The organism is Parerythrobacter jejuensis (genome assembly GCF_039536765.1).
In the GTDB taxonomy this organism is placed as follows: domain Bacteria; phylum Pseudomonadota; class Alphaproteobacteria; order Sphingomonadales; family Sphingomonadaceae; genus Parerythrobacter; species Parerythrobacter jejuensis.
In genome coordinates, this window is record NZ_BAAAZF010000001.1 from 1 (window position 1) to 113196 (window position 113196).

Here is a 113196-nt window from a genome sequence, read left to right on the forward strand (position 1 = left end):
CTCATTCACCGTTTCTCACAATTCTGAAACCGACGTCTTGTGGTAGGTTCACGAACCGCTTCGAGGCGAATGCCATGAACCCATCTTCAGCAACGAGATCGAAGACGCCGCCGCCGAGAATGACAGCCACCTGGCATTCCTGGCTACTGGCTACGCGAAGACAAGTCGGGGGCCCAGGCTCCCAAGTGCTCGTATATTCTGCCACGTTACCGACAATATCGTAGAGACCGCGCTCACTAGGAGCGAAACTTCCTACGGGGAGTAGGAAACTGTGAATCGATGGTGTGCGCCCTCCAACCCAAGAATGAGCTACGTTAAATTTGCGCAGCGGAGCCGGGTCGAAGTGCTCAAAGACCACGGCATTATCCCATCCTAGCTCTTCCCCCCACGGGAACTTGCGTTGCGCGGCCGGCTTGGCGAAAGCGCGCCACTCTTCCGCCGTGGGAAGACGATACCCGCCTTGCGTTCTGCCATTTAGCCAGTCCAGATAGCAGTTGAACTCGATTGGGGAGATATGCGTCACCGGCAGATCGCTGGAGGGAACGCTGGCAACTTGACTAGGCAAAGGGCACTGCGATTGCTCGACACTAAAATTGTACTCGCGCCATGTTAGCTCATGTGTTGCTACGAGAATGGAGTCGCCGTTTTCTAGCGTCACTCGCCTCATTTCTGGACACTCATCGCAGTCCTTTTCGACCAAGCCGAGCACGCTGGATGCTGCTGGTGCCTCTCCGCGCGCTATTGGGCTGGGTTGCTCTGCATCGCGTAACTCCTGAGCCTGAGGCGCGTCGAATGAAAGCGTTGAGAGAATTGTGAACAAGAGAAGATAGAGGCGCATACGATGTCGGCTAACAGGCTGCTCTTACACTGTCATTAATGTCCGAAATTGCCTCCAAGCTGACCTTCTCCTATCCACCCAGCACCTGTCTTGGCCCTGGTCCTTGGGCCGCCAGTTTGTCGGCCGGGTTGTAAATCCCGCAGGTCTTCAGGCTGAGGCAGCCGCAGCCGATGCAGCCGTCGAGCCGTTTGCGAGCGCGCTCGAGCTCGGCAATGCGCGCATCCAGGTCGGCCCGGATGGCGGTGCTGATCTGTTTCCAGTCGCGTGCGGTCGGGTTGCGGCCCTGCGGCAAGCGCGCAAGCTGATCCTCGATCTGGCCCAGTGACAATCCCAGACGCTGTGCAATCAGGATAAAGCTGAACCGCCTGATCTCACCGCGCAAGAATCGCCGTTGGTTGCCGTTTGTGCGCAAGGAGCTGATCAGTCCCTTATCCTCGTAGTAACGGATCGCCGAGACCGAGAGGCCGGTGCGGCGGGCAAGTTCCCCGATCGGGAGAAGGTCGTTCTTGTGCATGACTCTGTGTAGGTCAGAAATATCTTGACCTCAAGTTAAGTTGAGGTTGCACAAAACTGGCACGACGATTCGATTTCGGTCGGTCGGGGCAGCGGGAAGCCGCCCGCGCACCGGCCATGAAAGACAAGGAGTGCGACCATGCCCAAAGGATATCTCGAACACGCCAACATCTCGGTCACGGAGCCGGAGCGACTGGCGAATTTGCTCAAGGACATGCTGGGCTGGGTGGAACGCTGGCGCGGGCCGAGCCAGAAGTATGGCCGGACGATCCATATCGGCAGCACGGTTGAGAACGGGGCAGACTACCTCGCAATCTATACTGGGGATCATGTGAAGGGCGGCTACACCAAGGGCCTGCCGCTCAATCATCTGGCCTTTGTAGTGGATGATCTGGAAGCTGCCGAGGCGGTAGTCAAAGCTGCCGGGCTCGAGCCGTTCGGGCATGACGATTACGATCCGGGCCGCCGGTTCTATTTCTTCGACTGGGACGGGATTGAGTTCGAGATGGTGACCTATGAATGAGCCGATCCTGAAAGAGGGGCTGTTCGCCCGCGATATTCCTCGATCGAAGCGGGCTCCGCCGCCGAAGGATCGGCTCCAGGATCAGCCCGTGATCCCGGTATGGATCTGGAGGGCGTTGCGACCTTTCGCCTAGCAAGCTCTTGACGCTCGCCTTGTCTCTAGATAGTTAGACAACTAACCAAATGATAATGAGGCGAGCAAGATGGTAAGCAGACGGAAGTTTCTGGCAATTGGTGGAGCGGGTGCGCTCGTGGTGTTGGGTGCGGGAGCCTACTCGCTGCTCACCCCATCCATGTCGCGGGCGCGTGAACCGTGGCGCAAGGCGGGGCAGGGGTTTGGCGATCCGCGGCTCAATGCGCTCTCTTTCGCCATCCTCGCCCCCAATCCGCACAATCGCCAGCCGTGGGAGTTCACGCTGGTAGGCGAAGACGCAATTGATGTGCGGATCGATCTCGACAAGCGCCTGCCCGAAACCGACCCTTTCAATCGCCAGATTACTATCGGCTTCGGCTGTATGATCGAGCTGTTGCGGATTGCGGCGGCCCAGCAAGGGTTTGACGCGCAGATTGATCCGTTCCCGGATGGTGAAGGGCAACCGCTGCTCGATGCTGGCCGGATCGCACGCATCCGCCTTGTCCCTGGTGGAGTGAGGCCCGATCCGCTGTTTGAAAGCATACTCGCGCGTCGTTCGGTGAAGGAACCCTATGCCGATCGCCCGGTCAGCAATGCCGATCTTGCGCCGCTTATTGCTGGCTTGCCAGAGCCGGTGCAGGGTGGGGCAACCGGTGTGCCCGAACGTGTCACCGCTCTGCGTGAGAACGCCATGCGGGCCTGGACCATCGAGTATGAAACCGATGCCACCCGCCGCGAAAGCATCGATTTGATGCGGATCGGCAATGATGCTGCCGTGGCCCGGCCCGACGGTATCGACCTTGCCGGCCCGGTGATGAGCGCTGGCCATGCTGTGGGCCTTGTGACGAAGGATGCGCTCGATACGCCCGGCACCACTGCTTTTGAGTCCGGCTATGACATGTATCAATCGATGATCGACGCCACGCCTGCTTTCGTCTGGCTGACCACGCAAACCAACACGCGCACCGACCAATTGGCGGCGGGCGCGGCATGGGTGCGGCTTAACCTGGCGGCAACCCAAGCTGGCTTGGCGGTGCATCCATGGAGCCAGGCCTTGCAGGAATTCCCCGAAATGGCGGGCCCCTACAAGGAAATTCACAGCCTGCTTGCACCAGAGGGCGGCACGGTGCAGATGTTTGCCCGCGCCGGATTTGGGCCGGCCGTCGATGCCAGCCCGCGCTGGCCCCTGGAGGCGAAATTGACCGATGCCTGATACGCCTGCAGACAATCCGGTCTACCAGCTGTTCAACGAAATCGGCATTATCAGCCAGCTTTCCAGCGCCGCCTTCCGTGAAGTCCTTCCGCGCCCGCTCAATGAAGCAATGTTCGGCGTGCTCAACCATTTTTGCCGCCTGGGAGATGGGAAATCCCCCAGCTATCTGGCCGAGGCTTTCCAGGTCGCCCGCCCGAGTATGACGGCCACGCTGGACAAGCTGGAGCGTGCCGGACTGGTGCGGATCGAAGCGCACCCGAGCGATGCGCGCGGCAAACTGGTTTTCATCACCGATGCCGGCCGCGCTGCACGTGAAGAGGCCGTGGCGGCAGTGGTGCCGCTCTTCGCAGATATCGCCCCGGTGCTGGGAACTCTTGATACGGATCAACTACTGCGCGACCTGGCGACTTTGCGGAAGGCACTCGACCAGGCGCGTTAGGCCGGTGGTCGCACTGTCAGGATCAAGTCGCAGTCCTCATCCAGCCACGGTCCAAGACTCTCAGAGCAAAGTCCGTGTGTTCGGATTGGGAGAAAACTAAAGCGGCGTCATCCAGATTGGCTCCGCTATCGAGCCACTTTCTTCCATCATCTGATGGCCGTATCTGAGGGTGAGAGCGGGCCTATGATGCTTCGCATTTGAGCATCGGCCACTTTCTGCGCCATGCCTTGCTGCGCACCCTTTCTTCAAAGATGGATCGCTTCTGAACGGTGAACTTTATGGTTGGACGAAGAACCAGACCGATCAGGTCGTCTAAACCCAATGGCGAAGCTATTTCACATTCGTCTGAGCATACACGTTTCGCCGCAACGGCTGTCGCCGTCTCTGGCCAGTGTCGCATTGCATCAGTCGCAGACTGGTAAGGTGCGTCACCGTTCCGGATGTGCATCCTAGCCTGGTTTTTGACTGACCAATCAATAGTTGGCTCGGTGGTGTGGAGCGTGTGTTCAATGGCGCGGTCGCGAGCCGGATCGGAACAGTTGCGGTCAAACCAAACAACGTCCACGTCGCCTAGTACGGGGCTTTCCGAGCGCTTGTGAAGTGAATCCCACACTGCATTTCTGACAAAGCCAGCGGCAATCCAGCAATCAGGAAGATCCAGCTCCGCAACCACTCCCAGCAAGTGCCAACGAAAAGCATCGTTTCTGAGTATAGCGGCAACATGCATGGCATGGTCCATCAAGCGATCCCCTGCCATTTTCGTGGCTCTGCTGCGTTAGATTCTGATGGAAGCATCATTTCCTCACAAGATCCTTGGCCAAACGAGCAGCGCTCGGACTTCTTCAGCGGCCTCGTCGACCAAGGCATCAATGTCAGTGAGGTCGCTTGTATCGATTGTTACGCAAGGCAAGGTCCCAAGGGGGCCAAACGCGGCGAGTTCAGCAAACTGCTGCACCAAAGTATCATGCCTCAAAGCATCGTTGTGACCGGGATGTCGCTTTCGTTTAGCAAACCGTTCTTGAGCCACCGTCGGATCGCATCTGCAATGTAGCTCGACGACTGGTGATTGAAGTTCGGTAAGCCAGTTTGTGGCGGTTCCATACGACACTGGCTGACCAATGGGTCTCCAAAACGAGACCAGCACGCCGTGCGACTGAGCTTTTGCCCTTTGCTCGAACACGAGGTCACTCAATCTGCTTAGCTTTTGCCTGCGAATCAAATCAACATCTTCATACTTCTCGAATTCAGCTTCAAGAAGATCGTCCTTGTCTAAGCATGGCCAGCAAAAACGCTCAGCCAATGCTCGACCAATCGCCGTTTTACCCGACGCGGGCATACCTGAAAGCAACACAAATCCCTTTTGCTTCATCATGCAAACATGGAGGAAGCGAGTCCCTTTGCGAAGTCCAAAATTGGGTCGTGCGCTGAAGGTCTGGTTTGGTCGCCTGGATGAATTGAAGCCGACAGTCAGGAGGCGGCCCAAGAGAAATCGAAAATCGTAATAAACCGAGCGTCCGTTGTCCAAACAACCCCGGATTATGACCCCGCAAGACCCTGCGCCAGCAGTCTTTCCTACTCCGTGGAAATCTGCCTTACCCTGCTGGATGGGCAAGCATCGCTATCGGCAATCAAGTGGTCGCGTAGGCATAAGGAATGGTCATGATATCGAAGCCCTGCGTAAAAATTGGCTTCGAACCTAAGGCCATGCAGGGCGCAAAGCTCCATCTTGCTGGAAAGTCACAGTTTCCTTTCCCTCGGATCATGCAACCTGCTGAAATGCAAGCAAGTCCTCCAAAAGTCACACTCTTCCAAACCGCAATGGGTGTTCCAGATCACCTCTTCGCGCTTGCAACATACGCGGCTGTGCGCAAGAGGCTGTGCGCATGAGCATGCAAGACCTGATTGACGCCGCACGAACCTCCAAGGCCTGGCCTTTCCAGGAGGCGCAGCGGCTGCTCAAACGCTATCCCGATGGCACCAAGCCTGACGGTTCGCCCGTGCTGTTCGAAACCGGCTACGGCCCCAGCGGCCTGCCGCATATCGGCACTTTCCAGGAAGTGCTGCGCACCACGCTGGTGCGGCGTGCGTTCGAGGCGATGATCGGGGCGAAGCCCGAAGACGGCAAGACGCGACTGGTCGCCTTCAGTGACGATATGGACGGGTTCCGCAAGGTGCCGACGAACCTGCCGAACCAGGAAATGCTGGCGAAGCACCTTCACAAGCCGTTGAGCCGGATTCCCGACCCCTTCGATGCCGGGCACGAAAGCTTCGCCCATCACAACAATACCAAGTTGCGCGAGTTTCTCGACCGGTTCGGGTTTGACTATGAATTCGTGGCCGCGAGTGACCGCTATAATGCCGGCGACTTCGACGATGCGCTGAGGAATGTGCTGGCGCACAACCAGGATATTCTCGACATCATGCTGCCGACCTTGCGGGCCGAGCGCGCGGCGACCTATTCGCCGATTATGCCGATCTCCCCCACTACCGGCCACGTATTGCAAGTGCCGGTGGAGGTCGTCGATGCGGCGGCAGGCACGGTGCGCTTCACCGATGAAGACGGCAGCGTGATTGAACAATCCGCGCTGGGCGGCATGGCCAAGCTGCAATGGAAAGTCGATTTCGCCATGCGCTGGGTCGCGCTGGGCGTCGATTACGAGATGTACGGCAAGGATCTGACCGATACGGGCGTGCAGTCGGGCAAGATTGCCAAGGTGCTGGGCGGACGCAAGCCGGACGGGTTGATCTACGAGCTGTTCCTCGACGAGAATGGCGAGAAGATTTCCAAGTCTAAAGGCAATGGCCTGACGATCGAGCAATGGCTCGACTATGGCAGCGAAGAGAGCCTGGGTTTCTACATCTTCCCCAATCCCAAGAGCGCCAAGCAGCTGCATGTTGGCGTGATCCCGCGCGCGGTCGATGATTATTGGCAGCACCGGGAACGGCTATCTGAGCAACCGCTCGACAAGCAATTGGGCAATCCAGCCTGGCATTTGCTGCGCGCCAATGGCGGGTTCGAAGAGGCAGAGGCTCCTGGTGCGGGGGACACGTTGCCGGTCACCTATGGCTTGCTGCTCAATCTGGCGAGCGTGCTGGGCGCGGAGGCAACCGAAGCAAATCTGGCGGAGTATCTCGACACCTATCTTGGCGATACGAAGCGCGGACCGGAGCTCGACCGGCTGATTGCAGCGGCGGTCAATTACACCCGCGATTACATCGTGCCGACGCTGAACAAGCGGGCGCCAGCTGCGAACGAGGCGGACGCATTGCGGGCTCTGGATGCGTATCTGCAAGGTGCCGCAACGGATGCTTCTGCGGAGGATCTGCAGACCGAAGTATACGAGATCGGCAAGCGCGAAGAGTACGGGTTCGAGAATTTGCGCGACTGGTTCAAGGCGCTTTACCAGACACTGCTTGGCAGTGATCAGGGTCCGCGGATGGGCAGCTTCATCAAGCTTTACGGCATTGAAAACAGTCGCAAATTGATCGCAGAGGCGCTCGCTCGCTAAGCCGGGTCAGCCCCATTTGCGGGTGCGATACCAGCGGGTGATGACATATTTCACTCCCTGATCGACCGGGGTGCCGGCGTGGAGTGTGTCTTCGTTGGGAATGCCCTCCACAGTGGCGTTGTTCCAGGCGAGGAGAACACCGGGCTTAGGCTCGATATTGATACCGACATTGGTGAAGTTGGTCGCCCCGCCAGCTTCGACATGGTTGAGGAACAGCATCGCGGTCCAGCTTCGCTGCCCGCCATTCTTGCGCTCGCGTTCCCAATACTCCTCGGTGGGGTAGAAATAGTCGTGGTGAGGTTTGAATTGTTGCCCGGGCAGATAACGCTGGCCCTGAATCGTCTCACCCAGCTTACCCGGCAGGCCAAGCGCATCATCCATTCGCCGGCTGATACCTTGCACGAACTGGTCGTGGCTGTCGAAATTGCCTGAATAGGAGGTCCGAAACCCGTCTTTGTAAGTGCCTTCATACAAAGTACTCGGCTGCGCGACGACATCGATCATCATCATCAGCTTCTTGCATTCGCTGGCACTCAGGAATTCGCCGATCGCGTAGATCTCCGCCTTGTCCGTGGGAACTTTGTAAGCCTTCGGGTCCGCGTCCAGGCGCTTGCGCACTGATTTGCCAACGCGGGCGAGGGCGTCCTTGTCTGGAGTCATCGTCGAAGTCGTCATGCGCGCAAATCTAGCACCGGCCCGCGCGCCCTGCTAGATGGTGAAGCCGGGTTTTGAGGAGAGATTGGCTATGACCGTGACGGGACGAAGCAAATATTCGACCGGGGCAATGATATTCCATTGGGTAATCGCGGTCGCTGTGATCGTGAACTGGCGCTTCGCGGAGGCGGCAGAGCATGCTGCAACGCGGGAATTGGCAGCACCGATCTGGGCCAATCACAAGGCATTGGGCATAACGATCCTGGTGCTGACTCTGGCTCGTCTCGCCTGGCGACTTACACACAAGGTGCCACCATTGCCTGACACGATGAAGAGCTGGGAACGCGTACTTTCGCGCACGGTGCATGTGATCTTCTATGCCATGCTGATCGGCCTGCCGATCGGGGGCTGGCTTGGCAGTTCCTATTTCGGAGGAGGCGTAGATGTGTTTGGTCTGTTCTCCTTGCCCGCGCTTCCGGTAGGCGAGAACCCCGATGCAGGCAAAGCGATCTTCGGCTTCCATAGCACTGGCGGCGAGATCCTGATTTACCTGATCGGACTCCATATTCTCGGCGCGCTCAAACACACTTTCATCGACAAGTCCGGCGGGCTTTCGCGGATGTTGCCCTTCGGCAAGGGCTAAACCGCGATTCCCATGTAGGAAACCCCCACCCCGGCATGGCCCGGGCGGGGGTTTCGTGCGCCGGGGCAGACCCCCATCGGCCCGGCGCAGAATGCTGCAGGATGTGCGTTACCAGAAGAAGTCGTAGATCACGTCGACGGTCTGGCCGGTATAGATATTTACCAGCAGCACATCGTCGTAATACCGGACCCAGCGATAGGGGCCGTAAACTTCCGGCAGGCGGTAGCTCCACGGATCGTTGATCCAGTAGCGGCTGCCGAAGAACACGCTGTCGAGGAAGAACCCGACATTGATGCGGTTGTACCGGTGATAGCGATAGGGTGCGTAATAGCGGCCAAGGCGATAGCTGTTGCGGTAGGCCCGGCGGTGGTTGCGCCAGTTATACCGGCGATTGTCGCGCCAGCGGCGGTTCCACTTGCGATAGTCACCCCGGCGATAATCGCGGCTACGGTCATAGCGCCGGTCGTTCCGATAGCCACGCCGGTCATTCCGGTAATTGCGGCGCGCATCCCGGTATCCGTCACGGCGGCCGTTCCGGTACCCGTCCCGACGAGCGCCACGAACATCACGGCGAGCGTCACGCCTGGCATCCCTGCGGGCATCCTGGCGGAAATCGCGCCTCGCGTCCCGGCGGTCGGCCCTGCGATCTGCACGGCGTACGTCACGACGTGCATCCTGGCGCACGTCTCTGCGGGTCTCGCGACGATCCGCGCGCTGATTGAAGCGCCGATCGACCTGGCGATCGACAGTGCGGCGTTCCTGGCGGTTCGCGCGCTGGGTCAGCTGGCGGTTGGCGCGATTGACGCGGTCGCCACCACCACGGCGAAAGGTCTCGCGGCGGTTCTCGCGCGCGACTTCACGCCGGATCTGCTGGCGTGCTGCTGGACGTTCTGTCTGGCGTCGCTCTTGGCGGACCTGGCGGCGTTCCTGCCGTGCGGGCATGGCGCGCTGCTGGCCGCGTCGTTGCTGGCGGGCTTCCTGGCGCTGGCCGCGATTGCCACGGCGGGCTTCGCGGCGTTCACCGCGATTCTGCCGAGCTTGCTGCCGGTCACCCCGATCACGCTCTGCGCGCTGGGTATCGGCCGCCTCCGAAGCCTGCGCGGGCAGCGCAGTGAAGGCAAGTGCCGCGGCCAGGGCAGACAGGCCGCTAGCCTCGAGTAGTTGCTTGATCGTCATGATCGGTTTCCCTTCCTGTTGCCGCGCTGCCCACCATTGCGGCTCTAACGATGAGTCGATGGGTAGGGGCGGCCAAGTGACCGGAAACTGAACCGGCCTGTATGGTTGCTGTTAATGTTCGTATAGAGAAAGCTGAATGAACTGGAGCTTGACGAGATGACGTCATGACGCACAAGGGGCGGCCATGAGCGAAACGCCCCAATCCCTCGACGACATCCGCACCGACATCGACCGCAGACTGGTGCGCGGTGCGCGCAAATGGCGCGACGCGATGCATGATGCGGTGGTGGCAACCACCGATGCCGATGCACGGGTCATGATCCTGCGCGCTTACGATACCGCCACGCGCACGCTGCGTTTCCATACCGACATTCGTAGCCCGAAAGCGCAAGTGATCGGAAGCGGCGCACCGGTGGGTGTGCTGTTTTATGACAAGGGCGCGAAGATCCAGATCCGCTGCAAAGGGCAGGGCCGGATCGAGCGCGATGGCGGGGTGGCCGATGCAGCCTGGGAGAGCAGCACCAACTTCGCCAAGCGGTGTTATCTGGGAGAAGGGCCTGGCGCGATTTCGGATGTGGCGACCTCGGGCCTGCCGGACTGGGCCGAGGGGCTGGAGCCAACCCCCGAGCAAGTCGCGCCAGGGCGGGAGAACTTCGCGGTGCTGCTGGTGGAGGCGCGCCATTTCGACTGGCTCTACCTTGCGCATACCGGCCACATGCGGGCGCAGTTTGAAGGTGGTACAGCGCGTTGGGCGACGCCGTAAGCGGAACGCGAACTGCGTTTTCGAAAAGTGTGACTTTTCACGCGAGGCGAGGATTTCCGCGGGTTTGCGAAGTCCTTGCGATGCGCAGGTGTGACTTTCCGCGAGGGTGACGGCCCATGGTGTCGGCACGATATTGCCAATGGCAGGTGAGGGTGAATAGGTCATCCCGGCGAAGCTAGCGGGAGCAGCCAGAGTAGGACAGCGCGCGGATATCGATCCAGCGCTGTCGTCATTCCGTGCAGACTATCGGGCCCGCAGCCCGCTCCCTTCGTCAGCTATCCCCGACGGGCCATTCCACCAGTTTGAGGCCGGCTAGCTTGCTGCGCGCCTCGGCAGCATCACGGGTTTCGTGAAATTCGACGGTCCCCTGCAGGGCGCCCATCTTGATCTGTGCATCGAGCAGGACACATTCGCCCGCTCCCACACTGACTGTATGGTCTGAGGCGGTGCCCTTGGTCTGGCTGCCCATCAACGCTGCGACGGTGTGCTCGCCTGGCTCCACATCGGCCTTGACGAAGCGGCCTGTGCGGAATTGCGTGTTCAGGTGATTATCGATGGTGACATTCATGCCCTGCTGGCCTGCGATAAAGCCCTTGCGCATCACATAGATGGCGCCTTTGCCATCATCAGCGGTGAACCGTCGCGCTTCCGCCGCAACGCTCTCCTCCGCCTCGCTCCCGCCTTTGTTCCGCATCAGAACGATAGCGATATAGGCGATGACGGGAATGAGGAGCAGCAGGCCGAATGTCGGGTAACTGATCCCGATGATGCCGCCAATGACGATAGCGATCCCGATCAGAATCCAATTGCGTGTTTGCGTGTCCATGATGTGCGCTCCCCGTGGCTTCTTGTGGTGAGGGTTTTGCGCGCGTCCTTGCCAATTGGCAATGCCGTGTCATGTCGTGCCGCCGTGATTGGGATCGCGCGGGCCCGAGTGGTGTCAGCGATATTGCCGGGGAAGGTTGGGGATGCGATCCCCTCGGCCCCGAGCCATACGAAGAGAATGTGGTCGGAGGTGTTGGGCATGTTTGCAGACTTGGCACTAGCGCCACCCACTCCACCACCCGTCATCCCGGCCCCCGAGCCGGGATCCCGCTTTCTTCGAGCGCTGCGCAGGAAGAAGCGGGACCCCGGATCAAGTCCGGGGTGACGGTAAATTTGGTATACTGTCCCCGGAATTCCCCCCGGAATTCGGTCCGCCTGACTTCCGACTAGTGAACCCAGCTGTCCCTTATCTTCTTGAGCATCACGCGAGCGCTTCCCCAATTTCGCTTCTTTGCGAATCTTTCGATGGCCTCGTAAGCCCATCCCTCCCAATAGTTGCCTGTTCTTCGCACCAACAAGATGAAAATACGTTCTGCAATGGGAACACTTCCTTCCCTAAATTGCATCATCTTGTGCGTGCGGAGGGAGTTTCCCCATCGCTTTTCTCTCCCTCGCTCGCGTATTGAAGCCGCGTCCGTAGCGGTCCTTTCCTCTACATATTCGAACTTTCCAATCTCTGGCGCTGGATCGAATGTTGCGTAGAAAGGAGGGAGATAGCCGAGAAATGAGCGAACAGAATCAGCACTGTGAAAATGGAGGAGGTCAGCCTCGCCATCCTGTAACTGGGCTCGCGCAACCGAAATGTTCCCGTCAACTACAATTCTTTCATTGAACCCGACGAATGACCATTCCCTAAGCTTTCCATCTTGAAAGGTAACAACGACATCAGTGCCATCGTCATCCGCATAAGACACCAAGAAACTACCCCCTACAGATTTTCCTAGCATAGCTGCGAAGATTGCTATCGGCCGTCCCATCGCGTTACCAAGTTTTTCATTAGCGAATGAGCGAACGAGGGAGTCGAAATCGCCGATTTCGAAGTATAATGGGATACCGAAAGATTCTGGTCTTGCGACCCAATCAGGGTATTCGCACTGGCAATTCTCGCCGGTCATAAAATCGAGACGATAGTGAGAATCGTCGTTAGCCTTAAAGAGTCTCCAACCAATCTCCTCAGGTAATGACTGCAGGCCAGAAAGGTCACAGTTGTTCCGGAGAACGCAGAGATGCACCCCATAGGCCACTGATTACATCACCTAGTCAGCTTCTTATAAGCCAACCGTGTAGGCCGATCCGCCGCATCGCCCAGCCTGCGCCGCTTGTCTTCCTCATACGCCTCGAAGTTCCCCTCGAACCACTCGACGTGGGAGTTGCCCTCGAACGCCAGAATATGTGTCGCCAGGCGATCCAGGAAGAAGCGGTCGTGCGAGATGACCACGGCGCAGCCGGCGAAGTTTTCGATCGCTTCTTCCAGCGCGCCCAGCGTCTCGACATCGAGATCGTTGGTCGGTTCGTCCAGCAGCAGCACATTGCCGCCTTGTTTGAGCATCTTGGCCATGTGAACGCGGTTGCGTTCGCCGCCCGATAGCTTGCCGACATTCTTCTGCTGGTCGCTGCCCTTGAAGTTGAACGCGCCGACATAGGCCCGCGTGCTGGTGTCGTGGCCGTTGACCTGCATGTAATCGAGCCCGTCGGAGATTTCCTCCCACACATTGTTGCTCGGAGTCAGGTCGTCACGGCTCTGGTCGACATAGCCCAGATGCACAGTGTCACCGATTTCGATGGTGCCGCTATCGGGGGTTTCCTGCCCGGTGATCATCTTGAACAAGGTGGATTTACCCGCGCCATTGGGGCCGATCACGCCGACAATGCCGCCCGGGGGCAGCATGAAGGAGAGGTCTTCGAACAACAGCTTGTCGCCATAGGCCTTGGAGATACCCTTGGCCTCGATCACTTTGCCGCCCAGACGTTCCGGCACCTGGATTACGATCTGCGCCTTGCCTGGCTTGCGACCTTCCTGGCTGTCCTGCAGCTGTTCGAACTTGCGGATACGCGCCTTGGACTTGGTCTGGCGGGCGGCAGGGGTTTGCTTGATCCATTCCAGCTCGCGGCTGAGCGCCTTCTGGCGGCCCGATTCCTCGCGGCTTTCCTGTTGCAGGCGCTTGGCCTTCTTCTCGAGATAGGTCGAGTAGTTGCCCTCATACGGGTAGTAAGAGCCGCGATCGAGCTCGAGGATCCATTCAACGACATTATCCAGGAAGTAGCGATCGTGGGTGATCATCAGGACAGCGCCGGCATATTCCTTGAGGTGGTTTTCCAGCCATTCGACGCTTTCGGCATCGAGGTGGTTGGTCGGCTCGTCCAGCAGCAGGATGCCCGGCTTCTGGATCAGCAGCCGGGTGAGGGCGACGCGGCGCTTCTCGCCCCCGGATAGATTGGTGACGGGCGCATCGGAGGGCGGGCAGCGCAAGGCCTCCATCGCGATTTCCAGTTGGTTGTCGAGCGTCCACCCGTCAACCGCGTCGATCTTCTCCTGCAACACGCCCATTTCTTCCATCAGCGCATCGAAATCGGTGTCATCCTGCGGGTCACCCATTTCGGCGGAGATGGCATTGAAACGCTCGACCATGACGGCGGTTTCGCCAGCGCCTTCGCGCACGTTTTCGAGCACGGTCTTGCTCTCGTCCAGCTGCGGTTCCTGTGGCAGGTAGCCGACAGTGATGTTCTCGCCCGCCCACGCTTCACCGGTGATATCGGTGTCGAGGCCAGCCATGATCTTGATCAAGGTGGATTTGCCCGCGCCGTTGGGGCCGACAATGCCGATCTTCGCGCCCTGGTAGAATTGCAGATTGATATTGCTCAGCACCGGCTTTTGGGCACCGGGGAAAGTCTTGGTCATGTTCTTCATGACATAGGCATATTGCGCGGCCATCGGGCAGGTCCTTCGGATCGAGAAAATGTGTGGTGTCTTTGCGCGCCCAGATAGGCGCGTGAGGGCGCTGGGGCAAGGAGGCTTCGCCCTCGCTGACAACTGCGTGAGGGGATTGGGTTCTCTCCCGATCACGCGCTTTCCCTAAAGACGCCCTTAACCATATTGCCCTACCTCGGCCTGCAGGGAGCAAATCGGGTCGATGCAAACTCAGATTCTTGGGCTGGTTACGCCGATCATGGCACTGTTTTTCGCAGTGTCATTTGCGGTGCTTTGGCGCGCCGGCCGGATGAAGCGCCATGTGCTCGGCTTTGCGATTGCCTATGCCCTGTCTGCCATGGGCTTCCTGGTCACCCATTTCTTCCCCGCCGATGCCTTCTACCTCTTCCATACGACGCAGGTGTTCTACACCCTCGGCTCGGCAGTGATGCTGGCCGCAGTCTGCGAGCGTGTCGGGCAGCGGTTGCACCTGGGCAGCATTGCCATTGTCTATCTTGTCAGTGCCTTCGTGCTGGGCGTGGCGGTGAGCTTTTCCGACGATGTCGGCCCGCGGCTGATCATCGTCAACACGGGCTACGGCGTCATGTTTGCTATGGGCGTGGCAACGCTGTTGACGGCCCGGCGCCGCGACCTGGTCGACCTGGCCATCATCGTGATCATGGCCATTCAGGCGGCGGATTTCCTGGTCAGGCCGAACCTCACCTTGATGTTCGAGCGTTCGATCCCGGCAGAGGTCTATCGGGATTCGATCTATTATTCCCTGATAGGGCTCGTGCTCGGGATAAAGGGCGTGACCATTGCCATGGTCCTGATCGGCGCGACGATCGCCGAATGGACAAAGACTCTGCGCGATGCTGCCGAACAGGATGCGTTGACCGGGCTACTCAATCGCGGTGCGTTCGAACAGTCCATACGGAGCCTCCTGCCGCGCGCGCAAACCGAGGGCCGTCCGCTAAGCCTGGTGGTGGCGGACATTGATCTGTTCAAGCAAGTGAACGACATCTGGGGGCACCAGGCCGGTGACCAGGCCATCACGGCGTTCGGGAACCTCATCCAATCGACTGTACGCGGCAGTGATGTCGGCGGCCGGATCGGCGGCGAGGAATTCTGTATTGCGGTCTGGAATTGCGAGAACGAGCCTGCTGCGGGATTGGCCGAAAGGATCAGATCAGCTTTCGCCCGTCTGGAACATCCCGATCTGAACAGCGACATCCGCCTGACCGCCAGTTTCGGCGTTGCCACTGCACGCTCGGGGGAAACTTACGAGCAACTCTTCGCACGCGCCGACACGGCGCTTTACGAAGCCAAGGCCAACGGCCGGGACCGTGTAGAGAATGCCGAATTCACGCGTCTGGATGATATCGCGCAAGTCGAGGGCTCCGACTTGACCGAATGGAAGCGGGCAGCGAGCAACTAAGCGTGCGCTTACGCCTGGCGGATCTCAACTACTTGTCTTCGCCGAGCCTGCCACATCGGCAGCGTGTCGTTGTCAGGGTGCTCTTGGCGGATCAGTTGCCGGGTGATCCACACATGCCGCCCTTGGCCCCGCGCTTGGCAATGCAGCGGCCTGTTCCGAATACGCCATCCTGGTAACATTGGTTGGGTCGGCACATGGGTCTGGCCGGCTGGGATTTGACGGTCGGGCAATTGTAGGCCCGCAATGTCATGGTCACACGACAATTGGTGCAACCGCTTGTGCGCTTGAGCTGGATCAGGAATTCTTCGCCAGACCAGTCGACATCAAATCTCTGGGTATGGGAAGCTACATTGCTGCGGCTACCGACGAAGGAATCTTGCTTTCCGCGATACACAAAAGCGTTGAACCGCATAGAGGATGACGGGACCATGGAGACTGAATAGCTGCCTTCGCCAAGCACCAGCCGCTGATTGAAGAAAGTCCCATCGCGCGGTGCGTGGAAGGTGACCCATTGTTCGTTCCGCTGATTATCGCATGTCAGAATCACCGGCCCGTTGATCCGCTGTGCCTGGGTGTCACTTGAAGAAAGCAAAGCGACACCGCCACTAAGTAGTAAGGCAAACGCGGAAAGAAAGGGAACTAGAGTGCGGTCAATCATAACGGAAACTCCCGAAATGCGTCTGACCCTGAATGAATATTAGGACGGAGGTTTCTCAATGTCAAAAATCGCCGGTTCTTTGAAGCAAGCCTTTGACTGCATGGATGTTCTCACGAACTTTTTGTAGGATCGCTTACAGCGGCCTCGGCAGGTGATCCTAATTGTGTGTGAATTCCGGTTCGTCTCACCATGGATGCTTTTCTAAATTGGTAAGCCGATCAGACACATTTTCTGTTGCTCTACGCGATCTGCTGGACTCGGTCATTCTTGGCCGATAGCAGCGCCGCCATGAAAAAATTTGCCCTCGCGCTCGCCGCGCTCTCGCTTCCCACCTTCGTTCTCGCCCAGCAATCCGGCAGCGTTCCTCTGGAACGTGTAGCTGACGAAGCCATGGTGAAAGATGAAATCGCGTGGGATTTTGTCGAGGGAATCACCACCGAAGTCGGGCCGCGCCAGGCGGGTACCGAGGCGGAGAAGCGTGGCCGTGACTGGGCTGTCGCCTGGCTTGAAAAAGCCGGCTTCGAGAATGTCGCCGATGAGCCGTTCGAAATGCAGACCTGGGTTCCGGGCGAAGTGCACAAGGCAGAAGTGATCGCGCCATTTGCGCAGCCACTGGTGATCCAACCCCTGGGCGGCAGTGCATCGACCGGACCCGACGGCATCACGGCCGAGGTGGTGTATTTCGAGACCGTTGACGATCTGCGCGCGGCGCCAGCTGGCAGCCTTGAAGGAAAGATCGCGTTCATTTCGCACTCGATGACCCCGACGCAAGACGGCTCGCAATATGGATTTGCCGGCCCTGCACGCTGGGTCGGCGCTGGTATCGCCGCGAGCAAAGGTGCTGTCGCTACAATCATCAAGTCGGTCGGCACCGATCTGCACCGCAATCCGCATACGGGGGGGACCGGGTTTCCCGAAGGCCTCGCTCCGACGCCTGCAGGCGCTTTGGCCATTCCCGATGCGCTCAACCTGGAGCGGATGTTTGCGCGGGCAAACGGGCGTCCGATCACCATGAAGCTGACGCTCACTCCGCGCGATCTGGGCACAACCACGAGTGGCAATGTAGTGGGCGAGATCGTCGGGCGTGATCCCTCGCTACCGCCGGTTCTGGTCGCCTGCCATATCGATAGTTGGTGGAACGGCACAGGTGCTTTTGATGATGGTGCCGGCTGCGGCATCGTGGCTGCCGCAGCGCTGCGTGTCTCCTATTCAGGCCAACCCTTGCGCACCATCCGCGTGCTGATGGCCGGGGCCGAAGAGACCGGCCTATGGGGCTCGAAAGCCTATTCTGCGGCCCATCTGGACGAGCCCATCGGGGTCGGGCTGGAAAGCGATTTTGGCGCAGATCGTATCTGGCGTTTCGAAAGCAATTTCCGCGAGAGCAACCCGGAGCTGCACCGCAAGCTGGCCAAGTCGGTGGCAAGGTTCGGCGTTGCCGATTCCCGTATCGTTGCAAGCGGTGGTGCAGACATCAATATCTCGCGCGACCAGGGTGGGGCAATTATCGATTTGCAACAGGATGGCACCCGCTATTTCGACCTGCATCACACACCGGATGATACGCTCGACAAAATCGATATCGTGCAGCTGCGCCAGAATGTTGCAGTGTGGACGCAGGTGGTCGGCATCCTTGCCAACGAGGCAGGGCCGATCAAACCGAAGGACTAGGCGCGCAGCAGGCCCTCGACAGGGCGGCTGGTGCGGTCCGGGAAGAGGGTGCGCATCGCCAATTGCGGTTCGATGCGGAAATGCGCGGCTATTGCGCCGGCGATGTGCGCTTCGGTAGATCCGGTGGGTCGCAAGTCCCGCTCCTCATACAAATCGCCCTGACGCAGGCCCGGCCAGTCGGCGAGAATTCGCCCTCCGTTGACGGCACCACCTAACAGCAGCATTGCGCCACCGGTTCCGTGATCGGTTCCGCCGGTACCGTTGAGCGCGACCGTCCGGCCGAACTCGGTTGCGACGATAACCAGCGTATTGCCCCAATCCGCGCCCATCTCCGCCTGGAAAGCGCCCATCATCGTATCGAGGCGGCTGGCAAGATTGCGAAACTGGAAGCGCTGGCCGGCATGGCTGTCCCACCCGTCGGATTCCATCATCATCACGCGGGCACCCTCCGGCTCCTTCATCAGCGAGGCTGCAAGTGTGCCGGCGGATTCCGCATCCCGCAGGTCCCGCATTTGCGAATCGCCGGCCATGGCGCGCGTTTTTAACGCGTCGCTGAGCAGGCCGCGGAGCTGAGGATCGGATTCATAGAGCTGTGCAATGCGATCTATCAGGCCTTCATCAGCCTGGGGCAGGGCAGAGGGGGCGTAGCTCGAAACGGGATGGCTTCCCTGCAGGATCATGGGCACTGACGGCGACAGCGCCAGCGCTCTGTTACGCCCCTCCGGCAACAGGCCCACCAACCGGTTGAGCCAGCCGTCGCGCAGTGCGTAGGCCTTGTTACCCCCAGTCTCCAGCAAGTTCTGTCCATCAAAATGCGAACGCTCGCGATAGGAAGAAGCGATGGCTTGGACGAACAGGGCCTGCCCTTCGGCATACATCGCACCGACCTTGGCGAAGGCCGGATGGAGGGCAAATAATCCGTCGAGCTGCGCGACATCGGCATAGTCTTCCGCCAACCCGCCGCGTTGTTTGGCAAAGGCGGGTTCGCCGACGGGTGCCAGCGTAGCAAGCCCGTCTGCCGCGCCGCGCTGCAGAATAAACAGCAGACGTCTGTCTGTGTCTGCCTGGGCGAAGGCCATATGCGGAAAGGCCAGAGCTGCACCGCCAAATAGTGCTGATCCGGCGACGAATTTGCGGCGGTTGATCATGCTCATCTCCGCATCATTTCGGGGGACGACAACAGGAGGGCGAGGCCTTGACGCGGGCTCTCGGCGCGGGCGATTGCGGTTGCAGTCGGTTCGCCCAGACTATCGGGGAACAGATTTCGGGCCAGGGTCGGCACGCTGGATGGCCGGGCGTTCCCCGCAATCCGCGCCGCCACTTCTATCCGGCGGACCAGCGCATCCGGGGCTGCCCAATCCTTGGCCAAGTCGGGATAGCCGGCGGGCGAAGGCGCGCCCCAGACCACTTGCCCCAACTCCGACTGCATACCGGTAAAGATGCGCGGATTGATTCCGGTTGTGCCAGTGGCGCGGAGCGACGCAATGGACCACTCCCACGGTGTTCTGAACTTCATAGCTCCGTTCTGCCATGGCTCTGGCGCCTCGATCAGCGTGCGATACAGACTCGGCAAATCGCCATCCGTTTCGAGGAAGACGGTCTCGAGTCGCGTGACCAGGGAAGGGGGCGGATCGTCGCTGCTGAAATGGCGTGCCAGCTTGGTTGCGATATGTCGCGCGGTAGCTGGATGGCGGGAAAGGTCGGATAGTATGGCGAGGGCCTGCTCTCCGCCGGATTGGCGATAGGTCTGGCCCATGATTGTGCGGCTCCCGGGCTCATGAACCAGATCGGCGAAGGCGACCCCGTTGCCCAGTTCGATGGCATTGCGCAGGAAAGGCAGGCCAGCCAGGGTAAATCCGGTCAGCGCGCGGGCGAATTCTGTCACATCTGATTGCGCGTATCCGCCATCTACCCCCAGCGTATGCAATTCGAAGATTTCGCGGGCCAGATTCTCGTTCAGGCCGACCTGGTTCTGATTGGGATCGCGCCTGCGACCGTTGCGGAACCGCGCACCGACGCTGTTAGGGCCGACTGACTGGAGCTGGTCGAGATAAAGCAGCATTGCCGGGTGGAGAGCCGTGGCACGCAGCATATCGCCAAACTTGCCCAGTACATGCGGACGGATGGCCCCAAATTCATAGGGGCCGGCGAAGGCCGAGGCTTGCCGTTTTGCGACAGAGACCGTGAAGTGGTTCGACCAGAAGTGCACCATCCGCTCCACGAAGGGCGCGTTGCTCTCAACTGCGGCCTGGGCGCGAGCGCCGACATCGGCAATGTAGCTTTGCCGGGCACCGCGAAAATATCCGCGCAGGACTTGTCGCAGACCATCGGACGCATCTTCCAGAGATGTCAGATCGCGCTGGCCGCGCCGGGCATTGCGCTGCGCTGCACGATAGGCGAGGAAATCCTTGGCTGCGTCGGCGCCTGTAGGGCGCGCCGCGATTGGCCTTGGTGCAGGATCGAATTCTGACAGCTGGTCGAGCAGCCATACGCGCGGCCGATCCGGAGCGCTTTGCACGCCTTGAGCGCCGAGGCCAAAGCGGTTCAGGGCAATCGATGCAGAGGTCATACGGGCAACCTGCGCGAAGACGCGCGCTTTGTCAGGTCGCAATTCGTATCAGTTTGTCGCTTGTCGTTTCGAAAATCTGGTCGGGGAGAGAGGATTCGAACCTCCGACCCCCTGTACCCAAAACAGGTGCGCTACCTGGCTGCGCCACTCCCCGACAGATTTTCAACGCGGTCCCCGGCCATGGTGGGCCCGGCAGGACTCGAACCCGCGACCTAGCCGTTATGAGCGGCCAGCTCTAACCAACTGAGCTACAGGCCCAACCCGGACGGGTACTCCGCGTGGCAGGCCCGCTAGCCTGCGCAGGCGCAAAGGGCAAGGTGAATAAGTGCGATCTGCTCACACTTCGACATTGGTCATGATTTCTTTGACCGTGGTCGGGGCCACGCCGCGTTGCTTGAAGTAGTCGTAAACCGCGCGAAACCAGGCGTAGAGCCCGTCGACATCTGCTTCGGTCCGGACATAGGGCGTATGGCCCGCAGCAAGCGAGGGGCTGTGAAATGACAACACGATAATCGGCAAACCATCGTCGATCGCGATGTCGACGCCGCGCAGAGCTTCATCGATGGAAACGCCCTCTGGTGTCAGCGCGATCCGTTCCAGCAAGCCCATCTTGGCCAGTGCGCCGGACAGCGTATCGGACTTGTCGGCCAGCGGGTGAATCCAGTCGGCCTGCTTGCGCAACAAGCCCCAGAAAACCGACGTGACCGGCAGCTCGAGGAGTCGCTGATCGTCGCCAACCCACCATGGTTTGAGCGGATGAAGGCCGTAGTCGGGGCCGTGACCCCTGGCATAGTTGAATTTCGAGCGAACCGAGGTGTCGACCGCGATGCCCGCCTGTTTGAGTATCTTCGCGGTTGAGGGCCCGGTGCCATAGCGTCCGGCGCGATAGATTTGGGGTACGGCCTTGAAATTGGCTTCAATTGCATCGCGCAAGCGAAGGAACTTTTCTCTCTCCAGGTCGCCGGGCAGGTTGCCAGCGTAGCTGTTGAAGGCGTTGACCTCTTCTTCGAAGGGCGGGTTTACCCATGGGTGCAGTTGGATGCCGATCTCGGCTTTGCCGCGTGCGCACGCATCACCGATAATCTCTTGCGCCCGGCTCGATTCCGCGATGGGCCAGTCGATGAGATAGACCGGCGAAACGTCGATATTCTCGCAGAATTCCTGGAACCGGGCGATATTGCGCACGTGGTCCAACCCGTATCCGGTGGCACTGAACGGGCCGTCCCAATCAAATTCCTCTTCGGTGTCGACTGTCAGGAGGGTGCGCGGCGCGAACCCTTCCTTGAAAGTCGCGAGATTACCGGGAGGGGGCAGTCGTTGCATTGGCCGCGGGCGGTCCTTTACCTGATGCGCCCGGGATCACTGCTCAGCTCGCTGCGGGTCGCCTGGCGCTCTGCGAGCTGTCATCTTGGCTAAGATTCGCCCCTGCAGTGGTCAAGAGCGGAAGGGTCAGAACCAGCCGGTCATCCACTCTTGCAAGCTCGCCGTCTTGTGATCGTGCCTCGGCACGGGCCAGGCGCAGGGCAAATCCACTGCCGAACGATCCAGCGCTCAACATTCCACCGCCGCTTTGTTTGGGGCTCTTCGCAGCGAAGATATCATCCTCGATCGCCATCGCTGCAGGCAATTGGCAATCGAGCGTGGCAGTGCCGTCTTCGCGCATAAGGCTGATCCGGCCACTCTCTCCTGGGGCAAGCGAAGCTGCGAGCGCAGCCAGGATACGCCAGCTCAACTTCTCGGCATCATTTTCGGCCATGCCGGTTATGCAGCCATCTGCCAATTTGGGCGCGAAGCCCGCGTTACGCGGGCGCAATATCGTCTGGAGTTGGGCAATCTGCGCCCCGATGATAGCCGAAAAATCGCTTTGGCCCGCATCCAGCTCCCGCTCTCCGGATTCCAGTTTGGCTAACCTGTCCAGCTCATCGAACCCTGCCAGCATTCGGGCACTGTCCCCGGCAATCGACGCGGCGAGCGCGCGATATTCATGCGGCACGGGGCCGAACAATTGTTGCTGGATGACTTCTGAAAAGCCCTGGATCGCGTTCACGGGAGTACGCAATTCGTGCAGCAGCTGCCGGATACGGTCGCTGCCGGTGTCCTCGGCATAGCGGCGATTGTCCGCCATCTTACGCCGCAAGCGACCGGCATAGCCGTAAAACCGTCCATCCGGTTGCGAGAAACGAGGTGACGCATCAAGGACCCATTCCCCCGCCAGCGCGGGCGCTCCGTCCAGGATTACCGCTGCGTTCACCAAAGGCTGGCGTCTGCGCATCGCGTGTATGGCAGCAGGGGCCAGCACTTCCTTAAGGTCGAGAAATTGCACCAGAGAGGCAACGTGATCCTCGGCCCAATCGACTTGCCCCTGGATATCGGCGCTGAAGATGAAGCCGTCTTCGCCCGCTGTCGCCTCGGCGTCCTCGATATCCTCGAATGGCAAGCGGGGATCGGGCGTGGCAGACGAGGCCTTGTTCGCGGCGCGGTTGCGTTGGAAAGCTTCGATCCGTTCGACCAACGCGGCAATCGGCGTCCCCTCCACAGCGGGCAGGCCCTGGCTGTCGGAATCGTTCGCGGGCTGAGGCGGCGTGTTGGCGGCAATCGGGCTGACCTGGGCGGTGGCCAAGCTTGCAGCGTCTTCGACAGGCTCGTGCCCAACTTCGATCGATTGATCCAGAACATAGGGTTCATCAGCCTGCGGCAAGGGCAGGGCACGGTCGCTCACGCCGAGCCTTTCGAGCAACCTGACGGCCCCTTGCGGCAAATCATTGCGAAGCCGCAGGAAACCGCGGGCCCGGATCGGCAGGCGGGGAATGAGCGCTTCCCAATCGGATTCAGACAAGGTGGCGGTGCCCAACGCAGCGGCGGCCACCGCAGGTTCGTCCTCCGCGAAATGGGCTGCCAGTTCGGGGTTCTGGAACCGCCAGCCCGGTGCACGGATCATCGCTGCCCGATCATTCGCGGGGATCGCCTCGCCCAGTGCACCCAGCCGCAACCATGCCGTTGCCATCAGGTTTTCGTCCCTGCCGTGCCGGCGACGCCCCAACAGGTCCAACAATTGCCGGAACTGCGTGCGCGCCGCGCGTTCACCGCTGGCACGATGGCGCAGCACGGTGGCAAGGCGGTCGTCAAAATGCATGGTGCGCGGGGCTACTCCGACGGAATCAGGACGGGCCGCACGATGCGGCATCTGCGCGTGTCGTAACAGTTTCCGAGAGGTTAAGAACCACAGCTATGTGGCGCGTTGCAAAGCGGGACAATTGCTGTCATGAATAATAATATTAGCGAGAACGCCCTGTTGTGAGCGCGTTCGTTTCGCGACATTGCGGATCAAGAAGCGGGAAAAGGGGCTCCAAATGGCCAATCTCGACGAAATCGACAAGCGACTGCTGGGGGAACTTCAGAGCGAAGGGCGGATCACCAATGTCGAATTGGCACAACGAGTAGGGCTGACAGCTCCGCCATGCCTGCGTCGCGTACGCGCTTTGGAAGAAGCGGGCGTCATCCGCGGCTATCACGCCGAATTGGAACCTTCCAAACTGGGCTTTGCCATCACCGTCTTCGCAATGGTCAGCCTGAAGAGCCAGGCGGAAGACTCCTTGCGCGAGTTTGAAGAGCATATGCGCGACCTGGCAGAAGTACGTGAAGTGCACATGCTCAACGGCGAAATCGACTTCATCCTCAAGATCGTTAGCCGGGATCTTCAGAGTTTCCAGGAATTCCTCACCAGCAAGCTGACGCCAGCGCCCAATGTGGCAAGCGTCAAGACCAGCCTGACGATCCGCACTGCGAAGCATGAGCCCGGGGTGCCTTTGGAGCGGGGATAAGCCGACCTGACCAGCTATCATTAAAGTGGGGTGGGCCTCTGCAAATGAAAGCACGACCTATGAAGATCGCCCTGATTCCAGCCATTGTCCTGTTGATGGCCTCGGGATGTGCCCCCTACGGATCGTCAGATAATTCTGTCCAGTCGGCCAAAGCGTCGGCCCCTCCCTTGAGTGCTGCTGCAGTGGAAGGCAAACGTCTGTCGGAATCGCTGTGTTCCGGCTGCCACGCGGTGACTGCCGGGCAGATCTCGCCTAACCCTTCGGCGCCGGGCTTCGAACGGATCGCCAATATGGACAGTCTGACGGAAGAGAGCCTGCGTGACTGGCTGCGGGATTCGCACAATTTCCCTGAGAAGATGAACTTCGAAGTGGTCGACGAAGATGTCGCAGCGTTGGCAGCCTACATCATCACATTGCGCAAAGAGGGCTACAACCCGCCGATCGAGTAGTGAACCGCAGGCCTAGGCCTCGCGCGTCTCCAGCCACTCTTCCAGCCATTTGATGCTGTAGTCGCCGTTCAACACATCGTCCTGCCGCAGCAATTCCTGGTGTAGCGGGATCGAGGTTTTGACCCCCTCGACTACCATTTCCTCCAGCGCACGGCGCAGGCGCATGATGCAGCCTTCGCGGTTGCGGCCGTAGACGATCAGCTTGGCGATCATGGAATCATAGTAGGGCGGGATCGAATAGCCGGCGTAAAGCCCGCTATCGACGCGCACATGCATGCCGCCCGCCGGGTGGTAATAGGTCACTTTCCCCGGCGAAGGGGCGAAGGTGAACGGGTCTTCCGCGTTGATCCGGCATTCGATGGCGTGGCCGTTGAATTCCAGCTCGTCCTGCGCAACCGACAAGGGCTTGCCATCGGCAATGCGGATCTGCTCGCGGACCAAGTCAACGCCGGTGATTGCCTCGGTCACCGGATGCTCCACCTGCAGGCGCGTGTTCATTTCGATGAAATAGAAACCGCCATCTTCCCACAGGAACTCGATTGTGCCCGCACCACGATAGCCCATTTTGGCCATCGCATCGGCGCAGATCATCCCCATCCGGTGGCGCTCGTCATCGCTGAGAATGGGCGAGGGCGCCTCTTCCAGAACCTTCTGGTGGCGGCGCTGCAGCGAGCAGTCACGCTCACCCAGATGGATCGCATTTCCTTCGCCATCGCCAAACACCTGGAATTCAATGTGGCGCGGATTGCCGAGATACTTTTCGATGTAGACAGTGGCATCGCCAAAGGCGGCCTTCGCCTCGCTGCCGGCCTGCTTCATCAGGGTTTCGAGCTGGTCTTCGCTCTCGCATACCTTCATTCCGCGACCACCGCCGCCGCTGGCGGCCTTGATAATCACGGGATAGCCGATTTCTGTGGCGATCTTGCGGCCCTCTTCCGGGTCGGAAACAGCGCCATCGCTGCCCGGCACCAGCGGCAGGCCTAGCTCTCCGGCGGTCTGCTTGGCGGCAACCTTGTCGCCCATGGTGCGGATATGTCCAGGCTTGGGCCCGATCCATTTGATGTCGTGAGCTTCCACGATCTCGGCGAATTTCGCGTTCTCTGACAGGAAGCCGTAGCCGGGATGGATCGCATCGCATTGCGCAACCTCTGCCGCAGATATGATCGCCGCGACATTGAGGTAGCTTTCGGTCGCAGACGGCGGCCCGATGCACACGGCATGGTCGGCCAGGCGCACATGCATCGCCTCGGCATCAGCGGTGGAATGCACCGCGACGGTTTCAATGCCCATTTCATGCGCGGCGCGGTGAATGCGCAAGGCAATCTCGCCGCGATTGGCGATGAGGATCCGCGAAATACCCATAGTGTTTCCCGCGCCCCGCCTCAGCCGATCACAACGAGCGGCTGGTCAAATTCGATCGGCTGCGCGTTTTCGACCAGGATGGCCTTGATCGTGCCGGACTTGTCCGCCGTGATCGGGTTCATCACCTTCATCGCCTCCACGATCAGGATCGTGTCGCCTTCCTTCACACTGTCACCGACTTTCACGAAGTCGTCTGCGCCCGGTTCGGGGGCGAGGTAGCATGTGCCGACCATGGGCGACTTCATGGCGTCCCCGTGGTCATCAGCAGGCGCTTCGCTGGCTGCCGGTGCAGGGGCAGCTGCGGCAGGAGCCGCCGCGACAGGTGCAGGAGCGGCAACCATTGCGGGCGCGGCCGGTGCAGCAACGCCGCCACCGCGCGAAACGCGGATCTTCTGGTCGCCATCTTCAACTTCGATTTCGGTGAGGCCCGATTCAGCCAGTAGCTCGGCGAGTTCGCGCACCAGCTTGCTGTCTACATTCATTCCGGTCTTCCGTCCGGAGCTGCGCTTCGTTTCGGCCATATATGTCCCTGTAGGTAACCCGAGGCATCGCGTATGCGCGGCTGCATGGAATAGCGCAAGGGGGCGCAGCGCGCTTTTTTACAGGCTCGCCGCCTTCTCCAGCGCGACGATATAGGACTGCGCGCCAAGCCCCTGAACCGTAGCGGCAGCCGCCATGCCGACATAGGAAATATGGCGGAATTCCTCGCGGGTTTCGGGATCTGACAGGTGTACTTCGACCACCGGCACACCAATTGCCTTGATCGCATCGAGCAGGGCGATCGAGGTGTGGGTGTAGGCCGCAGCATTGAGCAGGACGGCTTTCGCATCGCGCTCCTTTGCCTCGTGCAGCCAATCGACCAGCTCGCCTTCGTGATTGCTCTGACGAAACACGGTTTGCAGCCCCAGCGCCCCGGCCTTCTCGGCGCACATCGCCTCGATATCCGCCAGCGTCTGGTGCCCGTAAATCTCCGGCTCGCGCGTGCCGAGCAGGTTGAGGTTGGGGCCATTGAGGATGAAGACAATGTCCTGTTGCGCGTCCATGTGTCCGTCCTATCGGCTCCCGCCGACGACGGGAAGGGTGAAATCCTTCAGGATGGAACACATGGAACACAGTCCTGGCGCTATTTGTCGATGCCTTTCGCTTTGCCCCATTGGCGCGCGGCGGTGTAGCCGAGATAGCCGGTGCCGAAGAGCGCATAGAGCGGCTCCGGCAGACCGGAGAGATAGGCGTTGATGCCCGTGCTGATCGCGGTGGCCGATTGGGGGGAGAACGCCGCGATAACGCCCATTGGCAGCGCGAACAGCAGGATCACATACATCACGTAGAGGAAGCTCGGCCTGGCGCGACTGGTCCAGGGATCGGGCGATTGCGCTTCGGCTACGATGGCAGAGAGCCGCGCCTCGATAGCCTTGAGTTCGTGTGTGCCTTCTAGGGCGAGCAATTCGAGCTTCGCCTTGGCGCGGGCTTCCTTGTCGGGGATAATCTTGTCCACGATCGAGGCGATCGGGCCGATAAGGGATTCGAGGATGGCCATGGGGAGTGGTCCTTTTTGGTTTTCAAGGGGTGACCGAATAACCAGAAGGGTTCGTGTAGGAAAATGATTGTGCGATGGTTGGACCGGGACATCGCCCTCGGCTATCGCGCCAGCACACACAGTTCAGGAGACGACGATGGCGGGTATCTGGTTTGACGAGATGGAAGTGGGGCAGGTGATCCAGCACCCTATCCGCCGCACGGTGACCGAGACCGACAATGTCATGTTCACCTGCATGACCCACAATCCGGCGCAGCTGCATCTCGACGAAGAATATATGAAGGGCACCGAATACGGTACCCGCATCGTCAATTCGTGCTTCACGCTGTCGCTGATGGTGGGGATTTCGGTCAACGACACGACGCTGGGGACAGCAGTCGCAAACCTCGGCTGGGACGAAGTGCGCTTCCCCGCGCCCGTGTTCCACGGCGATACCCTGCGGATTGAGACCGAGATCGTCGGGCTGAGGGAGAGCAAGTCGCGGCCCAATGCCGGAATCGTGACCTTCGAGCACCGCGCTTACAACCAGAAGGACGACGTTGTGGCGACGTGCAAGCGGTCGGGATTGCAGTTGAAGCGGCCGGTGGAGGGGTGAAGGCGGCTGTTCTGCCACGTTTCGACAGCCGGCCTTACCGACTTGGCAAATGTCTTGGCAGAAGCTGCCTCGCGCGAAAACGAAGGTACTATGAGGCGGCGGTGGTCAATTTGAGGCCTACGGCGCCTACAAGTACCAGAACGATGCAGAAATATTGGATCGCAGCCAGTTTCTCGTCGAATGCGAAAACGCCAATGGCGGTAGCGGCAACGATGCCGACACCTGCCCAGACCGCGTAGACCACACCTACGGGAAGCACTTTCATTGCCGGAGCCAAGACCCAGAAACAGGCCGAATAACAAAGAATTGACAGCATACCCCAATGCCATTTTTCAAAGCCGTCGGATAGCTTGAGCAGAAATGTTCCAGTCACCTCCAAGGCAATCGCAATCCCGAGAAAAATCCACGCATTCATTGGCGCTTGCTCCTCAAATCCGCCCCGCTGCCCGCAACAACCCTTTCGCCCGGTCGAGATGCGGCCGGTCCAACATTTTGCCCTCGTGCCCGATCGTTCCCGCGCCGGGATTGGCGGCGAAGATGTCGACGATCTGCTGCGCGGCGGCGAGTTCTTCCTCGCTCGGTGTGAAGACGCGGTTGATCACTTCGACCTGTGCCGGGTGGATCGCGAGCATTCCGGTATAGCCTTGCCGCTTCACATCGCGGGCGCGCGTTTCCAGCCCGTCCAGATTGCGGAAATCTGCGTGGATGGTCTCCACTGGCTGCACGCCTGCATGGCACGCTCCGAGCAGGCACAGGCTGCGGGCGAGTTCATAGGGATGGTCGTAGGTGCCATCCGGCCCGCGATTGTCGCTTGCGCCTAGCGCATCGGAGAGATCCTCTGCGCCCCAAGTCAGGCCTGACACACGCGGTGCATCGGCATAATCGCCGCATTGGAACATCGCGCCTGCGGTTTCGGTCGCCAGCACGAGCACGCGGGTGGAGCCAAGTTCGATTCCGTTGGCTGCCTCCAGCGCGGTGAGGAAGTTGTCGAGCGTGTGCACATCTTCGCGCCCGCGCGATTTGGGCAGCAGCAGGCCGCCGGGTTTGGCAGGCATAATCGCGGCAAGGTCATGCGGGGTGAGACCGCCGTCGAGCGGGTTGACCCGCACCCACAGCCGCGCGCGTTCTTCGTCGCTTGCGCTCGCCAGCCGGTCATGCACCAGTTTGCGCGCTTCGGGTTTGGCCTCGGGCGCGACGGCGTCTTCCAGATCGAAGATGGCGATGTCGGCCTCGCTCGCGGCGGCCTTGTCCATTTTCTTCTGGCTATCGCCGGGGGCGAACAGCCAGCTGCGGGCAGTTGTCGGTTCTGTCGTCATGCGCGCTGCGTTAGCGCGTCCATTACGCCTTGGGTAGGGCCGCCTGCACACGCAGCATCGCCGCCGCCGCGATCAGCCAGCTGGCGGCTGCAAACAGCATCGTCCAGATCGGCTCGCCCGGGAAGAAGGCCTGCATGATCGATCCCATCACGGTCGCCACCAGCAGTTGCGGCACCACGATAAAGACGTTGAACAGGCCCATGAAAATGCCGAGCTTTTGCTGTGGCAGATTACTGGCAAGGATGGCGTAGGGCATGGCCAGAATGCTGGCCCAGGCGATGCCGATGCCGATCTCTGCCACCAACAGGGTGTTGGCATCACGCACGAAGAAGAACATCAGGAACCCGATTGCACCCAGCGTCAGGCAAATCGAGTGCGTCTTCACTTGCCCGAACGTCCGGCTAAGCCATGGGAGCAAGGCGAGCGCGGCAATTGCTGCGACGCCATTGTAGACAGTGAACAGGACATTCACCCAGCTCGCGCCTTCATTATACGCAGTGCTGGTGGTGTCGGTGCTGCCGAAGACATATTGGGTCACCACCGGTGTGGTGTTGATCCACATGATGAACAATGCCGACCAGCTGAAGAACTGCACGAGCGCGAGGCGCTTCATCACGTCGGGCATACCGGAAAAATCACCGACGATGCTGGAGAGCATATTGGCCGTCTTGCCCTGTTTGGCGAGCGAAATGCCGATCGCGCTCAGCAATCCGTAGGCCAGCAACAAGGCCCCCAATAGGTACACCTCTTTCTCCAGCCCGAGGGAATTCACCGCGAAAAGTACGGCGATGCCGATGGCGGCCCACACCGCCGACGAGGCATAGGACTTGGCCGCAAGAGCGCGCACTGGCTGGGCCACATCGCCCGCCGGGGCGCCATCGAAGGCGAGCATTTCTTCCGGGCTGTATTCCTTGGTTGTCACCACGGTCCACATCACCGCGGTGAACAGGGCAAAGGCGCCGAACCAGAAGCTCCATTTCACCGTATCGGGCAGGCCGCCATCGGCGGCGACATTGCTGACCCCGAACTGTTCGAGGAAATAGGGAAAGATCGATCCGACCACTGCACCTGCGCCAATGAAGGCGGTTTGCACGGCATAGCCGGCGCTGTGCTGGTCGGTGTTGAGCATATCGCCCACGAACGCACGGAACGGCTCCATCGAGACATTGAGCGAGGCGTCGAGCACCCACAGCATGGCAGCGGCAAAGATCAGCGGCGCGGCGATCAGCGGGGCGAGTGGCATGACGAACAGCGACAGCGCTGCAAAGATCGCACCGGTCAGGAAATAGGGCCGGCGGCGGCCCAGGCGGTTCCACGTCTTGTCTGACAAATGCCCGATAATCGGTTGCACGATCAGGCCCGTCAGCGGCGCAGCGACCCAAAGCGCGGGCAGATCGTCCATGCTCGCGCCCAGCGTCTGGAAGACCCGGCTCATATTGGCGTTTTGCAGCGCAAACCCGATCTGGATGCCGAAAAAGCCGAAGCTGATATTCCACAGGCCCCAAAAGCCCAGCTGTGGTTTCGCGCTGGTTGCACTGGTCACAATGATCTCTCCCCGGTCGCCGCGCTTCTTGTGGCGCTCACGATCTCCGGCATGTGCTGGCACGCGCCATGCGGCGGGGCAAGACGCATACGAATGTGGTCAACGCAGGGGGTGCGGGTCAGCTGCCGGTGCTGGCTCTGGGTACGAGGGTGGCTGGCAGCTTGGTCGGGGCAGGGGGCTTGCCGTCGATTTGCGCGACAAGGCTTTCCAGCAAGGCTTCCCCCGCACCGCGCATATCCTGCATCATGGTGGTAAGCGGAGGTGTGGTAAGTGCTGCGGTGGGAATGTTGTCGAACCCGATCACGGCAACATCGCCGGGCACCGATCGTCCGGCTTCGGCCAGTGCGCGCAGGGCCCCGATGGCGATCAGGTCGCTGGCCGCAAAGACAGCGTCAAACCGCTGCCCGCTTTGCAGAAGGGATTGCATGGCGGCAAAGCCGTCTTCCTCGCTGGTCAGCGCGTTGGCCTGCAAGGCCGGATCGCACGCCGCGCCTGCAGCCTGCAATGCAGTGCACATGCCCTGGTAGCGGTCGGCAAATTCGGGATAGCGCTCATCTGCCTGGCCCAGAAAGGCAATCCGCTTGCGCCCCTGCGCCAGCAAATGTTCTCCGGCGAGTTTGCCCGCCCCGAAATTGTCAGACCCGACAGTCGCGCCCACATTGTCTTCGCGAACCGATCCCCAGCGTACGAAATGGGTGCCCTGGCCGACCAGCTGCTCCAGCCGTTCCTCGTACAAAGTGTAGTCGCCATAGCCGAGCAGGATCAGCCCGTCGGCACGGTGACTGTCCTGATACTGCGTATGCCAGTCATCGCCCATTTTCTGGAACGAGATCAGCAGGTCCAGCCCACGCGCTCCCGCCGCCCGGGTGATCGATCCCAGCATCGCCAGAAAGAACGGGTTGATCATACTGTCGTCAGGTGTGTGATCTTCGAAGAACAGCAGAGCAATCGTGTTGGAGCGCTGCGTGCGTAGCGAGCTCGCATTCTTGTCGACCGTGTAATTGAGGTCGGCGGCAATCTTTTCGATCTTGGTGCGGGTCGCCTCGCTGACCGAGCGATCACCACGAAGGGCGCGGCTGACGGTGGGCTGCGAAACCCCGGCCAGATAGGCGATGTCAAAGCTGGTTGGCTTGCCGGTCGGTGCACGACCCATGTGTTTCTCTCCGTGCAACAGACTAGGCGTATGTTGCCGCAAAGTAACTAGGGCTTTTGCCCGTACTGCCCCCGTGCAGCGGCTTTTGGATCAATGTTGCACATCAGTGACACACCCCCGTGCTGCACTGCACAAACATACGTATACGATCTATGCGAAGGCGTTTTTGCCTGCCTACAACCATGGTCAAGGCGTGCGGGGGTCGCGCGCCAAGCACCGACTTTAAGCATTGGCTTTTCAGTCCGGGATTACCGCCACAACAGGCGGGACTAGGGAGAATACCAACGTGATTGACCGCAAGTATCTGACTGCAGGGATCAGTGGCCTGGCAATGGCGCTTACGCTCGCACCGCAGGCCGTCCTGGCGCAAGACGCCGACAGTGGCGAAGAAGCCACCGGCGAAGAGCCCGAAGACGAGAACATGATCATCGTTTCCGGCTTCCGCGAATCGCTGGAAAGCGCCGTTGCTGAAAAACGCAACAGCGACCTGATTCTGGAATCGGTAACCGCAGAAGACATCGGCAAGCTGCCCGACGATTCGATTGGTGAATCGATTGCCCGGCTGCCCGGCGTTACGTCGCAGCGCCTCAATGGCCGCGCCAACGTGATTGCCATTCGCGGCCTCGGTCCTGACTTCTCGCAAACGCTTCTCAATGGCCGCGAACAGACTTCGACCGGTGACAACCGCGCAGTCGAGTTCGACCAGTATCCGTCCGAAGTCGTCAACCAGGTGGTTGTCTACAAGACGCCTAGCGCATCGCTGGTGGGCCAGGGCCTGGTCGGCACCATCGACGTGCGTACGATCCGCCCACTGGAAGCCGGTGAGCAGGTCATCGCCATCGGCGCCAAGGGTTCTTATGCAGATATCGGCGCACTGAATGCCGGTTCGCGGGAATTCGGTTATCGCGTCAACGGCACATATGTCGATCAGTTTGCAGACGACACCATCGGTATTGCGCTGTCGGCTGCTTATACCGACGAGCCCTACCAGCTGCAGGAATTCAACGCCTGGGGTTATGCTGGCAATGGCGATCCAACCAGCCCGTTCGTGATCGGTGGATCGAAGAGCTTCGTTACGTCGACACAGCTGAAGCGCTTTGGCGTGACCGGCACGTTCCAGGCCGAACTGACGCCGACCCTGATGCTGACGGCAGATGGCTTCTATTCCAACTTCAACGATGACTCGACCAAGCGCGGCATCGAGCTGCCGCTCGGCTTTGGCGCGTTCGGAACGCAGTTCGACCCGAGCACGGCGACGACAACGACGACCGAATTCGGCGAATTCGCAACGTCAGGCACCTTCACTGGCGTCGAAGGCGTGGTCCGTAACGATGTGTTCCAACGCAAGGCGGACCAGTATTCGGGCGGACTCAACCTTGCTTACGAAGGTGATGACGGCTGGAGCGCGTTCTTCGATTTCGGCTATTCGCGCACCGACCGCAACGAGCTGAGCATCGAAAGCTATTCGGGCACCGGCTACAATGTTGGTGTTGGCGCGACCGATACGATCGGCTTCATGTCCGATACCAGTGGCACCAGTTTCAATCCTTCGCTCGATTACAGCAATCCGAACCTTATCCGGCTGACCGATCCGCTCGGTTGGGGCGGCAGCCGGGTTCAGGCCGGTTACTATAACGACCGGATCATTGAAGATGAGCTCAAACAGTACCGTCTCGGTGTGTCGAAAGAGCTGGGCGGTTTCTTCTCCAAGATCCATCTCGGCCTGTCCTACACCAATCGTGACAAGAGCCTGACGCCGGACGAATTCTTCGTTCAGCCAGCTGGCGGTGCCACGGAAGTTCCGATTCCCGCAGATCTGCTGCTGCGTTCGACCGATCTTGGTTATCTCGGCCTCGGCCCGATTGTCAGCTATGATGCGCGCGATGTGATTGCATCAGGTGTGCTGGTGCTTGATCGCAACCTGTCCAACGATATTCCTGCGAAGGCATACCGGATCAGCGAAGATCTGATGACGCTGTACGCGCAGCTGGATATCGAACAGGATATTGGCGGCGGCGTGCTGACCGGTAATGTCGGTGTCCAAGCGATCAACACGGACCAGAACTCCAGCGGTATCTCTTTCGCCAATGGCAATCAGGTCGATGTCTCGCTGGGCGATGATTTCTGGGATGTCTTGCCGAGCGCAAACCTCTCGCTGCGTCTGGACAGTGACTGGGTCTTCCGCCTCGCAGCTTCGCGCCAGATCCAGCGCCCGCAGCTGGACGATCTTCGCGCAGCGATTGGCTATGGCGTCGTGACCACGATTGACGGGCAGAGCCCGACCGGCGTCTATCCGTATATCAACGGTGGTGGCGGTAACCCGCTGCTGCGTCCGTATCGTGCCAATGCCATCGACTTTAACGTCGAGAAGTATTTTGCGAATGGCGCGGGCGTGATTGCCCTCCAGCTCTTCTACAAAGATCTGGTCAGCTACATCGATGGTGCCAACACCGTATTCGATTACTCGGGCCTGCCCGATCCTGCTGGCGTCGCTCCGGCGACCCAGATCGGTATCCTGAATTCCGAAGTGAACACGGGTGGCGGCAACTTCTTCGGTGCCGAGCTTTCGGCTACCGTGCCATTCGATGTCTTCTTCTCCGCACTCGAAGGCTTCGGTGCGACCGGCGGTGTGGGCTGGACAGAGACCAAGGTCGAAGATGCCAATGGCAACACAGACGTTATTCCGGGCTATTCCGAATGGGTGGCCAACGGCACGCTCTATTACGAGCGTGGTGGCTTCAACGCCCGCGGTAGCGTCCGTTATCGTTCGGAATTCCTGGCTGACTTCACCGGTTTCGGCGGCAATATCACGCGCCGTCTCGCCCGTGCAGAGACTATCGTTGATGCGCAGATCGGCTACGATTTCGACAGTGGTCCGCTTGAAGGTCTTTCGATCTATCTGCAAGGCCAGAACCTCACCAACGCGCCCTTCGTGTCGCAGTTCAACGTGCCGGTGCGTGAGGCAGTAATCGACAACCAGGAATATGGTCGTCGTTTCCTCGCCGGGTTCACTTTCCGGTTCTAGGGGCGTGAAACATCGGGGCAGTGCGAATGGCAATCATGCTATTCGTTGCTGCCCCGTGTTCCTTTACTGGTAACAGCCAGGAAGGATCAGGCCATTGACCGGGACACGAACATTGGACGGAGCGGAGCAGACACCGATCATTATCGTCGGCGGCGGGACCGCCGGCTGGATGGCAGCCGCCACGCTGGCGCGCTTTGCCCATCGCAAGGTGGTATTGGTCGAATCCGAAGAGATCGGCACGGTCGGCGTTGGTGAAGCGACGATCCCGCAAATCCGCCTGTTCAACGCGGCGCTCGGCCTTGATGAGGCGGAGTTCCTTCGAGAGACAAAAGGCACGTTCAAACTTGCGATCGAATTTGCCGACTGGTCCGGCGAGGGGAGCAGTTATCTCCACGCCTTCGGTACTGTGGGCCACGGGGCAGGGGTGCTGCCGTTCCAGCATTATTGGCTGAGGGCCCGCGCGGCGGGCACCGCTGGGCCATTATCAGACTATTGCCTCAACGATATTGCCGCGCGCGCCGGCAAGATGGGTATGTGGCGTGCCGAGCCGGGCAAGCCTGCGCCCGATCTGCCCTGGGCCTATCACTTCGATGCCGGGCTCTATGCCGCCTATCTGCGCCGCTATGCCGAGGCGCGGGGCGTGACGCGCATCGAAGGGAAAATCGCTGCGGTCGAGCGCGATGATGCAAGCGGCGACATTGCTGCGCTGAAGCTGGAAAATGGTGAGCGGGTTTCCGGTGGCTTCTTCATTGATTGCACCGGTTTTCGCGCATTGTTGATCGAGCAAACTCTCGGAGCCGGATTCGACGACTGGAGCCACTGGTTGCCGTGCGATCGCGCGGTCGCCGTGCCGTGTGAAGCCAAGGGCGATTTCACGCCCTACACTCGCTCCACCGCGCGCAAGGCCGGGTGGCAATGGCGCATTCCGTTGCAGCACCGGGTCGGCAACGGACATGTCTATTGCGCGGATTTCATGAGCGAAGATGAGGCGACGTCTATCCTGCTCGCCAATCTTGATGGTGCGCCGCAGGCCGATCCGAAGCCGCTGCGCTTCACCACGGGTATGCGGCGCAAGCAGTGGTCGCATAATTGCCTCGCGCTCGGCCTCGCCGCAGGCTTTATGGAGCCGCTGGAATCGACCAGTATCCACCTGATCCAGGCTTCGATCGCGCGGCTGCTGCAGATGCTGCCGGGCGAAACTATCGCGCCAGCGATACGCGATGAATTCAATCGCCAGGCGGAGTTTGAATGGACCCGCATCCGCGATTTCCTGATCCTGCATTATGTCGCGAATGCGCGAGAGGGCGAGCCCTTCTGGGATCGCTGCCGCGCCATGGATTTGCCCGATACTCTGACTGACAAGATCGCTGCCTTCCGCGCCACCGGCTATATTCATCGCGAGCATGAAGAACTGTTTACCGAGCAAGGTTGGCTACAAGTCCTGATTGGCCAAGGGGTTATGCCCGAGAGTTACAATCCGACGGCCAATGCCATGCCGGGGACTGACCTTGGCGCAATGCTTGGCCGTATTACGCAGGGCCACCGGCAGGTCGTTGGTTCCATGCCCGACCATGCCAATTTTCTGCGCGCTTATATCCAGCCGAAAGACATGAGGAAATCTGCCTGATGAGACTTGCCGCATCTGCTCTGGCGATGGTGCTGGCTGCCTGCACCACGACACCAATTGGCGCACAGGAGCCTGCTGCCGATACAGTTTCCGCTGTGCGCGATCGCGCGCCAACGGAGGAAGTGATCTACTTCGTACTGCCGGACCGTTTTGCCAATGGCGATGCCGGGAATGATCTGGGCGGGTACGAGGCGGACAGGCTCAAGAGCGGCTACGATCCGACCCATAAAGGCTTCTATCACGGCGGTGATTTGAAAGGGCTTACCGAGAAGCTAGACTATATCCAGGGCATGGGTGTGACCGCGATCTGGTTCGCGCCGATTTTCAAGAACAAGCCGGTGCAGGGCGACCCGGCCAAGCCCGAAACCCTGAGCGCCGGCTACCACGGATATTGGGTCATTGATTTCACCCAGGTCGACCCGCATTTCGGCACCAATGCGGAATTCAAGGCCTTCGTCGATGCCGCACATGCGCGCGGGATGAAGGTCTATATGGACATCATTACCAATCACACCGCCGACGTGATCAACTACGCCGAAGGCGAGTATGCTTTTCGCAGCAAGGGTGCTTTTCCCTATTCTACTCGCGGAGGGCCGGATGGGGAGCCTATCAATGAAGGCTTCAATGGTGACCAAGATTCGAGCGGAACCAATTGGGCCAAACTGACCGATCCAGCCTACGCCTATACGCCTGTGGTCCCCGAGGCGGAAAAAGACATAAAGGTTCCGGCCTGGCTCAACGATCCCAAATATTACCACAATCGCGGAGATAGCGAGTGGTGGGGCGAAAGCGCGGTCTACGGCGATTTCGCCGGGCTGGACGATCTCTTCACCGAAGATCCGCGCGTGGTCGAGGGCATGATCGATATCTTCGGCAGCTGGATCGATCGCTTCGGCATCGACGGATTCCGTATCGACACGGTCAAACATGTGAATCCGGAGTTCTGGCAGCAATTCGTGCCCGCCATGCTTGAGCGGGCCGAAGCCAACGGCATCCCCAATTTCCATATTTTCGGCGAAGTCTATTGGGCCGGCCCCAAGCCGGGCGGCCTTGCACAATTCACCCTGCGAGACGAACTGCCCGCAGTGCTCGATTTCACCTTCCAGGCTGCCGTGACCGAGCTGGTTGCCAAGGGGGCCAGCCCCGAAGTGCTGGCAGAAATGCTCAAGGGCGACATTCTGTACAAGGGCGGCGAAACTGCCGCGCTCCAAATGCCGACCTTCCTCGGCAATCACGATATGGGGCGTTTCTCCATGTTCGTGAAAGACGCCAATCCCGATGCCGATGGCGAGGAATTGCTGGCGCGCACCATGCTCGGCCATGCGATGCTGATGACGCTTCGCGGTGTGCCGACGATTTACTACGGGGACGAGCAAGGCTTCGTAAGTGATGGTAATGACCAGCTGGCGCGGGAGAATATGTTCCCGAGCAAGGTCGGCGCGTATAATGACAACACCCTGCTCGGCAGCGACGCTACGACAGCGGTCGACAATTTCGATCCCTCCCATCCGCTCTACACCCTGATCGCAACACTGGCGGATGTGCGGGCCAATACTCCGGCGCTTCGGACAGGGCTGACCACGATCAATACGTTCGATCGCGAGGCCGGGTTGTTCTCGGTTATCCGCACCGATCGGGCGAGCGGCCAGCGGGTTCTTCTCGCCTACAACACCAGTGGGGACAGCATCACGCGCGGTGTCGAGGTCGACTACCGCACCAATGATGTCGAAACGCTGGCAGGCCAATGCCCGGTCAGTATTTCTGCGCCCGGCTCCATCGCCATCACATTGCCCGCTTTCGGTTTCGCAGTGTGCGAACTGATCGAAAAGAAGGACGACTGACCTCCGTGGCCACTGCCAATACTCCTTCAGCGGCACATGCCGGTGCGCAGCCATGGTGGCGCGGCGCGACGATCTACCAGATCTATCCTCGCAGTTTCATGGATTCCAACGGCGACGGTGTGGGCGATCTGCCCGGCATCACCTCGCGGCTGGATCATGTCGCTTCGCTGGGCGTGGACGCGATCTGGGTCTCGCCCTTCTTTACCTCGCCGATGAACGATTACGGCTATGACGTTGCCGATTATTGCGATGTCGATCCGCTGTTCGGCACGTTGGATGATTTTGATGCGTTGGTCGCTCGTGCCCATGCATTGGGTCTGCGCGTACTGATCGACCAGGTCTATTCGCACACTTCTGACGCGCACCCGTGGTTCGCCGAAAGCCGCCAGAGCAAAGCCAATGACAAGGCGGACTGGTATGTGTGGGCCGATGCCAAGCCTGACGGGTCGCCACCGTCCAACTGGCAAAGCGTATTCGGTGGCCCAGCCTGGACCTGGGACGCGCGCCGTGGCCAGTACTACATGCACAATTTCCTCAACAGCCAGCCCCAGATCAACGGGCATAATCCCGATGTGCAAGAGGCGTTGCTGGGCGCGATGCGGTTCTGGCTCGATCGCGGAGTCGATGGCTTCCGCATCGATGCGCTCAATTTCCTGATGCATGATCCGCAATTGCGCGACAATCCGCCGGCGCCGCCCAGTAACAAGCAGCGCACGCGGCCGTTCGATTTCCAGAAGCGTGTCCACAACCAATCCCATGCGGACATTCCCGCTTTCATCGCGCGCATCCGCGCCCTGACCGACAGCTATGATGCCATCTTCACTGTCGCTGAAGTGGGTGGGGACGAGGCCGAAGCCGAAATGAAGGCTTTCACGTCGGGCGAGGAGCATTTGAACTCCGCCTACGGATTCAACTTCCTCTATGCCGACCAACTGACACCCGGCCTGGTCTGCGGCGCACTGGCGCAATGGCCGGAAGAAGACGGCGTCGGCTGGCCCAGTTGGGCGTTCGAAAATCACGATGCTCCGCGGGCCATTTCACGCTGGTGCGCGCCGGAACACAAACAGGCCTTCGCGCGGCTCAAAATGCTGCTGCTGATGAGCCTGCGCGGCAATGCGATCCTGTTCCAGGGTGAAGAACTGGGGCTGGAGCAGGTCGATATCCCGTTCGACCAGCTGCATGACCCCGAAGCGATTGCCAATTGGCCGCTGACCTTGTCGCGTGATGGAGTACGCACGCCGATGCCGTGGGAAGCGACCAGTGCGGATGCCGGCTTTGGTGCCGCCGAGCCATGGCTGCCGGTGGGCGCCGACAACCAGGCCAAGGCGGTCGATGTGCAGGAGCAGGATACTGCCTCCATGCTGGCCTATACCAAAGATGTGATTGCCCTGCGCAATGCCATGCCGGCCCTGTCAGGCGGCGCAGTGCAGAGCTGCACGCCCCAGGGCGAAATGCTCGACCTGACCCGTTCCGGTGCGGGCCAGACTGTGCGTTGCCTGTTCAATCTGGGCGCCACCACCATCCCACTACACGATGTGCGGGGCACAATTCGTCACGCCACCAACCACGCCACCCCCGATGCCCTGCCGCCTTATGGCGCGCTGATTCTGGAGCTTTGATCCATGCGTTTGCTGCTTTCCTCCGCTGCCCTGCTTGCCGTCGTAACCCCGCTCGCTGCGGCTGAGGTTTCCTCACCCGACGGCAGGTTGACGGTGGAAATGAATGTCGATGGCGATGGCGTGCCGTTTTACCGGGTCGAGAAAAACGGCAAGGAAGTGATAGCGGAAAGCGACCTTGGCTTCACATTCACAGATGCCGAGACCATGCGGCGCAATTTCGAAGTGGTATCGGAAGATATCGCCAGCTCTGACACGACGTGGGAGCAGCCTTGGGGTGAACGCCGCTTCGTGCGGGACAATCACAACGAGCTTTTGATCACGTTCCGCGAAACCCGCGAGACAAGCCAGCGCACGCTCGCCGTGCGGATGCGGGTGTTCGATGATGGTATCGGCTTTCGGTATGAGTTTCCTGAAAGCGACCAAATGCCCGTCGCTAGGATTTCGGAAGAGCTGACCGAATTCGCGATCGCGGAAGAAGGCACTGCGTGGTGGATCCAGGGCGGCGACTGGAACCGCTACGAATATCTTTACAAACAGACGCCGATCAATGGCGTTTCGATCGCACACACGCCGATGACGGTGCGGCTGGAAGATGGCACGCATATGGCGTTCCACGAGGCTGCGCTGGTCGATTATTCGGGCATGTGGCTGCGCCGGATCGAGGGCAATCGCTTCCGCGCGATGCTGGCCCCCTCCAGCCGTGGGCCCAAGGTCGTGCGCGAGGGCGCTTTCAACACGCCGTGGCGTACGATCCGTATTACTGACGGGCCTGCCGGGCTGGTCGAGAGCGATCTGGAACTCAATCTCAACGAGCCCAATGCGCTAGGCGATGTCAGCTATTTCGAACCGGCCAAATATATCGGCATCTGGTGGGGCATGATTTCCAACCGCTGGACCTGGGCGCAGGGCGAACGTCACGGCGCGACAACGGCGCGAGCGAAAGAGTATATCGACTTCGCCGCAGAGCATGGCTTTCGCGGGGTGTTGATCGAAGGCTGGAATATCGGCTGGGACGGCAACTGGTTCGGCAATGGTCGCGACTACAGCTTCACCGAAAGCTATCCAGATTTCGATCTGGAACAGGTCGCCGCCTATGCCAAATCAAAGGGCGTGCGGATCATCGGCCACCATGAAACCGGTGGAAATATCGATGTTTACGAGAAGCAGTTGGAAGCCGGTCTCGATCTCTACCAGCGGCTCGGCATTGATGTCATTAAAACCGGCTATGTCGCCGATGGCGGTGGGATCATCTCGTGCAATGCCGACATCAACGATCCATGCGAAGACGGTAAGGAAGTTTTCGAATGGCATGACGGCCAGCGCCAGGTGCAGCACCACCTCAAGGTTGTGAAAGAAGCCGCCAAGCGCGGCATCGCGATCAACCCGCACGAGCCGATCAAGGCCACCGGCCTGCGCCGGACCTATCCCAACTGGGTCGCTCGTGAAGGCGCGCGGGGCCAGGAATACAATGCGTGGGGTGCGTTTTCGAACGGGCCGGACCATGATCCAACGCTGGTCTATACCCGCATGTTGTCGGGTCCGATGGACTATACGCCAGGTGTGCTCGGGCTGGTCGGGGACAACAATTACCCGATCGCTTCGACCAAGGCGAAGCAGCTGGGCCTCTATCTCGCAATCTATTCGCCGATCCAGATGGCCGCAGACTTCATCGAAAGCCTCGCAGCCCATCCGCGCGAGCTGGAGTTTATCAAGCAGGTTCCGGCCGACTGGGCCGAGAGCAAGCTGATTGCCGGCGCGGTGGGAGACTACGCCATCTTCGCGCGCAAGGACCGGAACAGCGCGGACTGGTATGTCGGCGGCGTCAATGACGCGACCGAGCGGACGATGGAGCTGGAATTCGACTTCCTCGAAGAAGGCCAAAGCTACACGGCCAAGATCTGGAAAGACGGACCCGAAGCAACCTATCTGACCGAAAAGCGCCACGATATCGCCTATGACACTGTGACGGTGCGCAAGGGCGACAGCTACACAGTCCGCCTGGCACCGGGCGGCGGCGTGGCGATCCAGCTCAAACCGCAGTGATCCGCTGGTTTGCCGCCTTGCTTGCGCTGGCTCTCGCAGCCTGCGCGCCGGCGCAAACCGCCGCACTGGAACAGGGGCGGTTTGTCGAATGGGAACGCATTGTTCCCGAAGGGCTGCCTGACCAACGGGTCACGATCTGGCTCCCAGAAGGGTATGATACCAGCGAACGGCGCTATCGCGTTCTCTACATGCATGACGGTCACAACCTGTTTGATCTCGAGAATTCAAATTTCCAGAAGATCTGGGAAGCGGACACGGCGATGCTGAAGCTCGTTCGCGATGAAGTGATCGAACCGCATATTATCGTGGGAATCTGGGCTCCTGGGGAAGATCGCTATCGGCAATACCTGCCGCAGTTCGTGGAAGAGCAAGCGCGAGGTGATCTTGCGGCGAGCATGCGCGAAAACACAATGGGTCGTCCGGTCGTGTCAGCGCGCTACCTCGAATGGATCGCTGACGAATTGAAACCTCGGATCGATACGGAATACCGGACGCGATCCGGCGCACAGGACACGGCCATCATGGGCTCCAGCATGGGCGGTATCATGAGCTGCTATGCCATCGCCGCACGTCCCGATGTCTTCGGCAAAGCTGGCTGCGTCAGCTCACACTGGCCGATTGCCCTGCCAGCCGAAGCCGAACGCGAGCAAGCCACGCGCATCTGGACGAATTGGTTCGCTGAAAATCTGGGCGAACCAAAGGGTCGCCGGATATGGATGGACCACGGCACCGCGACACTCGACGCTTACTATCCGCCGTACCAGGCGGCAGTGGACGAAGCTTTTGAGCAGGCGGGCTGGATCCGTGGCCAAGACTTCGAGAGCCGCTCGTACGAAGGCGCAGAGCATGACGAAAATGCATGGGCAGATCGCTTGCCCGAAATCCTGACCTGGCTACTGTCGGAGCGATGAGCGAAACCAAAGCACCTGATGTCGTGGTTCTGGGCGGTGGGAGTGCCGGCTGGATCACCGCCTGCCTGCTGCACCAGCAATGGGCGGAGAAAGGCGGCTCGGTCACCGTCGTCGAAAGTCCGGAAATCGGGATCATCGGTGTTGGCGAGGGATCGACACCGCAATTGAAGGCCTTCTTTGACCAGCTTGGCATTGCCGAAAGCGATTGGATGCCGCCCTGCAATGCGACCTATAAGCTGGGCATCCGGTTCAATGGCTGGAGCGATCGGGCAGGTTTCGATAGCTATTACCATCCCTTTCCTGGGCCGGTCGATATGCATAGCGAGCCTGCCTTCGTCGGCAATTGCAGCCTTGCGCGGCACGGCGTCGATGTCGCGGCGCATCCTGATGACTGGTTCCTTGCAAGCCAGCTGAGCGAGGCCGGAAAATCGCCGCTCGCACCGGACAATTTCCCCTTCGCGCCCAGCTATGGCTACCATTTCGATGCTTACGCCCTGGGGGCATTCCTGCGCGACTGGGCAGTCGAACGCGGTGTCACCCATCGCCCTCTCAAGGTAACCGAAGTCGAGCGGGCAGATGATGGCGATATCGCAGCTTTGCTGTGCGAGGGCGGGGAACGGATCGCGGGCGATCTGTTCGTCGATTGCTCGGGCTTTCGCGCGATGCTGGCCGAGCAGGAAATGGGCGCAAAGTTCCTTCCTTTTGCCGACAACCTTTTCAACGACAGCGCCGTTGTCATGCCGACCGATCACCGCAACGGCTTCAAGCCACAGACCGAGGCGACGGCGATGCAGGCGGGCTGGCGCTGGTCGATCCCGCTGACCAATCGTATCGGCAACGGCTATGTCTACTCGTCCAAATATCTCTCGGACGAGGCGGCAGAGGCAGAATTGCGTGCGGCCATCGGCATGGAAGGTAGCGACCAGCAAGCGCGGTTCCTGAAGATGAAAGTCGGACGCCTGGAAAACAGCTGGACCGGCAATTGTCTTGCCGCTGGGCTGGCGCAGGGCTTCCTCGAACCGCTTGAGGCGACCGCACTGCATATTGTTATCGTCACTGCGCTGGAATTCGCGCAGGCTTATGAACAAGGCGGGTTCGGACCGCAGCATCGCGAGGCTTTCAATGCCTCCATCGGTACCCGATATGAGGGCATTCGCGACTACATCGTCGCGCATTACCGCCTCAACCAGCGCACGGACACGCCCTACTGGCGCGACAACGCAGCCAATGATCATCTCTCGCCCGGCCTCAAGCGCATGATGACGGCCTGGTTCCGCCACCAGGATATCAATGCCGCCAATGACGAGGCCTATGGCGGCAAGCGCTATTACGCCAATGCGAGCTGGCATTGCCTGTTCGCCGGCTATGGCACGTTCCCGCCCAAGGATAAGATGCAGCCGGTGCCCGAGGGTATTCACGCGGCTGATCCGGCGCAGATGCGTGCGATGCTGGACGCCTGCGCCAGCAACTTTCCGGCCTATGATCCGATCAGCACCTAACCAACAGATGGATTGACCACTGCCCCCTTCATTCGCCATGCAGCGACGCAATAGGTACGGGTGAGGGAAATTCAGGTGAGCAAGGACGAGAGGCGACTGACATCGTTCGATGTCGCAGCGAGGGCGGGAGTCTCGCAGTCCACTGTCTCGCGTGCGCTCTCAGGCTCCCCGACGATCACCGAAGCAACCCGTACGCGCGTGATCGCTGCCGCGCGTGACCTGGGCTATGTCGTTGACGAACGTGCCGCCCGGCTGCGCAGCGGCAAGAGCAAGACCATAGCCGTTGTTGTCATCGGCCGAGCAGGGCAGGGCGCCGCCTCCGTCAATCCATTTTACTATTCATTGCTCGGCAGCGTGTGCACGGCGGCGGCGCAGCAGGGCTATCAGGCGCTGGTTTCAATCCAGTCCGAGCCCGAGCAGTTTTTCGGCCAGTTCATAGAGCGCGGGCAAGCCGATGCAGTCGTCGTTCTGGGCACAGCAACAAACCGGCAGGCCTGGGACCACTTCAGCGACTATCGCAGAGTGCAATCCAACCTAGCATTTTGGGGCGCACCGTTTGACGGCCCCGGCTATGTCCGGTCCGACAATCACGCAGGCGCGAAATTGGCCGTCGAGCGACTGATCGCCGGCGGATACAAGCGGATTGCCTTTGTCGGTGAAACTGATGGCGCGCAGCGCCAGTTCAGCGAGCGCTACGAGGGGTATCGCACGACGCTGGAAGCGGCTGGCTTGACTGCCAGCGAGGCGATTACGGCACCTGGCGAGACGCGCGAAGAACAAGGCGCAGGCGCGGTTGCCGCACTGCTGGAAAGCGGCGACGGTTTCGATGCGGTTTTTTCCGCCTGTGACGCGATGGCGCTGGGCATCCTCGCCCGACTTCGTGACGCAGGACAATCCGTGCCGGAGGATTTCGGGGTTGTCGGTTTTGACGGTTTGGGCGTTGGCGCGCATTCCTCCCCGCCGCTTACCACAATCGAACCCGATTTTGCCGAGGCCGGGCTCAATCTGGTCGAGGCCGCACTGGGCGGCGCCGATGATGATCGTGACCGCCGCGTCTCGGTGCATCTGGTGGAGCGTGCCAGCGCTCGATAGGGCTTTGCTCTATCAAATCTTGTCAACAACGGCCGTCACGGGTCCGATAAATCGGGCGTCTTGGCGTGTGCTATCGCAGGCGGCCTTCTTGCGGCCCACAAGTTATGGTTAACTTTGTCTTCAGCCAGCTTGTTGTCAGGTGGCAGTCAATTAAGGTGGCAGACCGCCGGATATGGAGGGCTCGGTGATTCTAAACCAAGCGGGCTGGCTTGCCTCTATTGCTTTGCTGGCTCTGATGTCTGCTCCTGCGAGTGCAGATGTGATGGAAATTGATGCGGATGGAGCGCGCTGGATTGCCGGCGGCGCTGCTGCTGTGCCTGCCCGGACCCTGATGTCCGCACCGACATTGCTTGAAACCGATCCGGCCACCGGACTGCCCGCCCATGCCACATCCAATCCGGCCCTGACGGCGCTGGGCGTACCAGCGACATACCAGGCCAAGGTGCAAGAACTTTCGGCCCGTTTCGATCTGAGCCCGAGCCTGATCGAAGCGCTGGTTTGGCAGGAAAGCCGCTGGCGCGAGAACGCGGTTTCTCATGCCGGCGCGCGCGGGTTGGCCCAACTGATGCCGGGTACCGCGCGCTATCTCGGCGTCGATCCTGACGATCCCTTTGCCAATCTGGAGGGCGGCGCACGCTACCTGCGCGAACAGCTCGACCGGTTTGACGGCGACCTGGAAAAGGCGCTGGCCGCGTATAATGCCGGGCCAGGCCGGGTACTCGCGGCCAAAGGTATTCCGAATATCCGTGAAACCAAGAACTACGTGGCGGCCATCATGGGGCGGCTGTCCAACCATTCCCGAGGGGACAGATAACAATGGGATCGCTTTCTCGCATCGCTGCATTTCTGGCGCTGCTGTCACCGTCCGCTGCCTTGGCGCAGACCCAGGTCCAGTCCGGGCAGGTCGATCCGGCCGGTTCGGGCCCGATCGTCAATGCGCTGGGCTGGTTGCAGGGAACGCTGCTGGGCAATGTTGCCACCGCTGTTGCCGTGATGGCCGTGGCCGCTGTCGGCTTCATGATGCTTACAGGTCGGCTCAATTGGCGCTTCGGCGCAACAGTGATCATCGGCACATTCATTCTGTTCGGCTCGGCCTCGATCGTCGCCGGTATCCAGCAGGCAGCGGGCTAGGGCGGGGCGCGGAACCGTGGAGCAGCTGACCCGCCATCCCGTGCACCGTGCCCTCACACGCCCGCAAATGTTTGCCGGCGTGACGTATAATTATTTCATCATCAACGCAGCGGTCACGACAGAGATTTTCCTGATTACAGGCAGCTGGCTGTCGCTTCCCGCTGCGCTGGTCATTCACGGGGTGGGCTATTTTGCCTGCCTGCGCGAACCGCGTGTTTTTGACCTCTGGATCACCAAGGTCAGCAAATGCCCGCGGGTAAAAAATTTCAAGCGCTGGGGCTGCAACAGCTACGCAGCTTGAGCACTGTTTTAGACGTGGCTCAGGAGGGCCGCAGGACATGAGCAACTGGATCGGACCGGCTGCATGGAGCGCCAAGGAAGCCCGCGCGGGCGACCGGCTGCCCTATTCCGGGCTGGTCGATCCGGGCACGGTGCTCCTGCGCGATGGATCGCTGATGACGGCGATCCAGGTCCCCGGCCTGCTGTTCGAAACAGAAGATACAGACTCGCTCAACGCCCATGCTGCGACCCGCGAAGTGGTGCTGCGCTCGACGCTCGATTCCCGCTTCGTCCTGTACCATCACGTGATCCGTCGCCGGGTTTCGGTGGAGCTCGACGCCCAGTTTCCCGATCCGCTAACCCGCCATATCGATACGCGATGGAAAGAGCGGCTCGGCTCCGGCTCGCTGTTCATCAATGACCAGTTCGTGAGCCTGGTCCGGCGTCCTGCGCGCGGAAAAGCGGGCTTTGCCGAACGCCTGGCCAGAATGTGGAATCGCAGCGGACAGGACGATGTCGAGGCGGATCCCAAGGATTTGCGATCGTTGAAGGCGGCCGTCACCAGCCTCGTCGCCTCCTTGCAGCCTTACGGGGCCAGCGTCTTGGGCGATTATGATGCGCCCACTGGCCACACCAACAACGAGATGTTGGAGCTACTCTCCGCCCTCTACAATGGCGAAATGCGCCCCGTGCGGCGGCCGTCAGATGAAACCGATATCGGTTATATGTTGCCCTATCGCCGGGTCAGCTTTGGTCTCGATGCGATGGAGCAACGCGGCTCGGGTGAGCCGGATTTCGCCTCGATCCTGAGCCTGAAAGACTATCCGGATGCCACCAGTCCGGGCCTGCTAGACGGGTTGCTCCGCCTGCCGCACGAAATGATCGTTTCGGAAAGCTATGCGCCGTCAGAACGGACCACGGCGCGCGAGCGGATGGACCTGTCGCTGCGCCGCTTGCGCTCTGCAGATGAAGAAGCACAGGCCGAACGTGCCGATATGCTCGCGGCACGCGATGCGTTGGGCAATGGTGCCGTTGGCTTCGGGGACCACCATTTGACCGTGCAAGTACGCGAACAGACCTTGCCGGCGCTGGACGAGGCCAGCGCAGCCTGCGCAGCCTCATTGGCAGACACCGGTGCCATCGTTGTGCGCGAAGACACCAATCTGGAGCCGGCATTCTGGGCGCAATTCCCGGGCAATGAGCAATATATCGTGCGCCGCGCGATGATCAGCTCGGCCAATATGGCCAGCTTCGGATCGTTCCATGGCTTTGCGCTTGGTCAGGCCGAGGACAACCATTGGGGCGACGCAGTCACGCTGTTGGAAACGACCAGCGCGACGCCTTTTTTCTTCAACTTCCACCACGGCGATCTGGGCAATTTCTCGGTTATCGGGCCGAGCGGTTCGGGCAAGACCGTGGTGATGAATTTCCTCGCCGCACAGGCGCAGAAATTCCGACCACGAACCATATTGTTCGACAAGGATCGCGGCGCGGAGCTGTTCGTGCGCGGAATCGGCGGTCGTTATGACCGGATTCATGCGGGCGAAGCGACCGGTTTCAACCCCCTCGCGCTGCCTGACAATGCGGTAAATCGGGCATTCTTGCGGGATTGGTTGGGCGTATTGTTGGCCGCCGATGGCCCTGAGGAGCTGCAGACCATCGCCCATGCGGTCGATGCAGCTTACGAGAACGATGCCGATTTGCGCCAGTTGCGCAATTTCCGCGAATTGCTGTCCGGCACGCGCCGCCCCGAGCCAGGGGATCTGTCCGACAGGCTCTCTGCCTGGATCCATTCGGGCGAGCACGCCTGGCTGTTCGACAATGGCGAAGACAAGCTCGATCTCGACAACCGGACGCTCGGCTTCGACATGACCGCGCTGCTCGAAAATCCGAAGCTGCGGACGCCGACGATGATGTATCTGTTCCATCGGATCGAGGAGCGGCTGGATGGCAAGCCGGCGATGATCTTGATCGATGAGGGATGGAAAGCGCTGGACGATGATGTGTTTGCCGCGCGTATCCGGGACTGGCTCAAGACTTTGCGCAAACGCAATGCGCTGGTCGGGTTCGCCACACAGTCCGCCCGCGATGCCCTGGAAAGCCGCATTTCCACTGCGCTGGTCGAGCAGACCGCGACAATGGTGTTCATGCCCAACAGTCGCGCGCGGCCCGAGGATTACTGTGACGGCTTCGGCCTGACCCAGCACGAGCTTGCGCTGATCCGGTCTTTGCCTGCGCACAGCCGATGCTTCCTGGTGCGACAACCCGATGCGAGCGTGGTGGTCCGACTCGATCTGTCCGACTCGCCCGAAGTCCTGGCGATGCTTTCTGGCCGTGAAAGCACGGTACGTCGGCTCGACTTGCTGCGCGAAGCGGTTGGCGATGCCCCGGCTGACTGGTTCCCGAACCTGACGGGCCATGCCTGGCCGGGAGGGGCGAACGACACCACGGATACGAATGAGATCCCCTTCAAGCAGGCGGCCGAATAATGAGCCGGACCTGCGACCTTGCCATGTCTGAAGCCGCCGGGGGCATTGCCTCGGCATTGCAGGCGGTCGATTGCGTCGCATCCGAAGTCACTGGCGCTGCCTTTGGTCGACTGTTCGCACCGGGCGGAGACATGGCCACCGTGCTGACGATCCTGCTCACGCTCTATATCGCTTTCTTTGCCTTCATGCTGATCACCGGGCGTTCCAGCCTTGGAGTCCGCTCGCTGGTGCCGCGCATGATCACGCTGGGCCTGGTGCTGACCTTTGCAACCAGTTGGGTCGCGTATCAAAGTGTGGTCTGGAACCTTGCTTTGGGCGCGCCCGACTGGCTGGCCGGTGTCCTGACCGGCGACAACGGGTCGGCTACGATGACTTTCGCCAGTAAGGTCGACGTTGTGTTTCTCGCGGTAGAGGAAGCATCGAACGGGCAGACAGATGTGGAGACATTCTCACCTGCGGGGATGCTGTGGATCGGGGCATTGCTGTTCATGCTTGGCACTGTGGGTGTGCTGGTGACGGCCCGGATTGCTCTGGCGCTGCTGGTGGCGCTTGGCCCTGTTTTTGTCGTGATGGCATTGTTCAATGGTACGCGCGGCCTATTTGTCGGCTGGCTCAAAGGCGTCGTGCTGCTGGCGCTGGCCCCGCTACTGGCCGTCTTGGGCGGCAGCGTCATGCTGGAGCTTTCGGTGCCGATCCTGTCGGCATTGACCCAGACAGCTGGCGAAATCCCTGCACGGCCCGCGATGGCGTTCTTGATGGTTGGCGCGGTGCATGTTGCACTGATGGTGATGGTGTTCAAAGTGGCCGGGACTATGGTGGCGGGATGGCGCGTGTTCGGCCTCGCCGCTGACAAGGGCGAGCGAGGGGATGATGTTACCCCGGCTCAGGCACCTGCAGCAATTGCCTCCGCTCCGGCACAACCGGCCGCAACACCACAGGCTATCGGCGCATCCAACGCCCAACGCACGGCTGTTGCCGCCGCTGTGCCCATGGTGGCTGCAAATGATGCTGGCGGGGTAGTGGCAGGCACAGCCATCCGCGAAACCCGCATATTCGCAAGCTCTTCAGGGGGCGCCCAGGTCGCGCCTCTTTCAAATTCCGGGTCGCGAACGCGCGGGCTCGGCAGCCGGTTCAAGCCGGCACCTGCACGTCCTACGGAGAAAGTGAAATGATCCGCGCCGGTATCTCCGCGCCCGTCCCTGTGCTTGCACTCGCCCTGATGGCCGCTCCCCTGGCGGCCCAGGATTCCCGCTTGGTCGAATTGGAATATGATCCCGCCAGGGTGGTGACGATCGAAGGCCGGACCAAGGTACAGGCCACGATCAAGTTTGGTGAGGGCGAGGCAATCGAGAATGTCGCCATCGGCGATTCCACCACCTGGCAAGTGACACCCAACAAGCGCGCCAATTTGCTATTCGTCAAACCGCTGCAGGCCACGGCCAAAACCAATATGACGGTGGTGACCAACAAGCGCACCTATCTGTTCGACCTGGTCGCAAGCCCGCGCGCGAAGCCACTGTATATCCTGACCTTTACCTATCCCGACGAAGTGGCAGAGGAAGCCCTGCTGGCGCGCGCGGAAACGGCGAATGCGGTTGAGATTGCTGCCGCCACGGATCCCTATGCGGTCGCCGATCCTGCCGAGCTGAATTTTGCGTGGGCGCCGGATGGCGATGCAAAGCTGTTTCCTGCGCGCACCTATGACGATGGCGATGCAACCTTTCTGCAGTGGAATACCGGTGCACCCGTGCCCGCTATCCTGATCAAGGATTTCAAAGGGGTCGAGGGACCGGTCAACTTCACGGTTCGCGGAAATACTGTCGTGGTTGACGGCGTGCCGCGCGAAATCATCCTGCGTTCGGGCGATGAAAGCGCGACGCTGGTCAATAATGGCCCGATCCGGGTCCCGCCTTCTGTGCCGGCGCTCGAAGCGCTGGCGGGCGGTTGAGGAGGAACGAAGCGATGCGTCTAGCCATGCGACTTCCCGAAAAGAAGAAGGGCGATAGCGGCCCGGCCAATGATGGCGATCCGCGTGATGGCGAAAGTGCGGAGATCATCGATCTCGCCAGCCGTACGGGATATCCGGCAGTCGCGCAGAAGAACGGTAAGTCCGATGCGATGGGGCTGGTCGCCGGCATCGCGATTGTTGCTGCCCTGGGCGCGGTAACTTTGTGGAGTATGAACTCGGCCCGTGTCGCACCGCCTCCCAGTGTCGGGAACGCCCAGAACGCTGCCCCGCCGCCTGTCCTGGCGCAGGCCCCGCAGCAGGCGACAGCCCCGGCGGCAGTCGCGGCATCGCGCCCTGATCCCGCTCCGGCACCAGTCTTGGCAGCCAACCCGAACATTGTTGCCGGGCCAAGCAGCAATCCCAATGCGGCCCCTTCGCTGGTGTTTGACGCAGGTGCGCTTGGTGCTCCGGTCACGGCACCGGGGGGCGCGGCGCCTGCGGTCGCTGCTCCCGCGGGGGGCATGACGACCGGCAATTCAGCCAATGATTTTGCCAGCCGCATCGGCGGTGTGGGCGGCGCAACTGCTTCGGCGCAACCGATGGCCAATCCGGCGACCACTGTGACACAAGGCACCTTGATCCCCGCAATCCTGGAAACCGCGATTGATACTGATGTGCCGGGCTTTGTCCGCGCAGTGGTGAGCCAGGATGTACGCAGTTTCGATGGCAAAAACATCCTCGTCCCGCGCTCTAGCCGCCTGATCGGTCAATACCAGTCGGGCGTGCAGGGCGGGCAGAAGCGTGCCTATGTGATCTGGACCCGCTTGATCCGGCCCGACGGAGCTTCGGTGAACCTGCAGTCGCCCGCGATCGGGTTTGACGGCACCACCGGGCTGGAGGGCAAAGTCAACAGCCGCTTCTTCCAGCGTTTTGGCTCGGCCATGCTGCTGTCGGTTGTCGGTGGCCTATCCGCCATCGGCACGGGCGGTGCTTCGGTTGTGATCGGCGGCGGCGGTCAGGCTGCTGCTGCGGCTGCGGTGCAGCAAGACAGCCAGGTCGGGCCCACCATCCGGGTCCGCCAGGGTGAGCCGATCCGCGTTTTCACCGCGCGCGATCTCGATTTCTCGGGCGTTTAGTACAGACCGCATGGCCGCCGACGTCCACCCCCTTAACCAGCAGGACGATGCGCAGGAGCGCAGCGTCTATCTCGACGCGTATCTTGCGCCGTTTCGCCAATGGCTGGACCGCGACACTGTCACCGAAATCCTGGTCAACCGCCCGGGCGAGGTCTGGATTGAAGATGCGGCATCGCCGGGGATGCAGCGCATTGAAACGCCCGAGATCGATGACCGTCTGGTCCAGCGGCTGGCCGAACAGGTCGCGCGGGTGAGCCATCAGGGCATCAACCGCGAGCATCCGCTGCTGGGCGCGACATTGCCCGATGGAGCGCGGATCCAGTTTTGCGGGCCGCCGGCCAGTCGCAAGCATTGGGTTATGGCCATTCGGCGCCACCGCCAGCTCGATCTGCCGCTCGATGCGTATGATGCGGGGCCATTGGCGCCGCCGGTTCGTGCGACGATGCCCGATGCGCAGGCTGAACCGATCGCCTATCTCCGCGAAGCGATCGGCCAGCGTCGCACGATCCTGATTTCAGGCGGCACCAGCACCGGGAAGACGACCTTCCTCAATGCAATGCTGGGCGAAATCCCGCAGGACCAGCGCGTAGTGCTGGTCGAAGATACGCCCGAATTGCGCCTGCCCGGAGAGAATGGCGTCGGACTGGTCGCCGTCAAAGGCGAGTTGGGGGAGGCGAAGGTCACCGCCAATGAATTGTTGCAAGCGGCATTGCGGCTGCGCCCGGACCGGATTGTGCTGGGCGAATTGCGGGGCGAGGAAAGCGTCAGTTTCCTGCGGGCAATCAACACCGGGCATCCGGGCAGTTTCTCCACCATTCATGCCAATTCACTGCGCGGCGCATTGGAACAATTGAGCCTGATGGTCATGCAAACCGGCATCGGGCTAAGCCGCAGCGATACGATTTCCTATGCCGCGAGCGTGATCGACGTAATCGTCCAGCTGGGACGCAATGAAGAGGGCAAGCGCGGCATCATCGAGATTGCCGACGCTAGCCAATTGGCCGGGTAGGCACGGCCTCGACGGCGCGGGCGCCAATTCGGTAGCTTTTGATCCCTGTTCGGCCTTATAGTTCGCACCACAGCCGCAGCGAAGCAGGACAGTATGGGCAGCCAGCCACTCACACAGGACAACGAACCCGATGCCCCCCAGGCACCGGGCGAGCGTTATTTCAACCGTGAACTAAGCTGGCTGGCGTTCAATGACCGCGTATTGGCCGAAGCTTGCAATGACAGCTACCCGCTATTGGAACGGCTGCGGTTCCTGTCCATTTCCGGCAGCAATCTCGACGAGTTCCTGATGATCCGCGTGGCGGGGCTGGTGGGCCAGGTCCAACGCGGCATCGATACGCCGTCCGACGATGGTCGCTCGCCCAAAGAGCAGTTGGCGGCGATTGTCGAACGTCTCGAGGATATTACAAGTCGCCAGCAGTCGACCTGGCGTGAACTGCGCCGCGAACTGGCGGAAGCGGGTATTCACGTTGCGGCGGAAGAGCGCATCAATGCCGAGGCATATCAATGGCTCAAGCAGCATTTCTACGACGAGATCATGCCGCTGCTGACACCGCAAGCGCTTGATCCGGCCCATCCGTTTCCGTTTGTGACCAATGAAGGGTTCGGCCTGTTGTTCACTGTCCGGCGCGGGGAGGAAGAGCTGGTCGAGATGGTCCTGATCCCGCCCGCATTGCCGCGCTTCTTGCGGGTCCCCGGGGAGGAGGCGCTCTATATCTCGATAGAAAGCCTCGTCACCCGCTTTGCCCAGCATATGTTCCCCGGCTTCGAAATCATTGGCGACGGCACTTTCCGTGTCTTGCGCGACAGCGATATCGAGATTGAGGAAGAGGCAGAAGATCTGGTCCGCACCTTCCGCACGGCGATCCAGAGGCGTCGCCGGGGACAGGTCATTCAGTTGGAAATCGAGGAGGATTTCGACCCGACTGCCGAGGCATTGCTGCGCGAGAAACTCGATACTCCCGGCGCCACGATCGTCAAGACCGACGGGATGCTGGGCATGGAAGGCCTGGCGGACATTGTTGACGAAGACCGGCCCGACCTGAAATTCGACAGCTATTCCCCGCGTTATCCTGAGCGGGTGATGGAGCATGATGGCGATATCTTCGCGGCCATTCGTGAGAAAGACATCGTCATCCACCACCCGTATGAAAGCTTCGACGTGGTGGTCGATTTCGTCCGCCGGGCCGCTGCCGATCCCGATGTGGTGGCCATCAAACAAACCCTCTATCGTGCCGGTAGCCAGTCTGCGGTCGTCGATGCGCTGGTGACGGCGGCAGAGAACGGCAAATCGGTCACCGCAGTGGTCGAACTCAAGGCACGTTTCGATGAAGAGCAGAACCTGTTCTGGGCCAACAAACTGGAACGGGCCGGGGTCCAGGTCATCTATGGCTTTGTCGACTGGAAAACCCACGCCAAGGTTTCGATGGTTGTCCGCCGCGAAGAGACCGGTTTTCGCACCTACTGCCATTTCGGGACCGGCAATTACCACCCCACCACGGCGAAGGTTTATACCGATCTGAGCTATTTCACGGCCGATCCCCGGTTCGGGCGCGATGCCGGCAAGCTGTTCAATTTCGTGACGGGTTATGTCGAACCGCGCGAAACCGAGATGCTGGGCATCTCGCCGATCAACCTGCGCGAAACGCTCTATGCGGCGATCAACAACGAAGTGGTCAATGCCCATTCCGGCAAGCCTGCGGCGATCTGGATGAAAATGAACCAGATCACGGATACAGGCATCATTGATCGCCTCTACGAAGCAAGTCGCGCGGGCGTCGAGATCCAGCTGGTGGTACGCGGCATTTGCAATCTGCGCCCTGGCGTGCCCGGCATGTCTGACAATATCCGGGTCAAATCGATCATTGGCCGGTTCCTCGAACACAGCCGTATCTATGCCTTTGCCAATGGCGAACCGCTGCCGGGGCCGAACTCGACAGTCTATGTTTCGTCCGCCGATCTGATGGGACGCAATCTGGACCGGCGGGTCGAGCATTTGGTGCCGATTGCCAACCAGACCGTGCATGACCAGGTTTTGCAGCAGGTGCTGCTCGCCAACTTGCTCGATACCGAGCAGAGTTGGGAATTGCAGCCCGACGGCTCTTATGGCCGGGTCGATCCGGGTGAGAAGCCCTTCAATTGCCATCGCTACTTCATGACCAATCCCTCGTTGTCCGGGCGGGGCGGGGCTCTTGAAACCGGCGCGGTGCCGCATCTCGCCCTGCGCAAGGGTGCGATCTGAATGGCGTTGAACGGGCGCCGCGCCGACCGTGAGGGGCTATTTTCCGGCAACACGCCGCGCCATGCGATTATCGATATCGGATCGAATACGGTGCGGCTGGTGGTCTATGGCGGTTCGCCCCGCGCGCCGACCGTGTTGCTGAACGAGAAGGTCGCAGCCCGGCTCGGGCGCGACATCACCGCGACTGGCAAGCTTGCAGATGAAGCAGTCGAGTTGGCGATGCGGGGCCTCGAGCGATACGCTCTGTTGCTCCGCGACCTGGAGATCGACCAAATCGACGTTGTCGCCACCGCCGCCGTGCGCGAAGCGTCCAACGGCAAGCCGTTCATCAAGGCGTTGCGCGATCTTGGTTTCGCGCCGCGCGTGTTGTCGGGCGAGGAGGAAGCCGCGGCCAGCGCTTGGGGTGTGCTCGGGGCATTCCCCGACAGTGGCGGCCTGGTCGCAGACTTGGGCGGGGGAAGTCTTGAACTGGTCCGGCTGGATGATCGCAAGCCGGGCAAAGCTGTCAGCCTGCCGATCGGAACCCTGCGCCTGCCCGAACTGGGCGGCGGTGATCAGGATGCGCTGCGCAAAGCGATAACGGGCAAAATGAAGGATGCGAAGGTCGCCAAGCCCGTGGATGGCGATCTCTATCTGGTCGGTGGCACGTGGCGGGCCATGGCCGTCTATGCGATGGAGCAGCGCGATTATCCGCTGACGGACCCGCACGGGCTAAGCCTGCCAGCCGATGAAGCGATGGAGTTTGCCCGCCATGTGGCAGGCTCGGCATCGGAAGACTTGCGGACATCGCCGCGCATATCGACCATGCGCTCTGCCAGTATGCCGGATGCGGCCGTGCTGCTGCAGGTGCTGATCAAGAAGCTGAAACCGGAACGGGTGGTGGTTTCGTCATGGGGATTGCGCGAGGGCATCCTGTTCGATGCGCTGGAGCCTCATGCGCAAGCCCAAGATCCACTCATAGCCGGAGTATCCGCTTTTTCAGCGTCGCGTGGTGCAGCCCCGACCATGGCCACGCGAATTGCCAGCTGGACGGTCGATGCCGTGCCCGCGAGCGGTCGCAAGTCCGAGCGGCTGCGTCTGGCGGCAACCATGCTGTCGCTTTCGGCGATGCAGATCGAGCCCAATCTGAGAATGCGGGTCGGGATCGAGTGGGCGTTGCACAAGCGGTGGATCGCGATCGACCCGGAAGGCCGGGCGATGATAGCTGCTGCTATCTGTGCCAACGGCAACAATTGCACTCTGCCTGACGAACTCTACCAACTTGCCGATAAAAAGGCGCTGGATCAGGCTATTGGCTGGGGGCTGGCGATCCGGCTGTGCCGCCGTATCGGGGCCCGTTCACGCCAGTCGCTGCGCAAGTCGCACTTGGCGGTCGAGGGCGGCAAATTGCTGCTCTCACTCGAACAAAGCCATGCTGCGCTGTTCGGCATCCCCAACGAGAAGGATCTGAACCTTCTGGCCGCCTGGATGAATCTCCAGCCGGAAGTCGTGATTGTCGAGAATGGCGCAAAGTTTACCAGCCAAGGTGGGGACAACGCGCCACAGAATGCTGGAAACTAGCTGAATCTAAAGGATTTCTGGCTTTCTACGTAACACTATTGCCACGCATACGTATTCCGGTTTAGCTTCCTTACCAAGATACCGCGCAAAGACGGTACTTGGGAGAGGAGAAAATCTATGAGAATCAGGGCTTCCCTGATGGCCGGCATCTGTGCCGGTGCGATCGCAGTACCCGCTTACGCTCAAGATGCTGACACCGACGAGCCGACGCTCGGGGAAACCAGCGGCCCTGTCATCGTTGTGACCGCACAGCGGCAGGCGCAAAGCCTGCAAGAGGTCCCGATCGCGGTCAGCGCGTTCAGTGCCGAAACGCTCGAAGCGCAACAGATCGAAAATGCGAGCGATCTTCAGCTGACGCTGCCGAATGTCTCTTTCACCAAGTCAAATTTCACCGCGTCCAGCTTTACGATCCGCGGGATCGGTGATTTGTGCGTGGGCGTATCGTGCGACAGCGCGACCGCGATCCACCTCAATTCCGCGCCATTGTTTGGCACCCGCCTGTTCGAAACCGAGTATTTCGATCTTGAACAGATCGAAGTTCTGCGTGGCCCACAGGGAACCCTGTTCGGGCGTAACGCAACCTCGGGTGTGGTCAATGTGATCACCGCCAAGCCGGACCTTTCCGGTTTCGGTGCCCGCGCCGAGTTTGAATATGGCAACTTCAACAGCATCAAGGCCAAGGGCATGGTCAATGTGCCGGTGGGCGATTCCATCGGTGTGCGCGTGGCCGGCTTCTACCTGAAGCGTGATGGTTACACGACCAACCTGTTCAATGGCGACGATATCGATGGCCGCGACATGTACGCCATTCGCGGTTCGCTCCGTTTCGAGCCGGGCCCTGATACGACCATCGATTTGATGGGCTATTACTTCCGCGAGAATGATGATCGTCTGCGGATCCAGAAACAGCAGTGTCAGCGCGACCCGACCGGTGTGCTTGGCTGCCTCAACAACCGTCGCGATTTCGACAAGACGAATTCCAATTCGACCTTCACGGGTACCTTGGGTTCGAACGAATTCCTCGCGATTAACGGCATTCCGTCGGCCTTGGGCCTCAACAGCCTTTATGGCCCGGACGCTTATGCCAATTTCAACGAGCCGAATGATGTTCGCACGGTGAACACGCAGTTCACGCCGGAATATTTCTCCGACGAATTGCAGCTGCAAGCGCATATCGAACATGATTTCGGCGGCATCAGCATCGGTGTGACGGGGACCTATCAGGAAACCTCGGTCGACTCGCGCCAGGACTATAACCTTGGTGTGGGCCAGATCCCGAACGCAGCTGTGGCCTTCGGGACGCTCAACGCCTTCGCTGCTGGCGCGGCAGGGCCGGGCACAGGCGTATATTTCACACCGATCACCGATGCTCTGTTCAGCGGAGGTGACCTGTGCGTTTCCGATACGCGGCTCGACAATCGCGGCGCCTTCGAAGGTTTTCGCGTCTGTACGCCGGATGGAACCCAGTTTGACCGTTCGAACCAGGAGAATGAATCGTTCTCGGTGGAAGCGATCATCAGTTCCGACTTTGACGGCCCGTTCAACTTCCTGTTGGGCGGTGTCTACGCCGAATCGAAAGTGCTCGAGAACAGCTACTACGTGAATGCATTTGCGATCGACTATATCGCCGGTGTGCTCGGGTCATTTACCTCGCTCGGTGGAGGGCTTCCTCCAAGCTATCTGGCGACATCGTTCTTCCGCAACAATACCCAGAGCTTCGAACTCGAAAGCTACGGCATTTTTGCAGAGGCCTATGTCGACATTACGGACCGCCTGAGCCTTACCGCAGGTATCCGGTACAATGATGACTCCAAGGCAATCACGGCGCGCTCAACGCTGGCCAGCTTCCTGAACCCGTACAGCAATGACGGGGATCCGTTTGCTTCGCCATTCGCGGGCACGTTCGATGCCGACCCGGGCACTGCTGGGAACCAGGCGATCCAGGCCCGGCAGGTCGGGTTCAACGAGATCACCGGACGGTTTGTTCTCAATTACGAGATCTCTCCCGACAATCTCATTTATGCGTCCTATTCGCGTGGCTACAAATCAGGCGGTATCAACCCGCCCTTGCAGCCGATCTTCGCTGTTCCCGACAGCTTCGGACCGGAATCAATCGACGCGTTCGAAATCGGCAGCAAGAACACCTTTGCCAACGGTGCCCTGCAGCTCAACCTGACGGCGTTCTATTACAAGTACGCCGACCTGCAGTTGAGCCGCATTATCGCCCGTACATCGGTCAACGATACGATCGATGCGAAGGTCTGGGGCCTCGAACTGGAATCGATCATCCGGCCTGATCCGGCATGGATGATCAATATGAACTTCAGCTACCTCAATGCCGAGGTGGATGGCGACCAGTTCTTCTCCAACCCGCGCGATCCGGGTGGCGGCGATGCCAGTGCCGTTATCATCAAGGACATCACCAACGGCGCGCTGTGTGCCGTCACCGGTGGCGGGGCCAATGCCTTCGTGAATGCGATTAACCCGGGCCTTGGCCTGCAGGGTACGGCGCCATTCCCGGCGGACGGTAACATTGCCTCGAATGGTGCTTTCAGCATCTGTTCGGTACTCGATGCCCAAGCGACCGCGATCGGTGCAGCCTTTGGCGGCGTCCAGGTGCTGAGCCCGGGTGTCCAGGTCAACCTGCGTGGCAACAAGCTGCCGCAGGCTCCTGAAATGAAGGCATCTGCCGGCATCCAGTACACCAAGGACTTCGACAATGGCTGGTCGCTGGTGCCGCGTTTCGACGTCGCCTTTACTGGTGAGCAATACGGCAATGTGTTCAATGGCCGGGTCAACCGTCTGGAGCCCTTCGTACAAGCCAATGCGCAGATCCAGCTCAATGGGCCGGATGGCAAATGGTTCGTGCGTGGCTTTGTCCAGAACCTGTTCGACAGTGACTCTGTGACGGGTCTCTACGTCACTGACGCATCGTCGGGTCTGTTCTCGAACATCTTCACGCTCGATCCGCGCCGCTATGGCATCGCGGCCGGCATCAATTTCTGATCCTGCTTGGACAGGGAGAGGGGAGGGCCGGTCCTTGGACCGGCCCTTTTTCTATGCGTCCTTGGTGGTCGAGAAGGGCGAGAAATCTGTTGCGGTGTCGTAGACATCGACCCCCTCGCGCTTCTTGAGCGTGCCGATCACGACATAGGTGACAGGGGTCAGCAACGCTTCCCACGCCGTCTTGATTGCCCATTGCGATAGAACAACCTGCCACAACAGTTCCGGCGGCCAACCCGCTACGCCCCAGAAAGCGAGCGGGTAGAAAATCAGGCTGTCGAGGCCTTGCCCGACCACGGTCGATCCGATCGTGCGACTCCACAACGCCTTGCCCTGGGTCCACACTTTCATCTTCGCGAGAACGAAGCTGTTGGCGAATTCGCCTGCCCAGAATGCGATCATGGAGGCGCCGACAATGCGCCACGTGTTGCCGAAGACCTTTTCGTAAGACTCCTGTCCGTCCCACCCTTCCGCAGCGGGCAGGGACACGACCACCCAGCTCATGAAGGCCATGAAAATCAGCGCGGCAAAGCCGGTCCAGATTACCCGGCGCGCGCGAGCATAGCCGTATACCTCGGTCAAAATGTCGCCGATGATATAGCTGACCGGAAAGAACAAAACGCCGGCACCGAAGGACCATTCCGTTCCTCCGGGCAAGGTGATGTAGGACGGCTTGGATGCCCCGATCAAGTTGGACAGCAGCAGGATCGTGACGAACGCGGCCATCACCAGATCATAGTAACGGAAGGTAATCGCTCCCGATGCGGTGACGCGCTTGGTGGCTGTTTTTTCCATGGGAAGGCGCCCTAACGCTGTTTTGCGCCAGCGCAAAGCACGCTAACAAGGCAGCGGCGCGCGCCCGTAGCTCATCTGGATAGAGCGCGAGACTTCTAATCTTGAGGCAGCAGGTTCGAGTCCTGCCGGGCGCGCCAGTTTCATTTTTCCCTCAAACGCCGAGCGGACGCATCCGCGTCCTTGGCTTTCCTCGCAAAAGCTCGGGCGCGCGATCGCGCTTGCGGGCCAGCGGCCCGTTTGGCGCCTTGGCGCGTTAGCCGCGCATGACCGAATCCATCAGCTCGGCAGTGATCGGATAGCCGGCATCTTCCATGATCCGCAGCATCGGTTTGTCGCCGCTGGTATCAATCTGCGGGATGATGGGCTTGACCGGTATGGCCTCTGCCTGGGCTTTTGCCTCTTCAAAGGTGTTGAACAGGGCAAGCCGTTCGAGATTGCGGCGGGTGGGGAAAATCAGTTTGATCTCGCCGGTCTCCGCCATATCGAGCGCGCCGGTTGCACTGACCCAGAAAAGCCGGGTGTTTTCGGTCTGGTCGACTTCAATATCGACGGCGCCGGTGCCCAGGTTGGCCAGATAGAAGCGCGTGTCATACACCCGAGGAATACGCTCGTTCTTCGGATACCAGCGGGCGAACGGGGTCAGTTGGGACAGATCGAGCGACCAGTTGAATTCGTCCAGGACCGGGGCCAGCGCCTCTGTCTGCATCAGCAAGCTACGTGCAGCCTGCGCCTTCTCCGCATCGATATCACCGCCCAGCCCGACCGCGAGGCCGGTCTCTTCCAGCGTCTCGCGCACAACCGCGATCTGGTGTGCCGCTTCTTCCGGATCGATCCCGCTCGACAGCGCCCGTGCAAGATCAAAGTCGGCCTGGTCGACGCGGCCACCCGGGAACACCGCCATGCCCCCGGCGAAGGTCATAGTGCGCGATCTCACCGTCATCAGGATTTCGGGCGGTTGCCCGTCCGGCCCGTTGCGGAAGATAACTACGGTCGCTGCGGGAATGCCCTCGGGGCCGTCATTGCCAGTGTTTTCACCCATGGCTTGCTTGTGCCGTGGCGCGCCGCTCTTGCCAAGCTGGCAATTGAATCAGGTCTGTCGGAATTGTTTACAACGGAGAAAAAGGTGAAGATGAGTTAACCATCGCGAGCGGCACAAATGCGCGCTTCGCCAAAACTGGCACGCGGCCTGCATAAGTGAGTGTACCCCGACTAGTCTTCGATAAAGAGGCGGGCCACCTGGTCTCCACCGGCCCGCCTCCCCGAAGCCCCGAGTACCCCGACCCGATATGAAAAAGGCCCGCCAGACAGCGGGCCTTTTCGATTCTGGCAATGGCGTCCGGCCTATTCAGCGCGGGCAACGTCTTTCTCGTCCAGCATTTCCTGCAATTCGCCAGCTTCGAACATTTCCATCATGATGTCGCTGCCGCCCAGGAATTCGCCCTTCACATAGAGCTGCGGGATGGTGGGCCATTCGGAAAAGGTCTTGATACCCTGGCGCACTTCCATGTCTTGCAGCACGTCGACGCTTTCATACTTCACCCCGCAATGGTCGAGGATTGACACGGCACGGCTGGAAAAACCGCATTGCGGGAAAAGGGGCGTGCCCTTCATGAAAAGAACGACATCGTTTTCACCGACGATGCCTTTAAGACGCTCATTGATATCGGACATGGGTGCCGGTTCCTGCTGAATTGATTTGGTTGCTGTCAGTTGGGTACGGCGGTGGAAAGTTGCAAGGCGTGAAGCACGCCGCCCATCCTTCCGCCCAGTGCATAATACACCATCTTGTGTTGCTGGACGCGGTTCTTGCCAACAAATTGCGGGGCAGTGACCTTTGCTGCCCAGTGATCATTGTCACCGGCCAGATCACGCATCTCCACCTCTGCGCCGGGAAGGGCCTCTCTGATCATGCTTTCGATCTCGGTTGCTGACATCGGCATGTCTCAAGTTCCTGCTTAGCTATCGCTCATCAATTGGCGCTTGGCTTCCACAGTCATGTCTTCCAGCGCGGCGCGAACGCCGGCCTCGTCGACATCGACCCCGGCGGTGGTGAGATCGCCCAACACCTTGCGGATCACATCTTCATCGCCCGCTTCCTCAAAATCAGCCTGCACCACAGCCTTGGCATAGGAATCGGTTTCTTCCTGGTTGAGGCTCATTTTCTCTGCCGCCCACTGGCCCAGCAGACGGTTGCGGCGGGCAGCGACCTTGAACGCGGTGTCTTCGTCCATCGCGAACTTGGCTTCTTCGCCTTTTTGGCGGTCTTTGAAATCTGTCATCGTCGTCCCTCGAAAATATCTATGCGTCTGAAATAGGCATCGGACGGGGCCACCGCAATGCCGATCGACTGCAAATGTCAGTCCAGTGTCACCACGAGCTTGCCGATGGCGCTTCTGTTCTCGAGCTTGGCAATCGCCTCGTGCGCGCGCTCGATCGGATAGGTCTCGCTAATCAGCGGACTGATCTTGCCGGCCTTCCACAGGTCGAACAGCTCTTCGATGTTCTTCTGGTTGCGCTCCGGCTCGCGTGCGGTGAACGCACCCCAGAATACGCCGCGAATGTCGCAGCTCTTAAGCAGCGTCAGATTGAGCGGCATCTTGGCGATACCGGCCGGGAATCCGACCACCAGGAAGCGACCTTCCCAGGCGATGGCCCGCAGAGCAGGTTCAGAATAGTCACCTCCGACAATGTCGTAGACAATGTCTGCGCCGCCAGGTCCGACAGCGGCCTTGAAATCGCTCGCCAGCTTCTTGGACGTATCCTTGTCGAAAGGCGCACGCGGATAGATCACGGTCTCGTCGGCGCCTGCCTTGCGGGCCACTTCGGCTTTCTCTTCGGTCGAAACCGCTGCGACGACGCGGCAACCATAGGCCTTGGCCAGCTCCACTGCGGCCAGGCCGACACCCCCGGCTGCGCCCAGCACCAACACCGTATCGTCTTCCTTGATATCGCCGCGATCCTTCAGACCGTGGATATTGGTGCCATAGGTCATCAGCAAGGCGGAGGCATCGACAAGCCCGACACCTTCAGGGACTTTGAACAAGCGATTGGCATCAACAGCCATCTTCTCGCGCAGGCCGCCATTGCCGACGCCTGCCAGCACCCGGTCACCCACCGACCATCCGGTCACGCCTTCGCCGACGCTCTCGATAGTGCCGGAAATTTCGCCACCGGGGGAAAACGGGCGTTCAGGCTTGAACTGATACATGTCGCGGATGATCAGCGCATCGGGATAGTTGATCGCGCAAGCCGCGATCTTGACGACCACTTCGCCTTTGCCCGCAGTGGGCTCTGCAACTTCTTCGACGACCAGCGTTTCCGGTCCGCCGACTTCTTTGGTCAGCACAGCTTTCATCGCATCTCTCCGTTACTCGTTGTAATTATACGCCTTTGGCAAGCCACGGCATCGTGCTCGCCTGACGTTGTTCGTAAGTGGCAATAGCCGCATCGCGCGCCAGCGTCAGCCCGACCTCGTCGAGCCCTTCGAGCAGGCAATGCTTGCGGAACGGATCGACTTCGAAAGCGAAACGATCCTGGAAAGGGGTGGTCACGGTCTGGGTGTCCAGATCGACGCTGATCGGGTCGGTCACAGCGACCTGCATCAAGCGATCAATCTGTTCTTGCGGCAAGCTCACCGTGAGGATGCCGTTCTTGAACGCATTGCCGCTGAAGATGTCAGAGAAACTGGGCGCGATGACGACTGTGATGCCCAAATCGAGGAGCGCCCAAGCCGCATGCTCGCGGCTCGATCCGCAGCCGAAATTGTCGCCCGCAATCAGGATCGGCGATCCTGCAAATTCCTCGCTGTCGAAAATATTTGCCGGGTCTTGCCTGATGGTTTCGAAGGCGCCTTTGCCCAGACCTTCACGCGTAACGGTCTTGAGCCATTTGGCCGGAATGATCACATCGGTGTCGACGTTCTTCGCACCAAACGGGATGGCGCGTCCTTCGACATGGCGAACCGGCTCCATCAATCCGTTTCCGGATTCTCGCCGGAAGGAATCGGGCCGGGCTGTTGCGGCTCGTTCTTCTTCTTGCGGTTGGAGGCATAGAGGAGGGCGGCAGCCACAGCGGCAGAGCCGATGGCACCAGCAGCGAAGGCGGCTTTCCCGCCGAGCGATTTGGGGGTCTTTGTCATGGGTGTTGCTTTGCTCCCCTGTTCGATTCCGCGCAAGTGTTAGATAAAGACGTCCTCGCCGAGCCTTCCAGGCGAACGCCGCTCAGCAGGTGTGGTTTCGCCAAACCAATTGTGCCCGTCGATCGTCCGAGCTTCGATGCCATCGAGTTCAGGAGGCGAGAATATTCGCATGTTAACGCCCACCCGGTCGCCTGGATGGTGTTCGGTAAGTGTCCAATGCGTGACGGTTCCACAAAGGGAGCACCTTTGAATTTCAACCGCTGGTTTGGGGTAGTCGGCGCGGCGATACCCTTGCGTTTCTCCTTCAACGGCAACTTCTGCGCCACTGAAATACCCCCATGCGCCACCCGTCTTCCGGCACAGCGAACAGTCGCACAGGTTCACATGGCCCGGCGCCCTCGCAAGTGTGACCGAGACCTTCCCGCAATGGCATTTCGCCTTCACCCGGCTAACTCGCGCACATCGGTCAGACGCCCGGTTATGGCAGCGGCGGCAGCCATGGCGGGGCTCATCAAGTGAGTGCGAGCACCCGGGCCCTGACGGCCAACGAAATTGCGGTTGCTCGTGCTGGCGCAGCGCTCGCCGGGCGGAACCTTGTCGGGGTTCATGCCGAGACAGGCCGAGCAACCCGGTTCACGCCATTCGAATCCGGCGTCGGTGAAGATCGTGTCGAGGCCTTCTTCCTCGGCCTGCATCTTGACCAGACCGGAGCCCGGGACGGCGATGGCCCATTTTACATTGGGCGCCTTGTGGCGGCCCTTCAGAACCTGTGCCGCAGCGCGGAGATCTTCGATCCGGCTATTGGTGCAGCTACCGATGAAGACATTTTCGACCTCGACATCCTGCATTCGCTGACCCGGGGTAAGGCCCATATAGTCGAGGCTCGCCGTGGCTGCCTGCTGTTTGGTCGGATCTGCAAAGCTTGACGGTTCAGGGACGCTCCCGCCGATTGCAATAGTGTCCTCCGGGCTGGTGCCCCATGTCACTGTCGGTTCTACATCTGCCGCATCGATGTGCACGACTTTATCAAACTGCGCGCCCGTTTCGGTCGCGAGAGAGCGCCACCAGGCGACAGCTTTGTCCCAATCGTCGCCCTCAGGTGCATAAGGGCGCCCCCGAAGATAGGCGAAGGTCGTTTCGTCGGGCGCGATCAGGCCTGCGCGTGCGCCTGCCTCGATGCTCATATTGCAGACGGTCAGGCGGCCCTCGATACTCATCTGTTCGAACACTGGCCCGCGATACTCGATTACATGGCCCGTTCCACCGGCGGTTCCGACCACACCGATGATGTGGAGGATCAGGTCTTTCGGCGTGATGCCCGGGCCGAGCTCGCCCACAACCTCGACCGCCATCGATTTTGATTGCTTGAGCAGCAGGGTCTGGGTGGCCAGCACATGTTCGACTTCGCTGGTGCCGATCCCGAAGGCGAGGGCGCCGATGCCGCCATGGGCCGCTGTGTGGCTGTCTCCGCATACGATGGTTGCTCCGGGCAAGGAGAAGCCCTGTTCCGGACCCACGACATGGACAATGCCCTGCTCGGCGGCGGTTGCGTCGATATAGCGGATCCCGAAGGCGGGGGCATTGCGCTCCAGCATTTCGAGCTGCTGTGCGCTCTGCGGATCGGCGATAGGAATACGCGCGCCGCTGGCATCAAGACGCGCCGTGGTCGGCAGGTTGTGGTCCGGCACCGCGAGGGTGAGGTCGGGGCGGCGCACGGAGCGTCCGGCCGATCGTAGCGCATCGAAAGCTTGCGGGCTGGTCACTTCATGGACGAGATGCCGGTCGATATAGACCAACGCGGTGCCATCATCGCGGGTCTCGACCACATGGGCATCCCAGATTTTCTCGTAAAGCGTGCGGGGTTTGCGGGCCATGGCCCAAGTCTTTGCGACTTTCCCGCAACACAGGCAAGATTACCCGCCAAAAGCAATTGCGGTGTCATGGAAAAGAAAGCTTTGCAGTGCTAACTGACACGCATGTCAGCAAAGCCATTCTCGTTTCCGATCACCGTCTTGCCCGAAGATATCGATTTTATGGGGCATGTGAACAATTCCCGGTATCTGAACTGGGTTCAGGATGCGGTGTTGGCGCATTGGCGCGGACTTGCCCCTGCAGAGGAAGTGGCAAGCAAGGCATGGGTCGCGCTGAAGCACGAGATTACCTATCGCAAACCGGCCTTCATGGAAGATGACGTCATTGCGCAAACCGTGCTGGAAAGCTTCAAGGGCGCGCGAGCCTTCTACACCACAGTGATCAGTCGCGGCGAAGACGTGCTGGCAGAGGTCAAATCCGCCTGGTGCTGCATCGATGCAGAAACGCTGCGACCGGCGCGGATCAACGAAGAAATGCGCAATTTCTTTTTCCCGAAGGACGATTGATCTATAGCGTGGTGGCTATGGATATCCTGCTTCCGATCCTGATTGTGCTGGCGAGCGTTGTGGCGATGGAGTGGATCGCGTGGGCGAGCCACAAATATATCATGCATGGTTGGGGCTGGGCATGGCATCGCGATCATCACGAGCCGCACGACAACCTGCTCGAAAAGAATGACCTTTACGGCCTGGTCGGTGCCGCGATGAGCATTTCGATGTTCGCAATCGGCAGCCCGCTGGTGATGGGGGAGGCCGCATGGTGGCCGGGCACCTGGATCGGTCTGGGCATCCTGTTCTATGGCATCATCTACACTCTCGTGCATGATGGGCTGGTGCACCAGCGCTATTTCAAATGGGTGCCCAAGCGCGGCTATGCCAAGCGTTTGGTCCAGTCACACAAGCTGCACCATGCGACCGTCGGCAAAGAGGGCGGCGTGAGCTTCGGATTCGTCTTTGCCCGCGATCCCGCGAAACTGAAGGCAGAATTGAAGCGCCAGCGCGAGGCCGGGATTGCGATTGTGCGCGACAGCGCTGGCGCATAGGCTCGAATCCCCCGGGCGGCCGTGCCCGCGTTTGATCGTGAAAAATCAGCCGTAATTCACATAAAGGCCGTGGATCAGGCCCGGGATGAATCCCAGCAGTGTCAGCACCAGGTTGATAAGCGTGGTACCAGTCAGTCCATGCTTGATCGCGACCCCAAGTGGCGGAATCAGGATGGTGAGAATAAGTGTGATAATGCCCATAATAACAATGCCTTCCCTTATAGCGCAGTGTGGATGACCAACGATGCGCGGGCAGAAGGGTTCCGGCGGGATCTATTCCTGTCGCGTCGCGATCCAGCCGCCGCAGATGACCAGGATGGCGAGCGAGACATAGACCCATGGCGCACCCAATGTTGCCCAGGTGAAAATCGCGCCAGCAGACATGGCCGTGATGGCGGCGAGTTTGGCCGGACGGCGAATGACCCGTCGCTCGCGCCAATCGGCGATTTGCGGACCCCATTGAGGATGTTCGAGAATCTTGCGCTCCCATTCCGGGTTGCTCCGCGCGAAACAGAACACGGCCAGCAACAGGAAGGGAACTGTTGGCATTAACGGGAGCACTGCCCCGACAGCACCAAGAGCAACGCTCGCAATTCCACCCGCAAGATAGAGCGGGCGCATATCAGGCTGTCGCGAGCCGGGCCGCGTGTTCGCGCACCAGCGCAATCATGTTGGGCACGCCCTGGGTCCGATTGGAACTGAGCTGGTTCTTGAGATCGAACGGTGCGAGCGCGCCGGTCACGTCCATCTCCGCAACTTCGCGCGCAGGCTTATCCTGGACTGCCGCAATCACGAGCGCGACGATGCCTTTGGTGATGGCCGCATTGCTGTCGGCGAGGAAATGCAGGGTTTCGCCCCCGTCCTTGGCTTCGGTGGGGTAGACCCACACGCTGGCGGAACAGCCGCGCACCAAGGTTGCGTCGGTTTTCAGGGCATCGGGCATCGGGTCCAGTTCCCGGCCCAGCTCGATCAACAGGCGATAGCGTTCATCGCCCTCGAGAAATTCGTATTCTTCCTGGATATCGTCAAGGCTTCGCATGCGGGGGCATGTAAGCGCTCCGGCTTACAAATCCACCCCACTTGCAATGGCTTCCAGCTTGCGGATGCGTTCTTTCAGGTCGGCAATCTCGATCCGGGCAGCACCTACGGCGGCCCCGCCTTCGATTTCGGGGGCTTCGTGCCGGCGCTCCCGCTCCAGCTCACGCTCCTTGAGGGCGAGCCATCCATGCCAGCCCCGCAACAGGGCCACGACGACCACCATCAGGCCGACCAGGGCAGCGACTGCGATGACGAATGTGGGGTCACTCATCTGCATTCTTCCTCCTCAAGGGTCCTCCCTGAACCCTTTTCATAATCAGCGCTCGTCGCGCAGTTTCTCGATCTCTTCAGCAGTCCGGCGGGCAGGGTCCGTAGCGATCCGCTCCAGCACTTTCACGCGCTCACGCAGCTGCTCCAGCTCCTCCTTGTCCGCGCTATTGTCACGCTCGACGAAGCTCTCGTTGCCTTCCTTGTCGGCAATGATCCCGGCCTTCGCGCGATAGCGTGCCTGCAGCACACCCGCGAGGGCACCAATCGCAACAATCAATACAACGGCGGTGGCCCAACTCACTGCGTTCTCTCCCTTTGTTCGATTTGCAGGTCGACATCATGCACGTCCCGCAATTGCTCGATCTGCGCAGCCAGGTCCGGCTGGCGATCGGTTGCGATGCGTTCGAGTACGCGCACCCGCTCTTCCAGCTTGCGATAGGCTTCGCTCGAGGCGCCCCGGCCGGATTTCGCTTCCTCGGCCTTGGCCAGCAATTCGAGTTTGCGCTCTTCATGCTCGTTGGACCGGCGATGGATCGCACTCCCCACACCCAACGCAATCGAGGCAATGATCAGGATAAAGCTGAAAATCAGGAACAGGTCGGCATCCATCAGGCGCTTCCTTCCGTCTTGCGCCCTTCCAGCGCACGGTCGCGCAGGGCATCGATTTCGCTGGTCAGAGTGTAGCCGCCGTCGGTGACGATCCGTTCCACATTCTGCAGACGATCCTTCATCGATCCGAGCTCGGCCCGCAATTCAGCGTTTTCCTGCGTCAGCAAACGGACCCGTTCAGCCGTTTGTCCATCAGTGGATGGCTTCAGCGACTGGCCCCACATCCCTTCCAGCGGATAGCCATGCTTGATGCGCAGCCGCGTGGTGTGGATCCAGCCGGCAACACCTGCCGCGCCGATCGCCAACCCGCCGCCGATAATCCAGGGCAAGTGGGGCACGATTTCTGCAGCGGCCATTAGCTGAGTTCCTTCTTGTCGAGATTGAGCGGAACGCCGCTATCGCTGCGGCTGTGATTGACTTTCGGGGCAGGGCGGTCGCGCAGGGCCTCGATTTCATCGGAAAGCGAATAGCCGCGGTCGGTCACAATGCGTTCCAGATTGACCATTCGGTCCTGCATGGATTCGACCTGGTCTCTCAACTCGGCATTCTCTGCTTTGAGACGCTTGGTCTCGCCGGTATCAGCGCGCTCGGTCTTGCCGCCCCACTCGTCTTCGAGCGAGTAGCCGTGCTTGGCGCGGATCCAGTTGTTGATGATCCAGCCTGCCGTGCTGATCGCGATGATTGCGATAACAAATGATGGGCCGCCCCAATCCATTATGCACGCTCCTTGCTGCCGATGTTCAGCGGAATGCCGGCATCACCCTGTTCGACTTCGCGGGTGTCGCGCAGCGCTTCGATCTGGGTGGCAACATCGTAGCCGCGGTCGGTCACGATCCGTTCGAGAACCTGGACCCGGTCTTCAAGGCGGGCGACCTGGGTGGCGTATTGCGCAGCCTTCTCACTGCTGGCTTCGGCGGTGGCGGCAATGCGCTTTTCTTCCAGTTTCTTCTGGCTGCCGATCCAGACGATGCCGAACACCATCAGGAAGGGTGCGGATACCGCGACCAGTCCGATTAACTCACCCATTTCTCATTTTCTCCCTCGTGCGCTTTCTCAGCGCAGCTTTTCAATTTCTTCTGCGGTGCGGCGGGCCGGATCGGTGGCGATAGTTTCGAGCACCGCCATCCGGTCTTCCAGCATCGCGACCGTTTCTTTCAGCTGTTCCTTGTCCGCGGTCAGCTGGGCTTCCTTGTCGCTGCGGCCATATTTGATCTGGGCCATCTTGCGGCGATGCTTGAGCACGCTGTCCGTGATGCCCCAAAGCGCAGGCCCGCCAAAGATCAATGCGAACATGACTGCGATCATGCCGGTTTCCATGTGCGTTCTCCCAGTGTGATCCTATCAGCGCAGGCGCTCGATTTCCGAATTCAGGCGCGGATTGGAAGAGACATAGTACGTCTCGACATCCGCGAGCCGGCGATCAATGTCGCGGAACTTGCCGCGCACTTCGCGCACCGTGCGCTTGGGATTCTGACGCATCCGCTGCCAGTACTGGCTTTCGTCCTGATCGACGTAGAGGTGTGGCGGCTTTTGGCTAAGTAGGAGGCCAGTCAGAAAATAGAGCGGCAAAATTGCAAAGCTGGTCATTGGCAGGAGCAAGAGGGCGGCGAGGCGGATCCACAGTGCGTTAACACCCGTGTAGTCGGCAATACCGGAGCAAACGCCCATAAGCTTTGCATTCTGCTTGTCGCGATAGAGAGTGGTGCGGGACGTGTTCATGAGCGAACTCCTTTCTTCTCGGCTACCAGCTTTTCGAGTTCAGCCAGCTGGGCGTTGTCTTCTTCTGAATTCTGGACAAGGCGGGCGGGTTTGAAGTCCGCGTGGTCGTGTTGAACGAGACGCTCCACTGTATCCATTCGCTCGTCGAGGCGCTTTGCAAGCTGGTACATATCCTCCATCAAGGCTTCGTCGTCGCCGGTAAGGGTGGCGGCAGTCTTCCACTTCGTGACGTAATGAAGGATCAGCCAGGGAAGCCCGATAACTACGGCCGGGATGATGATTACTTCTTCCATGGGGGTCAGTCCTTCTTGTCTTCACTGTCGCCCTTGCCCAGGGCGCGCTTCATTGCTTCGAGTTCTTCGTCGACCTTGTCGGCGCCTTCGAGCGCGGCAATCTCGTCGGAGAGGCTGGGGGTGCCCGACTGGTCGGCAATGCTCAGGGCATCGGCACGGCCTTCGGCATAGTCGACGCGGCGTTCTAGCTGGTCGAAACGGGTGAGCTGGTCATCGACCTTCTCGTTGGTCATCAGGCTGCGCAGCTTGACGCGGTTCTCTGCACTTTCGAGGCGGGCAGAAATCGCTGTCTGGCGGCTGCGGGCTTCGCGCAGGCGGCCCTGCAGCTTGTGAATGTCCTGCTCGTAAGCGCGCAGGGCATCGTCAAGAACGGCGATTTCCTGCTTGAGCTGGTCGGACATGTCCGCCGCTTTCTTCTTCTCGACCAGGGCAGCGCGGGCCAGGTCCTCGCGGTCTTTCGACAGCGCGAGCTGGGCTTTCTCGCCCCAATCGGCCTGCAATTTGTCCAGTTTCACCGTGTGGCGATGCATTTCCTTCTGGTCGGCAATCGTGCGCGCGGCAGAGGCGCGAACTTCGACCAGGGTTTCCTCCATTTCGAGGATGATCATGCGGATCATCTTGGACGGATCGTCCGCCTGATCGAGCATGTCGTTGAAATTGGCGGCAATGATATCGCGGGTACGGCTGAAAATTCCCATGAAGGGAGCTCCTAAGTTAAAAGAATCGTCCTGGCCTGACTGGCGCTCTTGTGTGGGTGTAGGGCTGCGGCGCAGCTTTTCCACCTCTGCTTCGAGGCGCGACAGCCCCATTCGGACCGGAGACCCACCGGGGGACTGGGGGGAGGCAGGCTCCGGTCCTAGGGGATTGTCAGGCTTGCTCATGCGATTTCGACCATCTCGATAGTGGTGGTCGGCGTCGCGGCGTAAGCCGGGGTGACATGCATCTGCGTGCTCAGGGCCACGAAAGCGGTCATGGCTACGACGCTCGCGAGCGCGGCTTGACCCAGCTTGGTCTGGAAAAAGCGGCGGTCATACATGATTGGGTTCCTCCCGATTGGTTGTGCCCCTCACTTTGCAAAGGGTGTGCCAAACCGGAAAAACGGGAGAATTCAGCCAATCTTAAGATTTCTCCCCGAGAGCGTGTTGGCGTGTATTGCCAAACAGTGGGAAATTTCACTATAGGTTGGTTATGGAGCGGGAAAATCAATTCATCGGCCAGTCCGGGGCCTTTCTCGATGCGGTGGAGCGCGCCAGTCGCGCGGCCCCGATGCGGCGCCCGGTCTTGGTAATCGGCGAACGCGGCACCGGCAAGGAACTGATCGCCGAACGTCTGCATCGCCTTTCCGAACGTTGGGGTGAACCGCTGGTCACCATGAACTGCGCCGCGTTGCCCGAAACTCTGATCGAAGCCGAATTGTTCGGCCACGAAGCGGGTGCGTTCACGGGTGCTACCAGAGCGCGCGAGGGAAGGTTTGAAGAAGCCGACAAGGGCACGTTATTTCTCGACGAACTGGGCACATTGTCGATGGCCGCCCAGGAACGCCTGCTGAGGGCGGTTGAATATGGCGAGGTGACGCGGATCGGATCATCGCGGCCGGTACGGGTCGATGTGCGGATCGTGGCGGCCACCAATGAGGACTTGCCCAGGCTGGCGCAGGAAGGGACCTTCCGCGCCGACTTGCTCGACAGACTGAGTTTCGAAGTCATCACGCTACCTCCTTTGCGGGTGCGCGAGGGGGATATCGGTGTGCTGGCGGAGTATTTCGGCCGACGGATGGGCGCGGAACTGGAATGGGAGGCCTGGCCGGGATTCTCCGACCACGTCCAACAACAATTGGAAGATCATCCGTGGCCCGGCAATGTTCGCGAGTTGCGTAACGTAATCGAGCGCGCAGTCTATCGCTGGGATAATTGGGAAACGCCCATCGGTCACGTCCAGTTCGACCCGTTCGAAAGCCCTTGGAAACCGCTTGAAAGCGAAGTGGCCAAGCGGACCCATGTGCCAGACTTCACCGATGCGGTGTCGCACACAGCGCGCCCGACAGCTGATCTCGACAATATCGATGACCTGCGCAGCGCCGTTGATTTGCATGAACGCGGCATCGTCGAGCATGCTCTGGGCAAACATCGCTGGAACCAGCGCCAGACAGCCAAGGCCTTGGGCCTGACCTATGACCAGCTACGCCATTGCATCAAGAAGCATGGCCTGATGGAAGAGAGCGATTAATCCGATCTTAGCCGTATTCTGGCAAACGCCTCAGCATAGTGATGGAGGCGGTATGTTGGACTATGTGATGGAAAACCTGAAGGCCCTTCTGGGCATTTTGGGGACTGCGATTATCGCGGGCTGGGTGGCGTTTTCCGTCTCCGCGCCGCGCAACGTTGACAATGCGATGAACCAGCCGATGGCGCAACTCGGCGGCAGCAGCATCAACGAAACCATCCAAGAGACGCAGGCCGAAGTCCGCGCTGACCAGTGCGAGCGCTTCACCATCATGGCACAAGAGGCGTGGGACAAGGCCGTCGACCAGGGCACGCTGGAGCGGGATCAGTCCAGACTGGACGAATATGACCGGCAGCGCGATCGTTACTGCAATTAAGATCCGCACATACACCCATAGCTGACACCGATAGTGCAGGAGCGGCGATAGCGGCACCTGTGCTCCGCATAGCTTGACGCCGGCCATATATTTCCATATTTCCAGAAATATGGAAACGAATCGAACTATCCGGTCCAGCGATGCAGTCTCGGCGCTTGGCGCGTTGGCGCAAGAGCATCGACTGGCTGTTTTTCGGGCTCTGGTGCAGGCTGGCCAAAGTGGCCTCGCGGCAGGTGCTATTGCCGATCGGCTGGGCCTCCCGTCCAGCTCGCTTTCGTTCCATTTGTCCAATTTGCGCGAAAGCGGGCTAATCACCCAGCAGCGCGAGGGCCGCTCGATCATCTACCGCGCTGACTTTTCCGCCATGCGCGGCCTTGTCGCCTACCTCCTCGAAAATTGCTGCGGAGACGAGCCCGTCCAGATTGCAAAGGAAGAAACGGAATGAAGCGATTTCATTTGAACCTGAGAGTTGAAGATCTGGCGGCGTCAGAGAAATTCTACACCGCTTTCTTCGGACAGGCGCCGACGGTAGACAGGTCGGATTACAAGAAATGGATGCTGGATGATCCCTTCATCAATTTCTCGATCGAGCCCAGCATGGGCAAAACGGGTATCGCCCATGTCGGCATCCAGGCATCCAGTGAGAATGAACTGGCAGCTGTCTATGACCGGATTGCCGATGCGGACGCCCCGACCTTCAAAGAGGGCGAGACGCAGTGCTGCTATGCCCATTCCTTCAAGAACTGGACCCGCGATCCCGATGGCATCGTGTGGGAGGCGTTCTTCACCGATGGCCAGCGACGCGATTATGGCGAGATGCCTGACGTTGCCGGTCTGGAGGCCTGACAGGGCCGCTTTGGCGCGGTAAGAGCGCGCCATGTGCAACCTCTACAAGATCAAGAGCTCCCATACCGAAGTGGCGGATTTCTTCGATGCGATTGCGCAGGATTTCGCTGCCAATACGGCGCAGGAGATTTACCCGGGATACCCGGCCCCGGTTGTGGCCAACGGCAGATTGCAGGCGATGAACTGGGGCTTCCCGCTCCAGCGCAAAGGCGCGAAGGGGCAGCCGCTCAAGCCCAAGCCGGTCAACAATACACGCACGGACAAGCTGAAGAGCTATTTCTGGAGACACTCCTTCGAGCAACGCCGCTGCCTGATCCCGGTCACATCCTTTGCCGAAGCAGAGGGCCCAAAAGGGCAGATGACCCGCACCTGGTTCTCGATGCCGGACTCGCCGATGTTTGCTGCTGCCGGTATCTGGCGCGAGAGCGACGAGTGGGGCGCGACCTTTTCCATGATTATGACCGAAGCGAATGCTCAGGTTGCGCCGGTGCATAACCGTATGCCGGTCATTCTGCCGCATGAAGACTGGCCGCGCTGGCTCAGTGGGTCGCCTCATGAGGCCTTCGATTTATGCGTACCATTTGCAGGTGATCTAATGATCGATCGTACCTCCGAACCATGGTTCAAACGACGCGGGGCATAATCCTGCGCATTTCAGTTGCAATCGTCACGCTCCCCACCTATCTGCACCTCATCCCGACATCGTCGTGACTTTGAAGGGGCTGGCGCCAAACGGGGCCGGCACCCAACCGCTTTGTCATTGGCAATGTTGATCAATTGGAGACCGAATGGCCGATACGGCACGCCTGCACGCATTGATCGAACCCGAAGCGCAAGCACTGGGTTTCGAGCTCGTGCGCGTGAAGATGATGCCTTCGGAGGCCGGGGACGGCACCCAGGCGCTGCAGATTATGGCAGAGGACCCGGCGACAGGTCAGTTGGTGATCGAGCAATGCGCCGAACTTAGTCGCCGCGTTTCCAACGTGATCGATACGCTGGAAGAGCAGGGCGATGTGCTGATCGAGGGGGCTTACCATTTGGAGGTTAGCTCCCCGGGTATTGATCGTCCGCTGACCCGGGCGAAAGACTTTGCCGATTGGGCCGGGCACGAGGCGAAAATCAGCCTGACCGAAAAGGTCGATGGCCACCGCAACCTGCGTGGTATAGTGCGCGGCATCGAAGGTGATTTCGTCACCATCGAAGATCGCAAGGCGGGTGATATTGCATTCACCCTGGAACAGATTCACAGCGCCAAGCTGGTCCTTACGGATGAGCTGATCGCTGCAACACAACCGCTCGACACCGAAGGTGCCGAGGATATTATCGAAGTTGAAGAAGAGAAGGCTGACGACTGATGGCCAGTGCAATTTCCGCCAACAAGGCAGAGCTGCTTGCGATTGCGAATGCGGTTGCTTCGGAAAAGATGATCGACAAAGAGATCGTCATCGAAGCGATGGAAGAGGCGATCCAGAAGAGCGCGCGTAACCGCTATGGCGCGGAGAACGATATTCGCGCCAAGCTCGATCCGCAGACCGGCGATCTGCGCCTGTGGCGTGTTGTCGAAGTGGTCGAGGAAGTGGAAGATTACTTCAAGCAGGTCGATCTGAAGCAGGGCCAGAAGCTCGAAGAGGGTGCCAAACTTGGTGACTTCATCGTCGATCCGCTGCCTCCTGTCGATCTCGGGCGCATTGATGCACAGAGCGCCAAGCAGGTAATCTTCCAGAAGGTGCGCGATGCAGAGCGCGAGCGCCAGTTCGAAGAATTCAAGGATCGCGCAGGCGAAGTGATCACCGGCGTGATCAAGTCGGTCGAGTTTGGCCATGTGATCGTCAATCTCGGCCGGGCCGAGGGTGTCATCCGCCGCGACCAGCAGATCCCGCGTGAAGCCGCCCGTGTTGGCGAGCGTGTCCGTGCGATCATCACCAAGGTGGAGCGCAACAATCGCGGTCCGCAGATTTTCCTCAGCCGCGCGCATCCTGACTTTATGCGCAAGCTGTTCGCGCAGGAAGTGCCGGAGATTTACGACGGCATTATCGAAATCAAGGCCGCCGCCCGTGATCCGGGCAGCCGCGCCAAGATCGGCGTGATCAGCCACGATAGCAGCATCGATCCGGTCGGTGCCTGCGTCGGTATGAAGGGCAGCCGCGTTCAGGCCGTCGTGCAGGAACTGCAGGGTGAAAAGATCGACATTATCCCGTGGTCGGAAGATACCGCGACCTTCATCGTCAACGCATTGCAGCCGGCCACTGTCGCGCGCGTGGTGCTGGATGAAGACGAAGGCCGGATCGAAGTCGTTGTTCCTGATGACCAGCTGAGCCTGGCCATTGGTCGCCGCGGCCAGAATGTCCGTTTGGCAAGCCAGCTTACGGCGAACCAGATCGACATCATGACCGAGGAAGAAGCGAGCGAGAAGCAGAGCAAGGAATTCGCGGTCCGTTCGAAGATGTTCGAGGAAGAGCTCGACGTCGACGAAACGCTGTCGCAATTGCTCGTGGCCGAAGGCTTCGCCGAGCTCGAGGAAGTGGCGTATGTCGCACTCGAGGAACTCGCCGCAATCGAGGGTTTCGATGAAGAGCTCGCCGAAGAGCTGCAGAACCGGGCGAAGGAAGCGATTGATCGCCAGGAAGCCGCGCACCGCGAAACCCGCCGCGAGCTGGGCGTCGAAGATGATCTGGCCGAGATCCCGCATCTCAGCGAAGCCATGCTGGTGACGCTGGGCAAGGGCGGTATCAAGACGCTCGATGATCTGGCCGATCTGGCCACCGACGAACTGATCGCCAAGAAACGCGAAGCACCGCGTCGCCGGAACAATAGCCCGGATGGTCCGCCGATGAAGCGTCCACCGCAGCGTGCCGAAGACAAGGGCGGCGTGCTGGGAGAATATGGCCTGACCGAAGAACAGGGCAACGAAATCATCATGGCGGCCCGTGCGCATTGGTTCGAAGACGAGGAGCCTGCTGCTCCTGCGTCTACCGAGCCTGACACTCAGGAGGCCGCTGATGCGGACTCCACACAATGAGCGCGTAAGTTCCGACATCGCTGACGGCGCCAAGGCACGGACAACTTCCGAGCCTGAACGTCGCTGCATCCTTTCAGGGGAGCATGGCGCGCGAGCGGCGTTGGTCCGGCTCGCAATCTCTCCGATCAAGGATGATGGCACGCATGATGTGCTGCCCGATCCGCTGGCGCGCGCTCCCGGCAGGGGCGCATGGATTGGCGTCGATCGTCCCGGGCTGGAGGCAGCTCTGGAAAGCGGGCAGATGCGCGGCGCATTGGCGCGGGCCTTCAAAGGGGCAAAGCTGAATGTTCCCGACGATCTGCCGCAGCGGACTGAAGATGGCCTGCGCAAGGCCTTGCTGGACCGGCTGGGCCTCGAAATGCGCGCAGGATTGCTTATCTTGGGATCGGACAGGATTGCCGAGCATGCCCGTGGCGGCGTGCTCGAACTGCTCCTCCACGCGAGCGATGCGAGCGAGGATGGCAGCAAGAAGCTCGACCAGGCATGGCGGGTTGGCAAAGAAATCGAGGGATCAGGGGCGCGGGGAACCCGCTTGCCACTGGACCGCGCGGCGTTGTCTGTGGCATTGGGCCGCGACAATGTCGTCCATCTGGCGCTTGCGGACGCTTCGGCGGCCGAACGGGTAGGGCAATCTCTCTCGCGCCTGCTGCACTTTATGGGAACGCCTGCCGGCGGACCGGATGACAGTGGCGAGGCTGATGGCCGCGTCACTGCGACGACCGATTGATACTGAAGGAAGATACGAGTTTTATGAGCGACGACGACAACAAACCCCGGACCCGCAAACCGCTTGGACTTAAGCGGAGCGTGGACGCGGGCGAAGTCAAGCAGACCTTCAGCCACGGGCGCACCAACAAGGTGGCGGTCGAGGTGAAGCGCCGCCGCAAGCTCGTGAAGCCCGGCGAAGAGCCCGCTCCAGCACCGGAGGCTGCGCCCGAGCCAACCCCGGCACCCGCGCCAGCGCCCGAGCCGGAGGCCAAGAAGGCTGCGCCCAAAAAGGCGGATCCCGCTGCCGAGACTCCGCAAGAGCGGGTTGCCCGTCTCCAGCGTGAAGCCGAGGAAGAGCGGCTGCGGATGGCCGAAGATGCGCGCAAGCGTGACGATGAAAAAGCCAAGCTGAGCGCGCAGGAAGAGAAGAAGCGCGCCGAAGACAATCGCAAGGCGGAAGAAGAAGCGGCCAAGCGGGCCGAGGAGGAAGCGAAATCTGCAGCCGAGGCAGAAGCTGCAGAAGCAGCTGCGCCAGCGCCCGCTCGTGCACAAGAGGCACCGGCCAGCACGCCGACACCTGCTGCGCGAAAGTTTACGCCAGTCGCACGGCCGGAGCCGAAGCGTCCCGAAAAGAAGAAAGAGGAGAAGAAGTCCCGCAGCACCGAACGCCCGGACAAGCGTCGTTCCGGCAAGCTGACCGTGACCAAGGCCCTGAACGAGGACGAGGGCCGTCGTGCGATGTCTCTCGCCAAGCTCAAGCGTGCCCGTGAGAAAGAACGTCGCCTCAAGGGCGGTGGCTCGTCAGCGCCGCGTGAAAAGCAGGTCCGCGATGTTATCGTGCCCGAAGCGATCACCGTGGGTGAGCTCGCCAAGCGGATGGGCGAAAAGGGCGCCGATCTGGTTAAGGAGCTCTTCAATCTTGATATGATGGTTACCGTCAACCAGACGATCGACCAGGACACCGCTGAATTGCTGGTCGAACAGTTCGGCCACACGATCCAGAAGGTCTCCGAAGCTGATGTTGACATCAAGACGACCGAAGATGACGATCCCGAAGAGACGCTTAAGCCGCGTCCAGCTGTGGTCACCATCATGGGCCATGTCGATCACGGCAAGACCAGCCTGCTGGATTCGTTGCGTGGCACCAATGTCACCAAGGGCGAAGCCGGCGGCATCACCCAGCATATCGGCAGTTATCAGGTGACGACGAAGGACAAGTCGAAGATCACCTTCCTCGATACGCCGGGCCACGCTGCCTTTACCGAAATGCGCCAGCGCGGTGCCAATGTCACCGATATCGTGGTGCTGGTGGTGGCGGCGGATGACGGCATCATGCCGCAGACGATCGAAGCCATCAATCACACCAAGGCTGCCGGTGTCCCGATGATCGTGGCGATCAACAAGATGGACAAGCCGGAAGCCAATCCGGACAATATCCGCAATCGCCTGCTCGAACACGAAGTGATCGTGGAGAAGCTCTCCGGTGATGTGCAGGATGTCGAGATTTCGGCGCTCAAGGGCGATGGCCTCGACGAATTGCTCGAGAAAATTGCGCTCCAGGCCGAACTGCTGGAGCTGAAAGCCCGTCCGGACCGGTTGGCCGAAGCGACGGTTATCGAAGCGCAGCTCGACAAGGGCCGCGGCCCGGTCGCTTCTGTGCTGGTGACGCGCGGCACGCTCAAGCGGGGCGACACATTCGTGGTCGGCACCGAAAGCGGCCGTGTCCGTGCAATCGTCAACGATCAGGGCAAGCAGATCAAGGAAGCTGGCCCGTCCATGCCGGTCGAAGTCCTCGGCCTCGGCGGTGTGCCGAGCGCGGGCGACGTTATGACCGTGGTCGAAAACGAACAGCGCGCCCGTGAAGTGGCCGAATATCGTCAGGAGAAGGCAACGGAGAAGCGTACTGCGCTTGCCCCGACCAGTTTCGATACGATGTTCAACAACTTGCAGAGCGAAGTTGTGGAATTCCCGCTGCTGGTGAAGGCCGATGTGCAGGGTAGTGTGGAGGCGATCAACAACGCGCTCCACAATCTCTCCAACGATCTGATCAAGGTCCGCGTGCTGCATGCGGGCGTGGGTGCGATTACCGAAAGCGACGTTACGCTGGCAGCAGCCTCGGGCGCGCCGATTATCGGTTTCAATGTGCGCCCCAATGCGAAAGCGCGCGAGCTGGTGAAACGCGATGGCGTCGAGATGAAGTACTTCGATGTGATCTATCACCTGACCGACGAGATCGCGAAAGAAATGGCTGGCGAGCTGGGTCCGGAAAAGATCGAGCACGTCGTTGGCCGTGCCGACGTCAAGGAAGTCTTCAAGTCGGGCAAGAAGGACAAGGCGGCTGGTCTGCTGGTTACCGAAGGCGTTATTCGCAAGGGGCTGCACGCACGGCTCACCCGCGAAGATGTCATCGTGTCGGCAACCACCATCGCGTCCCTGCGCCGCTTCAAGGACGATGTGGACGAAGTCCGCGCAGGCCTCGAATGCGGTGTGGTCCTCGAAGACACCAACGATATCCAGCCGGGCGACAGCCTGGAGGTCTTCGAGGTCGAGGAGCGTGAACGCACGCTCTGATCCGGGGGTAGCGCATGTCAAAGATATACGAGACACAGCGCTCGCCTTCTGCCCGCCTGATGGGCTCGCAGTTCGTGTCGTTCGACGCGGACAAGGGCGAACTGACCATGCGCTACACGCCGCCGCCGGAGTTCGCGTCTCCGCGAGGCGCCGTGCAGGGCGGACTGATTGCCGGGTTCCTTGACGAGGTGATGGGCGGCGCATTGCTGGCTGTCACCGATGACCAGCGCTTGCCGCTTAATCTCGATATGAATCTCAGCTTCTTGCGCATGGTGCCGCTGGAAACGATCACCGCCAAGGGGCGCGTTGTGCGCCATGGCCGGAGGGTCGCGTTCCTGGAGGGCGAACTGTACGACAAGGACGGCAATGTCCTTGCGCGTGCCCGTTCGACCGCATTGCCGACGCCGGTGCCGGGGGCGGAAGCATGACCATGCCCGGCGACGATACAGACCAGCAGTCCCCCCATACCGACTTGCTTGGCTCTGAATTTGTGTCCTTCGATTCCGCCACCAGCGAAGCGACCATGCGGTTTGTGGTCAAGAAGGCGATGACGACCTGGCGCGGCGGCGTGCAGGGCGGCCTTGTGGCCGGATATCTCGACGATGTGATGGGCTATGCCTATGTCGCGGCGACCAATGGCGCGCAGGCTCCGCTCAATCTCGAACTGTCGATGTCGCTTCTCAAGCTCATTCCGGAGGGGCCGATTATCGGCAAGGGCCGCGTGGTCAAATCGGGCAAGCGGGTCATCTTCCTCGAGGGCGAATTGCTGGCAGAAGATGGCACTGTACTGGCCCGCGCCACGTCGACGGCAATCCCCACCGCACGTCCGACTGCTTCGGAAACGGGTATGCCCGGCTGATGGCGCGTTTGCTTGCTCTGCTTGGCAGCATCAATATCGGCGGCAACCGGATCAAGATGGTCGATCTCAATGCGGCATTGAGCGATGCAGGATTCTGCGACGTCGCCACAGTTGCGGCCAGCGGGAACGTGATCCTGAGCGATGATCGCGATCCAGCCATGCTCGAAATCCAGCTCGAAAGTGTTGTCGAACAGGCCTTCGGCTTCAAATCCTGCGCCATGGTCCGCACCGAGAAAGAAGTTCGCGCGGCGATTGAAACCAACCCCTTTCACGGGACCGGGCCGGAGCATGGTTCGGACAAGATGGTCCATTCCATCTTCCTGAGCCAACAGCCAAAGCAGGAAGCTGTCGATGCGTTGATCGAAGAGCATCGTTCCAAAGGCAGCGAGCGGCTTGCTCTGGGTGACCGGGTGCTGTTTCTCGACTATGTCTACGGGGTCGGCATATCGGACCTGTCGAACAAGCTGCTGGAACGCCGGCTTGGGTGCAAGGGGACGGCGCGCAATATGAACTCGCTGAAGAACATCCTGTCGAAGATGGCTGAGCAGAAAGACACGTAGAGAAAGAAATCGATGGCGCGCAAAGATCCCTTTACCTCCGAACAACAATCGGTCCGCGTGTTGAAAGTGGGCGAGCGGGTGCGCCATATCCTGTCGGAATTGCTGGCCCGGCAGGAGGTGCATGATGACATCGTCTCGGCGGCCAATATCAGCGTTACCGAAGTGCGCATGTCGCCCGATCTGCGCAATGCGACCGTCTATGTGAAGCCATTGCTGGGCAAGGGCGAGGACGAGATCGTCACCGCGCTGCGGCGGAATACGGCGTACCTTCAGCGCGAAGTTGCCAAACGGCTGGGCCTCAAATTCGCGCCCAAGCTGAAGTTCCGTGCCGACGAAAGCTTCGAGGAGGCTGACCGGATCGAGCGGCTATTGAACGATCCCAAGGTGTCGCGTGATCTTGGCGCTGACGAAAGCGATTGACTCTGCGTAGCTCGGCAGGCTCCTTGGGCATCTGACACCAGGCAAGGAGAATCGAGATGAGCGAAGCCCTGAGAACCCCCGACCAGGCCTTTGCCGACGTTCCCGACTATCCCTTTGCACCACATTATATCGACACTCTGGATGGCTATGAGGGTTTGCGCGTTCACTATGTTGACGAGCCTGGTGCGGCAAGCGGGCCGGAGGCGGGCAAGACATTCCTGTGCCTGCACGGGCAGCCAAGCTGGTCGTTCCTCTATCGCAAGATGATCCCGGTCTTCACAGCAGCAGGTGGGCGTGCGGTTGCGCCTGACCTGCTCGGCTTTGGCAAATCGGACAAGCCGACCGACGAGGCGACCTATACCTACGGCTTCCATCGCGGGATGCTTATGGCCTTTATCGAAGCCTTGGACCTGCGCAATATCACGCTGGTGTGCCAGGATTGGGGCGGCATTCTGGGGCTGGGGATCGTGCCGGACATGGCGAACCGGTTCGAACGTTTGATTGTCATGAACACCGCCATCCCGATTGGTGAATCGCCTGGCCCTGGCTTTGATGCCTGGAAAGCCTTCAACCGCAGCCAGCCGGACATGGATATCGCCAACCTGTTCAAGCGCGGAACGCCTGACCTGACCGATTCGGAAGCGGCCGCCTATGGCGCGCCCTATCCCGATTCGAGCTTCAAATCAGGCGTAAGGCGCTTTCCTGAATTGGTTCCGGTCGATCCGTCGATGGAGGGCGTTGCCGAAGGCATTCGCGCACGCCAATTCTGGTCCGAAGAATGGACCGGTCAGAGTTTCATGGCCGTTGGCATGCAAGATCCCGTGCTCGGTCCCCCGGCGATGAAGGCGCTGCAGGGCATGATCCGTGGCTGCCCCGATCCTGTTGAAGTTCCCGATGGCGGGCACTTCGTCCAGGAGAGGGGTGAGGGCATTGCGCGCGCCGCGCTGGCTGCCTTCAGCGGCTGAATGCCCTTGGCAGCTGATTAGGGCGTAGCAGCCACCGGCGCGGTGGTCGGCACTTCCATGAACACGCTTGCGCCCGGGCCCAGCGGCAGATCTAGCACGACCCAACCTATCGTCATCGCAAGACCCGCGATCAGCAACCCGATCGAATAGGGCAGCATGGTTGCCGCGAGGCTGCCGAGGCCGAAATCCTTGTCCCAGCGCTGGCAGAAAATCAGGATCAGCGGGAAGTAGACCATCAACGGAGTAATGATGTTGGTCGCGCCATCACCCACACGATAGGCTGCGGTTGCCATTTCCGGCGAGATGCCCAGCAGCATCAGCATTGGCACCAGCACCGGGCTGAGCAGGGCCCATTTGGCACTTGCCGAGCCGACGAAGATGTTGAGCAGCGCCGATACCACGATGATGGCGGCCAGCAGGGCCCATGCGGGCAAGCCGGTGGAGCCGAGGAAATCGGCACCGTTGACCGCGAGGATCAGGCCGAGATTTGACCAGGTGAACATCGCCACGAAATGCGCAGCAGCGAAGGCGAGGACGAGGTAATAGGCCATGTCCTCCATCGACCCGGACATCATCTTGACCAGATCCCGGTGATTGGAAATCGTGCCCGCGCCGCTGCCATAGGCCCAGGCTGCCAGCAGGAAGAGCAGGAAGAAGCCGCCGACCAGGCTCTGGTAGAACGGGTTCAGCTGAGCTTCTGGATTGGCGCTTTCGTCGATCAGCGGCGTGCCGGGGCCGAACAGGAAAAACAGCCACAGCGCGACAACAAACAGGATCGCCAGTCCGGCGCGGCGCAGGCCGCTGCGCTCCCCATCGGTAAGGGCGGTGTCGCCTTGTTCTTCATCGATGGCGCGTCCGGCCCGGGTGGCATCCCAGACGCCCAGGCGCGGCTCGATGATCCGGTCGGTGACGTACCAGATCACGGGCAGAAAAACGAAAGTCATCGCGGCGATGAAGAACCAGTTGCCCGCGATATTGGCAGTGAAATCTCCGAACACGGTTTCAACCGCTGCCTCGGTAATGCCGAACAGCAAGGCGTCGAGCTGGCCCGGGACGAGATTGGCGGAGAAACCGCCCGAAACGCCGGCAAAAGCGGCGGCGATCCCGGCAACCGGATGCCGCCCGGCGGCATGGAACAGGATCCCGGCCAGCGGGATCAGCACGACATAGGCCGCATCGGCAGCGAGATTGCCCAGCATCCCGACCAAAACGACAATCGGGGTCAGGATGATCTTGGGCGCATTGCGCACACCGGCGCGCATGGCGGTGCCGAACAGGCCGGCACGCTCTGCAACACCAGCGCCCAGCATCACCACCAGCACATAGCCGAGCGGATGGAAGTGGGTGAATGTCTTGGGCATTTCGACCCAAAGCCGTTGGATATTCTCCGCGCTGAACAGGCTGGCGGCGGTGATAATCCGGGCGGCGCCAGTTTCTGGATCAATGTCCGTCGGATGCGCGGCAGATAGGTCCATCATGCTGGCGATGATCGAAATCACTACCAATATTCCGATCAACCAGAAGAACAGAAACACCGGATCTGGCAGCTTGTTACCGCTGCGTTCGATCCAGCCCAGAATTCCGCTCTGCCCGTTGGCAGTGGCACCATCAGCCATGTCTCAACTCACCCCGTTGTTTGCTTTGTTGTGGACTACCATTGCCAGCAGCCCCTGTCGCCCCGGTGAATGGGTGGTTTCCGCAGACTTTGCACGATAGCCTGCACAGCCATGGCCAAGCTCTATTTCTACTATGCCAGCATGAATGCCGGGAAATCGACAACCTTGCTGCAGGCTGATTTCAATTATCGCGAACGCGGTATGAATACCATGCTGTGGACCGCCCAGCTTGATGACCGGTCCGAGGGTAAGCCGATCGCCAGCCGGATCGGGCTGGAGGCGGACGGGCATCGCTTCACCAAGGACACCGATCTGTGGGAACAGGTGACGGCCGCGCACCGGGTGGAGCCGGTCGGTTGTATGCTGGTGGATGAAGCGCAGTTCCTGACGGGCGAACAGGTCTGGCAATGCGCGCGGCTGGCGGACGAGGCCGGCATTCCGGTGCTGTGTTACGGATTGCGGACCGATTTTCAGGGCGAGCTGTTTCCGGGATCAGCGGCTCTGCTGGGCATTGCCGATGCGCTGATCGAGCTTAAGGCCATCTGCCATTGCGGCCGCAAGTCGACGATGAACCTGCGCGTGGATGCCAGCGGCAAGGCCGTAAAGCAGGGCGAGCAGACCGAGATTGGCGGCAATGACCGTTACGTGGCGCTGTGCCGCAAGCATTTCAGCGAAGCGCTGGCGGGATGAAACGCTAGCGGGAAGGGGCCGGACGGCCTATCTATCCCGCATGTCGGAAACCCTCCTCCTCGCCGCGATCATCATTCCCGGTCTTATCATCGCCATCGTTTTCCATGAAGTCGCGCATGGCTGGACGGCCTTGGCGCTGGGCGATCCGACAGCCAAGGAGCAGCGGCGTCTGAGCTTCAACCCGATCCGCCATGTCGATCCCGTCGGAACCTTGCTGGTGCCCGGTTTCCTGCTGGCAGTCGGCGGCCCCGTATTCGGTTGGGCGAAGCCCGTTCCGGTGACAAAGCAGAGACTGGACAATCCACGCTTCGGCATGATGGCCGTCGCGGCGGCTGGGCCGGGTATGAACCTGATCCTGGCTTTCGCCAGCGCGCTTGTGCTGGGTGTTGCAGCGAATGCCGGGAGTTTGCAGGCTTTGGGATCAGGGGAGCCAACCCTGCTTGCGCAGGGCCTGTTCTATTTCATTCTGATCAATGTCTTCCTCGCCTTTTTCAACTTGCTGCCGATCCCGCCATTTGATGGATCGCATATTCTTGAAGGCCTGCTGCCGCCCAGCATGGCCGAGTATTACGAAAAATTGCGACCCATCGGCATGGCGCTCTTCTTCGGCTTGATCGCGCTCACATGGTTTGCACCACAATTGGGCGTGATCGAGAATACTGTCGGGCCGCCGGTGGAATGGGCGATGGACCGGTTTATCGGTCTGGCGCAGGCTGTGGCGGGCTAACCGGCCACGATGTGATCGACATATCTGGCTGCGGGATGGCGCGCTAGCAGGTCGGACTGCCATTTTTCGCGCATTCCGCCGGGTACGCAGGCGACGATGCAGCCGCCGAACCCGCCGCCCGTCAGCCGCGCACCGGTGGCACCAAGGCTGACAGCATCGGCCACCAGCGCATCGATGGCCGGTATCGACATCTCGAAATCGTCCCGCATAGAGGCGTGACTGTCGTTCATCAGGGCCCCGAACGCTGTGGTATCGCCCTTCGCCAGGGCATCGACGGCTGCCAGCACCCGGCGATGCTCCGTTGCACAATGCAGGGCACGCTTGCGGATCGTGTCATCGATACCCGGTCGATCCCGAATGTCGTCCGGTTCGAGCAGGCAGAGGGACTCCTCGCCAAATGCAATGCGCGCAGCGTCGCATTCCTCCTTGCGGGTCTTGTAACGCCCGTCGGTCAGTTTGCGCGAATGGCCGGAGTGGATGACCGCCATTGCGTGGTCGGGCGGGAGGGCGACGGTACGATAATCAAGCGTCTGCGTATCTAGGGCGATCGCTTCTCCGGGCTGTGTGACCGCCACAGCGACCTGGTCCATGATGCCGCAGGGGACCCCGATATAGTCATTCTCGACCCGCCGCGCCGCGACAGCCAGATCGAGATCACTAATGGACGATCCGGCGCTGTATCTCGCCGCCTTCAGCACGGCTACAATCAAGGCCGCCGAGGAGGAGAGGCCAGCTCCCGCCGGGATGGTCGATTGGATCGAAAGGCTTGCGCCGCCTTCCAACAGGCCCAACGAAGCCGCTTCCCGCAACGCTCCGACGGCAGGGTCGGACCAATGATCGAGTGCATCCTCATCCAATGAACGCTCTGCTGAACCTCTGTAGCCGCGCGCCGACACACTGATCCGGCGATCTGAACGGGGGGTCAGGGTGACATCGAGAGCGACCGATAGTGCCGCCGGCAATACCATGCCGCCATTGTAATCGGTGTGCTCCCCAATCAGGTTTACCCTGCCGGGAACGCGCGCATGAAAGCTCTCCATCTCAAACAGCCCGCAAGGCGACGACAGCGGCTTCGGGCATTACGTCGACGGTCATCACGCCGGTATGTTGTTCAACCGATGCAAGATATTTGACCCGGTCAGCGGCCCGCAACAGCGGGTAGAACTGGGCTGTCAGATGATATCCGTGTGATCCGCCACGCGGCGCGGCATGGAGGGCCAGCATGGTGGCGGAAGGCCTGCCGAAGAACGCATCGTAGCGTCGGGTGATCTCACCCAGCAGGCTGGCAAACCCACGCTTTTCCCTATCGGTCATATCTTGCAGGCCCTGTCGGGCGGTTTTGGGTGCGATCCACACCTCGTAGGGGAACCGGCTGAAGCGCGGGCAGAAGGCTGCGATGCCGTGTTCTTCCGCCAGACCATAGTCGGGCATTGCCCGCGCAATCTCGGCCGCCAGGTCATAACCATTGGCGAAGGCATCAATGGCTTGTTGCTGGATGTGAGGAATCTTGGAAAAGCCGTAAATCTGGCCGTGCGGATGGGGCAGGGTTACGCCGACTTCATCTCCGCGATTTTCGAAGGGCAGCACATAGGCGCAGCCTGCCTCGTGCAGGGCGCGATAGCGGTCTTCCCATGCCGCAAGCAGAATTTCTCGGCGATCTTGCCCGATGCTGCATAAATTGCCTTCTGCCTGCGGGGCGTAGACGACAACTTCGCAGGCTCCCAGCGCGCGCGCGCTTGCGACGCCATCCAGCGCCGCAGGGTCTGGTGCGCAGCTGTGTAGCCCCGAAAACTTGTTGTCGAAGACCGCGAGTTCAAAATCGGTGAACGGGATCTCGGTTGGCGGACCGCTGGGTAGGGTGGGCGCCAGTGGATCGTCGCTGGCCGCCGGTTTGAAGGTGCGGTTCTGACGGTGTGCGGCGTAGATATTCCACTCATCACGGAGCGGATGATGCCGCAGTTCGCCGCCAAGGGCGATATCGTCCGTCTCTTGCTGTCCGGGCGCGAGTGTGTGCGGTGTGTGGCCATAGAGCCGAAGCATCCGCCCGTCGGCTTTACGAAAGGTGCGGCAATGGACAGGGCGGCCGGAGGCGTCCGGCCCCAGCTGGTGCAGCGCGTCCAGCGGCTCGCTCATACTTCTCGTGCCTGGCGAAGATCGAACCATTTGCTCAGCGCAGCTTTCGCGATGTCGCCCAAATGAAGCCCCAACTTGCTGCGGCGCCACAGAACATCCTCCGCGGTACGGGCGAATTCGTGGTCGACCAGATAGGTCACCTCTGCCTCGTAGAGGTCACCGCCGAAATGCGTGCCGAGATCGTCGATCGAACCAGCTTCGCCCAGCACCTGCTCGATCCGGGTCCCATAGGCTCGGCAAAGGCGCCCAAGGCCCCTTGTAGGGAACCAGGGATACCGCTCCGCGCATTCGGCCACGAAAGCATCGAATGCTGTCACATCGATATCACCGCCCGGAAGCGGACTGTCTGCAGTCCAGCGCGTGTCGTTGATGGTGACATGATCGGCCAGCCGCTCCAGCGCATGTTCCGCTAGCTTACGGTAAGTCGTGATCTTGCCGCCAAAGATAGACAGGATCGGCGCCGCTCCATCGGGGGCATCCACCTCAAACACATAGTCACGCGTAATGGTGGAGTTGCTGCTCGCCTTGTCGTCATAGAGCGGGCGCACGCCGGAATAGGTCGACACCGCGTCGGACGGGTTGACCGGTACCTGTAAATACTCGTTGATCGCGTCGCAGATATATCGCGCTTCTTGATCAGAGATCTCGATGTGGTTCGGATCACCCTCGAAGCTTTCATCGGTGGTGCCGAGCAGCGTAAAGTCCCGTTCGTAGGGAATCGCGAATACGATCCGGTCATCGCGGTTCTGGAAGATGTAGCAATGATCTTCCGGATACAGCCGTGGCACGATCAGGTGGCTGCCCTTGACCAGCCGCAGATTGGCATGATTGCGACCGGGATTGGCGGTGTTCAATACGCTGTCGACCCAAGGCCCTGCTGCATTGACGACCGCTTTGGCAGTGATTGAGAACTCGGGCTCGTCAGTCCCTTTGAGCGTCGCGCTCCACTGCTGCCCGTCTCGTTCCAGGCCGGTACACTCGGTCTGCACGGCAATGTCGGCTCCGTGCTCTTTGGCATCCATCGCATTCAGGACGACCAATCGCGAATCTTCGACCCAGCAATCCGAATACTCGAACCCCTTGACCAAACGATCTTGCAGGAATTGTCCGTGCGGGGGCTGGCGCAGGTCGATCGTGCGGGTCGGGGGCAGCAGTTTGCGCCCGCCGAGATGGTCATACAGGAACAGCCCCAGGCGCAACATCCAGGCAGGGCGCAAGCCTGAGTCATGCGGCAGAACAAAGCGCAGTGGCCAGATGATATGCGGCGCCAGCGCAAGCAGGCGCTCGCGCTCGATTAGGCTCTCGCGCACCAGCCGGAATTCATAATGCTCCAGATACCGCAATCCGCCATGCACCAGCTTGGTACTGGCGGAGGACGTGTGGCCGGCCAGATCGTCTTTCTCTACCAGCAGCACCTTCATCCCGCGTCCAGCAGCATCGCGGGCAATCCCGGCACCATTGATGCCGCCACCGATCACCAGCAGATCGTAACTCTCGGGGGTGCTCAATGCTCGGCTTCCAGATGATAAATCAGACACGTATCGGGATAGAGGAGGGGGACCTGCATTCCGTAGTCCATCAAACTCGCTCCGCCGAAGACGCTTCCCTTACCTAGCAAATCGGCATGATCAATGATCGATGGCGCGGTGACAGAGGGATTGGCAAGCGGCCAGACCAGCCTGACGCGATATTTGCGGCCTGCGTCGAGACCGGTGAAATATATTCTCTCGGGCAGGACAGTCGAATGCGCGTCAGTCTGCGCGCACGAGAAAAGCGCTTCCTCGCGATCCTTCGCAACTACGCCGATGAGATTGAGATAGGGGGCGGTATCGCCCCGTTGGAATTCTCCGCCATGCAGCAGGTCGCGATGCTGCTTGTAGAGCTTGATAGCCGCGGCCAGCGTTGCAAGATCGCGTTCTGTTTCGTCTCGCAGGTCAAGCTCCAGACCCATATGGCCGAAGATCGCGGTGCCTGCGCGGAACTCCATCGAATAGGTCCGTCTGGTCGTGTGGCAATGTTTCGGGCCGACATGGCTGCCGATCACCCGCAGCGGAAAGAATACGCTCGCCCCGCGCTCGATCCCCTGCCGGTCACGTGGATCATTGTTGTCGGACGCCCAGATCCGGTCCGCCCGCTGCAAGATACCGAAATCCGCGCGCCCACCACCAGAAGAACAGCTCTCGATTTCCAGATCCGGATGCTTGTCGCGCAATGCATCTATCAGCCGATATACGGCATGGGTCTGCCTGTGCATGGCTGGCCTGCCTCCGCTGCCGGGATGTGGGGTTTCACGGTTCATGTCCCACTTGATGTACGACACGCCGTGAGCGGAAACGATGCCGGAAATCATGCTGAAGAGATACTCGAACACATCGGTTCGGCTCAGATCCAGTGTCAATTGACTGCGGAAGGGGATCTGCTCGACATTCTCGGCCTGCAACACCCATTCGGGATGTGCGCGGTACAGGTCGGAATCAGGATTGACCATTTCCGGCTCGAACCAGATGCCGAACTCCATTCCCAGCGCCTTGACCCGTTCCACCAGTGGCCCCAGCCCGTTGGGAAAGACATCTTCGGAAACCCACCAGTCGCCCAGTCCCGCGCGATCATGACGGCGACTGCCGAACCAGCCATCATCGAGGATGAAGCGCTCGGCACCAACCTTGGCGGCATCCTCTGCGAGCGTGATCAACCGTTCTTCGGATAGTCCGAAATAGACCGCTTCCCACGTGTTGTAGTGGACCGGTCGGGGCCTCGCCAAAGCCCTTTGGGGCAAGACGGAATGGGTCAGGGCGGCGTGCAACTTGCGCGAGACATCGGACAGGCCTTGCCGGCTGAAACCCGCGAACATTTCGGGCGTGGTGTAGCTCTCTCCAGCGGACAGGATGACCTCGCCGGGAAAGAGCAGCTCGCCCGTCTGCAGGAAATTGCGGCCATCCGACTGACGGTCTATCCGGATCCGGTTGTTGCCGCTCCACCCCAGATGAAATGCGGCGGCCAGGCCCGAATTTTCATTAGTTGCAGTCGTTGTCAGGGTGATCCCGGGAAAATTGTCGTGGCTGGTGCGGCCAGCCTTGTTCTCGCGCAGATAGCTTCCGCGAAATATCTCAACCTCTTCGCGCGTGAACTCGCCGGACCAGCGACCGGTGAAGCCGGTGATGCGCTGCAGCTTCTGGTCTAGCGGGAGGGCGAGGGCACAGCACCAATCGACAGCCAGGTCTTCTCCGCCATCATTGGTGACCACTGCTTTCGCCCTGACCACGCCCGATGCGGGATCAAGCGCTATGATGTTATTCACGCTGATCGCGCTGTGCTTGTCTGTGCAATGGACGGTGACGCTACAGTCGGTATCTCTCGTGATGCGTTCGACCCGGAGATCGACCGCCCAGTCTTGGCCGTCGCGATGCACGATCAATCCCGGCGAACCCCCGATGCCAGTACCGAGCTCTTGCATCAGTGTTGCTGTGATGGGCGCAAGTGCATTGCCGTGCGCCCATTGGCGCGTAGCCAACAGAGCGAGTTCGGCGGGATCCGCGCCTACGATGCTCGGCCCGCAATAGACCACAGCGGGACGTTGCCCAGGCTCGGCATCCAGGATCAGCATGGTGCCAGTACATTCCAGGTGGACATATTTGTCGGGCGCGGTCGTGGGCGTGCCTGGTGTGGTTTGGCGGTCCATGGATGACGGGTAGCGCAGCAGCCCGCCTGTCCCAAGACAGAAAGTCCGCAAAACTGTTGGGACTGGCAAGCTCGGCCATCTCCGGACCGGCCCACATAGGAGAGTCATCGCGAGCGGTGTTGTCGTTGCCACGCGCAAATGCCACAGGGGTGCGCGTGGGACGTCGGAGCAATCGGCGGCCTGTATCGACGAGCCTGCGTTGACGAGGGGTGCTCCAGACAATGAATGATCCGGTCCAGGTGGGCGTATTTCTAGCCATTTCCGCCCTGATAGCCTTGGCGACCTATCTCCATGTGCGTGGCACGCGCTCCAGCGGGGCCACCGATGCCAAAGGGCAGGAGCGTGACTACTTCCTCGCCGGGGGCTCGCTCAGCTGGTATTTCGTGGCCGGGTCCATCACGCTGACCAACCTGTCGACCGACCAGCTCGTCAGCATGAATGGCAACCAGATGCTGCTCGTCGCGTGGTGGGAATTTGCCGCTGTTGCCGGACTGTTCATCCTCGCCTTCGTGTTCCTGCCGGTCTATTATCGCAACAACTGCACTACGACGACCGAATTGCTGCAGAAGAAGTTTGGTGACCGAAACATCCGCGCCTTGATCTCGGTCCTCTTCCTTGCCGGCAACCTGTTCATTTTCCTGCCTGCAATTCTCTATGGCGGGTCGCGGTTTTTCCTTTCCATGCTGGGGCTCGACGGTGGGCTCGAAAACCTGATGATGTCCTCGATCATCCTGGCGACCATCGGTGCAGCCTATGCGGTGTTCGGGGGTCTGCGCGCCGTGGCTGTGTCGGACACCTATTCGGGCGTGCTGGTATTGGGCCTGGCCGTCCTGGTTGCCTATCTCGCGCTGGCTGCGGTCGATTTCGACCTTAGCGGTATTCCTGCTGACCGGCTGACCCTGATCGGCGACGATGACAGCGATATTCCCTGGCACACGCTGCTGACCGGCATGATATTCATCCAGACATTTTACTGGTCCACCAACCAGACCATCACCCAGCGCGCGATGGCATCTCCCAGCATCCGGGAGGCGCAAAAGGGCGTGCTTGCGGCGGCTGGTATCCGTTTGCTGATCGTGCCGCTGATTGTCGTGGTTCCCGGGATCGTGAGCTACAAACTATTTGGCGATGTGCCTTCGGATGGTGCCTATGGCATGATCGTTGCCGAGGTCATGCCGGTGTGGCTCTCGGGTGTTTTCGCCGCAGCCATCGTCGCGGCGATTCTGACGAGCTTCAACTCGATCCTCAATGCCAGCGCCGCGCTGTATGTGTGCGACATTCACGAGGCCTACGGAAAAGAGACCAGGAGCGTAAGGAAACTGGGCGCGATCGTCTCTGTTATCATGAGCGTCCTCGCGCTGGCGCTGGTGCCGTTTTTTGCGCAACAGGAAAGCCTGATTAACACGGTCCAGCAACTCTATGGCCTGCTTTCCATGCCGATCCTGTCGGCGTTTATTGTCGGCCTGTGCTTCCGCAATGTGAAGGCAGGGGCCGCAATGATCGGGGTGGTCCTCGGTGTCGCATTCTATGCCTTCTGGAGTATGTATTGGCAGCCAGCGCACTACATTCACGGTATGGCCGCAACGCTGTTCCTTGCAGTGGGCGTAGCCCTGGCGGCGAACCGGCTGGTCTTTGGGCAAGCTGCAGAGCTTGCGATTGGGCGCGGTGAAGCGGAACCGGCCGGGGGACCAACTTGAGCAAGCCGTCACCCCATGGTTGGCTGATCCTCGATAAACCGCGCGAGCTCAGCTCGACCCAGGCGGTCGGGGCCGTGAAACGCAACTTGCGCGAAGGTGGATATGCCAAGACCAAGGTTGGCCATGGCGGCACGCTCGACCCGCTGGCAGAGGGCGTATTGCCGATAGCGCTGGGCGAAGCGACCAAGCTGGCTGGTCGCATGCTCGATGCTAGCAAGATCTATGAATTCACGATCCAGTTCGGGGCAGAGACCGACACGCTCGACAGTGAAGGGCAGGTGGTGGAGCAGACAGACCGCCGCCCGCCGATGGCGGCCATTGCAGCGGTGTTGGAACATTTCACCGGGGACATTGAACAGGTGCCACCGAAATATTCCGCGCTCAAGGTCGACGGCAAGCGTGCCTATGACCTGGCGCGGGCCGGGGAAGAGGTCGAACTGAAGACCCGGGCGGTCACCATCCATGCGCTCACATTTGCGGGCGATCGTCAGGATGCGGAGCTCGATTCCGCCTTTGCCACAACAGCGGGGCGACCGGACCCCTACGACCCGTCTGCTCCGCTTGAGCTGGCGGACGCTGTGACGCTGACCGCACATGTCTCGAAAGGGACCTATATCCGTTCGCTGGCACGCGATATTGCGCGGGCTCTTGGAACGCTTGGCCATGTTACCTATCTCAGGCGCACAAAGGCCGGCCCGTTCGCTGAAAATCAGGCGATTTCGCTAGACAAACTCAACGAAATCGGTAAGGGCGCTGGCCTTCAAGACCTCCTCCTGCCGCTCGAGGCGGGGCTGGACGACATCCCGGCTCTAAAACTCGATCTGGAAAGCGCGCAGGCGGTCCGACAGGGCCGGGTCATTTCCGGACTGCCCCAAACCGATGGGCTCTATTTCGCGAAGCTGGCCGCTACGCCGGTTGCGCTTATGGAAATCACCGGTGGCACGGCCAAGGTCGTGCGGGGGTTCAACCTACCCGATGTCGCTGAGTAAGAGAGACACACATGTCGATTAGTGCTGAACAAAAGCAAGAAGTTATCAAAGAACACGCCCGCGAAGAAAACGACACGGGCAGCCCTGAAGTCCAGGTCGCCATTCTGACCCAGCGTATCCGCAACCTGACGGATCACTTCAAAGGCAACCACAAAGACAACCACTCGCGTCGCGGCCTGCTGACCATGGTCAACAAACGCCGTAGCCTGCTCGCCTATCTCAAGAAGAAAGACGTAGAGCGCTACAATGCCCTGATCGCGAAGCTGGGTCTTCGTAAGTAAGAGTTTCGAGAGGCGGCTCCATTGTGGGCCGCCTTTTCGCATATGGAGCTGGGCAACATCCGGTTGCCAGCCCAAGGGGCAGACGAAAGCCCTACACCGCACCGGGGCGGATTTCCCGGAACACAGAGGCCCCGTGACGCAATGTGGCGCACGGGTTCATAAGGAAAATACATGTTCGACAAGAAAACCGTATCGTTGGAGTGGGGCGGGAAAACCCTCACCCTCGAAACCGGTCAGATCGCCCGTCAGGCAGACGGCGCCGTGCTGGCCACCTATGGCGAAACCGTGGTGCTGTGCGCCGTGACCGCCGCCAAGAGCGTCAAGGAAGGCCAGGATTTCTTCCCGCTGACCGTTCACTATCAGGAAAAATTCTCCGCTGCGGGCCGTATCCCGGGCGGCTTCTTCAAGCGCGAAGGCCGCGCTACGGAGAAGGAAACGCTCACCTCGCGTCTGATCGACCGTCCGTGTCGTCCGCTGTTCCCGGAAGGTTTCTACAACGAAATCAACGTGATCTGCCAGGTTCTTTCCTATGATGGTGAGACCGAGCCAGATATCGTCGCGATGATCGCAGCCTCGGCTGCGCTGACCATTTCGGGTCTGCCGTTCATGGGTCCGATTGGCGCTGCGCGCGTCGGCTTCAACAATGATGGCGAATATGTCCTCAACCCGACCGTCACAGACGCGCTGGGCGAAGACGGCAATCTCGATCTTGTTGTCGCCGCTACGCAAGACGCGGTGATGATGGTTGAATCCGAAGCCAAGGAACTGACCGAAGAGCAGATGCTCGGCGCAGTGATGTTCGCACACGAGGAAAGCCGCAAGGTCATCGGTGCGATCATTGATCTCGCCGAACAGGCTGCCAAGGATCCGTGGGAACTCGATCCGGTCGAAGACAAGACCGCTGCTCTGGAAGAGCTGCGCGGCGTCATCGGCGACGATCTGGCTGCTGCCTACAAGATCACCGACAAGTCGGCCCGTCAGGATGCGGTGAATGCCGCTCGTACCAAGGCGCGCGATCACTACGCCGATCTCGCTGAAAGCGATCCGGGCCAGTATATGGGCATCCTCAAGCTCGTGAAGAAGCTGGAAAGCGACATCGTGCGCAAGGCCATTCTCAAGGATGGCCAGCGCATCGACGGTCGTAAGACGGACGAAGTACGTCCGATCGAAGCGATGGTCGGCCTGCTTCCACGGACCCATGGTTCGGCGCTGTTCACCCGCGGTGAAACGCAGGCGATCTGCACCACCACGCTGGGCACCAAGGATGCCGAGCAGATGATCGATGGTCTGGAAGGGCTTAGCTACAGCAACTTCATGCTGCACTACAACTTCCCGCCCTATTCGGTTGGCGAAGTGGGCCGTTTCGGGTTCACCAGCCGCCGCGAAACCGGTCACGGCAAGCTCGCCTTCCGTGCCCTTCGTCCGGTTCTGCCCGATACGGAAGAATTCCCGTACACCATCCGCGTCCTGTCCGACATCACGGAGTCCAACGGCTCGAGCTCGATGGCGACGGTCTGCGGTGGCAGTCTCTCGATGATGGATGCCGGCGTTCCGCTCAAGCGTCCTGTGTCGGGTATTGCCATGGGCCTGATCCTGGAAGGTGATGATTTCACCGTCCTGTCAGACATTCTGGGTGACGAAGATCACCTGGGCGACATGGACTTCAAGGTGGCCGGTTCCGAAGCAGGGATCACCTCGCTGCAGATGGACATCAAGGTGGCTGGCATCACACAGGAAATCATGACCCAGGCGCTGGAGCAGGCGAAAGCTGGCCGTGCGCACATCCTGGGCAAGATGACCGATGCTCTGGGCTCTTCGCGCGGCGAAGTTTCCAAGCATGCTCCGCGTATCGAAACGATGCAGATCGACAAGTCGAAGATCCGTGACATCATCGGCACTGGCGGCAAGGTCATCCGTGAAATCGTCTCGGAAACCGGCGCCAAGGTCGACATTGATGATGAAGGCACGATCAAGATCTCGTCCTCGAACGCTGATGAAATTGCAGCGGCACGGGCATGGATCGAAGGCATTGTGGAAGAGGCCGAAGTCGGCAAGATCTACAACGGCAAGGTCGTCAACATCGTAGATTTCGGTGCATTCGTGAACTTCATGGGTGGCAAGGACGGTCTCGTCCACGTCTCCGAAATGAAGAACGAGCGGGTCGAGAAGGTGACCGACGTTGTGTCCGAAGGGCAGGAAGTTAAAGTCAAGGTCCTCGAAATCGACCAGCGCGGCAAGGTCCGCCTGTCGATGCGCGTTGTTGACCAGGAAACCGGCGAAGAGCTGGAAGACACCCGCCCGCCGCGCGAACCGCGTGGTGACAAGGGCGGCCGTGGTGGCGGTGATCGTCGCCCGCGTGGCGGCGGCGGTGGCCGTGGTCGCGGTGGTGATCGTGGTCCGCGCCGTGACGGCGGTGGCGACAAGGGCGGAAACGGTGGCGGAGAAGGCCACGTTCCCGACTTCCTGAAGGACTAACCCTTCCGCCGAACCGACAAGAGAGGGCCGCGATCGTTTCGCGGCCCTTTCCTTTTGTGCGCCACACAGACTAGGAGCCGCCCATGCTAGAACGCAAATTGATCGACACCGCACAGGTACCGGACGGGGAAGAGCTCCAGCTGATCAGCCACGGGCGCGATTTCATGATCGTGTTCCAGCGCAACGAGCTGATGAGCACCCGGATGCAATATTCCGAAGAGCAGCTGGCCGAGCAGACGATGGACCGGCTCAAGGGCAGCGAGCCGCGCATGCTGATTGGTGGCTATGGCATGGGCTTTACGCTGCGTGCAGCTTTGGCGCGGATGGGGCCGGGCGGTCAGGCCGTCGTGGCCGAATTGGTGCCGGAGATCATTGAATGGGCCAAGGGCCCGATGGCGCATCTGACCGGCGATACGCTGGACGATCCACGTCTTGATCTGAAAATCTGCGATGTGATGGCGCTGATCGATGATGCCAATGATGGCACGTGTGAGAAATTCGATGCGATCCTGCTCGATGTTGATAACGGACCGGATGGGATCGTGCGCGAGGAAAACAACCGGCTCTATTCCCGCACTGGCCTCGCTCGCGCGCGCGATGCTCTCAAACCGGGTGGCGTCCTGGCGATCTGGTCGGCAGCCGCTGATCCGGCCTTCAACAAGCGCCTGCGAGATGCGCGCTTCCAGGTCGAAGAGCGCTTTTTCCGTGCACGGCCCAACAACAAGGGGCCGCGCCACACAATCTGGTTCGCGAAGCTCTAGAACCCGTAGATCAATGTGAAGCGTGTGAGCGTGTCGGTCTTGATCGCGCCGGCAGGCGGGTTTGTATCGTGCTCCACGCTGTAGGAGATGCGCGCCTTGATGGCCCCGGTCAGGCCCGCTTCGATTCCGGTGTTGGACAGAAAAGTACTGTTACCGCTCTGCACGAATGCGCTCGCATCCTGAGTCAGCGTAATGGTGTCGGCGATCTTCCAGTCAAAATCGAGCGCTGCCAGCCCGGCCAAGCGGGAATCGGTCGTGCCGTTCACCCTCTCAGTACGGCGCCAGGCAGGGCCAGCCTTGACCTCGAAGTTCATCCTTTCGTTTTCGATTACCCGGTAACCAAGGCCGCCTGAGGCAGAGTGACGCGCAGAGAAGCCTTGGAAGCGGTCTCGCTCATATTGTGCCAGGGCATAGGCGTAGAGATCGCCGCTGATGTCATAATTCGGTTCGTAGGAAGCAAGGAATTGCTCTCGCGTGGTGACGCCGTTGCTGCGCTGGTAATCGATCAAGCCGCGCAATTTGTGACGCCAGTCGATGCCGACCCGTTGCAGCTTCAAACCGGCCGTGATGCCCGTGTTGGAACTGTTGCCGGTGGATCGGAAGGCGCCGATCTGGCCTTCACCTTTCCAGTTATCGAACAGGCCCGCCTTGCGGATGGATTCCTCTTCTGCGGCCGCCTCCTCGGCGGCGAGCGCTAGCTGCCGGGCATCGAATTCGGCAGCGATCACGTCGATTTCGGCGATATCGTCCGGATGCACTTCACGGGCCAGTTCGATCACGGTGGCGACCTTGTCAGCATCGCCACTGGCAATCGCCGCGTCGATCATCGCGCGGGTGCTTTCGGGCAGCTCTGCCAGCGCAGGCGTGGTGAGGAGTCCCGCCGCGAGCGGCAGGGTGAGTGTCATCAAACGCATGAAGTCATTCCTTTTGGGATCAGCGTGTTGCAGCGCACCACTGTCCGTCGCGCTGGTTCAGGTCTTGATCCGAACGGCGCCCATATAGTCCATCTTGCCGATCGGGACACCCAGCATTCGTGCGATGGAATAGGCGGCGGTGCAGTGGAAGTAGAAATTCGGCTGGCTGAAGCTGAGCAGGAAATCCTCGACAGTGAAATCCATGCCGCGGTCCTTGAATTCGAACCGCATATCGCGCCCCATCCAGCTCTCCATCTCGTCCTCGTTGAGGGCCTTCATAACTTCGACGGCATTGGCGAGCTTGGCCCGCAATTCCTCAAAGCTTGTGGGAGGCGGGTTGAGGTCGGGCGAATAGAGCCCCTCACGAACAGCTTCGATTGCTCCCGCCGTATGCTCGGCGACGCTTTTGACCTGGTAACAGAAGGGCAGCATGTCCTCGATCAGGCGTGCGCCAATGATTGTGCCATGGTCGCAACCCTCGTCCGCGCACCATTGCTCGGTCTTGTCGAGCAGGTGATTGGCGGTGCCAAGCATTTGCAGGGCACTTGGCACATAGGCGGCGTGTAGACTGAGCGGCATGTGGATTCTCCCGTGGGGATTCGCGGTGTCGATTGTGGCTTAAGCAAAAGGCCCGCCGGATGGAACCAGCGGGCCTTCGCAATTCTTGAATGATGCCTAGCGGACGCGGGGGCCGCCAAAGGGAAGGGGCGGTGGGGGCCTGCGCGCACCACGGGGCAGCTGTGCCTGGTAGGCGCGGCCACAATGTTCGACGCAATAGGGGAAGCCGGGGTTCACCTGCTCGCCGCAGAAATGGAAATCGGGTTCGCCAGGATGGCCCATCGGCCAGCGGCATACTTTGTCGCTTAGATCCAGCAGGCTGGTCTTGTCAGAAATTTCCGGGCTCGGCTTGGCAGGTACCAGGCGGCGCGGCGGGGCAGGGGGGATCGGTGCCTGCTGATCACCTGGGCCCTGGCGCAGGAAGCCACCCGGCCCGACCGATACGATCTTGGGCAGATCGCTCTTCCCGGCATTGGGCAGCGGCTGAGACGGAACCTGGCCACCGGCATTGCTCGGCCCGGCAGCAGGGCGTGCAGCCGGTTTGGGCGCAGCGGGGCGGGCCGCAGGCTTCGCCACAGGCTTCTTCGCCGCTGGCTTGGCCGCAGGCTTCGCTGCTGCTTTCTTCTTGTCGTTCGCTTTAACCGGTGAAGGGCGTGATTTCAGGCCCAGCCGGTGCGCCTTGCCGATCACGGCATTGCGCGAAACACCGCCCAGCTCCTCTGCGATCTGGCTGGCTGTAGAGCCGCCTTCCCACATCTTCTTGAGCGTTGCAGTGCGTTCTTCAGTCCAACTCATATCCGGGAATGCCCATCCAAAATTTCTGTCGATCCGTCATATAGGGACGGACCATCCAACTTGCCAGCGGCGAACGCAGCGCCTACCCGCCGCCGCATGCCTGATCAAGCGCCCACTGAAGACGCCCAATTCGTCGACACAACTGCCGGGGAAGCTCCGCGGTTCACACCGCGCGGAGAACCGATGATCACCGGGATCAACCGGATCGGTTTGTGGAGCCTCTATATGAAGGAGGTCCGGCGCTTTCTCAAGGTGCAGACACAGACGATCTGGGCCCCGGCCGTCACAACCTTGCTGTTTCTGGTGATCTTCTCGGTCGCGCTGGGACGCGGTGGGCGTGAAGTTCTGGGAGTTCCGTTCTCCAGCTTCGTCGCGCCGGGGCTGATCGTGATGGGCATGATGCAAAACGCGTTCGCCAATTCCAGTTTCTCGCTCCTGTCGGGCAAGATCCAGGGGACGATAATTGATCTGCTGATGCCGCCTTTGTCCGAAGGGGAGTTGATGACCGGCATTATCGCGGCAGCGGTGACGCGCGCTGTGATGGTTGGCGGTGCAGTTTCGCTGGCGATGGTACTGTGGCCCGGAGTGAACTTGGGCATCGCCGCGCCGTGGGCGATCATCTGGTTCGGCCTGATGGGCGCGATCATGCTGGCCTTGATGGGTCTGCTGACCTCTATCTGGTCGGAGAAGTTCGATCACAATGCGGCCATCACCAATTTTGTGATTGCACCGCTCAGCCTGCTTTCGGGCACTTTCTATGTGATCGACAACCTGGCCGAGGTATTCCAGCTGGTCAGCCGCGCCAACCCGTTCTTTTATGTGATCTCCGGCTTCCGCTACGGATTTCTGGGTGAGAGCGATATTGGCGTGGGGGCTGCGCCGGTTGTCACCGCAGCCATCGGGCTGGGTGTGTTCAACCTGCTATTCGCGATCCTGGTCTATCGCGTGCTGAAGTCTGGTTGGAAGATCAAGGACTAGCCGCGCTGGCGGCGGTCACGTTCGACCACGTCCCCGATTGTTTGCTCAACCTCGAGAACGTTGGCGACTTCGCCCAGATGGAAAACCTCGGTAGAACGGTCTCCGTCGCCATCGACACCAACCCGGATGGCGATTGTCAGGCTGCCACTCCCGTCACTGCGCTCGCTGCGCTTGATATGGCCGATGCGGTTGGCCGGCACCGTCTCCGACGATAGCGAGCGACCCAGGGTCAACTTGATCAAACGCTGATTGGTCACCGCGAACTGAGTTTTGCTTGCCGTGAAAAGGGGAAGGAACGGCGTCGAGAGCATGCCGAGGCCAACGGCAATGAAAGGCACACCGAAAAGCGGGAAGGCCAGTCCAATCCATCCCCATTCGCCCTCCATGGCTGTTGCCGCACCCCATCCGGCCATCGCAGTCCAGAACAGCGAAAAGGCTGTCCAGGGGATCGCGAACAGGAAGATGCCGAAGGAGGCAGGCTGAACCCGCGGTATGGGTCGGCCCTGCCACAGAACGCGTTCGCCACGCTGCATTTCTCGCTGGAGTGCGAGATCCAGACCATCACGGCCGGTATTGTGGGGCGAGGGGAATGTGGCGTCCATGGCACAGCCATAGCGGGGCGAGGTTAGAAAGTGCTTACAGGGGCTTCGTGAGCCACCGGAGCTACACCGGCAGTGACAGGCCTCAGTGCGTCAAAGCCCGGCGCATCCGGTACCGTTCGCCATCGAATTCATCAAACAGTTCGGGCACTTGCGGGTGCTCGACCGGGCCACTTTCTCCGTCCTGCAGCAGGTTTTGCTGGCTGACATAAGCGACATAGGACGATTCATCATTCTCGGCGAAGAGATGATAGAACGGCTGGTCCCGGCGAGGCCGGATTTCCTGCGGGATGGATTCGTACCATTCCTCGCTATTGGCGAAGACCGGATCGATATCGAAGATCACACCGCGGAAATCGAACCGTCGGTGCCGCACGACATCCCCGATAGCGAAGCGGGCGCTCAGCTTGCGGGGAACTTCGATCTGGCGGCCGGCCTGGGGCGAGAAGAAAGACGCACTATCCATACACTGAATATAGGGGGCGGTGTGCAGTGCACAATGGGGCCTTTCGTCCCGTCCCCTGATTTCGCCACTTTCAGGGCTTGGCAACACGGCGCGCTTGGGCTAGCAGCCGCGCTTCCTGATCGACCGGCGTGCCTGCCACGCCGTAAGTACTGACCTTTGCGGAGAGGTGCCGGAGTGGTCGAACGGGGCAGTCTCGAAAACTGTTGTGCCTTCTGGGTACCGTGGGTTCGAATCCCACCCTCTCCGCCACAAACCGCCAGTAATTGTCTCAGCATTGAGGGGCCAACCGTGAGCCAGCGGAACAGGCGGGTTTAGGTGGTCGATGCAGGTCCGCAGCCCACGCACTCAATAGCGATAGCTTTGTGAGTGATCGTCATTTCACGCTCCGGCTGGTTGGCCAAGGTTGAGTGGCAATCCCTCTTGGAATGAGAGTGGGCAGAGACCATGCGTTTCCTGCAAGGAGAATACAATCTCGCATTGGGATAGCATTCCCGGGCTTCATCGATCGAACTATGGACGCTTGTTTAGCGCCAGTTGAATGATGGCTCGCGTTCCTTCACCCGGCGCTGACAATAGTTCAAGCGACAGATCGTGCCGCTCGGCGAGTTCGCGGATAATGGCCAAGCCCAAGCCTTCACCGCTCGAGTGTTCGCCCTTTTCGCCGGACCTTTGCAGCCGCTCGATGTCAGCCGTTCTCATCCCTCGGCCATCGTCCTCAACGACGATTTTCAGCGTATTGCTATCCTCAGTCCAGACGCGCACCAGAGTCGGCTGGGCGTGGCGCAATGCATTAGCGACGAGATTGCTGGTTGCCCGGATCAAGGCGAGTGCAGGGACGGTAGTCACTGCAGCCGTCGGTTCGATTTCCAACGCAATTCCTGCCGCCTCTGCCTCGGCGCGAAACATGTCGTCGACAGTGCGCAGGATCAGGTTGAGTGAGTAAGGCTCTGCCTCTTGGTCAAATTTGTCACCCCCTTGCGGTGAGCGCTCCTTGTACTCCTCAGTCAGCTTTTCGAGATAGTCGATCGCTTCACCGAGCCTTGACTGAAGCGGAAGAGAAATGTTGCCAGACTCGCTGGCAAGCGCCTGACGCAGACCCACCAGCGGTTGGCGGATATCGTGGCTAGCAGCAGCAAGTTGGCGTTTTCTCCGGCTTGCGGCTTCACGGGCGCGCACATATTCACGCTCGGCTTCAAGCAGCTTCCGGTCGGAATCTGCCTGAGATCGGAGCGCAGCGATCCGTTCTTCGGTCATTCGGTCACGCTCTCGTCGTGTGCGGCGCAGATCGACGAGCACCATGAAGAGAATGCCCATGGCTGCGAGCAACCGCAAGACATCGCGCAACCATTCGATCGTCAGATCGGGCAGGTAGCGGCCCAGATAAAAGGGCTCGACCAGTACGGCCCCCACTGCGCATGCGACCATGATGGCGCCTGCAATCAACCGCAGCCGCGGCGCGATATCGAAACGGAAGGCAATCACGCAGCTGAATAGCAGCAGGCTGAGGTAATAGGCCCAGATAATGTCGGTCGTCACATCGGAAACAATCGCGACCCAGACAAGCGGCAGCGGCAGGACAATAGCGAGGCCGGACATCAGGGGTTTTCGATGCAGGCCCAGGCTCTCTTTGAAAGCAAACAGGAACGCGTAGTAAAGAAAGAATGTTGCCGCCAGCGTGAGCACTTCCCAGATCTGCCGCCCTTGTTGGGGCGTGGCGCCATAGGTCGTCGTGTAGAGTGACGCATCGACCTGGATCATCACCAGCGAGTATCCGATCGCGATAAGCAATCCGATCCGCCGCTTTGTGACAACAGCGATAACCGCTAGCACGATGCCGATGATCAGGAGCGTGAAGGTGAAGCCAGCCTTGATGAGAGTTGCGACGACCTGATTGCGGCCCAGCTCACCTTCGCGAAAAACGCCGAGAGTGGGGCGATCAGCCAGTGTCGTGTTGATCAGCACGAGCCGTTCTTCGCCAGGCGGCAAGTCGAAGCTCGCAGTGCGGATATAGGTCAGGTACCGTGGCACCAGGTCGCCTTCATTCGCGGATCGTGTGGCGAGAATTTCCTGTGCAGTCCCGTCGGGGGCGACGAGAATGACTTGCGGAAGGACTACGAAAATCCCCCCAAGACCGAGAATGCGCCGGACAGGCGCTGCGTCTCTGACCGCTGAGGCCTTGATCCGCACTGCGATCCAGAGCTCGGGAGTGAAGGCGTCGATGCCGCTTGTCGACGGGAAGTCGGCTTTGAATTCGCCTCTGGCAAGAGCAGCGCGCGCTTGGTCGAGGGTAGGAGTCTGCCCCGTCCCGGCAAAGTAATAGAGCGCTTCGGTATCGATCCGTTCTACCGAAGCGTTGATTGGCACCTCTACCGGTGTTCTCGCCTCAACGGGTTGGAGCGGCCAAATGCTCGAGGCGAAAATTGCCAGGAGCCCGAGAATCAAGAATCGCGATTTTTGCAGTGGTCCGTCCATCTTTTATGTTGCATCCCCCATTAGCTCAGGGGGGGAGTGGGATTGCAAGTATGACATTTGGACGCAGATTTTCTGCGGTCGTCGCAGACGACCACGCGATTATCCGGCAGGCCCTCACGAGTGCGCTTGGCGAATCCGACGAGCTTGAAGGGCTCGAAATCATGATTTGCGAAGAGGTCGAGAACGGGATCGAAGCCATCGGTGCAATCCGCAAACATCGTCCGGACTTGCTCATGCTCGATGTGTCGATGCCGCATGCTGGCGGGACAGAAGTCTTGCTGGAAGCGCGCAGATGGTCGCCCGAAACCAAGGTGGTTGTTTTCACCGGGATTGCCGCCAGCGGGAAGATCGCCGAGATCGTCGATGCCGGGGCTGATGGCGTGTTTTGCAAGTCCGACGATCTCGCCGAATTGACCCGCGCCATTCCCCGCATCTTGCAGGGAGCACGGATCATCTGCGCGCGCTACCTTGCCGAGCTTGAAAAGGTCGCCGACCGTTCGCCTTTGACCGATCGGGAGCGGCAGGTCCTCAACCTCGTTGTTGCGGGTCGGACCAATCGCGAGATTGCGGAAACACTCGGCATCAGCGCCAAGACGGTTGACCGGCATCGGACTAACATGATGGCCAAAACCGGCGTGCATTCGGGGACCGAATTGGTCGCCTTCGCCTTGCGGGAAGGGCTGATTGATCCCATGGGGAGTCAGGCCTGACGCTTGCGAAGATCCGGCATCAAGGTGATCTGATGTATTCCGCATTGTCATTGCTCTTGCCCCGCTGTTCGAAAATCTCGAGGTTTCGGTAGAGCCGCCCGGCGGTTTGACCGGGCGGCTCGATCGCCTGTCAAAGGTCCGGGAACGGGAACACAGATCCGTTTTTGTAGACAGCCCCGCCGGCTCCGAGACCCCCGCCAACGCCAAAGCTGATACCGTCGAAGTCGAGTGTGTTCCCGACAAAGGCGACGCCCCCGGACAGGCCGACCACATAGTGACCTGAAACGACCGCTGAAGTGCCGTGATCCAGGCCGAAACCGCCGGTCGGAATATCGGAACGCGACAGAGCCAAGGTCACATCGCCGACAACCTCTGCTTTCGGGCCGGTGCCAAGACCGCCGGTAAAGTACCACCGGCCATTGGGGTTGCTGACGAGCTCGATCACATAGCCAGCAGAAGCGGTCCCCGCGACCCAAGCCGCGCCACTGCCGCCAGCAGTGATGTGCAGGGTCTTGAAGAAGCCACTGGGATTGCCGCTGGCACCGCGTGTCGAAGCCGGGTTGTAGTTGCTGCCAAGGGTTGGGTCTGTACCCATATTGGCAAGCTCTGAGATGCTGGCGTTGCATTCGGTCAGCAAAGCCGAGATGCCGAACCGGCTACGATCCGTCATGGCTGTGCGCAGACGACCAATCTTGGACGGCTGACCGAGGCATTGGGTAAGGCGTGCCAGCGGATTGTCTTCGCCGAGATCTTCAATCACGCTCTTGGCGACTTCAAGCCGGTCTGCATTTGTGACCTTCTCAATGCAGATGTTGCGTCCAGGCTGCCTTTTCTGGACCAGACCTTTGTCACACCATTTGAGAGGATTGGCGCTTATGCAGGTGGCTTGGCCGAGGCCGCCGCAGCTATCGTTCTTTTCGACAACATCTTCGGGGCGGACGCAGATATTACGTCCGTAGAGACGTTGTTCAGAGAGACCGGCGTCGCACCGCCGTGCAGGGTTGAGACTGACGCATGTTTTCTCGTTGAGACCACCGCAATCACGTTCCAGCTGCGAGGGACGCACGCAGATGTTGCGGCCGCTCTGGCGTTGTTCGACCAGTCCGCTCTTGCAGCGTCGTGCCGGATTGAGGTTCACACATGTCTTCTGGTCGAGGCCGCCGCAATCGGTTTCGAGTTGCGAGGGACGCACGCAGATGTTGCGACCGCTTTGGCGTTGTTCGACCAACCCGCTTTTGCAGCGCCGAGCCGGATTGAGGCTCACACATGTCTTCTGGTTGAGACCGCCGCAATCGGATTCGACCTGAGAAGGGCGCACGCAGATGTTGCGGCCGCTCTGTCGCTTCTCCACCAAATTACCTTTGCAGCGTCGTGCAGGATTGAGGCTGACGCATGTCTTTTGGTTCAAGCCGCCGCAATCGGCTTCGACTTGAGAAGGGCGCACGCAGATGTTGCGGCCGCTCTGGCGCTTCTCCACCAAATTGCCCTTGCAGCGCCGCGCCGGGTTGAAGCTGACGCATGTTTTCTGATTGAGGCCACCGCAATTGTCGGCAGGTGCAGGATTAGGCCTTGATTGGGTCGGGCGCACACAGATGTTTCGGCCGGATTGGCGTTTTTCAACCAGGCTACCCTTGCAACGTTTGGCCGGGTTGATGCTGATACAGGTCTTCTGGTTGAGGCCTCCACAGCTCATGGCGGCTTGCGCAGGGGCGGTCGGAACGGCGATGGAGACAAAGAGGGCAAGCCCCCAAGCCACCGTCGCACTCACGATTGCTTTCCACATATTACTATCCTCCACAGAGTATTCGAGCATTCTTTCATCACGTGTTGCCGCTTTCGGGCGGCGCGTTCGCTCAGCCGTCTTCGTCGGCAGGGAACCAACTCTCATCCTTGCTTTCATTTCGGCGGTCGTCCCGGGAATCATCGGACGAGAACCAGCTATCGTCCTGATCGGGTGCTTCGGGTTGCAGCACTTCACCGGCCTCTACGAGTTCGAGGTGATAGGTGATCGGGATCAGGCCACGCGCAGTTACCTGCAATGTGTAGTCGTCGATCGGGATCATGGTGATCGGAGCCATCAATGGCAGGTCGCGCCCTTCGATGGTACCATCAGCGCGTTCCCTGAGGTCTGCCATGACAACTTGCCGCGGCATAATCCTGAAGATCACCGTATGGACCCAGCCGTCGACAGCGTAGGCATGGCCTCTGTCGATGATGATCAGCTCATTGTTCTCACGAATGCGCCATGTGCCGTCTATCGGTAGCGGATCCTGCGGTTCCTTCTGGCCGATATATGGCAATGCGCTTGGGATCTGTGCCTGCGCTGGCGCCGCGGCACCTCCTGTTAGTGCCACTGCCAATAGCGGAGCCATCAACAGTTTCTTGAAGCGATTGTTGGGTTGCATTGCCATATCCTCATCCAACGGGGGAATGCCCCTGATGTGATGAGGATATTGGCCCGATCCGGTTGCAAAGGGGATGGGGTGCATCCCCCAAGTTGCAGACGGTCATTGGGGGATAGGCCCCATAGCGAACTTTCGATTTCGAGGAGAGGATCGTGTCCGGCCCATGAAGCCACAAACAACAGGAGCAAACATGAAGAGGAAATGGATTGCGGTAGCGATGGCATTGGCCTGGATCCCCATTCAGGCGCAGGCGAAGGATTCAGCAATCAAGAGAATCTGCGTATCGCTTGATCAGCAAGCCCGAGTCTTGACAGTGGATGCCCAGACCAGGTGTCTCAGGTCGGGGGCCCGCTTGGTCGAAAACTCGCTTGCGCTGTCCGTCGACCAGGCAACAGCGACCATCAACCTCTCCGGCGCATTCAAGGCCACCTATTCCCATCGAATCGGCCCAACAGATTGCATGGGATCGCGTACCTTCACGTACAAAAGCGATGGCGTGGAGCAAAGACGCTACGCCGTTCGCTTTGGGAGCGAGACTCTCGGAATGGCCGATTTCACAGAGAATCCCAGCGACCGTCATTGCTTCGACAATTCCCTCCACCCGCGCCGCTACTTGCGGGAGGGGGCATTCATGGATTGGTCGCGGGGCGGGGCGGAAGGATGGGAAAGCTGGCGAGAGGACAATGTTCTGGCTCTCGTCACTCGTCTCCTGGGCGAACCTCCTGAAACCGCGCCTATGCAGCCCGAGACGTACATATCGATGCAACGAGCCCAATGGCTGTCCCGGACAACGTTCAAGCCGCGCCCGTCCCGTGACCAGAGCCAAGACATCATAGCTGTCACCATAACGCAGCATGGGCTCTTGGATGATTCTGTGTCCGGGCAGCGCTTCACTGCGATTGCTGCCCTCGATGCTGAAAAATGGCGGCTGATGCACCTGTTTTCAAAAAACATGTGCGCCCGAGGGAGCGAAGCCGGGAGATGGGTTGCGCACCGTTGCCCCTGATACTGGGTCGACCCTCCTGCGGCTCCTTTCAATTAGTGGCCTAAAGGAATCGCGCTTCCATTTGCTTTTGAGCGTGACGCGGTGGTTCTCACTAGAGCTCTAGAGTTCAACGCACTCGAAATGCACGATTTTGTGTATTCTGGTGAATGCACTTTCCGCCGAAGAGCATTCGCCGCAGCGAATAAACCAGGCCAAATGCATCGGCTTGCAAGACGGGCGTAATCAATTGCAGACATGGCTTTGCCCAGACCGCGCAAGCCGACGAGTCCTGCCCGCAATCGTAGCTTGTCGATCGAGATCACCACCGACAGCTTCTCATTTCTCAGCGGCATTGCCGCGAGAGGAAATTCCTAAACTTCTCGGTCAATCGCTGGACACCCTTGATGACGCTTTATGATCGCTGTGCGTCTTGGGATGTGACGAGGGAATTGAAATGTCGGCGATATTTACCGGTTTGGGTTCGGGGCTGGTCAAGAGTTCTGCGACGGCGGTTGGAACTTCAGGGACATTAGGCAATGCGGCAACAGGCCGCGCCTCTGAAAGTCTTTCGGTCAATGCAGCGACAGGCAATCTGGTCATTTCGCGGCGCGATGAATTTCTGGTCGGGCGCAGCCTCGACGTGGGAATATCGCGGACTTACAATTCTCTCGCCGAGGTTCATGACCGCGACAACAATGACAAGTGGCAAATGTCGACCGCGCGAAGGGTGTTCAGCCAATCGGGCGCGCTCAACGCAGCAGGTTCAACGATCAAGCGTGTTTCCGGCGATGGTTCGGTAGTTACCCATAGGTACGAGACACGCGGCGGAGTCGCATCTTACTGGGCGACAGATGGTTCTGGAGCGCACGATCGCCTGTGGCAGAGTGGCGGCGATTGGTACTGGCAGAATGGCACCAGCCGGATAACCGAACGCTACGATGCGGACCCATATAATAGCGGCGAGTTCCGGATTATCCGGCAGACCGACAAAGACGGGCAGAGCCTGGTGTTCGGTTGGTCGGGATCGAAGCTGTCCTATGTTCAGACCAACAACAGTGAATTCGTACGCTACACTTGGTCCGGCAACAACCTGACCTCTCTCAAGACCGAATTCAAAGATCCCAGGACCGGGGTGACCCGCACCGAAACAGGGACTTACTACGCGTATGACGGCAATGGACGTCTCGCCACAGTTACTGTGGATTTGTCGCCCGAGCAGGCTGGTACCAGCGACGGCCACAAGTTCACGATCAGCTATCTGTACGATTCTGCGGGTCGTGTAACCCGCATGACGCAGAGCGACGGCTCGCGCACTGATATTGCTTACACCTCGGGCAAGGTCACCAAACTGACGGAGCATGTGGGGGACGGGACCACGCGGATCACGCAATTTTCCTATGGCAGCAATTATACCAATGTGACTGCGCCCAATGGCCAAGTCACGCGGCTTGATTACCATTTTTCGACCAAGCTCTTGACCAAGATTACAGCACCGGCCGCCTATGCGGGTGCGGCCAAGCAGGTCCAGACGTTCAGCTATGATAGTGCCGGAAACCTGACGCAGTCGGTGGCACCGGATGGGCGCGTCACCAAATATACCTATGACGCGATGGGCAACATCACCAAATTCGATCGACCGATCGGAACGGATGTTTCCAAGTGGTATGATTCCAAGAACAACGTAATCAAGGAGCTAAGCTACAGCGCCAACGAAGCATCCTCGAATACCGGCAGCTATATCCGATACGCTTACGACGGCGAAGGACACTTGCGATACAAAGTGACGGCCGAAGGGCACGTCACCGAATATCGGTATGACAGCTATGGCCGGCTAACCTGGGAAGGTGACTATACGAAGTACGCCTATAGTCACTCATCTTCCAACATCTCCGAAAGCGGCATGGACAGCTGGCGCAACGGCCTGTCTGACAAGACACAAGTCGATTGGATGAACTACCGCTACGACGCGCGTGGCAATCTCAATCAGACCGTCAATTATGGTTCTGCGACGTCGACGGGTGGGGCATCGACATCTGGCGAGCTCTATAGCCGGACATACCTGCTATATGATCAGGAAGGTCGCCTCCTCACTCGGTACGGCCAGAGTGAGAGCGGCAAAGAGCAATTCTTCTACGATGGCATGGGCCGTCTGATCAGCTCTTCTGATTCAGCTGGTGCGACAACCAGTGTATTCTTTGACGATGCCAATACGCGCACCGTAATGCAGATGGCCACTGGCCTGACC

General features: G+C 60.1%; 116 protein-coding genes and 4 tRNA genes (1 of these 120 only partly in view). 59 read left to right on the forward strand and 61 right to left on the reverse strand.

What is annotated here, in order from left to right:
* Position 1: 1 nt before the first annotated feature.
* Positions 2-838 carry a formylglycine-generating enzyme family protein gene (locus ABD653_RS00005; protein ID WP_160779274.1) on the reverse strand — a complete coding sequence of 279 codons (837 nt, stop codon included), beginning with the start codon at positions 836-838 and terminating at the stop codon, positions 2-4.
* Between the two features lie 70 nt (positions 839-908).
* The gene (gene soxR, locus ABD653_RS00010) at positions 909-1352 is read right to left on the reverse strand and encodes a redox-sensitive transcriptional activator SoxR (protein ID WP_160779275.1); all 444 of its coding nucleotides are present in this window, start codon (positions 1350-1352) and stop codon (positions 909-911) included.
* Between the two features lie 138 nt (positions 1353-1490).
* Between soxR and ABD653_RS00015 the strand changes: the two genes are divergently transcribed.
* The 3 genes from ABD653_RS00015 (at position 1491) to ABD653_RS00025 (ending at position 3658) form a co-directional block, all read left to right on the forward strand.
* Positions 1491-1874 (forward strand): VOC family protein, encoded by a 384-nt coding sequence (locus tag ABD653_RS00015; protein WP_160779276.1) that lies wholly within the window; start codon positions 1491-1493, stop codon positions 1872-1874.
* Positions 1875-2076: 202 nt separating this feature from the next.
* Positions 2077-3219, forward strand: a complete 1143-nt coding sequence (locus tag ABD653_RS00020) for an Acg family FMN-binding oxidoreductase (protein ID WP_160779277.1) — start codon at positions 2077-2079, stop codon at positions 3217-3219.
* Entirely contained in the window at positions 3212-3658 is a 447-nt protein-coding gene (locus tag ABD653_RS00025; RefSeq protein ID WP_160779278.1) for a MarR family winged helix-turn-helix transcriptional regulator, read from the forward strand. Before ABD653_RS00020 ends, ABD653_RS00025 begins: the two co-directional genes overlap by 8 nt.
* Before the next feature lie 181 nt (positions 3659-3839).
* Here the strand turns inward: ABD653_RS00025 and ABD653_RS00030 are convergent, their stop codons facing one another.
* Entirely contained in the window at positions 3840-4397 is a 558-nt protein-coding gene (locus tag ABD653_RS00030; RefSeq protein WP_160780409.1) for a nucleotidyltransferase family protein, read from the reverse strand.
* Positions 4398-4460: 63 nt separating this feature from the next.
* On the reverse strand, positions 4461-5030 hold the full coding sequence (locus ABD653_RS00035) for a P-loop nucleotide/nucleoside kinase family protein (protein WP_160779279.1): 570 nt from the start codon (positions 5028-5030) through the stop codon (positions 4461-4463).
* A 511-nt stretch (positions 5031-5541) separates the two neighbouring features.
* On the opposite strand from ABD653_RS00035, the gene ABD653_RS00040 reads away from it, so the two are divergent.
* On the forward strand, positions 5542-7167 hold the full coding sequence (locus ABD653_RS00040) for a lysine--tRNA ligase (RefSeq protein ID WP_160779280.1): 1626 nt from the start codon (positions 5542-5544) through the stop codon (positions 7165-7167).
* A 6-nt stretch (positions 7168-7173) separates the two neighbouring features.
* Here ABD653_RS00040 and ABD653_RS00045 read toward each other — a convergent pair whose 3' ends face one another.
* A complete protein-coding gene (locus ABD653_RS00045; protein WP_160779281.1) occupies positions 7174-7842 on the reverse strand; it encodes a prolyl hydroxylase family protein in 669 nt (222 codons plus the stop codon).
* Positions 7843-7912: 70 nt separating this feature from the next.
* Between ABD653_RS00045 and ABD653_RS00050 the strand changes: the two genes are divergently transcribed.
* Positions 7913-8464, forward strand: coding sequence for a cytochrome b (locus ABD653_RS00050; protein WP_160779282.1), 552 nt, complete (start codon positions 7913-7915; stop codon positions 8462-8464).
* Positions 8465-8572: 108 nt separating this feature from the next.
* Here the strand turns inward: ABD653_RS00050 and ABD653_RS00055 are convergent, their stop codons facing one another.
* A complete protein-coding gene (locus ABD653_RS00055) occupies positions 8573-9640 on the reverse strand; it encodes an RcnB family protein (RefSeq protein WP_160779283.1) in 1068 nt (355 codons plus the stop codon).
* A 184-nt stretch (positions 9641-9824) separates the two neighbouring features.
* Here ABD653_RS00055 and ABD653_RS00060 point away from each other — a divergent pair, with 184 nt between their 5' ends.
* On the forward strand, positions 9825-10403 hold the full coding sequence (locus ABD653_RS00060) for a PNPOx family protein (protein ID WP_160779284.1): 579 nt from the start codon (positions 9825-9827) through the stop codon (positions 10401-10403).
* Between the two features lie 271 nt (positions 10404-10674).
* Here ABD653_RS00060 and ABD653_RS00065 read toward each other — a convergent pair whose 3' ends face one another.
* The 3 genes from ABD653_RS00065 to ettA all read right to left on the reverse strand — a co-directional run bounded on the left by ABD653_RS00065 (position 10675) and on the right by ettA (position 14160).
* A complete protein-coding gene (locus ABD653_RS00065; RefSeq protein ID WP_160779285.1) occupies positions 10675-11229 on the reverse strand; it encodes a hypothetical protein in 555 nt (184 codons plus the stop codon).
* Positions 11230-11614: 385 nt separating this feature from the next.
* Positions 11615-12343 carry a hypothetical protein gene (locus ABD653_RS00070; protein ID WP_160779286.1) on the reverse strand — a complete coding sequence of 243 codons (729 nt, stop codon included), beginning with the start codon at positions 12341-12343 and terminating at the stop codon, positions 11615-11617.
* A 137-nt stretch (positions 12344-12480) separates the two neighbouring features.
* On the reverse strand, positions 12481-14160 hold the full coding sequence (gene ettA / locus ABD653_RS00075) for an energy-dependent translational throttle protein EttA (RefSeq protein ID WP_160779287.1): 1680 nt from the start codon (positions 14158-14160) through the stop codon (positions 12481-12483).
* 199 nt (positions 14161-14359) lie between these two features.
* Here ettA and ABD653_RS00080 point away from each other — a divergent pair, with 199 nt between their 5' ends.
* Positions 14360-15574 carry a GGDEF domain-containing protein gene (locus tag ABD653_RS00080; RefSeq protein WP_160779288.1) on the forward strand — a complete coding sequence of 405 codons (1215 nt, stop codon included), beginning with the start codon at positions 14360-14362 and terminating at the stop codon, positions 15572-15574.
* Between the two features lie 91 nt (positions 15575-15665).
* Here the strand turns inward: ABD653_RS00080 and ABD653_RS00085 are convergent, their stop codons facing one another.
* Positions 15666-16232 carry a hypothetical protein gene (locus ABD653_RS00085; protein WP_160779289.1) on the reverse strand — a complete coding sequence of 189 codons (567 nt, stop codon included), beginning with the start codon at positions 16230-16232 and terminating at the stop codon, positions 15666-15668.
* A gap of 288 nt (positions 16233-16520) precedes the next feature.
* Here ABD653_RS00085 and ABD653_RS00090 point away from each other — a divergent pair, with 288 nt between their 5' ends.
* Entirely contained in the window at positions 16521-17900 is a 1380-nt protein-coding gene (locus tag ABD653_RS00090; RefSeq protein WP_160779290.1) for a M28 family peptidase, read from the forward strand.
* Here the strand turns inward: ABD653_RS00090 and ABD653_RS00095 are convergent.
* The 6 genes from ABD653_RS00095 to ABD653_RS00120 form a co-directional block, all read right to left on the reverse strand.
* Positions 17897-19054, reverse strand: coding sequence for a DUF1501 domain-containing protein (locus ABD653_RS00095; protein WP_325065391.1), 1158 nt, complete (start codon positions 19052-19054; stop codon positions 17897-17899). The two genes, ABD653_RS00090 and ABD653_RS00095, sit on opposite strands and share 4 nt — an antisense overlap.
* Positions 19051-20469, reverse strand: coding sequence for a DUF1800 domain-containing protein (locus ABD653_RS00100; RefSeq protein ID WP_199801115.1), 1419 nt, complete (start codon positions 20467-20469; stop codon positions 19051-19053). Before ABD653_RS00100 ends, ABD653_RS00095 begins: the two co-directional genes overlap by 4 nt.
* A 77-nt stretch (positions 20470-20546) precedes the next feature.
* Positions 20547-20623 (reverse strand) — tRNA-Pro (locus tag ABD653_RS00105).
* Positions 20624-20650: 27 nt separating this feature from the next.
* Positions 20651-20727, reverse strand: a tRNA-Ile gene (locus tag ABD653_RS00110).
* 78 nt (positions 20728-20805) lie between these two features.
* A complete protein-coding gene (locus tag ABD653_RS00115) occupies positions 20806-21792 on the reverse strand; it encodes a polysaccharide deacetylase family protein (protein ID WP_160779291.1) in 987 nt (328 codons plus the stop codon).
* Between the two features lie 43 nt (positions 21793-21835).
* Positions 21836-23602, reverse strand: a complete 1767-nt coding sequence (locus tag ABD653_RS00120; RefSeq protein WP_160779292.1) for a sensor histidine kinase — start codon at positions 23600-23602, stop codon at positions 21836-21838.
* 217 nt (positions 23603-23819) lie between these two features.
* Here ABD653_RS00120 and ABD653_RS00125 point away from each other — a divergent pair, with 217 nt between their 5' ends.
* Together ABD653_RS00125 and ABD653_RS00130 are read left to right on the forward strand one after the other, a co-directional pair.
* Positions 23820-24290, forward strand: a complete 471-nt coding sequence (locus ABD653_RS00125; protein ID WP_160779293.1) for an Lrp/AsnC family transcriptional regulator — start codon at positions 23820-23822, stop codon at positions 24288-24290.
* A gap of 44 nt (positions 24291-24334) precedes the next feature.
* Positions 24335-24739: a c-type cytochrome gene (locus tag ABD653_RS00130; protein WP_344705239.1), complete on the forward strand. Its 405-nt coding sequence runs from the start codon at positions 24335-24337 to the stop codon at positions 24737-24739.
* 12 nt (positions 24740-24751) lie between these two features.
* Here ABD653_RS00130 and accC read toward each other — a convergent pair whose 3' ends face one another.
* From accC to ABD653_RS00150, 4 genes are all read right to left on the reverse strand, one after another.
* Positions 24752-26101: an acetyl-CoA carboxylase biotin carboxylase subunit gene (gene accC / locus ABD653_RS00135; RefSeq protein ID WP_160779295.1), complete on the reverse strand. Its 1350-nt coding sequence runs from the start codon at positions 26099-26101 to the stop codon at positions 24752-24754.
* A 20-nt stretch (positions 26102-26121) separates the two neighbouring features.
* Positions 26122-26583, reverse strand: a complete 462-nt coding sequence (gene accB / locus ABD653_RS00140; RefSeq protein WP_160779296.1) for an acetyl-CoA carboxylase biotin carboxyl carrier protein — start codon at positions 26581-26583, stop codon at positions 26122-26124.
* A gap of 117 nt (positions 26584-26700) precedes the next feature.
* The gene (gene aroQ, locus ABD653_RS00145) at positions 26701-27144 is read right to left on the reverse strand and encodes a type II 3-dehydroquinate dehydratase (protein WP_160779297.1); all 444 of its coding nucleotides are present in this window, start codon (positions 27142-27144) and stop codon (positions 26701-26703) included.
* A gap of 80 nt (positions 27145-27224) precedes the next feature.
* Positions 27225-27638 (reverse strand): holin family protein, encoded by a 414-nt coding sequence (locus ABD653_RS00150; RefSeq protein WP_160779298.1) that lies wholly within the window; start codon positions 27636-27638, stop codon positions 27225-27227.
* Between the two features lie 103 nt (positions 27639-27741).
* Between ABD653_RS00150 and ABD653_RS00155 the strand changes: the two genes are divergently transcribed.
* Positions 27742-28233, forward strand: coding sequence for a MaoC family dehydratase (locus ABD653_RS00155; protein WP_325065426.1), 492 nt, complete (start codon positions 27742-27744; stop codon positions 28231-28233).
* Between the two features lie 88 nt (positions 28234-28321).
* Here the strand turns inward: ABD653_RS00155 and ABD653_RS00160 are convergent, their stop codons facing one another.
* The 4 genes from ABD653_RS00160 to ABD653_RS00175 all read right to left on the reverse strand — a co-directional run bounded on the left by ABD653_RS00160 (position 28322) and on the right by ABD653_RS00175 (position 32245).
* On the reverse strand, positions 28322-28648 hold the full coding sequence (locus ABD653_RS00160; protein WP_160779300.1) for a DMT family transporter: 327 nt from the start codon (positions 28646-28648) through the stop codon (positions 28322-28324).
* A gap of 13 nt (positions 28649-28661) precedes the next feature.
* Entirely contained in the window at positions 28662-29549 is an 888-nt protein-coding gene (locus ABD653_RS00165) for an HpcH/HpaI aldolase/citrate lyase family protein (RefSeq protein ID WP_160779301.1), read from the reverse strand.
* 22 nt (positions 29550-29571) lie between these two features.
* Positions 29572-31092 (reverse strand): MFS transporter, encoded by a 1521-nt coding sequence (locus ABD653_RS00170; protein ID WP_160779302.1) that lies wholly within the window; start codon positions 31090-31092, stop codon positions 29572-29574.
* A 118-nt stretch (positions 31093-31210) separates the two neighbouring features.
* Positions 31211-32245 (reverse strand): LacI family DNA-binding transcriptional regulator, encoded by a 1035-nt coding sequence (locus ABD653_RS00175; protein ID WP_160779303.1) that lies wholly within the window; start codon positions 32243-32245, stop codon positions 31211-31213.
* 331 nt (positions 32246-32576) lie between these two features.
* Here ABD653_RS00175 and ABD653_RS00180 point away from each other — a divergent pair, with 331 nt between their 5' ends.
* From ABD653_RS00180 to ABD653_RS00270, 19 genes are all read left to right on the forward strand, one after another.
* The gene (locus ABD653_RS00180) at positions 32577-35270 is read left to right on the forward strand and encodes a TonB-dependent receptor (RefSeq protein WP_160780412.1); all 2694 of its coding nucleotides are present in this window, start codon (positions 32577-32579) and stop codon (positions 35268-35270) included.
* Between the two features lie 94 nt (positions 35271-35364).
* Positions 35365-36897, forward strand: coding sequence for a tryptophan halogenase family protein (locus tag ABD653_RS00185; protein WP_267904706.1), 1533 nt, complete (start codon positions 35365-35367; stop codon positions 36895-36897).
* Entirely contained in the window at positions 36897-38738 is a 1842-nt protein-coding gene (locus ABD653_RS00190) for an alpha-amylase family glycosyl hydrolase (RefSeq protein WP_234032168.1), read from the forward strand. The genes ABD653_RS00185 and ABD653_RS00190 overlap by 1 nt, the downstream gene beginning before the upstream one ends.
* A 5-nt stretch (positions 38739-38743) precedes the next feature.
* The gene (locus ABD653_RS00195; RefSeq protein WP_325065392.1) at positions 38744-40357 is read left to right on the forward strand and encodes an alpha-amylase family glycosyl hydrolase; all 1614 of its coding nucleotides are present in this window, start codon (positions 38744-38746) and stop codon (positions 40355-40357) included.
* Positions 40358-40360: 3 nt separating this feature from the next.
* Complete coding sequence (locus ABD653_RS00200) at positions 40361-42400, forward strand: glycoside hydrolase family 97 protein (RefSeq protein WP_160779305.1); 2040 nt, start codon at positions 40361-40363, stop codon at positions 42398-42400.
* Positions 42397-43311, forward strand: coding sequence for an alpha/beta hydrolase (locus tag ABD653_RS00205; RefSeq protein ID WP_325065393.1), 915 nt, complete (start codon positions 42397-42399; stop codon positions 43309-43311). The genes ABD653_RS00200 and ABD653_RS00205 overlap by 4 nt, the downstream gene beginning before the upstream one ends.
* Positions 43308-44810 (forward strand): tryptophan halogenase family protein, encoded by a 1503-nt coding sequence (locus tag ABD653_RS00210; protein WP_160779306.1) that lies wholly within the window; start codon positions 43308-43310, stop codon positions 44808-44810. Before ABD653_RS00205 ends, ABD653_RS00210 begins: the two co-directional genes overlap by 4 nt.
* A 75-nt stretch (positions 44811-44885) precedes the next feature.
* A complete protein-coding gene (locus ABD653_RS00215; protein ID WP_160779307.1) occupies positions 44886-45902 on the forward strand; it encodes a LacI family DNA-binding transcriptional regulator in 1017 nt (338 codons plus the stop codon).
* A gap of 235 nt (positions 45903-46137) precedes the next feature.
* Positions 46138-46716 carry a lytic transglycosylase domain-containing protein gene (locus ABD653_RS00220; RefSeq protein WP_234032169.1) on the forward strand — a complete coding sequence of 193 codons (579 nt, stop codon included), beginning with the start codon at positions 46138-46140 and terminating at the stop codon, positions 46714-46716.
* A 2-nt stretch (positions 46717-46718) separates the two neighbouring features.
* The gene (locus ABD653_RS00225; RefSeq protein ID WP_199801116.1) at positions 46719-47033 is read left to right on the forward strand and encodes a TrbC/VirB2 family protein; all 315 of its coding nucleotides are present in this window, start codon (positions 46719-46721) and stop codon (positions 47031-47033) included.
* A 16-nt stretch (positions 47034-47049) separates the two neighbouring features.
* Complete coding sequence (locus ABD653_RS00230) at positions 47050-47334, forward strand: VirB3 family type IV secretion system protein (protein WP_160779309.1); 285 nt, start codon at positions 47050-47052, stop codon at positions 47332-47334.
* A gap of 37 nt (positions 47335-47371) precedes the next feature.
* On the forward strand, positions 47372-49801 hold the full coding sequence (locus tag ABD653_RS00235; RefSeq protein WP_160779310.1) for a VirB4 family type IV secretion/conjugal transfer ATPase: 2430 nt from the start codon (positions 47372-47374) through the stop codon (positions 49799-49801).
* Positions 49801-50973: a TrbL/VirB6 family protein gene (locus tag ABD653_RS00240; protein WP_160779311.1), complete on the forward strand. Its 1173-nt coding sequence runs from the start codon at positions 49801-49803 to the stop codon at positions 50971-50973. The genes ABD653_RS00235 and ABD653_RS00240 overlap by 1 nt, the downstream gene beginning before the upstream one ends.
* Positions 50970-51749 (forward strand): TrbG/VirB9 family P-type conjugative transfer protein, encoded by a 780-nt coding sequence (locus tag ABD653_RS00245; protein ID WP_160779312.1) that lies wholly within the window; start codon positions 50970-50972, stop codon positions 51747-51749. The genes ABD653_RS00240 and ABD653_RS00245 overlap by 4 nt, the downstream gene beginning before the upstream one ends.
* Positions 51750-51775: 26 nt before the next feature.
* Positions 51776-52885: a TrbI/VirB10 family protein gene (locus ABD653_RS00250; RefSeq protein ID WP_160779313.1), complete on the forward strand. Its 1110-nt coding sequence runs from the start codon at positions 51776-51778 to the stop codon at positions 52883-52885.
* A gap of 10 nt (positions 52886-52895) precedes the next feature.
* Positions 52896-53894 carry a P-type DNA transfer ATPase VirB11 gene (virB11, locus tag ABD653_RS00255; RefSeq protein ID WP_160779314.1) on the forward strand — a complete coding sequence of 333 codons (999 nt, stop codon included), beginning with the start codon at positions 52896-52898 and terminating at the stop codon, positions 53892-53894.
* A gap of 93 nt (positions 53895-53987) precedes the next feature.
* On the forward strand, positions 53988-56135 hold the full coding sequence (locus ABD653_RS00260; RefSeq protein ID WP_160779315.1) for an RNA degradosome polyphosphate kinase: 2148 nt from the start codon (positions 53988-53990) through the stop codon (positions 56133-56135).
* On the forward strand, positions 56136-57695 hold the full coding sequence (locus ABD653_RS00265) for a Ppx/GppA family phosphatase (protein ID WP_160779316.1): 1560 nt from the start codon (positions 56136-56138) through the stop codon (positions 57693-57695). It abuts the gene before it with no gap.
* A 117-nt stretch (positions 57696-57812) separates the two neighbouring features.
* Positions 57813-60701, forward strand: a complete 2889-nt coding sequence (locus tag ABD653_RS00270) for a TonB-dependent receptor (RefSeq protein WP_199801117.1) — start codon at positions 57813-57815, stop codon at positions 60699-60701.
* Between the two features lie 51 nt (positions 60702-60752).
* On the opposite strand, the gene ABD653_RS00275 is transcribed toward ABD653_RS00270, so the two are convergent.
* A complete protein-coding gene (locus ABD653_RS00275; protein WP_160779317.1) occupies positions 60753-61493 on the reverse strand; it encodes a queuosine precursor transporter in 741 nt (246 codons plus the stop codon).
* 60 nt (positions 61494-61553) lie between these two features.
* Here ABD653_RS00275 and ABD653_RS00280 point away from each other — a divergent pair.
* Positions 61554-61630, forward strand: a tRNA-Arg gene (locus ABD653_RS00280).
* A 116-nt stretch (positions 61631-61746) separates the two neighbouring features.
* Here ABD653_RS00280 and ABD653_RS00285 read toward each other — a convergent pair.
* From ABD653_RS00285 to leuC, 9 genes are all read right to left on the reverse strand, one after another.
* Positions 61747-62532, reverse strand: coding sequence for an NUDIX hydrolase (locus ABD653_RS00285; RefSeq protein WP_160779318.1), 786 nt, complete (start codon positions 62530-62532; stop codon positions 61747-61749).
* 302 nt (positions 62533-62834) lie between these two features.
* Positions 62835-63164, reverse strand: coding sequence for a Grx4 family monothiol glutaredoxin (grxD, locus tag ABD653_RS00290; protein WP_160779319.1), 330 nt, complete (start codon positions 63162-63164; stop codon positions 62835-62837).
* A gap of 35 nt (positions 63165-63199) precedes the next feature.
* Entirely contained in the window at positions 63200-63433 is a 234-nt protein-coding gene (locus tag ABD653_RS00295; protein WP_160779320.1) for a BolA/IbaG family iron-sulfur metabolism protein, read from the reverse strand.
* Positions 63434-63448: 15 nt separating this feature from the next.
* The gene (locus ABD653_RS00300; protein ID WP_160779321.1) at positions 63449-63772 is read right to left on the reverse strand and encodes a DUF1476 domain-containing protein; all 324 of its coding nucleotides are present in this window, start codon (positions 63770-63772) and stop codon (positions 63449-63451) included.
* 77 nt (positions 63773-63849) lie between these two features.
* Positions 63850-64848: an NADPH:quinone oxidoreductase family protein gene (locus ABD653_RS00305; RefSeq protein ID WP_160779322.1), complete on the reverse strand. Its 999-nt coding sequence runs from the start codon at positions 64846-64848 to the stop codon at positions 63850-63852.
* A 25-nt stretch (positions 64849-64873) separates the two neighbouring features.
* Entirely contained in the window at positions 64874-65464 is a 591-nt protein-coding gene (gene leuD, locus ABD653_RS00310) for a 3-isopropylmalate dehydratase small subunit (protein ID WP_160779323.1), read from the reverse strand.
* Positions 65464-65631 (reverse strand): isopropylmalate isomerase, encoded by a 168-nt coding sequence (locus ABD653_RS00315; RefSeq protein ID WP_160779324.1) that lies wholly within the window; start codon positions 65629-65631, stop codon positions 65464-65466. The genes leuD and ABD653_RS00315 overlap by 1 nt, the downstream gene beginning before the upstream one ends.
* 39 nt (positions 65632-65670) lie before the next feature.
* Entirely contained in the window at positions 65671-66075 is a 405-nt protein-coding gene (locus ABD653_RS14185; RefSeq protein WP_456152420.1) for a GFA family protein, read from the reverse strand.
* Positions 66072-67505 (reverse strand): 3-isopropylmalate dehydratase large subunit, encoded by a 1434-nt coding sequence (leuC, locus tag ABD653_RS00320; RefSeq protein ID WP_160779325.1) that lies wholly within the window; start codon positions 67503-67505, stop codon positions 66072-66074. Before leuC ends, ABD653_RS14185 begins: the two co-directional genes overlap by 4 nt.
* Before the next feature lie 102 nt (positions 67506-67607).
* Here leuC and ABD653_RS00325 point away from each other — a divergent pair, with 102 nt between their 5' ends.
* Together ABD653_RS00325 and ABD653_RS00330 are read left to right on the forward strand one after the other, a co-directional pair.
* Positions 67608-68009 (forward strand): acyl-CoA thioesterase, encoded by a 402-nt coding sequence (locus tag ABD653_RS00325; RefSeq protein ID WP_199801118.1) that lies wholly within the window; start codon positions 67608-67610, stop codon positions 68007-68009.
* A gap of 17 nt (positions 68010-68026) precedes the next feature.
* A complete protein-coding gene (locus ABD653_RS00330; RefSeq protein ID WP_160779326.1) occupies positions 68027-68545 on the forward strand; it encodes a sterol desaturase family protein in 519 nt (172 codons plus the stop codon).
* A 45-nt stretch (positions 68546-68590) separates the two neighbouring features.
* Here the strand turns inward: ABD653_RS00330 and ABD653_RS00335 are convergent, their stop codons facing one another.
* The 14 genes from ABD653_RS00335 to ABD653_RS00400 form a co-directional block, all read right to left on the reverse strand.
* Positions 68591-68746, reverse strand: a complete 156-nt coding sequence (locus tag ABD653_RS00335; RefSeq protein ID WP_160779327.1) for a YqaE/Pmp3 family membrane protein — start codon at positions 68744-68746, stop codon at positions 68591-68593.
* A 72-nt stretch (positions 68747-68818) separates the two neighbouring features.
* Positions 68819-69166 carry a YbaN family protein gene (locus ABD653_RS00340; protein WP_160779328.1) on the reverse strand — a complete coding sequence of 116 codons (348 nt, stop codon included), beginning with the start codon at positions 69164-69166 and terminating at the stop codon, positions 68819-68821.
* Position 69167: 1 nt separating this feature from the next.
* Positions 69168-69584: a SufE family protein gene (locus tag ABD653_RS00345; protein WP_160779329.1), complete on the reverse strand. Its 417-nt coding sequence runs from the start codon at positions 69582-69584 to the stop codon at positions 69168-69170.
* Positions 69585-69608: 24 nt separating this feature from the next.
* Positions 69609-69854: a hypothetical protein gene (locus tag ABD653_RS00350; protein WP_160779330.1), complete on the reverse strand. Its 246-nt coding sequence runs from the start codon at positions 69852-69854 to the stop codon at positions 69609-69611.
* A gap of 45 nt (positions 69855-69899) precedes the next feature.
* The gene (locus tag ABD653_RS00355) at positions 69900-70154 is read right to left on the reverse strand and encodes a hypothetical protein (RefSeq protein ID WP_160779331.1); all 255 of its coding nucleotides are present in this window, start codon (positions 70152-70154) and stop codon (positions 69900-69902) included.
* On the reverse strand, positions 70151-70462 hold the full coding sequence (locus ABD653_RS00360) for a hypothetical protein (protein ID WP_199801119.1): 312 nt from the start codon (positions 70460-70462) through the stop codon (positions 70151-70153). Before ABD653_RS00360 ends, ABD653_RS00355 begins: the two co-directional genes overlap by 4 nt.
* Positions 70462-70818: a hypothetical protein gene (locus ABD653_RS00365; RefSeq protein ID WP_160779332.1), complete on the reverse strand. Its 357-nt coding sequence runs from the start codon at positions 70816-70818 to the stop codon at positions 70462-70464. Before ABD653_RS00365 ends, ABD653_RS00360 begins: the two co-directional genes overlap by 1 nt.
* On the reverse strand, positions 70818-71177 hold the full coding sequence (locus tag ABD653_RS00370) for a hypothetical protein (RefSeq protein WP_160779333.1): 360 nt from the start codon (positions 71175-71177) through the stop codon (positions 70818-70820). The genes ABD653_RS00365 and ABD653_RS00370 overlap by 1 nt, the downstream gene beginning before the upstream one ends.
* Positions 71177-71488, reverse strand: coding sequence for a hypothetical protein (locus ABD653_RS00375; protein ID WP_160779334.1), 312 nt, complete (start codon positions 71486-71488; stop codon positions 71177-71179). Before ABD653_RS00375 ends, ABD653_RS00370 begins: the two co-directional genes overlap by 1 nt.
* 27 nt (positions 71489-71515) lie before the next feature.
* Complete coding sequence (locus ABD653_RS00380) at positions 71516-71779, reverse strand: hypothetical protein (RefSeq protein WP_160779335.1); 264 nt, start codon at positions 71777-71779, stop codon at positions 71516-71518.
* A gap of 24 nt (positions 71780-71803) precedes the next feature.
* Positions 71804-72181, reverse strand: coding sequence for an envelope stress response membrane protein PspC (gene pspC / locus ABD653_RS00385; protein WP_160779336.1), 378 nt, complete (start codon positions 72179-72181; stop codon positions 71804-71806).
* Positions 72178-72474 carry an envelope stress response membrane protein PspB gene (pspB, locus tag ABD653_RS00390; RefSeq protein WP_160779337.1) on the reverse strand — a complete coding sequence of 99 codons (297 nt, stop codon included), beginning with the start codon at positions 72472-72474 and terminating at the stop codon, positions 72178-72180. The genes pspC and pspB overlap by 4 nt, the downstream gene beginning before the upstream one ends.
* A 5-nt stretch (positions 72475-72479) precedes the next feature.
* Positions 72480-73277: a phage shock protein PspA gene (pspA, locus tag ABD653_RS00395; RefSeq protein ID WP_407672791.1), complete on the reverse strand. Its 798-nt coding sequence runs from the start codon at positions 73275-73277 to the stop codon at positions 72480-72482.
* Between the two features lie 74 nt (positions 73278-73351).
* Positions 73352-73510: a hypothetical protein gene (locus tag ABD653_RS00400; protein WP_199801120.1), complete on the reverse strand. Its 159-nt coding sequence runs from the start codon at positions 73508-73510 to the stop codon at positions 73352-73354.
* A 152-nt stretch (positions 73511-73662) separates the two neighbouring features.
* On the opposite strand from ABD653_RS00400, the gene pspF reads away from it, so the two are divergent.
* The 14 genes from pspF (at position 73663) to ABD653_RS00470 (ending at position 85021) form a co-directional block, all read left to right on the forward strand.
* Entirely contained in the window at positions 73663-74700 is a 1038-nt protein-coding gene (gene pspF / locus ABD653_RS00405) for a phage shock protein operon transcriptional activator (protein ID WP_160779338.1), read from the forward strand.
* A gap of 52 nt (positions 74701-74752) precedes the next feature.
* A complete protein-coding gene (locus tag ABD653_RS00410) occupies positions 74753-75073 on the forward strand; it encodes a hypothetical protein (RefSeq protein ID WP_160779339.1) in 321 nt (106 codons plus the stop codon).
* Positions 75074-75182: 109 nt separating this feature from the next.
* Positions 75183-75518: an ArsR/SmtB family transcription factor gene (locus tag ABD653_RS00415; RefSeq protein WP_160779340.1), complete on the forward strand. Its 336-nt coding sequence runs from the start codon at positions 75183-75185 to the stop codon at positions 75516-75518.
* Positions 75515-75919 carry a VOC family protein gene (locus ABD653_RS00420; RefSeq protein WP_160779341.1) on the forward strand — a complete coding sequence of 135 codons (405 nt, stop codon included), beginning with the start codon at positions 75515-75517 and terminating at the stop codon, positions 75917-75919. The genes ABD653_RS00415 and ABD653_RS00420 overlap by 4 nt, the downstream gene beginning before the upstream one ends.
* Positions 75920-75950: 31 nt before the next feature.
* A complete protein-coding gene (locus ABD653_RS00425; protein WP_160779342.1) occupies positions 75951-76562 on the forward strand; it encodes an SOS response-associated peptidase in 612 nt (203 codons plus the stop codon).
* Positions 76563-76707: 145 nt separating this feature from the next.
* Positions 76708-77274 (forward strand): ribosome maturation protein RimP, encoded by a 567-nt coding sequence (gene rimP / locus ABD653_RS00430; protein WP_160779343.1) that lies wholly within the window; start codon positions 76708-76710, stop codon positions 77272-77274.
* Positions 77274-78938, forward strand: a complete 1665-nt coding sequence (nusA, locus tag ABD653_RS00435) for a transcription termination factor NusA (protein ID WP_160779344.1) — start codon at positions 77274-77276, stop codon at positions 78936-78938. Before rimP ends, nusA begins: the two co-directional genes overlap by 1 nt.
* On the forward strand, positions 78919-79665 hold the full coding sequence (locus ABD653_RS00440) for a DUF448 domain-containing protein (protein WP_160779345.1): 747 nt from the start codon (positions 78919-78921) through the stop codon (positions 79663-79665). Before nusA ends, ABD653_RS00440 begins: the two co-directional genes overlap by 20 nt.
* Positions 79666-79688: 23 nt before the next feature.
* Positions 79689-82217 (forward strand): translation initiation factor IF-2, encoded by a 2529-nt coding sequence (infB, locus tag ABD653_RS00445; RefSeq protein ID WP_160779346.1) that lies wholly within the window; start codon positions 79689-79691, stop codon positions 82215-82217.
* Positions 82218-82231: 14 nt separating this feature from the next.
* Entirely contained in the window at positions 82232-82645 is a 414-nt protein-coding gene (locus tag ABD653_RS00450) for a PaaI family thioesterase (protein WP_160779347.1), read from the forward strand.
* Positions 82642-83076 (forward strand): PaaI family thioesterase, encoded by a 435-nt coding sequence (locus tag ABD653_RS00455; RefSeq protein WP_160779348.1) that lies wholly within the window; start codon positions 82642-82644, stop codon positions 83074-83076. Before ABD653_RS00450 ends, ABD653_RS00455 begins: the two co-directional genes overlap by 4 nt.
* Positions 83076-83636, forward strand: coding sequence for a DUF1697 domain-containing protein (locus tag ABD653_RS00460; protein WP_160779349.1), 561 nt, complete (start codon positions 83076-83078; stop codon positions 83634-83636). Before ABD653_RS00455 ends, ABD653_RS00460 begins: the two co-directional genes overlap by 1 nt.
* Before the next feature lie 12 nt (positions 83637-83648).
* On the forward strand, positions 83649-84056 hold the full coding sequence (rbfA, locus tag ABD653_RS00465) for a 30S ribosome-binding factor RbfA (RefSeq protein WP_160779350.1): 408 nt from the start codon (positions 83649-83651) through the stop codon (positions 84054-84056).
* A 56-nt stretch (positions 84057-84112) separates the two neighbouring features.
* On the forward strand, positions 84113-85021 hold the full coding sequence (locus ABD653_RS00470; protein WP_160779351.1) for a haloalkane dehalogenase: 909 nt from the start codon (positions 84113-84115) through the stop codon (positions 85019-85021).
* Between the two features lie 17 nt (positions 85022-85038).
* Here the strand turns inward: ABD653_RS00470 and ABD653_RS00475 are convergent, their stop codons facing one another.
* Positions 85039-86637 (reverse strand): AbgT family transporter, encoded by a 1599-nt coding sequence (locus ABD653_RS00475; protein ID WP_160779352.1) that lies wholly within the window; start codon positions 86635-86637, stop codon positions 85039-85041.
* Positions 86638-86748: 111 nt separating this feature from the next.
* On the opposite strand from ABD653_RS00475, the gene ABD653_RS00480 reads away from it, so the two are divergent.
* Both ABD653_RS00480 and ABD653_RS00485 read left to right on the forward strand, forming a co-directional pair.
* Entirely contained in the window at positions 86749-87327 is a 579-nt protein-coding gene (locus tag ABD653_RS00480) for a thymidine kinase (protein ID WP_160779353.1), read from the forward strand.
* Positions 87328-87367: 40 nt separating this feature from the next.
* The gene (locus ABD653_RS00485) at positions 87368-88054 is read left to right on the forward strand and encodes a site-2 protease family protein (RefSeq protein ID WP_160779354.1); all 687 of its coding nucleotides are present in this window, start codon (positions 87368-87370) and stop codon (positions 88052-88054) included.
* Here the strand turns inward: ABD653_RS00485 and galK are convergent.
* Genes galK through ABD653_RS00505 form a run of 4 tightly spaced genes read right to left on the reverse strand, consistent with a single transcriptional unit; the run spans position 88051 to position 93866 of the window.
* A complete protein-coding gene (gene galK / locus ABD653_RS00490; RefSeq protein ID WP_160779355.1) occupies positions 88051-89094 on the reverse strand; it encodes a galactokinase in 1044 nt (347 codons plus the stop codon). The genes ABD653_RS00485 and galK overlap by 4 nt on opposite strands.
* A 1-nt stretch (position 89095) precedes the next feature.
* On the reverse strand, positions 89096-90187 hold the full coding sequence (locus ABD653_RS00495) for a galactose-1-phosphate uridylyltransferase (protein WP_160779356.1): 1092 nt from the start codon (positions 90185-90187) through the stop codon (positions 89096-89098).
* Entirely contained in the window at positions 90184-91695 is a 1512-nt protein-coding gene (gene glpD, locus ABD653_RS00500) for a glycerol-3-phosphate dehydrogenase (RefSeq protein ID WP_160779357.1), read from the reverse strand. The genes ABD653_RS00495 and glpD overlap by 4 nt, the downstream gene beginning before the upstream one ends.
* On the reverse strand, positions 91692-93866 hold the full coding sequence (locus tag ABD653_RS00505; RefSeq protein ID WP_160779358.1) for an alpha-galactosidase: 2175 nt from the start codon (positions 93864-93866) through the stop codon (positions 91692-91694). Before ABD653_RS00505 ends, glpD begins: the two co-directional genes overlap by 4 nt.
* Positions 93867-94087: 221 nt before the next feature.
* Here ABD653_RS00505 and ABD653_RS00510 point away from each other — a divergent pair, with 221 nt between their 5' ends.
* The 5 genes from ABD653_RS00510 (at position 94088) to ABD653_RS00530 (ending at position 100069) form a co-directional block, all read left to right on the forward strand.
* Positions 94088-95563 carry an SLC5 family protein gene (locus ABD653_RS00510; protein WP_160779359.1) on the forward strand — a complete coding sequence of 492 codons (1476 nt, stop codon included), beginning with the start codon at positions 94088-94090 and terminating at the stop codon, positions 95561-95563.
* Positions 95560-96552, forward strand: coding sequence for a tRNA pseudouridine(55) synthase TruB (gene truB / locus ABD653_RS00515; protein ID WP_160779360.1), 993 nt, complete (start codon positions 95560-95562; stop codon positions 96550-96552). The genes ABD653_RS00510 and truB overlap by 4 nt, the downstream gene beginning before the upstream one ends.
* Positions 96553-96563: 11 nt before the next feature.
* Positions 96564-96833, forward strand: coding sequence for a 30S ribosomal protein S15 (gene rpsO / locus ABD653_RS00520; RefSeq protein ID WP_160779361.1), 270 nt, complete (start codon positions 96564-96566; stop codon positions 96831-96833).
* Between the two features lie 171 nt (positions 96834-97004).
* Positions 97005-99308, forward strand: coding sequence for a polyribonucleotide nucleotidyltransferase (gene pnp / locus ABD653_RS00525; protein WP_160779362.1), 2304 nt, complete (start codon positions 97005-97007; stop codon positions 99306-99308).
* A gap of 83 nt (positions 99309-99391) precedes the next feature.
* Positions 99392-100069, forward strand: coding sequence for a spermidine synthase (locus ABD653_RS00530; RefSeq protein ID WP_160779363.1), 678 nt, complete (start codon positions 99392-99394; stop codon positions 100067-100069).
* Here the strand turns inward: ABD653_RS00530 and ABD653_RS00535 are convergent.
* From ABD653_RS00535 to ABD653_RS00545, 3 genes are all read right to left on the reverse strand, one after another.
* Positions 100066-100983, reverse strand: a complete 918-nt coding sequence (locus ABD653_RS00535; RefSeq protein ID WP_160779364.1) for a DUF481 domain-containing protein — start codon at positions 100981-100983, stop codon at positions 100066-100068. The two genes, ABD653_RS00530 and ABD653_RS00535, sit on opposite strands and share 4 nt — an antisense overlap.
* A gap of 57 nt (positions 100984-101040) precedes the next feature.
* Positions 101041-101562, reverse strand: coding sequence for a DUF1993 domain-containing protein (locus tag ABD653_RS00540; RefSeq protein WP_160779365.1), 522 nt, complete (start codon positions 101560-101562; stop codon positions 101041-101043).
* A 96-nt stretch (positions 101563-101658) separates the two neighbouring features.
* Complete coding sequence (locus ABD653_RS00545; RefSeq protein WP_160779366.1) at positions 101659-102336, reverse strand: GcrA family cell cycle regulator; 678 nt, start codon at positions 102334-102336, stop codon at positions 101659-101661.
* Between the two features lie 96 nt (positions 102337-102432).
* Here ABD653_RS00545 and ABD653_RS00550 point away from each other — a divergent pair, with 96 nt between their 5' ends.
* On the forward strand, positions 102433-103314 hold the full coding sequence (locus tag ABD653_RS00550; RefSeq protein ID WP_199801121.1) for an ABC transporter permease: 882 nt from the start codon (positions 102433-102435) through the stop codon (positions 103312-103314).
* Here the strand turns inward: ABD653_RS00550 and ABD653_RS00555 are convergent.
* Entirely contained in the window at positions 103311-103916 is a 606-nt protein-coding gene (locus ABD653_RS00555; RefSeq protein WP_160779367.1) for a hypothetical protein, read from the reverse strand. The two genes, ABD653_RS00550 and ABD653_RS00555, sit on opposite strands and share 4 nt — an antisense overlap.
* An 82-nt stretch (positions 103917-103998) precedes the next feature.
* Positions 103999-104379 (reverse strand): heat shock protein HspQ, encoded by a 381-nt coding sequence (gene hspQ / locus ABD653_RS00560; RefSeq protein WP_160779368.1) that lies wholly within the window; start codon positions 104377-104379, stop codon positions 103999-104001.
* Between the two features lie 160 nt (positions 104380-104539).
* Here hspQ and ABD653_RS00565 point away from each other — a divergent pair.
* Positions 104540-104628 (forward strand) — tRNA-Ser (locus ABD653_RS00565).
* 261 nt (positions 104629-104889) lie between these two features.
* Here the strand turns inward: ABD653_RS00565 and ABD653_RS00570 are convergent.
* Entirely contained in the window at positions 104890-106743 is a 1854-nt protein-coding gene (locus ABD653_RS00570; protein ID WP_160779369.1) for a sensor histidine kinase, read from the reverse strand.
* Between the two features lie 158 nt (positions 106744-106901).
* Here ABD653_RS00570 and ABD653_RS00575 point away from each other — a divergent pair, with 158 nt between their 5' ends.
* Positions 106902-107561, forward strand: coding sequence for a LuxR C-terminal-related transcriptional regulator (locus tag ABD653_RS00575; protein ID WP_160779370.1), 660 nt, complete (start codon positions 106902-106904; stop codon positions 107559-107561).
* A 130-nt stretch (positions 107562-107691) separates the two neighbouring features.
* Here the strand turns inward: ABD653_RS00575 and ABD653_RS00580 are convergent, their stop codons facing one another.
* Together ABD653_RS00580 and ABD653_RS00585 are read right to left on the reverse strand one after the other, a co-directional pair.
* Positions 107692-109374 carry a hypothetical protein gene (locus tag ABD653_RS00580; RefSeq protein WP_160779371.1) on the reverse strand — a complete coding sequence of 561 codons (1683 nt, stop codon included), beginning with the start codon at positions 109372-109374 and terminating at the stop codon, positions 107692-107694.
* A 40-nt stretch (positions 109375-109414) separates the two neighbouring features.
* A complete protein-coding gene (locus tag ABD653_RS00585) occupies positions 109415-109972 on the reverse strand; it encodes a hypothetical protein (RefSeq protein ID WP_160779372.1) in 558 nt (185 codons plus the stop codon).
* Between the two features lie 184 nt (positions 109973-110156).
* Between ABD653_RS00585 and ABD653_RS00590 the strand changes: the two genes are divergently transcribed.
* Together ABD653_RS00590 and ABD653_RS00595 are read left to right on the forward strand one after the other, a co-directional pair.
* A complete protein-coding gene (locus ABD653_RS00590) occupies positions 110157-110972 on the forward strand; it encodes a hypothetical protein (protein WP_160779373.1) in 816 nt (271 codons plus the stop codon).
* 433 nt (positions 110973-111405) lie between these two features.
* Positions 111406-113196: the 5' portion of a DNA/RNA non-specific endonuclease gene (locus ABD653_RS00595; protein WP_160779374.1), read on the forward strand. 8676 nt of this gene lie beyond the right edge of the window; only the first 1791 of its 10467 coding nucleotides appear in the window; the start codon lies at positions 111406-111408; the stop codon falls past the right edge of the window.

Coding starts and splice junctions, on each gene's coding strand:
- ABD653_RS00005 (WP_160779274.1), bottom strand. CDS start 838: ATGCGCCTCTATCTTCTCTTGTTCACAATTCTCTCAACGCTTTCATTC.
- soxR (WP_160779275.1), bottom strand. CDS start 1,352: ATGCACAAGAACGACCTTCTCCCGATCGGGGAACTTGCCCGCCGCACC.
- ABD653_RS00015 (WP_160779276.1), top strand. CDS start 1,491: ATGCCCAAAGGATATCTCGAACACGCCAACATCTCGGTCACGGAGCCG.
- ABD653_RS00020 (WP_160779277.1), top strand. CDS start 2,077: ATGGTAAGCAGACGGAAGTTTCTGGCAATTGGTGGAGCGGGTGCGCTC.
- ABD653_RS00025 (WP_160779278.1), top strand. CDS start 3,212: ATGCCTGATACGCCTGCAGACAATCCGGTCTACCAGCTGTTCAACGAA.
- ABD653_RS00030 (WP_160780409.1), bottom strand. CDS start 4,397: ATGGACCATGCCATGCATGTTGCCGCTATACTCAGAAACGATGCTTTT.
- ABD653_RS00035 (WP_160779279.1), bottom strand. CDS start 5,030: ATGATGAAGCAAAAGGGATTTGTGTTGCTTTCAGGTATGCCCGCGTCG.
- ABD653_RS00040 (WP_160779280.1), top strand. CDS start 5,542: ATGAGCATGCAAGACCTGATTGACGCCGCACGAACCTCCAAGGCCTGG.
- ABD653_RS00045 (WP_160779281.1), bottom strand. CDS start 7,842: ATGACGACTTCGACGATGACTCCAGACAAGGACGCCCTCGCCCGCGTT.
- ABD653_RS00050 (WP_160779282.1), top strand. CDS start 7,913: ATGACCGTGACGGGACGAAGCAAATATTCGACCGGGGCAATGATATTC.
- ABD653_RS00055 (WP_160779283.1), bottom strand. CDS start 9,640: ATGACGATCAAGCAACTACTCGAGGCTAGCGGCCTGTCTGCCCTGGCC.
- ABD653_RS00060 (WP_160779284.1), top strand. CDS start 9,825: ATGAGCGAAACGCCCCAATCCCTCGACGACATCCGCACCGACATCGAC.
- ABD653_RS00065 (WP_160779285.1), bottom strand. CDS start 11,229: ATGGACACGCAAACACGCAATTGGATTCTGATCGGGATCGCTATCGTC.
- ABD653_RS00070 (WP_160779286.1), bottom strand. CDS start 12,343: ATGACCGGCGAGAATTGCCAGTGCGAATACCCTGATTGGGTCGCAAGA.
- ettA (WP_160779287.1), bottom strand. CDS start 14,160: ATGGCCGCGCAATATGCCTATGTCATGAAGAACATGACCAAGACTTTC.
- ABD653_RS00080 (WP_160779288.1), top strand. CDS start 14,360: ATGCAAACTCAGATTCTTGGGCTGGTTACGCCGATCATGGCACTGTTT.
- ABD653_RS00085 (WP_160779289.1), bottom strand. CDS start 16,232: ATGATTGACCGCACTCTAGTTCCCTTTCTTTCCGCGTTTGCCTTACTA.
- ABD653_RS00090 (WP_160779290.1), top strand. CDS start 16,521: ATGAAAAAATTTGCCCTCGCGCTCGCCGCGCTCTCGCTTCCCACCTTC.
- ABD653_RS00095 (WP_325065391.1), bottom strand. CDS start 19,054: ATGAGCATGATCAACCGCCGCAAATTCGTCGCCGGATCAGCACTATTT.
- ABD653_RS00100 (WP_199801115.1), bottom strand. CDS start 20,469: ATGACCTCTGCATCGATTGCCCTGAACCGCTTTGGCCTCGGCGCTCAA.
- ABD653_RS00115 (WP_160779291.1), bottom strand. CDS start 21,792: ATGCAACGACTGCCCCCTCCCGGTAATCTCGCGACTTTCAAGGAAGGG.
- ABD653_RS00120 (WP_160779292.1), bottom strand. CDS start 23,602: ATGCATTTTGACGACCGCCTTGCCACCGTGCTGCGCCATCGTGCCAGC.
- ABD653_RS00125 (WP_160779293.1), top strand. CDS start 23,820: ATGGCCAATCTCGACGAAATCGACAAGCGACTGCTGGGGGAACTTCAG.
- ABD653_RS00130 (WP_344705239.1), top strand. CDS start 24,335: ATGAAAGCACGACCTATGAAGATCGCCCTGATTCCAGCCATTGTCCTG.
- accC (WP_160779295.1), bottom strand. CDS start 26,101: ATGGGTATTTCGCGGATCCTCATCGCCAATCGCGGCGAGATTGCCTTG.
- accB (WP_160779296.1), bottom strand. CDS start 26,583: ATGAATGTAGACAGCAAGCTGGTGCGCGAACTCGCCGAGCTACTGGCT.
- aroQ (WP_160779297.1), bottom strand. CDS start 27,144: ATGGACGCGCAACAGGACATTGTCTTCATCCTCAATGGCCCCAACCTC.
- ABD653_RS00150 (WP_160779298.1), bottom strand. CDS start 27,638: ATGGCCATCCTCGAATCCCTTATCGGCCCGATCGCCTCGATCGTGGAC.
- ABD653_RS00160 (WP_160779300.1), bottom strand. CDS start 28,648: ATGAATGCGTGGATTTTTCTCGGGATTGCGATTGCCTTGGAGGTGACT.
- ABD653_RS00165 (WP_160779301.1), bottom strand. CDS start 29,549: ATGACGACAGAACCGACAACTGCCCGCAGCTGGCTGTTCGCCCCCGGC.
- ABD653_RS00175 (WP_160779303.1), bottom strand. CDS start 32,245: ATGGGTCGTGCACCGACCGGCAAGCCAACCAGCTTTGACATCGCCTAT.
- ABD653_RS00180 (WP_160780412.1), top strand. CDS start 32,577: ATGGCGCTTACGCTCGCACCGCAGGCCGTCCTGGCGCAAGACGCCGAC.
- ABD653_RS00190 (WP_234032168.1), top strand. CDS start 36,897: ATGAGACTTGCCGCATCTGCTCTGGCGATGGTGCTGGCTGCCTGCACC.
- ABD653_RS00200 (WP_160779305.1), top strand. CDS start 40,361: ATGCGTTTGCTGCTTTCCTCCGCTGCCCTGCTTGCCGTCGTAACCCCG.
- ABD653_RS00210 (WP_160779306.1), top strand. CDS start 43,308: ATGAGCGAAACCAAAGCACCTGATGTCGTGGTTCTGGGCGGTGGGAGT.
- ABD653_RS00220 (WP_234032169.1), top strand. CDS start 46,138: ATGTCTGCTCCTGCGAGTGCAGATGTGATGGAAATTGATGCGGATGGA.
- ABD653_RS00225 (WP_199801116.1), top strand. CDS start 46,719: ATGGGATCGCTTTCTCGCATCGCTGCATTTCTGGCGCTGCTGTCACCG.
- ABD653_RS00235 (WP_160779310.1), top strand. CDS start 47,372: ATGAGCAACTGGATCGGACCGGCTGCATGGAGCGCCAAGGAAGCCCGC.
- ABD653_RS00240 (WP_160779311.1), top strand. CDS start 49,801: ATGAGCCGGACCTGCGACCTTGCCATGTCTGAAGCCGCCGGGGGCATT.
- ABD653_RS00245 (WP_160779312.1), top strand. CDS start 50,970: ATGATCCGCGCCGGTATCTCCGCGCCCGTCCCTGTGCTTGCACTCGCC.
- ABD653_RS00250 (WP_160779313.1), top strand. CDS start 51,776: ATGCGACTTCCCGAAAAGAAGAAGGGCGATAGCGGCCCGGCCAATGAT.
- virB11 (WP_160779314.1), top strand. CDS start 52,896: ATGGCCGCCGACGTCCACCCCCTTAACCAGCAGGACGATGCGCAGGAG.
- ABD653_RS00260 (WP_160779315.1), top strand. CDS start 53,988: ATGGGCAGCCAGCCACTCACACAGGACAACGAACCCGATGCCCCCCAG.
- ABD653_RS00265 (WP_160779316.1), top strand. CDS start 56,136: ATGGCGTTGAACGGGCGCCGCGCCGACCGTGAGGGGCTATTTTCCGGC.
- ABD653_RS00270 (WP_199801117.1), top strand. CDS start 57,813: ATGAGAATCAGGGCTTCCCTGATGGCCGGCATCTGTGCCGGTGCGATC.
- ABD653_RS00275 (WP_160779317.1), bottom strand. CDS start 61,493: ATGGAAAAAACAGCCACCAAGCGCGTCACCGCATCGGGAGCGATTACC.
- ABD653_RS00285 (WP_160779318.1), bottom strand. CDS start 62,532: ATGGGTGAAAACACTGGCAATGACGGCCCCGAGGGCATTCCCGCAGCG.
- grxD (WP_160779319.1), bottom strand. CDS start 63,164: ATGTCCGATATCAATGAGCGTCTTAAAGGCATCGTCGGTGAAAACGAT.
- ABD653_RS00295 (WP_160779320.1), bottom strand. CDS start 63,433: ATGCCGATGTCAGCAACCGAGATCGAAAGCATGATCAGAGAGGCCCTT.
- ABD653_RS00300 (WP_160779321.1), bottom strand. CDS start 63,772: ATGACAGATTTCAAAGACCGCCAAAAAGGCGAAGAAGCCAAGTTCGCG.
- ABD653_RS00305 (WP_160779322.1), bottom strand. CDS start 64,848: ATGAAAGCTGTGCTGACCAAAGAAGTCGGCGGACCGGAAACGCTGGTC.
- leuD (WP_160779323.1), bottom strand. CDS start 65,464: ATGGAGCCGGTTCGCCATGTCGAAGGACGCGCCATCCCGTTTGGTGCG.
- ABD653_RS00315 (WP_160779324.1), bottom strand. CDS start 65,631: ATGACAAAGACCCCCAAATCGCTCGGCGGGAAAGCCGCCTTCGCTGCT.
- leuC (WP_160779325.1), bottom strand. CDS start 67,505: ATGGCCCGCAAACCCCGCACGCTTTACGAGAAAATCTGGGATGCCCAT.
- ABD653_RS00325 (WP_199801118.1), top strand. CDS start 67,608: ATGTCAGCAAAGCCATTCTCGTTTCCGATCACCGTCTTGCCCGAAGAT.
- ABD653_RS00330 (WP_160779326.1), top strand. CDS start 68,027: ATGGATATCCTGCTTCCGATCCTGATTGTGCTGGCGAGCGTTGTGGCG.
- ABD653_RS00335 (WP_160779327.1), bottom strand. CDS start 68,746: ATGGGCATTATCACACTTATTCTCACCATCCTGATTCCGCCACTTGGG.
- ABD653_RS00340 (WP_160779328.1), bottom strand. CDS start 69,166: ATGCGCCCGCTCTATCTTGCGGGTGGAATTGCGAGCGTTGCTCTTGGT.
- ABD653_RS00345 (WP_160779329.1), bottom strand. CDS start 69,584: ATGCGAAGCCTTGACGATATCCAGGAAGAATACGAATTTCTCGAGGGC.
- ABD653_RS00350 (WP_160779330.1), bottom strand. CDS start 69,854: ATGAGTGACCCCACATTCGTCATCGCAGTCGCTGCCCTGGTCGGCCTG.
- ABD653_RS00360 (WP_199801119.1), bottom strand. CDS start 70,462: ATGGATGCCGACCTGTTCCTGATTTTCAGCTTTATCCTGATCATTGCC.
- ABD653_RS00365 (WP_160779332.1), bottom strand. CDS start 70,818: ATGGCCGCTGCAGAAATCGTGCCCCACTTGCCCTGGATTATCGGCGGC.
- ABD653_RS00370 (WP_160779333.1), bottom strand. CDS start 71,177: ATGGATTGGGGCGGCCCATCATTTGTTATCGCAATCATCGCGATCAGC.
- ABD653_RS00375 (WP_160779334.1), bottom strand. CDS start 71,488: ATGGGTGAGTTAATCGGACTGGTCGCGGTATCCGCACCCTTCCTGATG.
- ABD653_RS00380 (WP_160779335.1), bottom strand. CDS start 71,779: ATGGAAACCGGCATGATCGCAGTCATGTTCGCATTGATCTTTGGCGGG.
- pspC (WP_160779336.1), bottom strand. CDS start 72,181: ATGAACACGTCCCGCACCACTCTCTATCGCGACAAGCAGAATGCAAAG.
- pspB (WP_160779337.1), bottom strand. CDS start 72,474: ATGGAAGAAGTAATCATCATCCCGGCCGTAGTTATCGGGCTTCCCTGG.
- ABD653_RS00400 (WP_199801120.1), bottom strand. CDS start 73,510: ATGTATGACCGCCGCTTTTTCCAGACCAAGCTGGGTCAAGCCGCGCTC.
- pspF (WP_160779338.1), top strand. CDS start 73,663: ATGGAGCGGGAAAATCAATTCATCGGCCAGTCCGGGGCCTTTCTCGAT.
- ABD653_RS00410 (WP_160779339.1), top strand. CDS start 74,753: ATGTTGGACTATGTGATGGAAAACCTGAAGGCCCTTCTGGGCATTTTG.
- ABD653_RS00415 (WP_160779340.1), top strand. CDS start 75,183: ATGGAAACGAATCGAACTATCCGGTCCAGCGATGCAGTCTCGGCGCTT.
- ABD653_RS00420 (WP_160779341.1), top strand. CDS start 75,515: ATGAAGCGATTTCATTTGAACCTGAGAGTTGAAGATCTGGCGGCGTCA.
- ABD653_RS00425 (WP_160779342.1), top strand. CDS start 75,951: ATGTGCAACCTCTACAAGATCAAGAGCTCCCATACCGAAGTGGCGGAT.
- rimP (WP_160779343.1), top strand. CDS start 76,708: ATGGCCGATACGGCACGCCTGCACGCATTGATCGAACCCGAAGCGCAA.
- nusA (WP_160779344.1), top strand. CDS start 77,274: ATGGCCAGTGCAATTTCCGCCAACAAGGCAGAGCTGCTTGCGATTGCG.
- ABD653_RS00440 (WP_160779345.1), top strand. CDS start 78,919: ATGCGGACTCCACACAATGAGCGCGTAAGTTCCGACATCGCTGACGGC.
- infB (WP_160779346.1), top strand. CDS start 79,689: ATGAGCGACGACGACAACAAACCCCGGACCCGCAAACCGCTTGGACTT.
- ABD653_RS00450 (WP_160779347.1), top strand. CDS start 82,232: ATGTCAAAGATATACGAGACACAGCGCTCGCCTTCTGCCCGCCTGATG.
- ABD653_RS00455 (WP_160779348.1), top strand. CDS start 82,642: ATGACCATGCCCGGCGACGATACAGACCAGCAGTCCCCCCATACCGAC.
- ABD653_RS00460 (WP_160779349.1), top strand. CDS start 83,076: ATGGCGCGTTTGCTTGCTCTGCTTGGCAGCATCAATATCGGCGGCAAC.
- rbfA (WP_160779350.1), top strand. CDS start 83,649: ATGGCGCGCAAAGATCCCTTTACCTCCGAACAACAATCGGTCCGCGTG.
- ABD653_RS00470 (WP_160779351.1), top strand. CDS start 84,113: ATGAGCGAAGCCCTGAGAACCCCCGACCAGGCCTTTGCCGACGTTCCC.
- ABD653_RS00475 (WP_160779352.1), bottom strand. CDS start 86,637: ATGGCTGATGGTGCCACTGCCAACGGGCAGAGCGGAATTCTGGGCTGG.
- ABD653_RS00480 (WP_160779353.1), top strand. CDS start 86,749: ATGGCCAAGCTCTATTTCTACTATGCCAGCATGAATGCCGGGAAATCG.
- ABD653_RS00485 (WP_160779354.1), top strand. CDS start 87,368: ATGTCGGAAACCCTCCTCCTCGCCGCGATCATCATTCCCGGTCTTATC.
- galK (WP_160779355.1), bottom strand. CDS start 89,094: ATGGAGAGCTTTCATGCGCGCGTTCCCGGCAGGGTAAACCTGATTGGG.
- ABD653_RS00495 (WP_160779356.1), bottom strand. CDS start 90,187: ATGAGCGAGCCGCTGGACGCGCTGCACCAGCTGGGGCCGGACGCCTCC.
- ABD653_RS00505 (WP_160779358.1), bottom strand. CDS start 93,866: ATGGACCGCCAAACCACACCAGGCACGCCCACGACCGCGCCCGACAAA.
- ABD653_RS00510 (WP_160779359.1), top strand. CDS start 94,088: ATGAATGATCCGGTCCAGGTGGGCGTATTTCTAGCCATTTCCGCCCTG.
- rpsO (WP_160779361.1), top strand. CDS start 96,564: ATGTCGATTAGTGCTGAACAAAAGCAAGAAGTTATCAAAGAACACGCC.
- pnp (WP_160779362.1), top strand. CDS start 97,005: ATGTTCGACAAGAAAACCGTATCGTTGGAGTGGGGCGGGAAAACCCTC.
- ABD653_RS00530 (WP_160779363.1), top strand. CDS start 99,392: ATGCTAGAACGCAAATTGATCGACACCGCACAGGTACCGGACGGGGAA.
- ABD653_RS00535 (WP_160779364.1), bottom strand. CDS start 100,983: ATGCGTTTGATGACACTCACCCTGCCGCTCGCGGCGGGACTCCTCACC.
- ABD653_RS00540 (WP_160779365.1), bottom strand. CDS start 101,562: ATGCCGCTCAGTCTACACGCCGCCTATGTGCCAAGTGCCCTGCAAATG.
- ABD653_RS00545 (WP_160779366.1), bottom strand. CDS start 102,336: ATGAGTTGGACTGAAGAACGCACTGCAACGCTCAAGAAGATGTGGGAA.
- ABD653_RS00550 (WP_199801121.1), top strand. CDS start 102,433: ATGCCTGATCAAGCGCCCACTGAAGACGCCCAATTCGTCGACACAACT.
- ABD653_RS00555 (WP_160779367.1), bottom strand. CDS start 103,916: ATGGACGCCACATTCCCCTCGCCCCACAATACCGGCCGTGATGGTCTG.
- hspQ (WP_160779368.1), bottom strand. CDS start 104,379: ATGGATAGTGCGTCTTTCTTCTCGCCCCAGGCCGGCCGCCAGATCGAA.
- ABD653_RS00575 (WP_160779370.1), top strand. CDS start 106,902: ATGACATTTGGACGCAGATTTTCTGCGGTCGTCGCAGACGACCACGCG.
- ABD653_RS00580 (WP_160779371.1), bottom strand. CDS start 109,374: ATGCTCGAATACTCTGTGGAGGATAGTAATATGTGGAAAGCAATCGTG.
- ABD653_RS00585 (WP_160779372.1), bottom strand. CDS start 109,972: ATGGCAATGCAACCCAACAATCGCTTCAAGAAACTGTTGATGGCTCCG.
- ABD653_RS00590 (WP_160779373.1), top strand. CDS start 110,157: ATGAAGAGGAAATGGATTGCGGTAGCGATGGCATTGGCCTGGATCCCC.